This window comes from Deinococcus carri, from assembly GCF_039545055.1.
Lineage (GTDB): Bacteria > Deinococcota > Deinococci > Deinococcales > Deinococcaceae > Deinococcus > Deinococcus carri.
This window is the reverse complement of record NZ_BAABRP010000002.1, coordinates 135001-245690: the sequence shown is the minus strand read 5'-3', so window position 1 is coordinate 245690 and position 110690 is coordinate 135001. Positions and strand designations below refer to the sequence as shown.

At 67.4% G+C, this 110690-nt stretch carries 123 protein-coding genes, 3 pseudogenes and 1 riboswitch (2 of these 127 only partly in view); of the genes and pseudogenes, 78 read left to right on the top strand and 48 right to left on the bottom strand.

Features of this window, described 5'->3' with window-relative positions:
* From ABEA67_RS06260 to ABEA67_RS06130, 27 genes and pseudogenes are all read left to right on the top strand, one after another.
* A protein-coding gene (locus tag ABEA67_RS06260) for a VirB4 family type IV secretion system protein (protein WP_345462558.1) crosses the window boundary here: on the top strand, nt 1–795 show its 3' portion. Its footprint begins 1752 nt before the window's first position; 795 of the gene's 2547 nt are visible here — the last part of the coding sequence; its start codon lies beyond the left edge, outside the window; the stop codon is at nt 793–795.
* A 28-nt stretch (nt 796–823) separates the two neighbouring features.
* On the top strand, nt 824–1762 hold the full coding sequence (locus tag ABEA67_RS06255; RefSeq protein WP_345462555.1) for a hypothetical protein: 939 nt from the start codon (nt 824–826) through the stop codon (nt 1760–1762).
* On the top strand, nt 1762–3363 hold the full coding sequence (locus ABEA67_RS06250) for a hypothetical protein (RefSeq protein WP_345462552.1): 1602 nt from the start codon (nt 1762–1764) through the stop codon (nt 3361–3363). Before ABEA67_RS06255 ends, ABEA67_RS06250 begins: the two co-directional genes overlap by 1 nt.
* Nucleotides 3364–3436: 73 nt before the next feature.
* Complete coding sequence (locus ABEA67_RS06245; protein ID WP_345462549.1) at nt 3437–6385, top strand: type IV secretory system conjugative DNA transfer family protein; 2949 nt, start codon at nt 3437–3439, stop codon at nt 6383–6385.
* Complete coding sequence (locus ABEA67_RS06240; RefSeq protein WP_345462546.1) at nt 6382–6918, top strand: hypothetical protein; 537 nt, start codon at nt 6382–6384, stop codon at nt 6916–6918. Before ABEA67_RS06245 ends, ABEA67_RS06240 begins: the two co-directional genes overlap by 4 nt.
* 126 nt (nt 6919–7044) lie before the next feature.
* The gene (locus ABEA67_RS06235) at nt 7045–7365 is read left to right on the top strand and encodes a hypothetical protein (RefSeq protein ID WP_345462543.1); all 321 of its coding nucleotides are present in this window, start codon (nt 7045–7047) and stop codon (nt 7363–7365) included.
* 70 nt (nt 7366–7435) lie between these two features.
* Nucleotides 7436–7852: a lytic transglycosylase domain-containing protein gene (locus ABEA67_RS06230; RefSeq protein WP_345462540.1), complete on the top strand. Its 417-nt coding sequence runs from the start codon at nt 7436–7438 to the stop codon at nt 7850–7852.
* 38 nt (nt 7853–7890) lie between these two features.
* Nucleotides 7891–8772, top strand: a complete 882-nt coding sequence (locus ABEA67_RS06225; protein WP_345462537.1) for an AAA family ATPase — start codon at nt 7891–7893, stop codon at nt 8770–8772.
* A gap of 604 nt (nt 8773–9376) precedes the next feature.
* Nucleotides 9377–9841 (top strand): hypothetical protein, encoded by a 465-nt coding sequence (locus ABEA67_RS06220; protein ID WP_345462534.1) that lies wholly within the window; start codon nt 9377–9379, stop codon nt 9839–9841.
* Nucleotides 9842–9950: 109 nt separating this feature from the next.
* The gene (locus tag ABEA67_RS06215; protein WP_345462531.1) at nt 9951–10577 is read left to right on the top strand and encodes a hypothetical protein; all 627 of its coding nucleotides are present in this window, start codon (nt 9951–9953) and stop codon (nt 10575–10577) included.
* Nucleotides 10578–10691: 114 nt separating this feature from the next.
* Nucleotides 10692–11390: a single-stranded DNA-binding protein gene (locus ABEA67_RS06210; RefSeq protein ID WP_345462528.1), complete on the top strand. Its 699-nt coding sequence runs from the start codon at nt 10692–10694 to the stop codon at nt 11388–11390.
* A 190-nt stretch (nt 11391–11580) separates the two neighbouring features.
* A complete protein-coding gene (locus ABEA67_RS06205) occupies nt 11581–11835 on the top strand; it encodes a hypothetical protein (protein WP_345462525.1) in 255 nt (84 codons plus the stop codon).
* A gap of 389 nt (nt 11836–12224) precedes the next feature.
* Entirely contained in the window at nt 12225–12680 is a 456-nt protein-coding gene (locus tag ABEA67_RS06200) for a hypothetical protein (protein WP_345462522.1), read from the top strand.
* A gap of 392 nt (nt 12681–13072) precedes the next feature.
* A complete protein-coding gene (locus tag ABEA67_RS06195; protein ID WP_345462519.1) occupies nt 13073–13996 on the top strand; it encodes a ParB/RepB/Spo0J family partition protein in 924 nt (307 codons plus the stop codon).
* 232 nt (nt 13997–14228) lie between these two features.
* Nucleotides 14229–14933, top strand: coding sequence for a hypothetical protein (locus ABEA67_RS06190; RefSeq protein WP_345462516.1), 705 nt, complete (start codon nt 14229–14231; stop codon nt 14931–14933).
* Nucleotides 14930–15268, top strand: a complete 339-nt coding sequence (locus ABEA67_RS06185) for a hypothetical protein (protein ID WP_345462513.1) — start codon at nt 14930–14932, stop codon at nt 15266–15268. Before ABEA67_RS06190 ends, ABEA67_RS06185 begins: the two co-directional genes overlap by 4 nt.
* Before the next feature lie 24 nt (nt 15269–15292).
* Nucleotides 15293–15625 (top strand): hypothetical protein, encoded by a 333-nt coding sequence (locus ABEA67_RS06180; RefSeq protein WP_345462510.1) that lies wholly within the window; start codon nt 15293–15295, stop codon nt 15623–15625.
* Between the two features lie 190 nt (nt 15626–15815).
* Nucleotides 15816–16028: a hypothetical protein gene (locus tag ABEA67_RS06175; protein ID WP_345462507.1), complete on the top strand. Its 213-nt coding sequence runs from the start codon at nt 15816–15818 to the stop codon at nt 16026–16028.
* Nucleotides 16029–16396: 368 nt separating this feature from the next.
* Nucleotides 16397–16663, top strand: a complete 267-nt coding sequence (locus tag ABEA67_RS06170) for a hypothetical protein (protein WP_345462504.1) — start codon at nt 16397–16399, stop codon at nt 16661–16663.
* Nucleotides 16664–16701: 38 nt separating this feature from the next.
* Complete coding sequence (locus tag ABEA67_RS06165) at nt 16702–17310, top strand: hypothetical protein (RefSeq protein WP_345462501.1); 609 nt, start codon at nt 16702–16704, stop codon at nt 17308–17310.
* A gap of 464 nt (nt 17311–17774) precedes the next feature.
* Nucleotides 17775–18215, top strand: coding sequence for a riboflavin biosynthesis intermediates N-glycosidase (gene ybiA, locus ABEA67_RS06160; RefSeq protein ID WP_345462498.1), 441 nt, complete (start codon nt 17775–17777; stop codon nt 18213–18215).
* Between the two features lie 110 nt (nt 18216–18325).
* A complete protein-coding gene (locus tag ABEA67_RS06155) occupies nt 18326–18970 on the top strand; it encodes a Rad52/Rad22 family DNA repair protein (RefSeq protein ID WP_345462496.1) in 645 nt (214 codons plus the stop codon).
* A gap of 118 nt (nt 18971–19088) precedes the next feature.
* Nucleotides 19089–19478, top strand: coding sequence for a hypothetical protein (locus ABEA67_RS06150; RefSeq protein WP_345462493.1), 390 nt, complete (start codon nt 19089–19091; stop codon nt 19476–19478).
* Between the two features lie 66 nt (nt 19479–19544).
* Nucleotides 19545–20843 (top strand): annotated as a pseudogene (locus ABEA67_RS06145) (IS701 family transposase).
* 205 nt (nt 20844–21048) lie between these two features.
* Nucleotides 21049–21279 carry a type II toxin-antitoxin system MazE family antitoxin gene (mazE, locus tag ABEA67_RS06140; protein WP_345462490.1) on the top strand — a complete coding sequence of 77 codons (231 nt, stop codon included), beginning with the start codon at nt 21049–21051 and terminating at the stop codon, nt 21277–21279.
* On the top strand, nt 21276–21698 hold the full coding sequence (locus ABEA67_RS06135; RefSeq protein WP_345462487.1) for a type II toxin-antitoxin system VapC family toxin: 423 nt from the start codon (nt 21276–21278) through the stop codon (nt 21696–21698). Before mazE ends, ABEA67_RS06135 begins: the two co-directional genes overlap by 4 nt.
* Nucleotides 21699–21882: 184 nt before the next feature.
* On the top strand, nt 21883–23457 hold the full coding sequence (locus ABEA67_RS06130; protein ID WP_345462484.1) for an AAA family ATPase: 1575 nt from the start codon (nt 21883–21885) through the stop codon (nt 23455–23457).
* Between the two features lie 54 nt (nt 23458–23511).
* Here the strand turns inward: ABEA67_RS06130 and ABEA67_RS06125 are convergent, their stop codons facing one another.
* Nucleotides 23512–23931: a hypothetical protein gene (locus ABEA67_RS06125; protein ID WP_345462481.1), complete on the bottom strand. Its 420-nt coding sequence runs from the start codon at nt 23929–23931 to the stop codon at nt 23512–23514.
* A gap of 84 nt (nt 23932–24015) precedes the next feature.
* Between ABEA67_RS06125 and ABEA67_RS06120 the strand changes: the two genes are divergently transcribed.
* From ABEA67_RS06120 to ABEA67_RS06020, 21 genes are all read left to right on the top strand, one after another.
* The gene (locus ABEA67_RS06120) at nt 24016–25518 is read left to right on the top strand and encodes a vWA domain-containing protein (RefSeq protein WP_345462477.1); all 1503 of its coding nucleotides are present in this window, start codon (nt 24016–24018) and stop codon (nt 25516–25518) included.
* Nucleotides 25519–25575: 57 nt separating this feature from the next.
* Complete coding sequence (locus tag ABEA67_RS06115; RefSeq protein WP_345462474.1) at nt 25576–26028, top strand: hypothetical protein; 453 nt, start codon at nt 25576–25578, stop codon at nt 26026–26028.
* Nucleotides 26025–27248, top strand: a complete 1224-nt coding sequence (locus tag ABEA67_RS06110) for a PEGA domain-containing protein (RefSeq protein ID WP_345462471.1) — start codon at nt 26025–26027, stop codon at nt 27246–27248. Before ABEA67_RS06115 ends, ABEA67_RS06110 begins: the two co-directional genes overlap by 4 nt.
* A gap of 70 nt (nt 27249–27318) precedes the next feature.
* A complete protein-coding gene (locus ABEA67_RS06105) occupies nt 27319–27534 on the top strand; it encodes a PRTRC system protein C (RefSeq protein WP_345456954.1) in 216 nt (71 codons plus the stop codon).
* Nucleotides 27535–27601: 67 nt separating this feature from the next.
* The gene (locus tag ABEA67_RS06100) at nt 27602–28576 is read left to right on the top strand and encodes a hypothetical protein (protein ID WP_345462468.1); all 975 of its coding nucleotides are present in this window, start codon (nt 27602–27604) and stop codon (nt 28574–28576) included.
* Complete coding sequence (locus tag ABEA67_RS06095) at nt 28576–29544, top strand: hypothetical protein (RefSeq protein ID WP_345462465.1); 969 nt, start codon at nt 28576–28578, stop codon at nt 29542–29544. The genes ABEA67_RS06100 and ABEA67_RS06095 overlap by 1 nt, the downstream gene beginning before the upstream one ends.
* Before the next feature lie 39 nt (nt 29545–29583).
* The gene (locus ABEA67_RS06090; RefSeq protein WP_345462462.1) at nt 29584–30582 is read left to right on the top strand and encodes a hypothetical protein; all 999 of its coding nucleotides are present in this window, start codon (nt 29584–29586) and stop codon (nt 30580–30582) included.
* Nucleotides 30579–30767, top strand: a complete 189-nt coding sequence (locus ABEA67_RS06085; protein ID WP_345462459.1) for a hypothetical protein — start codon at nt 30579–30581, stop codon at nt 30765–30767. Before ABEA67_RS06090 ends, ABEA67_RS06085 begins: the two co-directional genes overlap by 4 nt.
* On the top strand, nt 30764–31657 hold the full coding sequence (locus ABEA67_RS06080) for a hypothetical protein (RefSeq protein WP_345462456.1): 894 nt from the start codon (nt 30764–30766) through the stop codon (nt 31655–31657). The genes ABEA67_RS06085 and ABEA67_RS06080 overlap by 4 nt, the downstream gene beginning before the upstream one ends.
* 201 nt (nt 31658–31858) lie before the next feature.
* The gene (locus tag ABEA67_RS06075; RefSeq protein WP_345462453.1) at nt 31859–33025 is read left to right on the top strand and encodes a PRTRC system protein B; all 1167 of its coding nucleotides are present in this window, start codon (nt 31859–31861) and stop codon (nt 33023–33025) included.
* Complete coding sequence (locus ABEA67_RS06070; RefSeq protein WP_345462450.1) at nt 33022–33804, top strand: PRTRC system ThiF family protein; 783 nt, start codon at nt 33022–33024, stop codon at nt 33802–33804. The genes ABEA67_RS06075 and ABEA67_RS06070 overlap by 4 nt, the downstream gene beginning before the upstream one ends.
* A gap of 141 nt (nt 33805–33945) precedes the next feature.
* On the top strand, nt 33946–34218 hold the full coding sequence (locus tag ABEA67_RS06065; RefSeq protein WP_345462447.1) for a hypothetical protein: 273 nt from the start codon (nt 33946–33948) through the stop codon (nt 34216–34218).
* 149 nt (nt 34219–34367) lie between these two features.
* Nucleotides 34368–35072, top strand: a complete 705-nt coding sequence (locus tag ABEA67_RS06060) for a hypothetical protein (protein ID WP_345462444.1) — start codon at nt 34368–34370, stop codon at nt 35070–35072.
* Between the two features lie 323 nt (nt 35073–35395).
* A complete protein-coding gene (locus ABEA67_RS06055) occupies nt 35396–36370 on the top strand; it encodes a hypothetical protein (protein WP_345462441.1) in 975 nt (324 codons plus the stop codon).
* Between the two features lie 302 nt (nt 36371–36672).
* Entirely contained in the window at nt 36673–37080 is a 408-nt protein-coding gene (locus ABEA67_RS06050; protein ID WP_345462438.1) for a hypothetical protein, read from the top strand.
* Between the two features lie 262 nt (nt 37081–37342).
* Nucleotides 37343–37630: a hypothetical protein gene (locus ABEA67_RS06045; RefSeq protein WP_345462436.1), complete on the top strand. Its 288-nt coding sequence runs from the start codon at nt 37343–37345 to the stop codon at nt 37628–37630.
* 213 nt (nt 37631–37843) lie between these two features.
* The gene (locus tag ABEA67_RS06040; RefSeq protein ID WP_345462433.1) at nt 37844–38032 is read left to right on the top strand and encodes a hypothetical protein; all 189 of its coding nucleotides are present in this window, start codon (nt 37844–37846) and stop codon (nt 38030–38032) included.
* Nucleotides 38029–38727 carry an N-6 DNA methylase gene (locus ABEA67_RS06035; RefSeq protein ID WP_345462430.1) on the top strand — a complete coding sequence of 233 codons (699 nt, stop codon included), beginning with the start codon at nt 38029–38031 and terminating at the stop codon, nt 38725–38727. Before ABEA67_RS06040 ends, ABEA67_RS06035 begins: the two co-directional genes overlap by 4 nt.
* A gap of 1075 nt (nt 38728–39802) precedes the next feature.
* Nucleotides 39803–40804: an AAA family ATPase gene (locus ABEA67_RS06030; RefSeq protein ID WP_345462427.1), complete on the top strand. Its 1002-nt coding sequence runs from the start codon at nt 39803–39805 to the stop codon at nt 40802–40804.
* Nucleotides 40801–41712, top strand: coding sequence for a ParB/RepB/Spo0J family partition protein (locus ABEA67_RS06025; RefSeq protein WP_345462424.1), 912 nt, complete (start codon nt 40801–40803; stop codon nt 41710–41712). Before ABEA67_RS06030 ends, ABEA67_RS06025 begins: the two co-directional genes overlap by 4 nt.
* Nucleotides 41713–42210: 498 nt before the next feature.
* Nucleotides 42211–43551: a replication initiator protein A gene (locus ABEA67_RS06020; protein ID WP_345462421.1), complete on the top strand. Its 1341-nt coding sequence runs from the start codon at nt 42211–42213 to the stop codon at nt 43549–43551.
* 11 nt (nt 43552–43562) lie between these two features.
* Here ABEA67_RS06020 and ABEA67_RS06015 read toward each other — a convergent pair whose 3' ends face one another.
* Nucleotides 43563–43973 (bottom strand): hypothetical protein, encoded by a 411-nt coding sequence (locus tag ABEA67_RS06015; protein ID WP_345462419.1) that lies wholly within the window; start codon nt 43971–43973, stop codon nt 43563–43565.
* 819 nt (nt 43974–44792) lie between these two features.
* On the opposite strand from ABEA67_RS06015, the gene ABEA67_RS06010 reads away from it, so the two are divergent.
* The 10 genes and pseudogenes from ABEA67_RS06010 (at nt 44793) to ABEA67_RS05965 (ending at nt 56181) form a co-directional block, all read left to right on the top strand.
* Entirely contained in the window at nt 44793–45353 is a 561-nt protein-coding gene (locus tag ABEA67_RS06010) for a hypothetical protein (protein ID WP_345462416.1), read from the top strand.
* 116 nt (nt 45354–45469) lie between these two features.
* On the top strand, nt 45470–46843 hold the full coding sequence (locus ABEA67_RS06005) for a replication initiator protein A (protein ID WP_345462414.1): 1374 nt from the start codon (nt 45470–45472) through the stop codon (nt 46841–46843).
* A gap of 728 nt (nt 46844–47571) precedes the next feature.
* Complete coding sequence (locus ABEA67_RS06000; RefSeq protein WP_345462412.1) at nt 47572–48456, top strand: integrase core domain-containing protein; 885 nt, start codon at nt 47572–47574, stop codon at nt 48454–48456.
* 285 nt (nt 48457–48741) lie between these two features.
* The gene (locus ABEA67_RS05995; protein ID WP_345462409.1) at nt 48742–49161 is read left to right on the top strand and encodes a MerR family DNA-binding protein; all 420 of its coding nucleotides are present in this window, start codon (nt 48742–48744) and stop codon (nt 49159–49161) included.
* 34 nt (nt 49162–49195) lie between these two features.
* Nucleotides 49196–49681, top strand: coding sequence for a putative iron-sulfur cluster-binding metallochaperone (locus ABEA67_RS05990; RefSeq protein WP_345462407.1), 486 nt, complete (start codon nt 49196–49198; stop codon nt 49679–49681).
* Nucleotides 49672–49947 carry a hypothetical protein gene (locus tag ABEA67_RS05985; RefSeq protein ID WP_345462404.1) on the top strand — a complete coding sequence of 92 codons (276 nt, stop codon included), beginning with the start codon at nt 49672–49674 and terminating at the stop codon, nt 49945–49947. Before ABEA67_RS05990 ends, ABEA67_RS05985 begins: the two co-directional genes overlap by 10 nt.
* A gap of 113 nt (nt 49948–50060) precedes the next feature.
* Nucleotides 50061–51596: a mercuric reductase gene (locus ABEA67_RS05980; protein WP_345462402.1), complete on the top strand. Its 1536-nt coding sequence runs from the start codon at nt 50061–50063 to the stop codon at nt 51594–51596.
* 266 nt (nt 51597–51862) lie between these two features.
* Nucleotides 51863–52366, top strand: a pseudogene (locus ABEA67_RS19425) (DUF4158 domain-containing protein); the annotation flags it as partial.
* Nucleotides 52367–53637: 1271 nt separating this feature from the next.
* Nucleotides 53638–54954: pseudogene (locus ABEA67_RS05970) on the top strand (Tn3 family transposase); the annotation flags it as partial.
* Between the two features lie 252 nt (nt 54955–55206).
* Complete coding sequence (locus ABEA67_RS05965) at nt 55207–56181, top strand: IS110 family RNA-guided transposase (protein WP_345462397.1); 975 nt, start codon at nt 55207–55209, stop codon at nt 56179–56181.
* Nucleotides 56182–56487: 306 nt separating this feature from the next.
* On the opposite strand, the gene ABEA67_RS05960 is transcribed toward ABEA67_RS05965, so the two are convergent.
* The 16 genes from ABEA67_RS05960 to ABEA67_RS05885 all read right to left on the bottom strand — a co-directional run bounded on the left by ABEA67_RS05960 (nt 56488) and on the right by ABEA67_RS05885 (nt 67350).
* Nucleotides 56488–57663, bottom strand: coding sequence for an MFS transporter (locus ABEA67_RS05960; protein WP_345462395.1), 1176 nt, complete (start codon nt 57661–57663; stop codon nt 56488–56490).
* Entirely contained in the window at nt 57663–58658 is a 996-nt protein-coding gene (gene arsN2 / locus ABEA67_RS05955) for an arsenic resistance N-acetyltransferase ArsN2 (protein ID WP_345462392.1), read from the bottom strand. Before arsN2 ends, ABEA67_RS05960 begins: the two co-directional genes overlap by 1 nt.
* A complete protein-coding gene (locus ABEA67_RS05950) occupies nt 58630–59067 on the bottom strand; it encodes a MarR family winged helix-turn-helix transcriptional regulator (RefSeq protein ID WP_345462390.1) in 438 nt (145 codons plus the stop codon). Before ABEA67_RS05950 ends, arsN2 begins: the two co-directional genes overlap by 29 nt.
* Before the next feature lie 75 nt (nt 59068–59142).
* Complete coding sequence (locus tag ABEA67_RS05945) at nt 59143–59844, bottom strand: MIP/aquaporin family protein (protein WP_345462387.1); 702 nt, start codon at nt 59842–59844, stop codon at nt 59143–59145.
* Nucleotide 59845: 1 nt separating this feature from the next.
* Nucleotides 59846–60307, bottom strand: a complete 462-nt coding sequence (locus ABEA67_RS05940) for an arsenate reductase ArsC (protein ID WP_345462384.1) — start codon at nt 60305–60307, stop codon at nt 59846–59848.
* 4 nt (nt 60308–60311) lie between these two features.
* Nucleotides 60312–60632, bottom strand: coding sequence for an ArsR/SmtB family transcription factor (locus tag ABEA67_RS05935; protein WP_345462381.1), 321 nt, complete (start codon nt 60630–60632; stop codon nt 60312–60314).
* A 30-nt stretch (nt 60633–60662) separates the two neighbouring features.
* Nucleotides 60663–60800 (bottom strand): hypothetical protein, encoded by a 138-nt coding sequence (locus ABEA67_RS05930; RefSeq protein ID WP_345462379.1) that lies wholly within the window; start codon nt 60798–60800, stop codon nt 60663–60665.
* Between the two features lie 34 nt (nt 60801–60834).
* A complete protein-coding gene (locus tag ABEA67_RS05925; RefSeq protein WP_345462376.1) occupies nt 60835–61077 on the bottom strand; it encodes a hypothetical protein in 243 nt (80 codons plus the stop codon).
* A complete protein-coding gene (locus ABEA67_RS05920) occupies nt 61074–61295 on the bottom strand; it encodes a hypothetical protein (RefSeq protein WP_345462373.1) in 222 nt (73 codons plus the stop codon). The genes ABEA67_RS05925 and ABEA67_RS05920 overlap by 4 nt, the downstream gene beginning before the upstream one ends.
* Before the next feature lie 180 nt (nt 61296–61475).
* A complete protein-coding gene (locus ABEA67_RS05915; RefSeq protein ID WP_345462370.1) occupies nt 61476–62984 on the bottom strand; it encodes a SulP family inorganic anion transporter in 1509 nt (502 codons plus the stop codon).
* 223 nt (nt 62985–63207) lie between these two features.
* Nucleotides 63208–63681, bottom strand: a complete 474-nt coding sequence (locus ABEA67_RS05910; protein ID WP_345462367.1) for a methyltransferase family protein — start codon at nt 63679–63681, stop codon at nt 63208–63210.
* 11 nt (nt 63682–63692) lie between these two features.
* Entirely contained in the window at nt 63693–64169 is a 477-nt protein-coding gene (locus ABEA67_RS05905) for a DUF6691 family protein (protein ID WP_345462364.1), read from the bottom strand.
* The gene (locus ABEA67_RS05900) at nt 64166–64741 is read right to left on the bottom strand and encodes a YeeE/YedE family protein (protein ID WP_345462361.1); all 576 of its coding nucleotides are present in this window, start codon (nt 64739–64741) and stop codon (nt 64166–64168) included. Before ABEA67_RS05900 ends, ABEA67_RS05905 begins: the two co-directional genes overlap by 4 nt.
* Before the next feature lie 39 nt (nt 64742–64780).
* Nucleotides 64781–65578, bottom strand: coding sequence for a sulfite exporter TauE/SafE family protein (locus ABEA67_RS05895; protein ID WP_345462358.1), 798 nt, complete (start codon nt 65576–65578; stop codon nt 64781–64783).
* A complete protein-coding gene (locus ABEA67_RS05890) occupies nt 65575–65910 on the bottom strand; it encodes a rhodanese-like domain-containing protein (RefSeq protein ID WP_345462355.1) in 336 nt (111 codons plus the stop codon). The genes ABEA67_RS05895 and ABEA67_RS05890 overlap by 4 nt, the downstream gene beginning before the upstream one ends.
* A 45-nt stretch (nt 65911–65955) precedes the next feature.
* Nucleotides 65956–67350 (bottom strand): MBL fold metallo-hydrolase, encoded by a 1395-nt coding sequence (locus tag ABEA67_RS05885; protein WP_345462352.1) that lies wholly within the window; start codon nt 67348–67350, stop codon nt 65956–65958.
* 61 nt (nt 67351–67411) lie between these two features.
* On the opposite strand from ABEA67_RS05885, the gene ABEA67_RS05880 reads away from it, so the two are divergent.
* Nucleotides 67412–67678 carry a metal-sensitive transcriptional regulator gene (locus ABEA67_RS05880; RefSeq protein WP_345462349.1) on the top strand — a complete coding sequence of 89 codons (267 nt, stop codon included), beginning with the start codon at nt 67412–67414 and terminating at the stop codon, nt 67676–67678.
* A gap of 178 nt (nt 67679–67856) precedes the next feature.
* Here ABEA67_RS05880 and ABEA67_RS05875 read toward each other — a convergent pair whose 3' ends face one another.
* On the bottom strand, nt 67857–68297 hold the full coding sequence (locus tag ABEA67_RS05875) for a GNAT family N-acetyltransferase (RefSeq protein ID WP_345462346.1): 441 nt from the start codon (nt 68295–68297) through the stop codon (nt 67857–67859).
* Between the two features lie 172 nt (nt 68298–68469).
* Here ABEA67_RS05875 and nhaA point away from each other — a divergent pair, with 172 nt between their 5' ends.
* A complete protein-coding gene (nhaA, locus tag ABEA67_RS05870) occupies nt 68470–69747 on the top strand; it encodes a Na+/H+ antiporter NhaA (RefSeq protein ID WP_345462342.1) in 1278 nt (425 codons plus the stop codon).
* A 73-nt stretch (nt 69748–69820) separates the two neighbouring features.
* Here nhaA and ABEA67_RS05865 read toward each other — a convergent pair whose 3' ends face one another.
* Both ABEA67_RS05865 and ABEA67_RS05860 read right to left on the bottom strand, forming a co-directional pair.
* Nucleotides 69821–70411, bottom strand: a complete 591-nt coding sequence (locus tag ABEA67_RS05865) for a tyrosine-type recombinase/integrase (protein WP_345462339.1) — start codon at nt 70409–70411, stop codon at nt 69821–69823.
* Nucleotides 70412–70526: 115 nt separating this feature from the next.
* Nucleotides 70527–71477, bottom strand: a complete 951-nt coding sequence (locus ABEA67_RS05860) for a LysR substrate-binding domain-containing protein (RefSeq protein WP_345462337.1) — start codon at nt 71475–71477, stop codon at nt 70527–70529.
* A 158-nt stretch (nt 71478–71635) separates the two neighbouring features.
* Here ABEA67_RS05860 and ABEA67_RS05855 point away from each other — a divergent pair, with 158 nt between their 5' ends.
* The 5 genes from ABEA67_RS05855 to ABEA67_RS05835 all read left to right on the top strand — a co-directional run bounded on the left by ABEA67_RS05855 (nt 71636) and on the right by ABEA67_RS05835 (nt 75826).
* Nucleotides 71636–72637 carry a YeiH family protein gene (locus ABEA67_RS05855; protein WP_345462334.1) on the top strand — a complete coding sequence of 334 codons (1002 nt, stop codon included), beginning with the start codon at nt 71636–71638 and terminating at the stop codon, nt 72635–72637.
* Nucleotides 72638–72787: 150 nt separating this feature from the next.
* Nucleotides 72788–74071: a molybdopterin-dependent oxidoreductase gene (locus ABEA67_RS05850; RefSeq protein ID WP_345462331.1), complete on the top strand. Its 1284-nt coding sequence runs from the start codon at nt 72788–72790 to the stop codon at nt 74069–74071.
* A 9-nt stretch (nt 74072–74080) separates the two neighbouring features.
* Nucleotides 74081–74731 carry a c-type cytochrome gene (locus ABEA67_RS05845; RefSeq protein ID WP_345462328.1) on the top strand — a complete coding sequence of 217 codons (651 nt, stop codon included), beginning with the start codon at nt 74081–74083 and terminating at the stop codon, nt 74729–74731.
* Between the two features lie 57 nt (nt 74732–74788).
* A complete protein-coding gene (locus tag ABEA67_RS05840) occupies nt 74789–75220 on the top strand; it encodes a hypothetical protein (protein WP_345462325.1) in 432 nt (143 codons plus the stop codon).
* Nucleotides 75221–75232: 12 nt separating this feature from the next.
* The gene (locus ABEA67_RS05835) at nt 75233–75826 is read left to right on the top strand and encodes a response regulator transcription factor (protein WP_345462322.1); all 594 of its coding nucleotides are present in this window, start codon (nt 75233–75235) and stop codon (nt 75824–75826) included.
* 27 nt (nt 75827–75853) lie between these two features.
* On the opposite strand, the gene ABEA67_RS05830 is transcribed toward ABEA67_RS05835, so the two are convergent.
* On the bottom strand, nt 75854–76681 hold the full coding sequence (locus tag ABEA67_RS05830) for a TolB family protein (protein WP_345462319.1): 828 nt from the start codon (nt 76679–76681) through the stop codon (nt 75854–75856).
* A 201-nt stretch (nt 76682–76882) separates the two neighbouring features.
* Between ABEA67_RS05830 and ABEA67_RS05825 the strand changes: the two genes are divergently transcribed.
* The 4 genes from ABEA67_RS05825 to ABEA67_RS05810 all read left to right on the top strand — a co-directional run bounded on the left by ABEA67_RS05825 (nt 76883) and on the right by ABEA67_RS05810 (nt 80189).
* Complete coding sequence (locus ABEA67_RS05825; RefSeq protein ID WP_345462316.1) at nt 76883–78541, top strand: YncE family protein; 1659 nt, start codon at nt 76883–76885, stop codon at nt 78539–78541.
* Between the two features lie 63 nt (nt 78542–78604).
* Nucleotides 78605–79342, top strand: coding sequence for a cupredoxin domain-containing protein (locus tag ABEA67_RS05820; protein WP_345462313.1), 738 nt, complete (start codon nt 78605–78607; stop codon nt 79340–79342).
* A gap of 34 nt (nt 79343–79376) precedes the next feature.
* A complete protein-coding gene (locus ABEA67_RS05815) occupies nt 79377–79823 on the top strand; it encodes a CHRD domain-containing protein (protein WP_345462310.1) in 447 nt (148 codons plus the stop codon).
* Nucleotides 79824–79952: 129 nt separating this feature from the next.
* The gene (locus ABEA67_RS05810; protein WP_345462307.1) at nt 79953–80189 is read left to right on the top strand and encodes a hypothetical protein; all 237 of its coding nucleotides are present in this window, start codon (nt 79953–79955) and stop codon (nt 80187–80189) included.
* Here ABEA67_RS05810 and ABEA67_RS05805 read toward each other — a convergent pair.
* Nucleotides 80169–81032 carry an integrase core domain-containing protein gene (locus tag ABEA67_RS05805; RefSeq protein WP_345462304.1) on the bottom strand — a complete coding sequence of 288 codons (864 nt, stop codon included), beginning with the start codon at nt 81030–81032 and terminating at the stop codon, nt 80169–80171. The genes ABEA67_RS05810 and ABEA67_RS05805 overlap by 21 nt on opposite strands.
* Before the next feature lie 211 nt (nt 81033–81243).
* Here ABEA67_RS05805 and ABEA67_RS05800 point away from each other — a divergent pair, with 211 nt between their 5' ends.
* Nucleotides 81244–82752, top strand: a complete 1509-nt coding sequence (locus ABEA67_RS05800) for an ISL3 family transposase (protein WP_345462301.1) — start codon at nt 81244–81246, stop codon at nt 82750–82752.
* Nucleotides 82753–82833: 81 nt separating this feature from the next.
* Here ABEA67_RS05800 and ABEA67_RS05795 read toward each other — a convergent pair whose 3' ends face one another.
* From ABEA67_RS05795 to ABEA67_RS05770, 6 genes are all read right to left on the bottom strand, one after another.
* Nucleotides 82834–83385, bottom strand: a complete 552-nt coding sequence (locus ABEA67_RS05795; protein ID WP_345462298.1) for a transposase — start codon at nt 83383–83385, stop codon at nt 82834–82836.
* An 11-nt stretch (nt 83386–83396) separates the two neighbouring features.
* A complete protein-coding gene (locus tag ABEA67_RS05790; RefSeq protein ID WP_345462295.1) occupies nt 83397–83897 on the bottom strand; it encodes a helix-turn-helix domain-containing protein in 501 nt (166 codons plus the stop codon).
* Between the two features lie 147 nt (nt 83898–84044).
* Complete coding sequence (locus tag ABEA67_RS05785) at nt 84045–84713, bottom strand: anti-sigma factor (RefSeq protein WP_345462292.1); 669 nt, start codon at nt 84711–84713, stop codon at nt 84045–84047.
* Nucleotides 84710–85267, bottom strand: a complete 558-nt coding sequence (locus ABEA67_RS05780; RefSeq protein ID WP_345462289.1) for an RNA polymerase sigma factor — start codon at nt 85265–85267, stop codon at nt 84710–84712. The genes ABEA67_RS05785 and ABEA67_RS05780 overlap by 4 nt, the downstream gene beginning before the upstream one ends.
* Before the next feature lie 132 nt (nt 85268–85399).
* Nucleotides 85400–85786 (bottom strand): tyrosine-type recombinase/integrase, encoded by a 387-nt coding sequence (locus ABEA67_RS05775; protein WP_345462286.1) that lies wholly within the window; start codon nt 85784–85786, stop codon nt 85400–85402.
* Nucleotides 85787–85836: 50 nt separating this feature from the next.
* Entirely contained in the window at nt 85837–87483 is a 1647-nt protein-coding gene (locus ABEA67_RS05770; RefSeq protein ID WP_345462282.1) for an IS1182 family transposase, read from the bottom strand.
* A 174-nt stretch (nt 87484–87657) separates the two neighbouring features.
* Between ABEA67_RS05770 and ABEA67_RS05765 the strand changes: the two genes are divergently transcribed.
* The 6 genes from ABEA67_RS05765 to ABEA67_RS05740 are packed head-to-tail and all read left to right on the top strand — an operon-like array spanning nt 87658 to nt 92918.
* The gene (locus ABEA67_RS05765) at nt 87658–88323 is read left to right on the top strand and encodes a phosphatase PAP2 family protein (RefSeq protein ID WP_345462279.1); all 666 of its coding nucleotides are present in this window, start codon (nt 87658–87660) and stop codon (nt 88321–88323) included.
* Nucleotides 88320–88991: a response regulator transcription factor gene (locus ABEA67_RS05760; RefSeq protein WP_345462276.1), complete on the top strand. Its 672-nt coding sequence runs from the start codon at nt 88320–88322 to the stop codon at nt 88989–88991. Before ABEA67_RS05765 ends, ABEA67_RS05760 begins: the two co-directional genes overlap by 4 nt.
* A complete protein-coding gene (locus tag ABEA67_RS05755) occupies nt 88988–90286 on the top strand; it encodes a sensor histidine kinase (protein ID WP_345462273.1) in 1299 nt (432 codons plus the stop codon). Before ABEA67_RS05760 ends, ABEA67_RS05755 begins: the two co-directional genes overlap by 4 nt.
* A gap of 51 nt (nt 90287–90337) precedes the next feature.
* Nucleotides 90338–91333, top strand: coding sequence for a PIG-L deacetylase family protein (locus tag ABEA67_RS05750; RefSeq protein WP_345462270.1), 996 nt, complete (start codon nt 90338–90340; stop codon nt 91331–91333).
* A gap of 45 nt (nt 91334–91378) precedes the next feature.
* The gene (locus tag ABEA67_RS05745; RefSeq protein ID WP_345462267.1) at nt 91379–91984 is read left to right on the top strand and encodes a DedA family protein; all 606 of its coding nucleotides are present in this window, start codon (nt 91379–91381) and stop codon (nt 91982–91984) included.
* A complete protein-coding gene (locus tag ABEA67_RS05740; protein WP_345462264.1) occupies nt 91977–92918 on the top strand; it encodes an alkaline phosphatase family protein in 942 nt (313 codons plus the stop codon). The genes ABEA67_RS05745 and ABEA67_RS05740 overlap by 8 nt, the downstream gene beginning before the upstream one ends.
* Nucleotides 92919–93131: 213 nt before the next feature.
* Here the strand turns inward: ABEA67_RS05740 and ABEA67_RS05735 are convergent, their stop codons facing one another.
* From ABEA67_RS05735 to crcB, 8 genes are all read right to left on the bottom strand, one after another.
* Complete coding sequence (locus tag ABEA67_RS05735) at nt 93132–93932, bottom strand: ABC transporter permease (protein WP_345462261.1); 801 nt, start codon at nt 93930–93932, stop codon at nt 93132–93134.
* Nucleotides 93929–94582 (bottom strand): ABC transporter ATP-binding protein, encoded by a 654-nt coding sequence (locus tag ABEA67_RS05730; RefSeq protein ID WP_345462258.1) that lies wholly within the window; start codon nt 94580–94582, stop codon nt 93929–93931. Before ABEA67_RS05730 ends, ABEA67_RS05735 begins: the two co-directional genes overlap by 4 nt.
* The gene (locus ABEA67_RS05725) at nt 94579–95217 is read right to left on the bottom strand and encodes a phosphatase PAP2 family protein (RefSeq protein ID WP_345462255.1); all 639 of its coding nucleotides are present in this window, start codon (nt 95215–95217) and stop codon (nt 94579–94581) included. Before ABEA67_RS05725 ends, ABEA67_RS05730 begins: the two co-directional genes overlap by 4 nt.
* 43 nt (nt 95218–95260) lie before the next feature.
* Nucleotides 95261–96625: an MATE family efflux transporter gene (locus tag ABEA67_RS05720; RefSeq protein ID WP_345462252.1), complete on the bottom strand. Its 1365-nt coding sequence runs from the start codon at nt 96623–96625 to the stop codon at nt 95261–95263.
* Between the two features lie 10 nt (nt 96626–96635).
* Nucleotides 96636–97022: a YkvA family protein gene (locus ABEA67_RS05715; protein ID WP_345462250.1), complete on the bottom strand. Its 387-nt coding sequence runs from the start codon at nt 97020–97022 to the stop codon at nt 96636–96638.
* Nucleotides 97023–97093: 71 nt separating this feature from the next.
* Nucleotides 97094–97441 carry a DUF190 domain-containing protein gene (locus ABEA67_RS05710; protein WP_345462248.1) on the bottom strand — a complete coding sequence of 116 codons (348 nt, stop codon included), beginning with the start codon at nt 97439–97441 and terminating at the stop codon, nt 97094–97096.
* Complete coding sequence (locus tag ABEA67_RS05705) at nt 97431–97787, bottom strand: DUF190 domain-containing protein (RefSeq protein WP_345462246.1); 357 nt, start codon at nt 97785–97787, stop codon at nt 97431–97433. The genes ABEA67_RS05710 and ABEA67_RS05705 overlap by 11 nt, the downstream gene beginning before the upstream one ends.
* Entirely contained in the window at nt 97784–98179 is a 396-nt protein-coding gene (gene crcB, locus ABEA67_RS05700) for a fluoride efflux transporter CrcB (RefSeq protein WP_345462244.1), read from the bottom strand. Before crcB ends, ABEA67_RS05705 begins: the two co-directional genes overlap by 4 nt.
* A gap of 18 nt (nt 98180–98197) precedes the next feature.
* A riboswitch (Fluoride riboswitch) is annotated at nt 98198–98262 on the bottom strand.
* Between the two features lie 384 nt (nt 98263–98646).
* Between crcB and ABEA67_RS05695 the strand changes: the two genes are divergently transcribed.
* Entirely contained in the window at nt 98647–99633 is a 987-nt protein-coding gene (locus tag ABEA67_RS05695) for a S8 family serine peptidase (RefSeq protein WP_345462242.1), read from the top strand.
* A gap of 65 nt (nt 99634–99698) precedes the next feature.
* Here the strand turns inward: ABEA67_RS05695 and ABEA67_RS05690 are convergent, their stop codons facing one another.
* From ABEA67_RS05690 to ABEA67_RS05650, 9 genes are all read right to left on the bottom strand, one after another.
* A complete protein-coding gene (locus ABEA67_RS05690) occupies nt 99699–100742 on the bottom strand; it encodes a YVTN family beta-propeller repeat protein (protein ID WP_345462240.1) in 1044 nt (347 codons plus the stop codon).
* Nucleotides 100739–101236 (bottom strand): hypothetical protein, encoded by a 498-nt coding sequence (locus ABEA67_RS05685; protein ID WP_345462238.1) that lies wholly within the window; start codon nt 101234–101236, stop codon nt 100739–100741. Before ABEA67_RS05685 ends, ABEA67_RS05690 begins: the two co-directional genes overlap by 4 nt.
* A gap of 75 nt (nt 101237–101311) precedes the next feature.
* The gene (locus ABEA67_RS05680; protein ID WP_345462237.1) at nt 101312–103948 is read right to left on the bottom strand and encodes an FtsX-like permease family protein; all 2637 of its coding nucleotides are present in this window, start codon (nt 103946–103948) and stop codon (nt 101312–101314) included.
* On the bottom strand, nt 103945–104676 hold the full coding sequence (locus ABEA67_RS05675) for an ABC transporter ATP-binding protein (RefSeq protein WP_345462235.1): 732 nt from the start codon (nt 104674–104676) through the stop codon (nt 103945–103947). Before ABEA67_RS05675 ends, ABEA67_RS05680 begins: the two co-directional genes overlap by 4 nt.
* A complete protein-coding gene (locus ABEA67_RS05670; protein WP_345462232.1) occupies nt 104669–105334 on the bottom strand; it encodes an ABC transporter ATP-binding protein in 666 nt (221 codons plus the stop codon). Before ABEA67_RS05670 ends, ABEA67_RS05675 begins: the two co-directional genes overlap by 8 nt.
* 3 nt (nt 105335–105337) lie before the next feature.
* Entirely contained in the window at nt 105338–105895 is a 558-nt protein-coding gene (locus tag ABEA67_RS05665) for a hypothetical protein (protein ID WP_345462229.1), read from the bottom strand.
* 113 nt (nt 105896–106008) lie between these two features.
* Entirely contained in the window at nt 106009–106806 is a 798-nt protein-coding gene (locus ABEA67_RS05660; protein WP_345462226.1) for a COG4705 family protein, read from the bottom strand.
* An 81-nt stretch (nt 106807–106887) separates the two neighbouring features.
* On the bottom strand, nt 106888–107082 hold the full coding sequence (locus ABEA67_RS05655; protein ID WP_345462223.1) for a helix-hairpin-helix domain-containing protein: 195 nt from the start codon (nt 107080–107082) through the stop codon (nt 106888–106890).
* Nucleotides 107066–107203 carry a hypothetical protein gene (locus ABEA67_RS05650; RefSeq protein WP_345462220.1) on the bottom strand — a complete coding sequence of 46 codons (138 nt, stop codon included), beginning with the start codon at nt 107201–107203 and terminating at the stop codon, nt 107066–107068. Before ABEA67_RS05650 ends, ABEA67_RS05655 begins: the two co-directional genes overlap by 17 nt.
* Nucleotides 107204–107436: 233 nt before the next feature.
* Here ABEA67_RS05650 and ABEA67_RS05645 point away from each other — a divergent pair, with 233 nt between their 5' ends.
* Nucleotides 107437–107946 carry a PepSY domain-containing protein gene (locus tag ABEA67_RS05645; RefSeq protein WP_345462217.1) on the top strand — a complete coding sequence of 170 codons (510 nt, stop codon included), beginning with the start codon at nt 107437–107439 and terminating at the stop codon, nt 107944–107946.
* A gap of 34 nt (nt 107947–107980) precedes the next feature.
* Here the strand turns inward: ABEA67_RS05645 and ABEA67_RS05640 are convergent, their stop codons facing one another.
* On the bottom strand, nt 107981–108841 hold the full coding sequence (locus tag ABEA67_RS05640; RefSeq protein WP_345462214.1) for a tyrosine-type recombinase/integrase: 861 nt from the start codon (nt 108839–108841) through the stop codon (nt 107981–107983).
* Between the two features lie 296 nt (nt 108842–109137).
* Nucleotides 109138–110690, bottom strand: partial view of an ISL3 family transposase gene (locus ABEA67_RS05635; RefSeq protein WP_345462211.1) — the 3' portion only. The gene runs 64 nt beyond the window's last position; the window shows 1553 of its 1617 coding nt (coding positions 65–1617); its start codon lies off the right edge, out of view; it ends in the stop codon at nt 109138–109140.

Below are 110690 nucleotides of genomic sequence, written 5' to 3'. Positions count from 1 at the left end.
TTCGATCCCTTCGCCTTCTCGGACTTCGTGCGGATTCTGAGGAATCTGCCGACTGTCGCGGGGGTCGCGCCCAACAAGGTCATGCAGGAGGCCATTGACGTGCTGGCCGCCCGGCTCGGAGCGTTTACCGGCAAATCGGAACTCGGCACCTTCCTGGACGGACCCACGACGGTCCGCATCACGAGCGACGTCACCAGCTTCAACATCTCCGCCATGCGTGACGAGTCGGCCCGCGAGCTGCGCCGCATCGGGATGATCCTGCTGGTGGACCTGATCTGGCGCAGCGGGCTGGACAACCCCGGCGTGATCAAGTACCCGGTGTTCGAGGAGTTGGGCGCGTTGGCCGAGATCGAGGAGGCCGCCAAATTCGTGGCCGAAATGTTCAAGCTCGGGCGCACCTTCGGCTTCTACCCCGTGGGGATCAGCCAGGAGATCGGAGACATCGAGAACCTGAGGGGCATCATCAACAACAGTGCCCTGCGCCTGATCGGCAGCGTCACGCCGAACGAGGCGGAGAAGATCGTGACGACCCTGAAGCTGAACGAGGCCACCCACGACGCCATTGGCAGCCTCGGCGGGGGCAGCAACTACCGCGAGTACGTGGCGATCATGGAACTGTCGAATGGAGAGACGGTCGGTGACGTCATCCAGAACCACCTGACCCCGCTGAAGTACTGGCTGACCACCAGCCACCCGAAAGACAAGGCGCGGCGCGACGAGTACACCCGGCGCCTGGGGGGCAACCGCATGGCGGCGGTGATGGCCCTGGCCGGTCATCCTGCCCCTGCCGCCTGACACACCCGGGGTTCGCCAGGAGGAACATATGCAAAGAACGCTGTGCATCATGACGACCGCCGCCGTGCTGTCCACCAGCGCCGCCGAGGCCCAGAGCGGCGTGCCGCTGCCCAGCCAGGTGCAGAACGCCTACGACTTCTACCAGCGCAACCAGGCGTGGCTCCAGTCCCTGACCGATTTGAAGAACATCAGCGACCGCATCTTTACCCAGGAGAACCTGAAGACCCTCGGCGGGATGATGCTCCAGCGCCTGGCCGACCAGGGCTTCAACATCGCCGGGATCGACCCCAACGGGTTCATCAACGACTTGCAGCAGCAGATCGACGTGATCAAGGCGGAGATCAGCAAGGGACAGGCGGACATCGCTTCGGGGGCGTTCCTCAAGCCCGGGACCAACGAGGTGGACACCGCCATCGCCTTCAACCCTACCCTCCAGCAGATGAAGCGCGACAGCGCCGTGCAGAACGTGCAGGCGGACGAGCTGAGCAAGGTCCAGTTGCAGAGCGCGGCGGACAGCGCCAAGACCGTCGAGGAGGCCGTGAAGGCCGCCAGCACGCTTCAAGACCGCGCCAGGGACGTGGCGTCACAGGCGCTGCAACTGGGGAACTCGCTGAACAGTGCGGATTCCACGCGTGACGGGGTGCAGGTGCTGGGGCAGATCGTTCTCGAGGACATGAACAACCGCGCCCTGGGTGACGCGGCGCTGGCCGCGCAGTTCGCGCAGCTCGCCCGGAGCCTGGACATCACCAACCAGACGATGGGTGCGGTGGTGAGCGACATCATCGCCAGGAAAAAGAGTGAGGCGCTCGCGCGCCAGCAGATGGTCGAGGAGCAGGTGGCCCGGTCCCAGGCCCGCGCGGACGAGACGGAGGCGGCCATCCGCTCGACGGGCAACACCATCGTCGACATCACGACGAAGCCAGACCGCGCCGCGGCGGAGACTGGCCAACTGCTGCGAGGCGACTGATGACCCGCCGGTTGCGATCTGCTTTCTCACTGGCGGTCCTGGCGCTGCCCCTGCTGGGCACGGCCGGTGCCCAGGGCGCGTTGGAGGTCAACCTGGCCGACTACGTGCAAAACCCCCGGGTGTGGATGGACACCCTGGCTGCCGACATCGGCAAGCAGCACCTGATTCAGTCCCTCGCGCTGTTCGGGACGTACATCGCGGGCGGCATGGGCCTGTACACCATCGTCTGGAAGGGCATTCTGCGCAACAACTGGGGGGTGGCCACGCTCACCCTGTTCAAGATCCTCGCCGTGATCGCGGTGATGAACGCCACCCGCGCCGGCAACGGGCCGGTGTGGGCCACCATCGACGCGTCCACACAAGGCTGGACCGCGCTGTACAGCACGGCCTCCAACCTGGCCAGCCCCTTGATCAAAAGCGCCGTCGAGCAGGGCACTGCCGACATGGCGAACGCGGCCCACAAGTACCTGATGGCGGCGGGGGCGGCGTCGGGCATCGCGGAGGTCATCACGACCGCGCAGTGGCAGCACCCGAACAACCCGCTCGACGACACGACCGTGCAGTCGCTGGTCACGGCGGAGATGCAGGCCCGGCAGCCCACACCGCTGGACCGCGTGAGCTGGATCGTGCAACTGGGCTACCTGCTGGTCCTGGGCTTTTTCGCGCTGTTCACGGCGATCATCCTGGGGAGCGGCTTCAGCCTGATTCTCACCACCCTGCTGCTGCCGCTGGGTGTGGTGGCCTGGGGCATCGGCGACGGCCGGATGCTCAAATACCTGCTGATGGGAGTGATCGGGGCGTGGCTGACGGTGGCCGTCACACCGTTCGTGATGGTGTTGTCGGCCAAGATCGCCGTGCAGTACCCGCAGCAGGTTCTGACCCAGCAGATCAAGGGCAAGACGGCCGACCTGAACGCGCTGGCCTACCAGTACCGGGACGAGATGGTGAAGTGCATGTCCGGCGTCACCGGCGCGAGCAACGAGCTGGGCGTGCCCAAGTGGCTGGGCGGGGATTACGCCTGTTCGGGGATCAAGGCCTTTTTCATCCAGATCAACGCCGGACTGCAATCGTTCTGGAACATGGTCCGCGGGTTCATCCTGTTCATCATCGCCATGGTGATCGCCCAGGGCATCGCGGCCTACCAGCTCCGGAGGGTCCCCGGCCTCCTGGCCAGCGCGCTTGGGACGGGCATCGACATGACCGTGTATGGCGTGCGCACGGCGGGCGTCGGCACGGTGGCACGGCTGACGGGCGGCGCGGCGCGCAGCATGACCGGACCCGCCGGGAACCTGGCGACGACGGGAGGGCGCGCACTGGTAGGCGGCGCAAACGCCGCGGCGGGCGGCATGCGTGACCTGGGCAGGAACGCGACGGACTCGTACCGGACAGCGCGGCTGGCAGGGGAACTAAACCGGACAGCGCGGAACGCCCCAGGACCGTCGGGCCGCGAAACGTACTCCAATGCCGCCGCGCGCATGCACCCGAATGGCGGCAGGCAGACCGGGCCTGCTCAGCCGTACAGCGGGAACACCGGCAACACCGGCAGCGCGCGCGGCACCACCGCCGACCTGGGCAGCAAGAACGGCGGGAAGAAGAACTGACTCCGGAAGGCAGCCGGAACCCTGACTGGGCGGGCGGCCCTGTGCCCGCCTGTTCGCACCCAAGGAACGGACGATGCTCCAGAAACGCCACAACATCGAGAACGTGCTGGTCAAGTCCAGGTCGCCGTGGGCGGTCCTGGGCCTCACCCTCTGTCTGGTCGCCTTCCTGGGCGGCATGGCCTACAGCGTGGGCGAGTTGATCCGGGTCAGTGTCTCCCTGGGAGAGAGGCTCATCGGCCTGGGTTGGGGGCGCGTGTACCAACTGGAAAGCCCGCTGCTGGTGTTCACGTTCTGCCTGGGGGATGGGCGCTGCGGCCCCGGAGCCAACCAGGCGCTGTCGGCTGCCTTTCCTTTCACGCCGTTTGCCCTGAGCTTCCTCCCGCTGATCGGCGCTGCCCTGATCTTCCGCAGAGGCAGCAGCAACCAGCACCTGAAGATGCCCGGGCAGCAGCGCTGGGCGCTTGACACGGACGACAAGATCAAGCTCTACACCAAAGGCGACCGGGAGCGCCCGGAGAACAGGCAGAGCGGTTACCTGGGCTATTTCATGAACCCGGTCAGTCCCGGCCGCTTCGACTTGAACAAGCTCCAGATGCTGCTGCCGCCCGTCGAGGACCGCTGCACCAACACCATCATCATCTCCGGGGTGGGGGGCGGGAAGACCTCGGGGCTGTTCATCCCGCAGCTTATGATGGACGCGGTCCAGGGTAGCAGCGTGATCCTGTTCGACCTGAAGTACCCCAACCGCCGGGGCTTTTACAACATGATTGCCTTCTGGCACCGCCTGGGGCGGCAGGTGCAGCTCTTCACGCCGTTTTCCGAGGACACGCTGCACATGCCGCTGCTGGACAGCGTGACGGACATGAAGACGGCCCTGGAGATGGCCGAGAGCATCATCACCCCACCCGAGTACCAGAAGGAGGTGGGGGCGCACTACAAGAACGTGGAGCGGCACACGCTGGCCTCGATCCTGCTGGCGGTCGCCAACCACCCCGTGCCGTCCAAGCGCACCTTCCGCGAGGTGCTGCGCGTGGCCCAGTCCACCAAGACCGAACTCGAACAGTGGTACCAGCGGGAGAGCGTCAACAACCCCGAGATCAGGGAGGCCATGAAAGGTCTCTTTGACCGCTCCCCGGCGGCCAATGCGGACATGCTGCGCGGCCTCGTCTCCGAGCTGAAGATCTTCTTCAACCCGGTGCTGGAGCGTGCCACGACCAGCAGCCCGGGGCGCAATCTGAACCTGGCGGACGTATTCCGGCGGCCCACCCTGCTGTACATCGGCATCGAGCAGGAACACCTGGTCGACGGGTCGGGCGAAACCCTGATCAAGCTGATCAAACGGCTGATCGACCGCGTGGCGCTCCAGGAATCCGCGCGGCAGGGCGGGACCCTGGCGACTCACGCCGAGTACTACTTCGACGAGTTCAACAGCTTCGGGCAGATGGGCAACATGATGCGCTCGACGGCCACCAACCGCGAGCGCAACATCGGCATGACCATCGGCGTGCAGAACAGCAGCCAGGGTCGTCTGGTGTACGGCGACCTGTATTACGCCGCCATGACGGAAAACGTTATCGGCCATACCATCCTGCTGCCCTACGGCATCACCGGCCAGGACGCCATCACCTGGTCGAAACTGCTGGGGGACACGACCAAAGTGGTGATGGGCGAGAGTGCGGCGAACGACCAGTTCCTGCCCACCCCCTTCAAGGGGCGGCGCACGGTCTCGGAACGGGTGGAGAAACAGCCCTTCCTGCCCCCGGAGGAGTTCGCCACCTACACCAAGAACGAGGGCCTCCTGATGATGATGGGCTGCCCGCCGGTGCGCATCAAACTGCCGCGGTACGACGCGCCCTTCGTGGTGCCGACCCCGTGGTGGAAGGCCTGGGCGCGCCCGGTCGAGAACCGCATCGCGAAGGTCTATCGCAACGTCATGGGAACTGCCGCGCCCGGCGTGCTCACCGACCAGCTCCTGGCCGATCCTGGTTTCCGCCAGCGCAGCCGCGCGCCCACCGCCGAAGAGATGCCGGAGACCCCCGAAGCCCTGCTGCACGCCTGGGCCGACGCGGCGCTGGAACAGGGGGCCAAGGTGCGCCTGGTGCGCGCGACCACGCCCCCCAAGGTCTACGTCACCACCGAGTCGTTTGACAGTCCGCTGTCGGACGAACAGCTCGACTTCCTGGTGGACCAGAGCAAGTGGCTGGCGCGGGGTGCGGCAGGCACGGAACTGCGCATCACGGACACGGGCCAGGCCCTGCTGGGTGAGGCCAAGCTGCAGCGCCTGACGGACGCCGAGGTGCTGGGGCCGATTGTGCGCTGGATGCACCAGCGCGCGGCCAGCATCGAGCACCACCCGGTCCGCGAAGCCCTGCCGGAAGACCAGCGCCAGGAGGTCACCGCGTTCTACGAGTACGAGACGCTGGCGCTGCCCTCCACGGTGCTGCGCGAGCTGCTCGGTGTGGTCCCGGACCTGCCCACCAAGCGCCTCGGCACCCGGAACCTGGTCGTCGTCCCCCTGAACGATCCAGCCCGGCTCCGGATGGCCGTCGAGGCCACGCGCGCGGCCTCCGAGACCCATCCGAACGGGGAGGCCAAAGGCTGGGGAAAAGTCAGGCAGGAAGCGGCGGCGCAGCGCCGGGTGCCGGATCCGGAACGGCTCAGGAAGCAGGCGAAAGATGGCAGCGCCAAGGCAACAAAGACCCTCAAAGCCCCGCTCTCGCTGCTGGAGGAACACGCCCTCCTGAAGGCGCAGGAAGCCGCACAGATCGCCGAGGTAGCGGCACCGGGGGAAGTCCCCGTACCGACGCCCAACCCGGCCAGAAAGAGCCGCAAGAAGACGCCTGCGGAGACCACGCCCCCCTCGCTGTTCCTGCCCTTGCCGGAGTTGGAGCGCACTCCTGCGGAACTCTCCTCGAAGGGAGCGAGTGAAGCGGAATCCCGGCCCAATTCCAGTCCAGACAGGGAGGCGGTACCGGACGTGACGGCGATCTTCACCGCCAACCGCATGAGGAGTGACGAATGAAGAAGTGGAATTGCGTTCTGGTGCTCATCCTGACCACGACGGCGACCGCGCAGGGCCCGCTCCAGGTACCGCTTCCCGAGGCCGCCCACTTGATCACGAGAGCGCAAAACTCGCTGCTGATCTACGCGCCGACAATGCGAAATCCCGAAGTCACCGCGGCGTACCGCCAGGCGATGACGCGCGACGTGACGACCGTGATCATCACCACCCCGGAGGCCGTCACGCAGGGCACCCGGAACGAGCGGGTGATGCAGGTGGCATTCGCTGGATATGACACCAACGTCACCCGGCTCTATGCCCCGAAGGTCACCAATGCAGCGAGCAGCGTGCCGTTCGTGGTAGTCGACGAGGCCTTCGCACTGGTGGGCCGCAACCTCACGCAGATTCCGCTCCCGGGGGACAGCGTGCAGGTGAATCTGGTCCGCGATCCGAAGGTCGTGGGTGCCCTGGTGAAGTGGGTCAAGGCAAACGCCCGGGCCAATCCGCAGGTGGACCTGCTGAAGTGGTTTTCCAGCCGCCTGAAACGGTCTTGAGGCAGGAAAGCGAGGCGGCCTCCTGGCCGCTTTTCTCTTGCCGGTGCTCCAGGCAGAACCACTTCCCACCTACGGTGAACGGCGAGGTGAGAGGCAGTGAAACGACGGCGGTTCTACCCCACAGATGTGTTCCTTCTGGCCTGTGTAGTTCTGGCGGTCCTGGCGGCCTACGCGGGCGGGGCGCTGGGTTACCTGATCGCCCTGGTGACGGTCGGTGTAGGCCTGATCGTGAGCCTGCTCCAGCGCATTCTGGTGGCGGTGCACCGCCCCGACGTGGCGCTCGACAGGGTGGGCGTGGCACGTGGCCTGTCCAAGCCTGAAGCGACGCTTCAGGATTCACCGGGCAGCGCTCAGGTGACTGCCCACAGAGATTCGACACAGATGGGCGGCGGTGCGGCGGCCGCGATGCGGGGGGCAGCACAACGTGACGGTCAGGTTCGCGGTTGATTCCGGCAGGAAGGGGGCGCTGATCGGAGGCGTGATGGGTGCCTGTTGTGGCTGGGCAGACGCGTGTGGCGTGATTCCCAGAGACCTCTACGGGTGGACGGTGTATTACGCAGGGCACTTCGGTCTGGACCCCGATCTGCTGGTCAGTCTGGTCTGGGTGGAGAGCTGGTTTTGCCCTCGCGCCGTGAGCCCCAAGGGCGCACTGGGACTGGGGCAACTGATGCCTGGGACGGCGCGCGAGCTGGGGGTGGAAAACCCGTTCGATCCCAGGCAGAACCTATACGGTGCCGCGAAGTACCTGCGCCAGCAGTGGAACACCTTCAAGGACTGGCCTCTGGCCCTGGCAGCCTACAACGCCGGGCCGGGAAACGTCATGGCGGCAGGTGGCGTGCCAACTATTCCGGAGACGCAACCCTACGTCGCCAAAGTGCTCGGAACGTACCGGGCGTTGAAGCGGTCGCCGGTGCGCTTCCAGGGGATGAACTGATGGCGGTGGTGGACCTCACGAGACCAGAGGAGTACCAGATGGTACTCGACTCGCTGCCGGAAGACCTCCAGGTGTTTCTGGCCGGCCGGATACACCTGGTCGACGACATCGCGCTCGATGTCGGGCAGCACTTCGGTGCGCTGATGGATGACCTCAGCGTGACCTTTCCGCGGGTGGTGACCGAAGCGGATCTGCTGCGCGTGCTGAACCGCGTGGGCCGGCCTCGTGCGGACGGCAGGCAGGGCATTCCGGGCACCCTGCACCGGTACAGCGCGGCGACGAACGCGGCGGGGCTCTACACGTCCATCTCGATTCGGGTCGGCCGGTATCTGATGGGCCTGTTGGAGCCGCTGCGAAAGGAGGTGGAGGAGGCACAGGGCATTGCGATCGTAGGTGCACCTTTTGCGGGCAAGACGGCCACCCTCCGGGACTGCCTGCGCATCCGCACGGAGGTCCAGGGGAAACGGTTATCCGTGGCCGATACCAGCGATGAGCTGCTGGGACCCGGCGTGGTGCCGCATGCCTGCGTGGGCGTGGCGAAACGGGTTTCGGTGGGCGACCCGTCAAGACAGCGGGAGATGATCGCATACGCCCTGCAGAACAACAGCCCACGCGAGCTGCTGACCGACGAGATCGGGCCGCGCGACGATGTGCCTCTGGTGGTGGAGTATGCCAACAAAGGCGTCCTGTTCGATGCCACCCTGCACGCCCGTCACACGGCCCAGGCCTTCACCAACCTGACCTACCGTCCACTGTGGGGCCTCGACGCTCAGAAGCAGGTGATCGGCACGCCCATCTTCAGCCTGATCATCGAGGTGGTGGACAAGGGCGTGTACCGCGTGATCGAGGACGTGCCCGGTGCGGTAGACGCCTGGTTGCGAGGCGAAGAGATCGAGGGGCGAATGGTGCCAGCCGCCTGAGCCCACCCCTCACCCAGACGCCGCCGGTCGCCCCGACCCGGCGGCGTTTTCCCGTCGCTTTTCCGGCAGGTTCAGCCTGCATCACGGGCAGCCTCGGCGTGCAGAAACAGGGACCTCAGAGGAGCCTGTTCTCTCCCCTGGGTACGAGGTGGAGGAAGAGCGAAGTTGCGAGCCAGATGCACTCCCTGGAAGCGCAAAAAAGGGAAGCCCTCAAGCCGTCCGTGCCGCACAACCACAGGGGATGAAGCAGGCTTTTTCCAGTCGTCGTCTGCCCTCTTCCCCGACCACAGGCACCTGTTTTCGTGGCCGGGACAGGCTTCACTCGGACGCTCACAAATTACTCATCTTAGGACTGGGCTGGGTGGTCCAGGGATAGACCCGGACGCCATGTGGTTTTTACATTTGAGCGCCAATCCTAAAGCTCAGACCTCATCCTGTTTTTGTCGTACCAGCGCACACGCAACCCGCCTTTTTGCCGCTTTCCAAATCAGCCCACCCACTGATTTATATTTTAAATCAAGGAGGCTCATTCTTTTCAGATACTTGCAGCTGTCTCCAGGGGGCAGATGCGTTGGGGGAACCTGCGCCGTTTTACGGTCAGGCTATGGAGACGGACAGCAAGCGGGACCTGGAGTTGGAGGGCAAGGCGGTGCGGCGGTTGAGCGAGGTGATCTTGTCGTTGCCGGACGAAGCGGCGAGGCGGTTCCTGGCAGCGTATGACGAGGCGTACGCGCAGGCGGTGTTCGAGGCGGTGTACCTGCGCGAGACGCTGCCCGCCAAGATCAGCGGCAGCACCGCGCGTCGAGACGAGTTGATCGAGGTGACGCCCGCGTTCGAACGGTGGGAGCGCCGGACCCGGGCGTGCGTGCTCGACACCAGTCCTCACGCCGATGTGTCGACCTCACTGGACGAGTTGCAGAAGGGAGACGCGAGTTTCGCGGAGCTGGCCAAGGCGCGCCGTGACGCCACACTCGCACAAGGAAAGGCGGAGCGAGGACCACGCCGTTCGGGGAAGAAATCGAAGCCCCGAGGAGGCGCTGCCAAAAGGCCGGAAGCCAAAGCCGCATGACTTGACCCGGGACTTGATCAGGAAGGGAAGGGAGAGTGGTGGCCCCTTCCCTCTTTCCGTGCCGCTGCAGGGAAGAGGTGTCGCGCACTGACATGCGCGCTGGCGGGTCATGTCGCAGAAACAGTTTGAGGTGCATTTCCAAGGCGGACGCTCGGTCACGGTCAACGACAAGCTGGCGCTCGCGGGTGTGGTCTTCAGGGAGATGCCGCAGCGCGTGACGGTCTGGGACCGGGAGACGGGAGAGGTGTTGGAGGAATTGGACGGCCGACTGCGCCCGATCTGGAGCGCCGGGGCACCGCCGCTGGTGGAGGTGGCAGAGAGCCTGCTGGGGGGGCTGCTGCTGACGACCGGGACGGCGCACGTGAACCTGACCTGGGCAGAGGCCGTGACGCTCCTGATGGTGGTCGTGGCGCGAGCAGACCAGGGTTGGCAGGGCCTGGCGAATGGGGAGCTGAAGGTGCGCGCCTCCGCAGAGGTCGTGTCGCTGTCCCTGAGCGGGGTGCAGGACAGCGTGTTCCTCGGCGCGCCGTCCGGGCGGGCGCTGGAACGGCAGTTGCGGAACCTGGTGGAAGGCAACGCGGAGGCGGCGCGGCTGCGGCTGGCGGCGCAGACCCCGCAGGGTTCGTGGACGAACAAGCTGGCCAGTCCGTTCTCGCGCCCCCAGCCGCAGAACAGCACGCTGGGTGCCGGACACTACTGCCGCACGGAGCGCAGGCGGCGCGGAAGAGACCGGTAGGCGCCGTGTCGGCGGGACGCGCTAGGCGTCGGACGCTGGCGCGTCCAGGGATGAGGTGTCGGGAGTTGCTCGGCCATTCGAGATCACGCAAAGGCGCAAAGGGAGGAACGCAACATGGCTTTGGGACTGAACCGGGTGACCTTGGTGGGGCGGCTGGCAGAGGAAGCGGCGCTGCGGTACACGCCGTCCGGCGTGGCGGTGCTGGAGGGCACCTTGCATGGGCAGGAGGAACTGTTCGTCGGGGAGAGCGTGCGGATGGTGGAGTGGTACCACCGCTTCGAGCAGATCGGGAAGGCTGCCGAGTACTCGGCCGAACGCCCGTGCGTGAAGGGAACGCCGATGGTCCTGGAAGGCTCGCTGGAGTACAGCGAGTGGGAAGCGCCGGAGGGCGGCAAGCGCAGCGCGCTCAAGGTCAAGGCCTTGCAGCTCGCGGTGCTGGACGCCCCGGCGGACGCAGTGCTCGGCCTGAACCAGGTGCTGGTCTCCGGCCACCTGGCGCGTGACGTGCAGCTCCGGCACACGGCCGCCAAGGAACCCGTGCTGGAGATGCGGGTCGGCGTGACGGACCGCTTCAGGAACCGCCAGGGCCAGCCGCAGGAGAAGACGCACTGGATGGATGTGGTGTTGTGGCGGCACCTGGCCATGACGCACCAGGGCGCGCGCAAGGGTGCGGGCGTGGTGGTGGGCGGGCGGCTGTTCAACGAGCCGTGGACGGATGCGGGCGGCAACAAGCGCCTCTCTACGAAGGTGGAAGCGCGGAGCGTGCAGAGCCTCGCGCGCAGCAGTCAGGACGCCGCGGCGAAGGGTGCCTGAGCTCCCCTCTGTCGGTCAGGAAGGGATGCGGGCCTCCGGTCTCCCCCACGGTGCGGGGAGGCCGGAGATCTTTTGTTTCGTCTCTTGCGCTCGTGAGGTACCCATGCCGATGACGCTGTTGCAGGAGATGGTTCGAGAGCTCGCCGAGTGACCCCGATGGCCCACCGCGACCACCCGGCCCCCCAGCCTCGTGTCGGCCGCTGGCCGACACGAGTGGTTGCGGGTGTGTCTGGACGATACCCGCTTCGCGGTGGGGGCCGTTCTCGATGCGGAGGACCCGCACGCGGCCGCGCTGCAAGCCAGGACCGCCCTTGAGGGGACCTGCCTGGCTCTGGAGGGCGGCCCACCCTTTGGAGGGTTAAGCACTCACCCGTCCATGATCGAGGCGATCATCGCGGCGACCGCGCCCGCTGAAAGCATCCAGGGGGAAGAGGTCGGCAACTGACTGCTCTGCTCCGCAAGTTCGCTGTGTCGGCCCGGCGGGCACCGCTCTCGTCAGGACGCTCAGCCTTCGCGCCTGCGGCGCTGGGGAGAACGCCGAGGTACAGGACGGGGTGGCGAAAGTGTTTCATGCCAAGGGCCCCGGGGCGCGGTGGCCGAACGACTTCGTGCTGGTGGCGGAGGTGGAGCGGTGCACCGATCCGGACATGGCGTTCCGGGTGGTGCAGCACTTCGGCAACTCGCACTGGGCACGCGGCCTGGGCGTCCGCCGCCTGGTGCCGGAGGAGACGGCGCGCAGCACGAGGCCGGGTGACGTCGTCGAGCTGAACGGCGAGGTGCTGGAGTGCCTGCCGGGCTCGGGGTGTCGCGCGCTTTCGCGCGCCGTGGGAGGGCATGACACAGGACGAACGCGCCGACGTGATCGCGGCCTTCCGGGAATCGGACTTCCGCCTGACCCACCCCAACCCGAAATTCCACCGGGAACTCTTCCACGCGGTGGGCCGAACCGGCACGCCGGTCGAGGGCGTGAGCCTGCGCTTCAGCACTCTCGCCGAGGGGCACGAGCTGGTGTGGGAGTGCCTGGGCCACCTGGCGATGCCGGACGTGCTGACGTTCGCCACCCGCCAGCGCGTGTTCAGCGGTGCCGTGCTGGGCGGATATGCCAGCGCGCGGGCGCACTTCCGGGGGACGTGGGTGGGTATCCGCCGCCTCAATCTGCTCGCGCTGTGCCGCGAAGCCGGGGTCAGAGAAGAGCAGCGGGTGGGGTGGCTCGAAGGGGCCCGCGCGTACGTACAGGCGTTCTGGCAGGTGGCCGGGCCGGGACCGACGGTGGACAACGCGGCGGACTGAATTCAGCAGAGGCAGGGGGAGACGTGCGGGCGGATGGCCCGTCTCCCCTTTTTGTGTGGGGAGTCGCGGCGGACAAAGCCGCCGCCAGGACGGATGTGAAAGGAGGTGAGAACATGTGGAACTTCTTCTGGACGTTCCTGACCAGGTGGCGGTTTGACACCTCGGGTCTGGGCAGTGAGCCGCAGGTGATCTGACCTGAGCCCTTCGCGGGGGTTCGCGGCGCCGCGGCCCCCTCTTTTCATGGGGGTGTCTAGGCACCCCACTCGTTCGTGGTGCCGCGCTTGTCCTGTGCGCCGCCACCGTCCTGCTCGGGCTGAGCGTCGGGCAGGAGGCAGAGCCGATAGGGGTCGCGCCGGAATCACACCGGCGCGGTGGCCGCGGTGGAGGTCAGCATGGACGCAACACCGCTGTTTCAGGATTCAGGCGAGCGGCAGTACCAGGTGGTGCCCCTGGCGGAGATTGAGCCGCCCGAGCTGCGGGGCGCACGCAACTCCATCGGCCCGAGCGTGACGGAGTTCGGCATCCTCACGCCGCTGGAACTGTACCCGGCACCGGAAGGCAGTCCCTACCGCTACCGCGTCTCCGCCGGGAGCCGCCGCTTCCACACCGCCCGGGACGTGGGGCTGACGGAAGTGCCCGCGTTCGTGAGCAGCAGCGCGGGGTCGGCTGCGGACATCACCGGCATCGAGAACCTGGGCCGCTCGAACAACCCGGTCGCCGAGGCACTGGCCCTGCGCGAGAAGTTGAACCAGGGGTACAACCTCAAAGCTGTGGCGGACTTGTGGGGTGCGCCGCTCGGTACGTTGAAGAAGCGCGCCAGGCTGCTCGAGCTGCCCGAGTGGGTGCTGGACCTGGTCGGCGAGCGGGTGGCCGCCGGTGTGGTCGAGCAGATCGCCGCTCTGAACGAGCCGTACCGCACGCAGGCGGTCGGGGCCTTGCAGGCCAAGGTGGCGGGCGACCCGGGCGCGAAGTTCACGGCCGACGACCTCAAGGGTGCGCGGGTGGCCCAGCAAGGGGACCTGGGCGACGTGCTGAGCGCCGCCCTGCAAGACGCCCCGGCGCCGCTGATCGAGGTGGACGTGGTGACCGACCTGGCCAGCCGGGTGGCGGCGATGGCCCGCCACGAGGGCGTGGACCTCGGCGCGCTGACCCAGGCGCTGCTGGACCTGGCCCGTGACGGGACCGCGCCGGAGGAACCGGCCGCTTCACCCACCGTGGAGGCCGCGCCGGAACCCGCCCCGCCGGAGGTGCCAGCCCCGCCCGCCCTGAACCGTCCCCCAAACCGGGTTCGCGCGACCCGCTCCGGGGCTGCCTGAGCGTCAGCAGGACCAGGGCCGGTGCGGGCATGGGGAGAGGGCTTCTAACCTGCGCCGCCCCTTCCTGGGGCTGCCAGAGGTCGCCGCGGCCCGCCACGCCCCCAAGGTGCCCATGACCCAGCTCCTCCGTCGCGCAGGCCCTACGCCTGAGGTCCTTGTCGGGCATGACCTTCCGCCCTGAGCAGGGGTCGCGCTGCTCGCGCGCGCAGGCGGAGGGGGACGGAGGTGCAGCATGCACGGACTGGCACAGGGTGGACGGCGGCTTTGCGGCGACGGACGGATTCTCGGCGGGTGGTACCTCGAATGCGCGGTCCTGGCCAGCGGCACCCACCCGCTCGACCACTTCCTGGTGGACTTTCCCACCCTGGTGCCCACCCACCTGAGCGTGAACGCGCTGGGCGTCACGCTCTGGACCGATCCCAAGGGGGTCACGCACGTCGTGGACCTGATCGGCGAGTCGCACTACCCCTTCGTGCCGGACTTCTGGGAGGAGGCGCGGCGCATGGGCTTCTCGCGCAAGATCTCCCCTACCCTACCGGTGGGCAAGCTCAGCGCCCAGAGCCGCTTCCTGTTCATCCACCCCAAGGCCCTGGTCGCCAACCCCGAGGCCTTGGTGCCCCACCTGGAAGGGACGCACGTCTGCCCGACGGGCAAGCGCCACCCAGCAAACACGAGCTGCACCGGCCTGCACTGGTGGGTCACGCCGAGTGCCACGCCGGGCACCCTCACGCGGTACCTCGGCGAGGGGGAGTACGAGCTGCGCGGCCGCCTGGGGGCCGGAGCGCCCGCTGTGCGTTACGCCCGGGCGATTTTCGCGTCGGTGCCGATCACTGGGATCAGCCACATCGTGGGCCAGGGCGGGGTGCAGGGGGCCAACCGGGCGCAGTTCGCGGCCGCGCAGCGAAGTGGTCTCCCCGTCTTCGCGTTCCCGGTGTGAGTGGCGCCGATCTCGCGGCCCTGCGGCGGCAGGCGGAGGCGCTGCTGGGGGGTGAGGCGCCCCAGGGCAACGCGCAGGACCTGTACCGCCTGGTGCGGGACCTCAGCGGCTTTCTGGAAGAGGCCACGCTGGAGGAACTGGCGAGCGCCGCGTTCCCGGTAGAGGCCGAGCCGCTCGCCTGCCTGGCGGTGGTGGCCAACCTACGGCCGTGGCTCCCCAAGCGGACGCGCGCCGACCAGTACACGCCCGACGAACTGGGCTGGTTGCGTGAAGTTGCCCGCAAGCAGGTGGTGAACGTGCTCCTGCCGCTAGAGCGCGCCGCCCGTCGCGGGTGAGGTGCCCACACCGGAGGAGATTGTATGGATTTCGACCAGGCACTCGCGCTCGCCGACCGCCTCTTCGTCACGGCCTGCCGGGGGAACCTGAGCGGTGGGGAGTACCTTAGGGCCCGATACCTGCTGTACCTGGTGAAATGCCACCGCCAGCACTTCTACCTGCATGGCCTGCACGGCCGTGATATCGACGACCCGGCCATCCAGAACCCCTCCCCCGAGCGGACCACCCGCGCCCGCTTGCGCGAACTGGCGCAACTGGCCCGTAACGCGCGCCAGATCGGCCGCCCCTACCGTGCGTTCGAAGTCCTGCACAACACGGGTAAGTATTCCTGCCTCCAGGCGTCGCGCGTGTCCTGAGCACAGGAAAGCGTGGAGGTGCTGGACATAGACGCACCGTTGGCTTTGCGGGTCAGCACTGGGGCCAGGCGGCGAGGCAACCTCTTCCCCCCTACCCTCGGGGAAGGCCGGGCCCGGGTCCCCTGTCGGGGCGAGAAGATCGAGCACCCCTCAGCCTTCCACGGGGAGGAATACAGGAGGAAGAACGCTGATGTCTGACCTTTCCAACGATCAGACCGAACCCGTGAAGGGCGAGGAGCACCTGAGCGAGCACGAACGCCTGGCCCGCCGCCTGAACCTCCCAGATTCCTGGGTGGAGGCCGCCCTGGAGACGCGCCGCGCCGGCCCCAAGCTGGTCGAGGAGTGGGAAGCCGAGGAGCGCGCCCGCGAGGAGCGTGCCCGTGGCGAAAGGCAGCCCAACTGACGAGCGGCCTGGGCCTGCCGATCCTGCTCGGCCTCCTGTTGCTGACCCTCAGCGCAGCCGTATGACGCCGTGCTGGGTCTTCCCCAGCCGCTGGGCAACGGCCTCGTCCTGGCGTTCATCGTGCTGGTAATCGCGTTGACTATTGTGAGCATGATCGGTTGCATCGCTCGGCTGAGGCAGGTCAGAACGTTCGTCCCGTTGTGAAGGAAGTCGGGGTCGTGAACACGATCCGTCGCGGCACTCGGCTGCCACACCGGGGCGGCCAGGACCGGCCCGCTTGACGTCGTCCTGGTGCCTTTCTCCCAGCCGCCCTGCCAGGTTTCCTTTGCAGGAGGCGTCGCGCCCCGGAGGGGACGCGGCGGGCAGCCGTGCAAATCGAACAGGGACGGACCCGGGCCGACATCACGCCCTGCCGAGGCAGCCTGCTGGTCGTGATCGAGCGCGCGCCCCACCCTGGCAGCGGCCGCTTCGTGCAGCAGGTGATGCGGCGGCCCTGGCTGACCGCTCCTGTCCACGAGGAGGTGGTGCGGCGGGTGGTCCAGGCCAGCGAAGTCGAGCGCCTGCTCTCGCAGGAAGGTCTGCGGCTGAGCCGCGCCGAGCGGGAGGTCCTGGCACGCCTGGGTGGCCGGGATTGACCCTTCGTCACCGCCGCCAGCGCGGCCGGGAGGTGGCCATGTTGCCAGCAGATCGCCGTGAGCTTGCCCTGGCCCTCTCCACCCTGCTCGCCGCGCTGGAGTGCGGCCAGATCACCTTCAAGGGTGGGCAGGAACAAGAAGCCTACCGCCAGGCCCGAGACGCCGCACGGGACCTGATCGCCCGGGATGCTGCCGCCTCCCTGCTCGCCGAGCTGGATGCACAGCCCACCCCGGTCACCTTGGTCGAGCCTGAATTCACGCAAGAGGCCCTGGCGGATGTCGTCCGCGATCTCGCGGTCCTCGACCCAGACGGGTTCGCCTTCCAGGACGTGCTGTTCTCCTGGGCGGGCATGGTCTGGACTGAGCCCGAGCAGCTCAAGTGGTCGGGCGTGCAACCCCTGGTGCAGCTCGCCCTGCGGGCGGCAGTTCTGGCACGAAACTGGCGCTACGACCTGGAGGAGCAGCCTGGCCGGTGCGACGCTCAGGTCACTTCGGCTGCCGGACGGACATCCGCCGCCTGTGCCGCCACACCTTTCCTGGCATTCGCGGTCGCTTACCGGGACGCCCTACGCCACGAGCGGCAGCACACGGGCACGCGCGGGAGCGACCCCGGGGACCAGCCCTGCGGCCCAAGGGACCCGAACTGAGGCGAGGTCCATGGTCCGCGGACGGCCACCCTGCCCACCCAACGGGATGGTTCCAGCTTCAGTCGTCCCCGGACGGGGCCAGGGGACCGGTCCGCCATGAAAGACGAGAGATCACCAGGAAGAAAGTTGTTTTCCCTGACCGTGAAGGGACCGTGTCCACCCCGCTCCCTCCCTCCTTCTGGACCCTCCTCGACCAAGCGGCCGCCACCCCGCGGCCCACCCGCCTGGCACGCTTTGACCCACCGGTACCTGCGACAGGTGCGACGGCACCGGCAGCCACGGGTATACCTGGTCCATGATCTGCCAGGGAACTGGAAGACCTTCGTGCCGCTGGAGGAGCCTTGAGCCGCCAGGCAGCAAGCCAGCTTCGGGTGAACGGCGCTGCCTGTGGCCGCCTCCCCCACCTTGCCTGCCCCGCCCAGGTTTCAGGGGTCCCCCCGGCGAGGCCGGGGGAACGGTCCGGCATGACCGAAATACGAGGGTTCCGTGATCAGTACGCCTTCCTGAGCAACTTCGAGCCTGCCGTCATCCGAGTGCGTGGGGTGCGGTATCCCACGGTGGAGCACGCCTTCCAGGCCTGCAAGACCGAGAATCTCGCCGAGCGGGCCGTCATCGCCGCCCTGCCGACCCCGGCGGAGGCGCGGCAGGCCGGGCAACAGGTCACCCTGCGCCCGGGCTGGGACGACCTAAAGGAGGAGGTGATGCTGGCGATGCTGCGCGTGAAGTTCCGCCAACCGGACCTGCGCGAGCGCCTGCTGTCCACTGGAGACGCCGCGCTGGTGGAAGACAACACGTGGCGCGACCGCTACTGGGGCGTCTACCGTGGGCAGGGCCTCAACCGGCTGGGGGTGCTGCTGATGCAGGTGCGAGAGGAGATCATGGCCGCGCAGCTTCAAGCGGCTTAACCCCTCTGTCCGGCGGGAAGGGAGGCCTCCTCTTCCGGCCGGACAAGGGAGTCGCGGGCACCCGGTGCCCGCCCCGGAAGGGTGGCCCCACGGGGTCAGAAAGGACACCCATGCCCGACCAGCCCAGCCCCCTGCCCCTCTCCCCTGCCCCGTCACACCTGTCCCAGGTCCAGCGGAGGCTCCAGGCCCCCTTTTCCAGCCACCTGGTGGGCTGGAAGCCGCAGGCCTTCACCAAGGACCGCGGCCGCGCGCTGCTGGTCGCTTACGTGGACGCGCGCGCTGTGCAGGACCGCCTGGACGCCGTGTGCCCGGACGACTGGTCCTTTGAGATCGTGGTCGTCCCCGGCACACAGACCCCCACCGTCAAGGGCCGCCTGACGGTCCTCGGTGTGACCCGCGAGGACATCGGCGAGGCGGGCGAGGGGGAGGCGGGCACCCTCAAGGCCGCGTCCTCGGATGCCCTGAAGCGCTGCGCGGTGCAGTTCGGCATCGGACGCTACCTGTACGACCTGCCCAAAACCTGGGTGGACTGGAACGACACGCGACGTGAACCCGCCGCCACCCCCGAGTTGCCCGAGTGGGCGCGACCGGACTACGAGCGAACCGCCGGTGGAGCCCACCTCGCCCAAGCGCTGGAGCAGCTCCGGCACGAACTGCCCGAGGACCTCGATCTCCAGCGCGAGGTGTACAAGCACCTCAAGGCAGCGCTCGGCAGCATCGACGCGTTCAAGCGCGGGCAGGACACCCCAGCCTGAGTGGTCGGCCCCGGGAGCATTGGGGAGACCTGCCGCTCCCGGGGCCAGGGCGTGCCTGGACGGGTGGCGAGGCGTCGCGCCCAGAGGGCGCAGCGGGCAGGGGCGAAAGGAGCATGCCATGACCCAACCCCCGCCCGTGCCCGCCTACGTCCTTACCACGCCGCACGGCACCCACCTGGCCCACTGCGCTACCCTCGCCCTCGCCGAGCGGGCCTCCCAGGTTCTGGCCACCCACTCCGGTGCCGACTGCTGCTTCATGCAGCCTGCCACCGGCGAGGAACGCGATGCTCAGGGCTGCACCCTCGAACGGCTCACCCGGGACGAGGACACCGAGCTGGTGCTGGCGGTGCAGGCCACCCTCGATCCATTCGGCGGGGTGATTACCCGGCAGGTGATGACCCTCCGGGGCCTGGTGTGGCAGGGGGCGCGTCAGGTGCGCGGTCAGCAGGTGGCCTGCACCCTGACCTTAGAGGAGGCGCTGGCTCTGCTGGCTCCCCACCTCCTCTAACTGTACTTCGGGGAAATTCAGGGCGGGAGTATGAGGGCCAGCATCCGTGATGCTGGCCTGTGTGCTATGCGTCGTCCTCTTCCCCCTTGGACCCGACACTTTCCCACCTGGTTCGCACCCTTCCTGACGCCCTTACGCCACAAAGCCCAACGTATCTGGGCCCCGCTGTACGTGCGAGGTTTGTGCAGTGCGGCCCACCGGAAAAGCATGCAACCCCTGGCAGCGGTGGTGGCGCCCGGGAAAGCAGACCACATCCAGCAGTTCATCACGGATAGCCCGTGGCACACCGAGCCCCTGGAGACCCTGCTCGCCCAGCGGGCTGAGCAGATGCTGGGCGGGAACGATGCCGTGCTGATCATTGACGACACGTGTTTGACCAAGTTCGGCACCAAATCGGTAGGCGTCGCCCGGCAGTATTCCGGGCAGGTCGGGAAGATCACGACCTGACAATGCCTCGTCTCTCTAACCCTGGCCCAGCACGAGCTGCCTGTTCCCCTCGCGCTCCGGCTCTTTCTTCCTCTGGAATGGACCAGTGATCCAGTTCGGCTCAGGGCGGCTGGTGTTCCGCTGGAACACCAGCCGCCGCAGACCAAGTGGGAGTTGGCCTTGAAGGAACTGGACCGGGTGCGCGAATACGTCACCTTCGGCATGGTCCTGGCGGATGCGGGGTACGGGGTGAACGCTCAGTTCCGACACGCGCTGACCGAGCGAGGACTGCTGTGGTCGGTGGGGATCACTCGCACTCAAACGGTCTACCCCAAGGACGTCCGATTGATCCCCATTCCCAGAATCTTTCGTGGCAGAAGACCAACGCACCCAACCCCCTCCGAGGATCGGCGAACGGTAGGAGAAGTGCTTGCAGGTGCTGCATGGCAGCACCTGGTTTGGCGACACGGAACCAAGGGCGCACTCTCAGGACGCTTTGCGGCCGTGTATGTTCGCCTGGCCGACGGGGAGGAGAACGCCCAAGGCCAACACCTGCCGGGTCAAGCCGCGTGGATCATCGGAGAACAGCGTCGGGGGGAGGAGCGGAAATACTATGCCTGTAATCTGCCCGCCAACACGCCGTTATCGCGCCTGGTCGAAGTCACCAAGCGTCGCTGGGCCTGTGAGCTGACCCACCGGGAACTCAAGGAGGAGGTCGGCCTCAACCACTTCGAGGGCCGTTCCTGGCAAGGTCTGCATCACCACGCCGTGCTGTGTATGGTCGCCCTGACTTTCCTGCAATGGCTGCGCCTGACCCAGCCCGATGACCTAAGCGGTGACACCGTTCCTGCCATTCGGGTGCAGGTGGCCGGGGACTTGCCCCGGCCACCTCCCTGCCGACAATGCCGCTTCTGCACGACGTTATTCAGCGGCCCCTGAATTTCCCCGAAGTACAGCTAAGGGGGTGTCGGCGAGGGCCAGCGGGGCTGCCCCGTCCCCTTGAGTCTATGATCCAGCCTCTGATGCACGTCGTCTACAACGGCCATGATCACCCCTCCCTCTGTCCTGCCGGGCGATCCTGATCCTGTCCTGCGGCACGCATGGGACGGTTTCCCAGCCCTACACTTCGTTCAGGAGGCCACATATGACCACCATCAAAGGCGTCGTCAAGGGCGGCCAGCTCGTGTTCCCCGAGGAGGTCACCGTGCAACTTGGTCTCAAAGAGGGCGATACGGTCGAGGTCCAGGGCGAGCTGCTCCGTCCGGCTGCGCCCGTCAGTCCGTTCCTGGCCTGGGTCGGGAGATCCCCGCCCTTCGAGGCCGGGCAGGACAGCGTGACGTTTTATCGCCAGCAGCGCGACGGTGCGGAGGAGTGACCCGCACGGCCATTGACACGAACGTCCTCAGCGCCATCCTGAAAGCCGAACCGAATTCCCTGCCATTGATCGACCTTCTGGAGCGGGCACGCGGAAGCGGTCCGCTCCTGATCAGTCCGGTGGTGTACAGCGAGCTGCTCGGCACACCTCCCCACACCCCGGTGTTCATCGGGGAGTTCCTGCACGACACGGGGATCGCGCTCGAGGAGGCGTTCCCGCTGGCGGTGTGGGAGGCGGCAGGCGTGGCCTTCCAGGCGTATGCGGTGCGGAGGAAGGCGAGTGGCGGAGGCGTCCCACGGCGCATCCTGGCGGACTTTCTGATCGGCGCGCATGCTGAGATGAAAGCGGATCGGTTGGCCACGCTGGACCCACAGCATTACCGCCTGGCGTTTCCGGCGTTGACCCTCCTCACGCTGTGAGGGTCGGCCTGGCACCGATCTGAGTTCCACCGGCGTCGAGCGTGGCCCGCACCGGGAATCAGCCGGGCGGGGTGCGGGCCGCGCCTTGGAGGCACCCGCACCACCTTCGTGAACTGAACAGAACCGACGTACCGGACAGAAGTCGCCCCCCTCACAGGGGGCAGCGGGGAGGCGGAGGTGCCCCGTGTCCCAGAACTTCTGGTCGGCCGTCAATGCCATCGCGTTCACCCACACCAAGAGCCAGTCGGTGTGGCCCAGCCTGTCCTACCACCAGGCCATCCCGCCGGGCGCACACTCACAGCACAAGGACACCACGGTGCAGAGCGTCGTCGGCTTCGGTGTGCTCACCGCCATCTGCGGGGTCCTGACCGGCGACGTCCAGGCCACGCCGGGCAACGGGCAGGACGTGCTGATCCGCTACCCCACCACCGCGGGCGGCAAGAGTGGGAACCGCTGGCTCGGTGCCACGGTGCATGGCACCCACATCACCTTCGAGGGTGGCATCGGCCGCACCGGCCCGTTCGCCCTGACGGTCGTGCTGGCGGTCCTGAAGTGCCACCCGGCCCTGGTGGAAGTCGAGGCGCGCTGGTGGCGCCTGGTGGGCGAACTCTCCCGCCTGCGCGGCCCGCGCACACCTGGCCAAGCAACCTTCACGAAGGCCGACCTGCGCCAGGCGAGCAACGACCCTGACGCCACGCTCGCCATGATGGCCCTGATCGACAGCCTCTACTACAGCATGAAGGCCCTGTTCCTGGCAGGCGAGATGGACCACCTGGACGCCGAGCCCACGCAGGCCACCGCCTTCCTGCCCCCGGAGGAGTTCACCGTCCTCAAGGGCAGCCAGCCCACTTCCACGCCCCACCCGAGTACCGGGAACACGCCGCTGGACGAACTGCTGCGGGTCGCGCGCCGCGGCGGGCGGGTATTGATCACCGGCCCCACGGGGGTGATGAAAACCGAGACGGCCAAGGCCGCCGCCGTGCGGCTGGGGCGTCCGCTGTTCGTGGTCAAGGGCAGCCCGAACATGGACGACCAGGACTTCCTCGGCGGCTACCAGATGGTGGAGGGCAAGCCCGAGTGGGTGGACGGCCCATTCACCCAGGCCTTCGTGCGCGCCCAGGAAGGGCCAGTGGTGCTGCTGTTCGACGAGCTGCTGCGCTCGGACCCCATCAACCTCTCCAGCGCCGTGGGCATCCTCGACCACGTCAGCGCTGAGGAGGCGGGGCTGATGGGCGTGCCTCACCTCCCCGAGGGCCGCTACTACCTGCTGCGGCTGAAGAACGGCGAGCTGGTCTGGGCCCCGGTGAAGAACGTGCTGTTCATCGCCACGACCAACCTGGGCGACGGGTACATCCAGGCCGGGCAGAGCGTCGATACCGCGTTGCTGGGGCGCTTCAACCTCCACCTCGACCTGGAGTACGGCGACCCGGCCGTCACCGTGGCCCTGTACGAGCGGCTGTCCGGCGATCCGCAACTCGCGGCCCACCTGTACAGCGTCGAGGTGGAGACCCGGGCCAACCACGTCAGCCGGTCCGGACTGCTGGAGCGCGAGGCGAATCCCCGGGTGGTAATCAGTTGGCTGGAGGCCATCCAGGCGCTGGTGGAGGACGGGTGGGAACGGCACGAGGCGTTCCGGCGGGCGGCGGAGACCACGCTGATCCCCTTCTGCGTGCCCCGGAACGACTTCGGGCGACTGGAGCTCGCCGCACTGGAGGACCTGCGGCGCGTGCTGAACGAGCAGGCGCTGAAGCTGGTGTAGCAGACGAGGATCGCCAGAGCACTGAGGGGTGCTCTGGCGTCCAGCGGTCACTCGTCAGGCGCTTTCCGGTTCCGGGACCGCCCAGGCCGTCGCCGGTTCCAGCAACGCGAGCAGCGTCAGTAGACCGACCAACCCCACCAGGCGCCCGGCCAGCGCCAGGGACAGCGGCACGCCGAACCCCAGCACGTCCAGCGCCACCACGCCGCCCCCCAGCAGGGCGGCCAGCATCGCCGGGGGACCGTGCGGCGAGGGCCGGAGATCGCGTCCCCCGCTGCGCCACACGAAGATCAGCGCCAGCACCTCCAGCACCAGGGTCACCACCAGCATGAACACGCCCACGGTGACCGCGGGCCGGGGCCGGGACAGCAAGACCACCAAGTTCCCAACAGACAGGGCGGCGGCGCCCGCCAGCCCCACGATGCCCAACACGCGGTAGCCCACGTCGCCCCACGTCTCACCTGCGAACTTCTGCATGTCCAAACGGTAGGGGCGCGCTGGTTCCGCCCGGTAGGAGTCGCGCCGCGCGGCGGCGCCGGGGTGGGACAGAAAGGAGCAATCATGATCGTCCCCAGAGGACCCTCTCCCCTCCCCTGGCCGCACCAGCTCGGCTGGCGGGAGTTCACCCGGCAACTGTTCCGCTTCTACAGCCGCAAGGGGGACTTCACGGTGCTGCTCACGGCGCGGGTCGGCACGGCGGCCGTCGACCCGGTGGCGAAGGTGGTGTACCTCGACCCCGACCTGCTGCCCGTCACCGACCCCGGCGTGCTGCGGCACGCGCCCCCGGACGAGCACGGCACCCGCGCCCTACTGATCCGGGCCATCCTGGCCCACGAGGCCGGGCACGTCCAGTTCAGCGGCGACAAGCCGCTGGCGCTGCTCGGCCAGCTCTGGAACGCGCTGGAAGACGAACGCATGGAGCGGCGGATGGCCGCCCGGTACCCCGAGCTGGTGCCCGCCTTCGACTTTCTGGGCGACGTCCTTGCCGAGCAGGGCCGTCCGAAGTGGCACTTCGACTCGCTCGAGGGGTGCCTGGCGATGCGCTGGGAGCACGACCGTGCCGCGCCCAAGTGGGTCCCCGCCTGCCCCGACGAGTGGGCCGACATCTGGCCGCTGGTGCAGGCCGCGTGGCGTGCCCCGGACAGCGACCGGGTGACCTGGATCGCCCGCTGCATCCTCGGCCTGCTGGGGCTGGACGAGGAGGACGCGCAGGACCCGTTTGGCGGTCAGGTTCGCGCGGACGGCGCGGGCGACCCGTACGGCCAGGCTCAGGGGGGTGGTGAGGGCGACGCGAGTGGCCCGGGTGGAGGGGAGGACGCCGGGGCCGGTGATCAACCGCCTCCCGATCCAGTCGCCGAGTTGCCCGACATCCTCACCGCCGGGGACGTGGAAGGGCCAGCCCGGCTGGTGGCGTCGGTGCTGCGCGAGCGCGCCGCGCCGGGGCGGACCCGACCGCACGAGTCGCGCGGGAACCTTGATCTGGGCCGCTACATCGAGGGCAAGAAGAAGCTGTTCCGGCACCGCCAGGAGCCCACGCGCCCCCGGGAGCTGCACGTCACCTGGATCGTCGACCGCAGCGGCAGCATGGCCGACGACGGCCGCATGATCTGCGCGATCCGCGCGCTGCACATGGGCATCCGCGCCGCGCAGATCGCGAACGTGCCGGTACGGGTGATCGCCTTCGACTCCCTGGTCGAGGAACCCGTGCCATTCGGGATGCCCGCTGCGGCCGCGACCTCCGCCCTGCGCACGATCTTCCCGCGCGGGCTCACCGAACTCGCCCCAGCGATGAGGCGCGCGCTCGGCGCGCCCCGCCGTCCTGGGGAGAACCACCTGCACATCGTTATCTGCGACGGCGGTCTGGACCCCGAGGATATGGCGACCTGTGGGCACCTGATTCAGGAGCACCGCGACGTGCAGGTTCTCCCAGTGTTGATCGGCGAGGCCGCCGACCTGGAGGTCGCGCAGGCCTGGCAGGCCGCCTTCGGGACCCTCCTGCTGGCCCGCGACCACGCCGGACTCGCCGGGATCATCCTTGCCCGCCTGCGCGCCTTCCGCCGTTGACCCAGTCCCTGCCCACCCCCGCGCCGGGGTGGACCCTCGCTCCGCTGGAGGCTCATCATGTTCCCCTCGGTGCTCAGCCACCCCGTTCTCGACGAGGACGTCCTGTCCCGCCTCGCCCACGTCAACCGCCGCCTTGAGCACTACTACGGGCTGCGCCTGCACAGCGGGGAGTACATGCGGCTGTGCCGCCTGATCCGTGACCGCCAGATCCGGTTCCAGGTGGTGCGGCGAGATCGCCAGAACCGCCAGGTGGTGCAGGTGTGGTGGAAGGGAAAGAAGTTGCTACTGGTCTACTCACCGGTTCGCCAACTCCTGCACACCGCCTTACACCCCGAGCGCGGCCTGATGCCCCGGGGTGGCCTACGCCCGCCCCGGCCCCGGCGGGTCACTCGGCGACACGCCTTCGCGCAACGGGGGCGCGAGGGCCTTTCGAAGCATCCGGAGTGCGAGAACGCCTCCTCGCAGGTGTCGCGCCCGGGGGGCGCTCCGGGAAGGTGGAGGTCGAGATGACGGACGGTATGAACGTCGGCAAGAGCAACTTCGGGGCCTTCTTCAAGAACTGGGGCGGTGCCGAGGCGGCCGAGCCGGCCCCCACGACGCCACCCGCCCCGGCGCCGCAGGTCCCGGCACCCCAGCCCGTGCCTGTGGCGCCCGTTCAGCCTGGCCGGGCGGCTCCGGTCGTGCCTGCAGGCGGCGTGGAGGTGCCACCGGTTCCCCAGCCCCCCGCACCCGCGACCCTGACGCCGCCTGCACCCGCTGCACCCGAGCCCGTGACTCCTGCCCCCGAGGCACCGTCTCCGGCCCAGGAGCAGGGCGATTCGGAAGACGAGGCGGGCGAGACGGAAGACACGGACGAGGAGGTGGAAGAGGTCGAGGAAGAAGAGAGCAGTGAGGCGACCACGCCGGAGACCGTGGAGGGTGAGGCGGCCACCGTGCCGGACGCGGTGGCCGCCCCGGAACTGCCCCCCCCGAGCGGGGAGGTCTTCGGACACCTGGCGAGCCTGATGAGCCCAGGTAGCGCCCTGGCCTTCACGCTCAGCCTGGGGGAGGACGGCCGCATCACTGCCCAGGTCAAGCCGCTGAACCTGCCTGGGCTGCGTGAACTGACCCTCACCGGCACCGTGGAGGAGTTCGATAGCGCCGAGCTGCTGTACGCCCTGCGCGAGTACCGCCCAGCCGTGCAGGGCAGCCTGCGGGACCAGGCACGCAGCCAAGCGAAGGTCACGCAGACGAAGGCGGCTACGCCCGCCAGGCCCGCCACGACGAGCCCCGCCCTGACCCCTGCCAGCGACCGCCACAAGGGCAAGCTGAAGATCAAGGTGGACGTTCCCGGCGCTGGCCTGAAGGCGACCCTGAGCGGCCACGGCACCACGGTGCAGATCGGGGACAACGACCTGGCCCCCGGCCGGTACACCATCGAGGCCAGCGCCGAGGGCTACAAGACCGCCAAGCAGACGGTGAAGGTCGAGCGCGGCAAGACCGCCGAACTGACCTTCACGCTGGGCGGCTCGCTGGAGGTCCAGGCCCCGGGTGGGGCGGCCGTCACGGTGTTCGACTCTGCGGGGAATCCGGTCAACCCGGCCGGGCCACTCCCGGAAGGTATGTACAAGGTCCTGGTCGAGGCCGAGCACAAGAAGTCCTTCACCTGGCACGCCACGGTCAAGGCGGGTCCCCCCACCAAAGTCACGGCCATGCTGGACGACGCACCCCCAACGCTCTTCGGATCGTAAGCAGGCGTCGGAGGGGGCGGCACCCCCTCCACCGGAAGCACGGGAACTTCACGTCCCAGGAGGAACACCTATGGAAGCAAACGTCGTGGTCCGCAAGTTCGTGTACGCCGATCTCAACGGTGGGCAGCCGATGCAAGACCCCATGCCCTCCGGCACGCCCGACGACGTACGCAAGCTGCTGGCGGTGAACACCCCGTCCCTGACGAACGCCAGCATCGAGGGGCCGGAGGTGGAGGGGAACGTCCACAAGTACACCTTCCGCCGCGCGGTCGGCACGAAGGGCTGAGGTCGGCCTTCCACCCGGTGCCGCCTCCTCCCCGGGGGCGGCACCCTTCACGCACCGCGAGGTGTTCATGTTGCTCCATGCCGCGCCCGCGTCCCTGATCGCCCGGCTCTCCCCCACCGTCACCCGCCTGAACCTGCGCCCCCTCGCCCTGGCGATGGCGGAACGCGACTTCACCGGCACGTCCGGCACCGTGCTGGACTACGTACTCAGCGCCCTGCAAGGCACTCTGCGCCCCCTGCGCTCCCACCTGGAAGCCGTGGTGGACACCGCCCACGACACGAACGACGAGGTGCTGCGGGTGCAGTTCCACTACGTCCCCGTGCAGACCTTCACGGCGATGCACCTGGGGGGCGCGCGCCGGGCGCTGGGAAAACTCCACCGCCTGCTGTTGCCCGAACTGCTGGGCCGCGCGGCCCAGGCCAGCCAGCAGGTCCTGCCGCTGTTCACGCCCGTCGAGGCGCTAGGTCTGTACTCCCAGCACCACCTGCACGGCGCGGAGAGCGACGAGGATTTCGCGGACCTGATCACCGACCTGGGCATGTGGGACGCCCCGCCGGACCTGCCCGTGCAGGCAGCGCTGGACTTGGCGCGGCGTGGGGGCGTCCGCCTGCCCAGCGAGGTGGAACGCCGGGTGCCCGGCTACAGGCTGTGGCGCCCGGAATCGGTGCTGCCCGGCCTGACGCTCCCCCCCAGGGTGCAGGCCCTCGTGGACGACCTGGAAGCCCTCGAACGGCAGGCAGAGGCCCTGCCCGAATACTCCGACGTGGAGTGCTCGGTCTCCTGCGAGGCGCTGTGGCCGTACTACCGCGAGAGCCTGCTGGTGGACCCCTTCCCCACCCGGGACCCCCGGCGGCTGAGCTTCACCCGCGAGATGCACGGGGAACTCCAGTACCAGGGCGGCGACGAGTACGCCCTGCGCACCTTCGTGCTTCAGGGCGACGGGGACCTGGAGCGCCTCGACGCTTACCTGACGCAGGTCCCAGCCCTGCAAGAGGGCGTCCGGACCTGGTTGAAGGCCCTTCATGCTCTGGGAGGGAAGTGATGCGGATACACGCCGCCCCGGCCCGGCTGTGCAGCGGGAAGCAGGACCCTTCGCTGGTGGAGTTCGGCCAGCTCTGCCTCGAAGCGGGCTTCACCCCAGGGCGCGACCCAGAGCCGGACGAGACACCGCAGGTCTTCATCGAAGAGGCCCTGCTGCCCCCCCTGCGCCGCCTCAAGCTGCCCGGACACTTCGGGGTCTACGCCGAGCAGGAAGACCTGATCGCGTTCGTCAACCTGGACGACGAGGCGCACGAGCCCGTCTCCCTGGCCGGGGCGGCGCGGGCCTGGGGCCACACCTTCGTGGCGGGGCTGTTGCCCCACCTGCACGCCGTGGCGAGGCCCGTCATGCCAGTGATGTCTCCCTTCGACGCCGGGGACCATCTGCTGGGCATGTACGGCAACTTCACCATGCCCGGCGAGCAGCAGGAGATCGTGGAGGGCCTGGCGGAGTGGTACGGGGTCGAGGGCGAGAACTCGGATGTGGATGCCCTTCAGACGGCGCTGGAGGCCCAGGGCCGCCCGACCCCCCGCACCCTCCTGCACGAGTTCGGCCCGTTCCTGACCGTTCCCGTGACCCTGGAGCAGCTCGCGGTGCAGGCCACGGAGTTGCCGGGGCGGGCGCTGGCCGTGGTGCGGCGGCTACAACAAGCCGGGGACGTCTCGGCGAGGCTTCAGCCCGTGTCCCAAGGCGACTGGCCGGACGCCATGTCCGCCCCGTACAGCGTGGACGGCGAGGACCCAGTGGTTGTGCTCCTCACGACGACGCCAACGGGCAGCCAGGACTTGGGCTGGGTCGAACATGCCTTCCACAGCCTTCAGCAGCAGATGAACGAGGGGGGCGTCCGACCCCTGCACGCCTGGGACCTGCACCGCCCCGAACACCGCCTCGCCGCCGCCGCCTACCTGCGCCACGCCCCGGATCTGGTCCGGCACCTGCGGGCGATCCTGGCCGACCTGCGCGCCGCGTGAGGAGGAGTCGCCCGCTTCCCGGCGGACCGGAGGACCACCATGCAGATTCATGAAGCGCGCTTCCACCTGTACGAACGGCCAGAAGCGGCACCGCCCGCCGGATTCGACCACCTAATCCGGGCGGGTGCACCCCTGGCCGCTCCTCCCCTGCCGGATGACCACCCCACGGTCTGGGTGCTCCGCGAGGTGCTGACGCCGCTCCTCACACCCCTGGACGAGCTGGACTGCGCGTGCCTGGTGTACGAGGTCACCCAGCGCACCCGCACCGTATCCGTTGGATTCGCGCGTCACACCCAAGGCATGAACATCCCTCATATCGATCACCTGCCCGCCCTCTACCAGGGGCTGCCGGAGGGGACGCTCGGCAGCGTGCTGTACCACCTGTGCGAGTGGGCGGCAGGGGTTTACCCGGTCTTCACCCCGCAGTTCGCGCTGGAGTACACCTTTCCCGAGATCAACGTCACCACCGCCTCGGGACGCGAGAAAGGACTGTGGCAACTCGCCGAGGAGTACGGCATCGAGGCCGAGGACGTGCCCGCCCTGGAGGCGGCCCTGGCCGACGAGGGCACCACCACCCCGACCGTCATGGCCGAGGCGCTGGCGCCCTACCTGACCGACGCCCCGCTCGAGTTGGGAAGTCTCGCACGCCTGGCCGCCGGGCACCCCCACCTGCGGCGGGTGGTTCGCGCCCTGACGGCCCTGCACGAGGCCTCGCGGCAGGTGCCGTCCCCGGATTGGGACGACTGGAAGGCCGGGGAGGACGGCCCCTTTTACAGCGCCACGGTGGGCGGGTTTGCCGCCGCGCTGTTCGTCTCCACCCCCGACCGGCCCGGGCAGCCCCACGTGCCCTGCCAGGTCGAACACGCCCTAGATGACCTGGGCGACCGGGGCATGAACACCGAGTTCGCGCCGCACTGGGTGGTCCACCTGCGAGACGTGGCCGCCGCCCGGCGGCTGCTGGACTACGCGGCCGTCGCGCCGCGCGTGCAACGCGCCGCACGGGAGGTCCTCAGAGAACTTGCACGGAGGCCATCATGAACCAGCAGGAGTTGATCAAGTGGCTGCACACCGCGCCTCAGGACCCCAAGGACGCGGGGGCCAAGATTCTGGAGGGGGAACGCTCACCCGAGCACCGCGCGCTCGCCCAAGCGGTCGCCGGGCTGAAGCACGTCGGCCCGGCGCTGCACGTCCCGCACCCGGACGACGCGGAACTGCTGCCGTGAACATCCACCGCGCGAGGTCCCACCTCCGCAGCGGCACCGTGACGCAGCACGTGGGCGTGTTCGAGCACCTCGCGCGCCACGGTCTGCTGCCCGGGCGGCCCCAGCCGGGTGAGACGCTGCCGATGTTCGCCGGGCGTGCCCTGGGAGACGGCCTGCGCGCCCGCTTTCCAGAGGCCGCCACCCCCATGCTGCGCCTGGAGGTCGAGAGCCACCATCCGGCCACGCTGGAGGTGAGGTTCGAGCCGGTGATCGAGTCCCGCAGCCTCTCGGCAGAGTTCCTGAATGCCACCGACCCGCTGTGGCTGCAAACTGTCATGGCCTACCTCAGCACTGCCAGTTCGCAGGGCCTGTCCGTCTGGACCCCCTACGACGCCTGGCACCACTACACCCGAGGATGGGGCGACTTCGAGTCCTTCCGGGGCCAGTGCGCGGTGGACCAGCAGATCCCGGAGGAGGACCTCACCGACCGGGACGTGCAGGTCTGGGCCGAGATGCACGAGATGCTCGATCCCTGGACGGTGGCGCGGCAGCTTCGCCTTGACCCGGGGCGCAAGCTGCTCTCCCTCCCCACCCTGGAGCGCCAAGCCGCCACGCCGCTGCACCGCCGCATCGCCGAGCAGCTCGTGGCCCTGGTGCATCTCGACCGGCGCATCCCGGCCGGACACACGTCGCAGCAGCGGCCCTGCCCCCACGTGATTGTCTTTTACGAAGGCGACGAGGGCTTGAGTGTAGAGTTCGCCACCGAGTTCCTGGAGACCGTCGACCTCGGCCCGGCGTTGCGGGTAAACGTAGACCCGGGCGGGCTCAGGGTCTTCAACGCCTACGCCCGGCACGCGCAGACCTTGTTCCGCCACACCGAGGCGCTGCTCGACCTGCTTCAGGAACTCTGACGCCTGGCTCCACTTCCGCCCAGCGTCGCCGCTGACGCGGCAGGAGGAAGGCATGCTGACCATTCTTCAGGAAGAGGACACGGCCCGGCAGCACCTCACCACCTACCAGGACGGCTTCGAGCGCCGCATCCTTCAGATGGGCCTCCAGCCGGGCGCATCACCGAGGAGGAGGGAGCGGTCCTCGCCTCCGGCTCCATCGAGGTGCCCGCCGATGGCGACTCCCCGCTCGAACGCCAGGGCGACCAGGTGCGCGCTGGGATGCTTCCGGTACAGGTCTGGCAGCCGAGAACCAAGGAATTCCAGCTCCAGGCCCTCACCCACTGGAAGGCCAGGTTTCCAGCCTTCCCCGAGGCGTACCGGCTGGTCGCCACCCTCGACGTGCCGGAGCCCGAGGCGGTCTTCGTGATCTGCCAGCACTTCACCGAGGAAGGCTGGCTCCGCGACCCGCGGGTGCGTGCTCGGGCGTCCAGCGCGCACTCCATGTGTGCCCTGGGACGTCGTGGTCATGCCGGACGGCAAGGCCTGGCGCGTCCTGGGCTGCGGCTGGGAGGAACTGCCCAGGGCATGACGGGGGATGTGGAGCGGCGGGGAGGCGGACAGAAGGGCCCCTGCCGCGGTCGTCGCGCCCCTGCCGGGGCACCGGAATCCATTGTCAAGGAGGTAACTATGCAGGTGGATATCCAGATCGACGCCGGACGCGACTACCAGCCCCACGCCGCCATCCTGGTCTACCGCGACCGGCAGTCCGGTCAGACGATCGCCGAGTTCCACCCCGCCTACCGGCAGGGCCAGGAATTCCACGTCGCGGAGGCGCACCCGCTGACCTCCGGCGACGTGAAGGAGCTGCTCGACAGCCTGGGTGCCACCGCACTCCAGTTCGTGCCCCAGCACGCCGTGGCCGTCAGCGCCCTCGCCGTCGCCTGGTGGACCCCGGCGCAGAACCGGGCCATGTTCTTCCTCAGCCACACCGACCAGGCCGTGAACGAGCTGAGCGGGCGGGTCTTCCCGCAGCCTCCTCTGCTGTTCATCGCGCGGCGGGGCAGCCTGACGGTCTACGCCCTCGCCGAGAACACCCGCCCGGGCGCGGACACTCCGCTGATGTGCGCGCCCTACTTCAACATCTTCCAGGGGCACGGCGTGTGCCGGGGCACCACCCCGTATCCCGGGCATGTGGACGCGGGGCGTACCGACGAGTGGGAGCGCGCCTTTTTTGGCTCCAACTTCACCCACCACGCCGCGGGCACCCGCAAGATCACCTCGTTCGGGGGCAGCCACGCCGAACTGTGGCTCGCCGCCGAACGCGCACGCACCTTCGACCCGGCCTGGCTCGTGCCCGCGGGCCGCACCCTGGGGGAGGCCCTGCAATGACCCGCCGTTACCTGCGTCCTCTCAAGCGCCCCATGACCGTCGCGGTGGTGGGGTGCGGCGGCACCGGCAGCCACATCCTCAGCGGCCTGACCCACCTGCACCACGCCCTGATCGCGCTGGGCGGGCAGGGGCTCACGGTCGTCGCCTACGATCCGGACACCGTGGAGGCCCACAACGTCATGCGCCAGCGCTTCTACCCAGGTGACGTCGGCCGCCACAAGTGCGAGGTGCTGATCAGCCGCATCAACCGTGCGCACGGCCTGCACTGGCGTGCGGTACCCCGGACCTTCGCCGAGGGACTGGGCTTCCCCAACTTCGACCTGGTGATCGGGTGCGTGGACTCGCGCCGGGGCCGGGCGGAGATCCGGCGCATGATCACCACCGGCCCCTGCGCCCGGACCCGCTTCTGGCTGGATATCGGCAACGCCCGCTTTCCGGACGGCCGCTTCGGTGGTCAGGTCGTCCTCGGCGAGCCCAGCAACCTGCGCAACTGGGGTTCCCGGCGTACCGGGCGGCTGCCCATTGCCAGCGAGCTGTACCCGGAACTGGTGAACACGCGCCTCGCGGAGGACGAGCAGCCCTCGTGCAGCGCGCTGGAAAGCCTGAAGCGCCAGGACCTGTTCCTGAACGCCCTGCTCGCGCAGCACGCCCTGAACATCCTCTGGCGGGTGATCCTGGAGCGCCGGCTGGACGTGACCGGGGTGTTCGTGGACGCGAGTTCGCACATCGTCAATCCGGTGTATGCCGAGCAAGCCAGGGGGAGGGAGGCGGCGGATTAGCGCTCTCCCCCATCAGCAGTCCACAGGGGCAGGGCGTCCCCGTCCTCCCTGCCCCTGTGGAAGGGAAGGGCTTCGGGAACAGGTGCAGGCAGAGCCGGGGCCTTTCCACTGGCTTCCTGAAGGATCTGAAAAGGGAGACGGATGACACGAACCAACATCAGCGAGGTGCTGACCCACACCGACTGGGCCTTGCTGGCCCAGCAGAAGCTCCAGCTCCTCCTCGTGATCGACGACTTGGAGAAGCGGTGTGACGCGGCCATGACTTACGGAAGAACCGAAGAGCGGGAAGTGTTGTCCACTTGGCTAGAAGCCCTGAGCGGCATTCTCCACTGGATGGATGCTCTTCAGGACGCCGCTCAAGCCGAGGGGCATCCGGCCGTATTCCTGACTTGTCCTGAGGAGGACATGCCTTGAAGCTCACGGCAAGGTCCCACGACTTCTGGACCCACACGAGGAGGGCCACCTTGCTCCTGGCACCGATCAAACCCAGAACCTTTCCCCTGCCCTGAAGGCCGCAGGCGTCGCGGCCCACCCTGGGCCGCCGGGGTGGCGTGGAGGTTGCCATGTCACAGACGATTCCCGCCCCCCGCGCTCCAGCCCATCGGCCCCAGGTGCTGCCATCCCACCCGCAGCGCTTCACACCCCTGAGCCTGACGCCGGAGCGTATCGAGCGGATGCTGACCTGCCTGAACGAACACGCCCAGGTCAGCTCCACTCAACTGGCCGACGTGCTGGGCCTGACGCGCGCCGCCGCGCAACCCCTCATCGACGACCTGTGCAGCCGTGGGTTGGCCCGACGGGGTGGCACGAAGCGGCGGTACGAACGTGCCTACACCCCGGTCAACCCAGCCCTGATGCGGGACTACCTGCGTCCGGCCATCCGCGCCTGTCTGAGTGGCCGTCCGGCCCTGGCCTCCGGCGTCGCCCGTGCACTCGGCCAGCCCGGGGAGCAAATCGCGGAGACGTGCAAGGTCATGCACTTGGAGGGCGAACTGCACGGGGCACTGGTGGGTGCCGTCTTCGTGTACTCGCTGCCGTCCACCGTGGTGCCGGAGGCCAGCGCGCCCCCGCCCGCCTCCTCGACCGCTCCCGTCCCCGCGTCGCCCCGGCGAGGGCGCGTCACCGAGGATGTGGTGCGGGCCGTGCAGGCGGCGCTTCCCCCTGACAAGCGCCGGGCGGTCGGTGAGGTGGGACGGGTGGCCGAGCGGTTCGACTTGAGTCCCAGCCAGGTCTACCGCGCCCTCAGGCAGGTCCTGCCCCCCAGATAGGGCAGGGGTCGCGGCCCGGCGGGGCCGCCCCGGGGGATGGAGGTTCCCATGACCGATACCCTGCCCGAGACCGCCCCGCTCTCCCCCACCGTTGTTGATCCCAAGGTCCTCGCCCTGCTCCGCAGACGTGCAGGGCGGTCTGGAGCGCCGGGCCCAGCAGAAGGAGGCGCCGTCCTACGTGGGCATGAACATGACCCGCAAGCGCAGCCAGGGCGCCGGCAGCCGGGCCGCAGATGCCTTCCGACTGCGCCGGTTGCAGCGCGCCTACCGCGCGGTGGCAAGGTGGGCTGGAAGCTGGCACGCTCCCAGCCGTACTCGCCCAGGTGGGCGACCCCAAGCTGATCGAGCTGCTGGTGCATCTCGGCCCCGACCACGCCCATTCGCTCACCAGCGTCTGCCTCACCAATAAGGAGTTCGAGGCGCTGCGGACGCACCGTCCCCACTCCACCGTGCTGGACAGCGTCGAGGCTCTACCGGTGCAGTACGGCTGGCTGCGCGAACTCCCGTCCGAGCAGGTGAACGGAGTCCTGACGATCTTCCGGGAGCCAGCCCCCGGGGGCCCTTCGAGCACATCGCGGCGAACTGCCAGCGATTTGCTTGCGAGCGAGGCGAGGAACTGGGAGGCCTTGCAGGCGTGCGGATTGACCACTCCGGCCCTCGCCGTGGAGGCGGCCGCTGCCCTGTGCGCCCTAGCGGAGGCGCGGGTTGATCCGTCCCGCGCTCGGCGGGACCGGGTGGCGGCCCTGGAACGGGACCTGGTCGGGGACCGCGTTCCCGGGTTCTGGCCCACGCCCGCCCCACTCGCCACCCACCTCGCGGCGCTCGCCGATCTCCACCCCGGCCTGCGCGTCCTCGAACCGCAGGCGGGAAAGGGCGACCTGGTGGACGCCCTGCTGACCCTGGAGCCGGAACTGCACGTGGAGGTCTGCGAGCAAAATGGTCGACTGCGGGAGGTGCTCGAGGCCAAGGGGTGCTGCCTGATCGGCGAGGGCGGCATGGCCCTGCGGGGCAAGTGGGACCGCATCGTGATGAACCTGCCCTTCGAGGGGCTGGCCGACATCGGGCACGTCCAGCATGCCTACCGCCTGCTGGCCCCGGGAGGCGTGCTGGTGGCCGTGATGGGGAACGGGCCGTTCTTCCGGCAGGAGCCACGGACGCGGGACTTCCGGGCCTGGCTGGAGGGCGTGGGTGCCGAGGTCACGGCCAACGACCCGGACGCCTTCAGAGTCAGCACCACCGGGCACAGCACCGGGGTGCAGTCCCGCACCATGCAGATCGTGAAGCCATCCCTGGGCTGAGGGCCGTGGGGGCAGGACCTCCCCTGCCCCTCGCCCTTCTCACTGAGGAGGACCTCTGTGATCAGCCCCAATGAACCAACAGTCGCGCCCGTCTCTTCGCCGATCTGCTGTCCGAACTGCGGCAGCCCGTACGTCGACCAGACCCATCGCCAGGACCCTGAGCTGTTTCGCTGCACCTCTTGCGGCCTGGTGGACGAGTTGCTGCAGTTTCACCCCGCGCACCTGCTCGGCAGGCCGACCCCGGCACCTCATATTCGGGGGTCACGCCCGGGGGCGCTGGGGTCACAGCTTCAGGAGGACCCTTGAACCACACCGTCATCACCAGCGTCAACGGTCACCCCCTTGTCCGCTGCGCCACGCCGGAACTCGCCGAAAAGGCCCGGCGGGTGCTGCAAGGCCACTCCGGCCCCAACTCCTGTTACCTCCTCCCTGCCACCCGGATGGAGCACGACTCCAGCGGCGCGCCTCTGCCTCACCTGAGCACCGAGGACGATCTCCGCCTGGTGGACGCCGTGTGGTGCACCTTCGACGCCGAGATGAAGTGCGTCATGGTCCTGCCGGTCGTGACCCTGAAAGGCCTGGTACGGGACAAGGCGCGGCGGGTGCAGGGCCAGCGGCTCGCCCTGGCCCGCGAGGTGGATCGGGGCCAGGAACTGATCGAGCTGCGCTTGGGCAAACCCCTGCCCGAGGGGCAGGCGTCGCTCCCCTGACGGGGAGCGCTGGCCCGCCATGTCATCCAGACCCCAGCGCTTCAACCCGGACCTCTGGCGTCGCCCGAACACCCCCGAGACATCCCCGACGCCCACAGCGGGGACTCCTTCGACCTCTGCCCCTGAGCCTGCTTCACCCCCGGAGGTGCCCCAGGAGGCATCTGAAGCGCCCCTGCCCCGTGCCCCGTGGGCACCCCCGGAAGGAGCGCGGAAAAAGCTCCCGGCCCGGGAGTACCCCGTTCGCCTGCTTCCGCCGCCCCACATGGACAAGGACCAGTGCGAGGCGGCCTACGAGCAACTCAGCGACGAGATCCGGGCACGCTTCCCCGGTGCGTATGCCGTCCAGCTTGTGGTGACGGGCTCTGGGCACCGCATCGGCCTGAGCCTCCTGGTCCGCAACAAGCTGGGCTATCCCCTGGACCTGGAGCGCGGTGACGGCACCCTGCCCTTCGACCTGATTGACCGGCTGCTGGAGCTGGTCGGCCACGGCGACTGGATTCTCGCCAAGTCCCCCCCTGCCTTTTCTGGAAGGGACGACGACCCGTTCTGAAAGAGACCACCATGCGAACCGTTTTTCTGATCACGCCCATTCGGCCACGCGAAGACGGCTCCCCCGAGCGCATCCGGCAGAGCACCATGAACTGCTTGGCGGCGGCAGCGGGCCGCCCGTTACCCCGAAGCGTGCCTGGTACTGGAAGTCAGGCGGCGAATCGTCGGCCAGTTCGAGTTCCGTTTCAGTGCGGTCACGGAACAGGGTGTCCCGTTGTCCTCGCCCGAGGCGTGGGTGACCTTTCTGGGGGAGCGGTGCGCGGCCGGGAGCGCCCTGTATTCCGAGGACGGCGCGACCTTCACCCTTGACGCCTTCCTGGCCTTGCCGGACGTTCGGCACCGCGTAGGCGCGGAAGTCGCGCCGCAGGCGGCACCAGGGGAGGTCGAGGAGGCACCACCTTGACGAACCCACGCTGGCTGAAGATCGCCCTCAAGCTCGAACAGCGGCACTCGGACGTGTTCCGGGACCTTGTGACCCTGGACGCCTGCGTGTGCAGCTCAGGACAGCGCGAGGACGAGTACCGGCTCACTGCGGGCAAGTTCACCTCGGAGGAACTGAACGGCCTGTGCGAAGCCTTCGGGGACCTGCTGCGCCTGAAGCTCGAAGATCCGTTCCTGGACCTGTTCAGCGAGACCTACATGGGTCGCCTGGGCAAGGACGCGCAGCGGCACCTGGGCGAGGTCTACACCCCGAGTTCGGTGGCGCTGCTGATGACGAAGCTGGTCATGCACCCGCCCGTCCCCGGCGACACCCTGAAGGTGGCGGAACCGGCGGCCGGGAGTGGAACCCTGGTCCTGGCTGCCGCCCATGCGCTGGAGGACCTGGGGGTGAGCCGCCTTCACATGCAGGTGGTCGCCACCGACCTCAACCCCTGCGCGGTGGATATGGCGCTGGTGAACCTGGGGCTGGCGAGCATCCCGGCCGTGGTCCGGCACGGCAACAGTCTCACGGGGCAGGTCTTCCGCGAGTACTCCACGCCCGCCTGGCCCTTCGCGTGCCCCTACAGCGGCGAGCCGGACACCAACCGGCTGCAAGGCAGCGACGTGCTGGGCATATTGCGGCTGACCGTGCCGTTGCCTGTCGAGACGACAGGCTGAGGAGCAGATCGGCAGCAATACGAATCTGGCTGATCCGGTCCAAGTGACAGCAGCGGTGTCGTGCCCTTCCCAGGAGAAGGCTGGTGGGCTCTGGACCAAACCAGCCTTTACCCTTGCTGTTTGAGAAGGGCAGGCTCTGCGTGGTGGAACCTTACCGCTCGTTCCTGCTGGTGGAAGGCGAAATCAGGACTGGGGGCGAGCGACCGGAGATACCGTCGGAACAGTCCCGGAGGGGGAGGGGAGAGGGGGGGCTGTCAGAAAGAGCCTTACGAGGATGCCGAGGACACCCGATGTCCTTCACGTTCAATCAGGAAAGAGAAGGATGAGTTATGCCATTTGCGTAACAGCGAATGGCAGCCGCCTTAGAATAAATTCGTGCCAGTGGCGCGGGGGAGGGGAGAGTCCCTCTGAATGAAGAGGGTTCGGACAAGCTGCCAAGTGCTGAGGAAGGCCGACGGACGGTCCTTGAACCGTTTGCTGGCGAAAGGTCCGCGTGAACTTGCTGGACGAGACGGTGGTTGACGATGCTATGCAGCTGTTGATCGATGTCTGCGGCCTCCCTGTTGCTCAGGGTCCTCGGGCGGTACCCGGGGTTGCTATCGGACAGGCGTTCCTCAAGCCGGAGCGCAAGATGCGGTGCCTGCTCGCCCGCGCTGCTGCCTCAAAGCAACGGATCAGCCCGTTGGGGGGCGAATACCAGACGCTCCACGAACCCTTGAGGAAAGGAAGTCTGCTCAGCCTTATCCTGTGACAGCTTTACCCCGGGGCGGCCCCCGAGCGCGTCCGGGTCACGTCGGTCCAGACCAGCGGCACCTTCCGCTCAATCCCTGGGTCCCTCCTGAAAGAGGGGGATGTGGAGGATGCCAATCCACTTCTTCGTGAGGCGCTGGGGTGGGGTAAGACCTTCACTTGGCGGCTGTGCTCAGACACGGGCAGCCATGCATGTTCTCCCGATCCGGAGGTACCCCGTGGCGTCTCCCTCCGCGTGGAGAGACCTCAAAGCGAGGCTGGAAAGCCAGGGGGCGCGAGAGTGTCCAACTTGCCAAGGTTGTACAACTTTTCGTAAGCTCGGCGAGTGGAGAGCGATGCGAGCTGCAAGTCGGCGACCCTCCGCACGAACCTGTACGCCACGCTCGACCAGGTGAAGGCAGGACAGCGCGTGGTGATCGAACGGCACGCCGCGCCGATGGCCGCCCTGATTCCCATGACCGACTACTGGGAACTCATCATGCGCCGCGCCCACCAGCGCCGCTCAAAGGAGGAATTCATGCCGACCCAACGCCTCGTGATCGCCAACGCCTCGGGAGGGGAGGGGAAGTCCACGGTCGCCCGCGAACTGGCCTACAGCCTGGCCCTGCTCGGCTACAAGGTGGCGCTGTTCGACCTCGACCCCCAGGCCAGCCTCACCAAGGCGCTGGGCCTGCACGACGACCCGGACTCCCCGGCACGCACCGAGGAGGCGACCGTCGGCCGGGTGTTCTCGCGTGACGAACCGCCGCCGCTGCCCGAGCCCATGCAGGTGCATGGCGTGGACGTGTGGCCCGCCAACGACGCGCTGAACAGCGTCGACAACGTGTTGAACAACGACTTCGCCCGCGCCGCCAACCTGCGTGAAGCGCTCGACGCTTACCTGAGCAGCATGCCAGAGCCGTACGACTTCGTCATTCTGGACACCAAGCCGCAGCGCACCAACTTCCTGACCGCCAGCGTGGCTGCCGCCGATCACCTGCTCGTGCCGGTCTCGGGCATCAAGGGCCTGGAGAACCTGGACGTGCTCCTGAAACTGGTGAAGGTGGCCAAGGGCATCGCCCCGAACCTGACCCTGCGCGCGTTCATCCCCAACCGTATCCGCGAGAACGTGGACCACCACAAGGAGCTGCTGCACCACCTCCACACTGACCTGTCGAGGCTCGCGCCGATCACGTCCAACGTGCGCGACAGCCTGGCGACGATGGGCGGCGCCACCCAGCAGCGCCTGCCGGCCGTCCTCTACAAGCCGAAGGCGAAGGTCAGCGAGGATATCGGTGCCATGACCCTGAACGTGCTGGGGATTCTCGGCGTGAAGGTGCCCGCATGACGGCGAAGGGCAAAAAGGGTGCCGGGTTCGCTCACCTGGTGCCCTCGGCGGACGCGCTGGCCGCTATCACGGAGCAGGCCGTCCTGGTCAATGCGCCCATCGCCAGCGTGCATGTCCTGCCGGGCTTCAACCATCGCGGGCGGTACAGCGGGGACGAGCTGACCTCGGAAACGCTCCAGGAACTGGTGAAGTCGATCCGGGAGCACGGCGTCCTGCAGCCCCTGTGGGTGCGCCTGTCGAACGGCGAATACAGCGTGATCGCCGGCGAGCGGCGGTACCGGGCCGCCGTGCTGGCCGACCTCACGCACCTGCCGGTCTTGAACTTCGGGGTGGTCGACGACGAGCGTGCCGAGGAACTCGCCCTGATCGAGAACGCCCACCGGACCAATCCATCCATCGTCGATCAGACCCTCAGCGGCTTCAAGCTGCTGACGCGGCGCACCGGGATGAACCAGGACGAACTGGTGCGGTACCTCAACCAGGTGCGCAAGGGGCAGATTCCGGACACGCACGGCGTGGGGGAGTGGCTCCAGGCGACCTACGGCACGGGCATCAGCGTCTGGGCCCAGCAGCGCAGCAAGATCCTGAACTTCACGCCCGAGGAGCTGACGGCCGTCGAGGCGAAGCAACTGGACGTGAAGGCCGTGTACGAGCTGCTGAACGTCAAGGACCAGGCCAAGCGGCGCGAGCTACTCACGGAGGCCGTGCAGCGCGGGTGGAAGGCGGAGGACGTGCGCAAGGCCGTCCAGGCGCTCACCCCGAAAAAGGTTCATCCGCTGCTGTCCTCTGTGGACGGCCTGCGCGCTGACCTGCCCCGCCTCAAGCAGTTGACCGGCAAGGAAGCGGCCCGGGCCCAGAAACTGATCGCGGAACTGCGTGCGCTCCTCGGGTCAGGCCAGCAAGGGTAGAAGGCCAATCTGGAGCGGGCGTTGATGGCAGGGGCGATCAATGTGTGGCGGGTGGTCACCTGGCTGGGGGACCGCTAAGGAGATGGCCTGCACCTCCCGCCGTCAGGCGCTCCGCCTCACCGTTGAGCCTTCGCCACCGGGAGCAACTCATCCTCGGGAGCCGTACCGGAGGTCCCCTCCGGCCAAGAATCACCACACTTTTCCCGCAACAATGCCACACTTTCTCCGAGCATTCGCCACACCTTCCCCGCAACCTTCCCACGTTTTACCCGCGGCACGCCCACACTTTTCCCGCCCGAAGACCAGCTCATACGGCCAAAACTTGGTCTTCGGCACCCCCAGTCTGCGGGGAAACTGTGGTTTTCCTACGGGAGGACTGTGCCGTTCGCGCGGGAAAAGTGTGGTGATTTTGCGGGAAGAGCGTGTGACTTCTGCGGGAAAAGTGTGGAATACGCGGCCGCATCCACCGTCGTACCCGCTGCATACTCCTTTGCTTGATTGATCATCAAGATCAAAGATCTTTTTTTGACCATGACTACAATCAAACGCATGGACAACACGCGGATCAGCGAGCTTGACCTGGCCCGCGCCGGGATTGTCAGCGCTTCGCAGTCTGCGCCGAAGGAACACGACTGGATCGCGGAGTTCGAAGCGAACGGGGTTCGGTACGTCGTTTCAGGACACGCGCATCGCGGCCGCCCTTACGGCTTGGACGGCGACATCCTCCTCGCGCTGCAGACCCTGTTCTTCCGCGCCGGCTGTCCCGACAACAACCGCATTCGCGTGCCGCCCACCACGCTCCTGAACATGGTCGGCCTGTCCCGCTCCAGCAAGGATTACGTGCGGCTGCGTGAAGGGCTGCTGCGGTTGGCGTCCGTCCGCTGGGAGATGACCGCGCGCTGGTTGGGCGCGAGCCTGAAACCGGAGAGCCGGACCGCGTCCACCGGCCTGGTCTCGGATCTCTGGCTGGACGACGACGTCGGCATGGAAGACGCCGTGGGCGTGCAGGTCAGCACGGATTCTCTCATCGACGTGGTGTTCACCACGACGTTCGCCTCGCTGATCCGTGACGGCCTCTACCAGATTCTCGACGGCGACTTGATGGCGCGGCTGGGCAGCAGCCCCAGCCGCGCGCTGTACCGCTGCCTCGCCGCGCACCGCATCCGCGGCGACCACCTCGCCCAGGAGATGCGGGTGAATCTGCGGGACTGGATGGTGGCCTGCGGCCTGAGCGGCCGAACGGACGCGGCGCTGCGTTCCCTGGAAGCCTCCCACGAGCGACTGATCGACGAAGGATACCTGGACAGCGTAGAGGACGAAGGGCGCGGCGCGAAACGCGCCCTCACGTACCGGTTCCGGGCCATCGCCCACCCCGAGCTGGTCCGTGAACTCCAGGCGCGGGGCGTCGTCTCCGGCGTCGCGGCGACCCTCTCCGCCGATTATCCCGAACGGGTCCTCCCCGCCATCCGCGCCGTCGAACACCGGGTGGAGTCCGGGTGGAAACCCCGCTCCCTGTCCGCCGCAGTCGTCGATGCCATCAAGAACCCCACCAAGTGGGAGTACGCCACACAACTCTCCGCAGCACCCGAAACCCCGCCCAAGAAACGTGCCAGGCGGACAGCATCACCGCAGCCGGACCAGGATCAGGTCGCTGATCCCCGGGAAACAGCCCGGATGCTGTTCCGGGTCAAACTCAACCGTGCACCCTCGCCACTGGCCCAGGACGCCCTGGCCCAGATGTCGGTCGAAGGCGTGACGGCGTTGACCACCGCGCTGCGGGAAAAACCGAAGGACGAAGCGCTCCGCTTCGCCGCCCGTCTGCTCGGCGTCCCGCTCTGACACCCCGCCGCTTAGTGGCTGAGCCGCCCCTCGCGCTGCGCCAGGACCCGCAGGGCACACCCCACCGCCGCAAGCAGGGTCGCCGTCGTCAGGCCATGCTCCAGGCCCAGGTAGGCCGCCGAGTGAAGCGCGTGGTAGGCCACCTGCAGCGGTTCATCCCGGGCGGTGGTGAGCTTGCTGTACCAGTCCTGCCCCAGCGCCCCCACATCCGCCCCGCCGTGTCCGGCCAGTGCGGCGATCGCCTGCGCATTGCGTTCCACCTCCTGGGCAAACGCGAGCAGCATGTCCCGGGTGGGCCGCTCCTGGCTGAGGGCCGGGGCGAACTCCACCGCAGCCACCACCTGGAGGGTGAGGGTCAGGCACGTCTCGAAGGTCTGCTGATTGGCCGGGTGGGCAAGTGGGGCGTGGGGCACGGCCGTCATGCTCCAGGCTGGGCGCGCAGCGGCGTGCGCGTCAAGCGGGTTCGCTCACGGGAGCCTGCCCCCAGCCGACCACCGACGACATCACGCTGGATGGGGGATCGACACCGAGGTCGACGCTGGTCTATCGCCGCCAGGTCATCACTGCCCTATACACACCAGGGCAGTCACGGCGGCTTGGCCATTTTCCACGGCCTGCTGCTCCTTCGCCGTGCGTGGCCTACCCGTTCCCGTCCAGCGGCGCTGCCACTCCCCCCGATCATCGCCCTTCCTGAAAGGCTGGCTGGACCGGCACGGTGGTCCCCAGCTCACCACAGAGGTGAGCGCATGAATCCCCTGGTGCCTCTCGGTCCCTACGAGACGCGGCCCAACCATCTGGCCGCTGCGCGGCTGGTCATTCCCCAGTTCCTCGGCGGGCGCGTCTTCCTGTTGGCCACCTTGCGCTCCGAACTGCGCGCGTCCATCCTCTGCCTCGTGATCAGGAACGGCCTGCTTGCCGTTTCATGGTTCAAGGATGGGCTTGACTGGCGTGTCACGACCAGTTCCATTGGAGATACCGTCATCCCTCAGCCCTGGCCGGGAGGTCCCCCGGCGGTCCCCCTTCATCCCCGGAGGCTCGTTATAAGGTGAGGTATGGTGGTGGTTGATTTCCCTCTGCTCCGTGAACCGCCGGACATGCCCTGTCCCTGCTGCTGCTCGTGGCCCGCTTCAGCGACCACACCGGGCTGCCCCGACCTCCTCAGGTGGGGAGCATCAGCTCACAGGGACGCCCTCAAGGGGACGCATGATGAGCGCGCGGCCCTCACGCCCCAGGAGATCCAGATGACCGACGCTCCCAACCCCTTCGCTGCCTACCACACCGCCGTGGCAGCCATGAAGGCCCCGCTGCTGGACAGTCCCCTGAAGCCCGTCATCGCGGGCCTGACAGTCGAGGCTGCCTCGCCACACCGCCAGGTGCGCCTGCATGTGACGCTGCACGGCACCCTTGCGGTGGCCGCACTGCTCGGCGAACCGAGCTTCCGCGACCGCCTGGCCCCCATGCTCAGTGCGGAAGACGTGGAACGGGCCTGGCTGCACTTTGAACACGGCAACCTCGCCGCGCTGGGGTACACCACCCGTGTGACCGGCGTGGACGTCGGCACCGCGGCCCTGCTGGGGGCCGTGGTCCGGGAATACGTGCAGGCCCTGCGCTTCCAGGGTGAGATGCAGGTGGGCCTCCACGCACCAGGACCCCGCACCGAGGTGGAGATCGCCGCCAGTAGCAGCCTCAACCCCCAGTGGCGTCCGCCAGTGTTCACCATCTCCGGGGCGGTGCATCTGACGCCCGCTGGCTTACGGGCAGAGCTTGATCCGCCGGGCGGCAGCGAGCCGCTTCCCTTCTGATGGCGGGAATCAAGGGGCGAGGTCGAGCGGCTCCCTCACCCACGGCCCCCACGCCTGCCCCGGACAAAACCACGTCCTCCGTACACTCCCCACATGCTGAGGGGAGGGAAGGGGACGTGCTGAGGGGCCACGACGAGAAGAACGTCGCGTCCCTGATTTTCGTGCCAAGTCAGGAACGCCTGCCTGAGGACATGCTCCGGCTCGAACGGACCGTGTTCCGCCCCAGCGGGCAACCGGCCCAGATCGTGTGCGTCGGTGTGCCGGGCATCGGTCTTGCCCGCGGCAGCGACAACGATCTGCTGGTGGCCCTGATCAACACCTATATCGAGGCGGGCTGCCCGGCGGACGGGGTGATCACCACCACGGCATACGCGCTGCTGAAGCTGGCCGGCCTGGATACGACCGGGCAGTACTACCAGGCGCTGGCGCAGGGCCTCGAGCGGATGCTCAACACCACCTACAACGTCACGGATGGGTGGTTCGACGTGCGGGAGAAACGCTACACCACCGTGTCCTTCCGCATCATCGACAACCTCAGCCGCACCCACGGCGAGCCCGAACAGGGCCGCATCCGCCTTGACCGCCGCTCGACCCTGCGTATCCGTCTGAACGACGAGATCACCAAGAGCATCAACGCCGGCTACATCAAGCCGCTCAACCTTACAGTTTACCAACACCTGCCTTCGGTGGGTTCACGTGCGCTCTACCGCCTGCTGGACGTGTACCTGGACGAGGCGGCGCGGCGCGGGGACTCGAAACCGTACCAGGTGACCGTCCCGATGATGACCCTTGCGGAGAACTGTGGGCTGCTGGGGCGCCGCACGGACCATGTGCGCAAGTCGCTGGAGAGCATGCACGCGCCCCTGCTGGGCATCGGGTACCTGGGGGCGGTGGACTTCATCGGGCGCGGCAGCAAAACCATGGTGCACTACACGTACGGCGAGGCCAGTTCGCCGATCAACCCGGCGCACGTGGCGCTGCTGACGCGCTACGGGGTGCACCGGGGCGTGGCCGAGAAGTATGTCCGGAATCTGGGGGACGACGTGCTCCTGGTGGTGGAGAAGTTCGAGGAGCGCCGGCGAACAGGGGAGAAGATCAACAACGAGGGGGGGTACCTCTCCCGGCTGCTGAAGGAAGCGGCCTCCATTGTCGAGGAGGCCCGGATCGAGGCCTTGAGAGCACAGGAAACGCAGCGTACCCGCAAGGCGGCCCAGATGGCCCAGGTCAGGGTCGAAGCGGAGCAACACCAGCTCTTCGAGGCCGAACGCCGCAGCGTATTGGAGGCGGCGGCCCCGGAAGCGGCTCTGGAGTTCGTGCTGTCCCCCTTCAAGGCCAGGCAGCTCGAGCGCCGGGGCCTGACGTTGCGAGAACTGGATCAGATGCGGGCGCGAGTGCTGGATGGCCAGGTGACTGCGGCGGAAATGGATGCGGCTGTGAACCGGGCGCTGATGTCGGCAGAGGGGCTGGAGGCTCTCCGGGCGCTGCTGTAGGATCGGCCGTCCTCGGGGGAGAGGCCGCTGGTCCTCCCCTCTCCTGCTGCCGCCCTCCCCCTTTCCCCCTACTCGAATAACTTCGGGGGTTCTGGGCACGGTGCTATCGGACAACTTCGGGGATTTCCAGTAAGTTCGCTGTCTGACACGAGATTCCGGACCCTGGCCGGAGGGTGTCGGATAACTTCGGGAGGCTTGCGCCTCTTCTATCGAATAACTTTGGGGATTCTGGGCGCAGACTATCGGATAACTGCGGGAGTTGCTGCCAGATGGATACCGGATAACCGTGGGAAAAAGTATCGGATAACTTCGGGGATTCTGGGCACAGACTATCGGATAACTTCGGGAAAAAGTATCGGATAACTTCGGGAAAAGTATCGGATAACTTCGGGAAATAATTGGAGAAACACCGTGTTAGCGGGGTTTTCTGGCAGAGCTATGATGATGACATCAATCTTTTAAAAAATCTTTTACTAAAGAAAAAACATCATTCAGCGACATGGGTGGTAGGACCACAAGACAGCGTGGAGTAGCGCAAAAGGGAGCCGGACAGGTATCTGGAAGGTGTGCAGCCAACCAGCCCTGTCCGGCCCTCTGAGTCTACGCCGCCCTGCCCCTATTGCCCGACCCCCACCAAAGTGGGGGTCCACGCGAAGCCGCAGCAGCGTTACCGCTGTCATGGGTGCCGGAAAACGTTCACAGCGTCGCACAGCACGCCGCTTTACGGGTTGAAGACCGACCTTGACGTGGTGATTCTGGTTCTGACGCTGCTGATCTTCGGGTGCCCCGTCCCGGCTATCGTGATGGCCTTCAAGATCGATGAGCGTACCGTCGCAGACTGGATCGACAAGGCGGGTGAACACGCGCAGCGTGTTCAGGAACACCAGGTCTGTCAGGGACAGCTCGACCTGGGACAAGTTCAAGCCGATGAAATCTGGTGCCGGTCGCAACGCGGCGTGTTGTGGCTGGCGACGGCGATGAGTGTGGCCTCCAGACTACTGATCTGGGGGAAAGTCGCTTCGGGACGGACCGACGAGATGATTGCCGAGGTGGTACAGCACGTCCACCGTGCCGCACGTCTTCAGTCACCCATCCTGTGGGCCACCGATGGGTTCGCCACCTGGAAAGGGCAGATTCTGCGCTTCTTCCGTGCTGCTGTCCACACCGGGCGTCGTGGACGCCCGCGGCTGGTGGAGTGGGCGGAGCTGCACATCGTCCAAGTCGTCAAACGCACCTACGGGGAGCGGATTGAGCGCCGTCTGGCGTTTGGTGACCTGTTCGAGGCCCTGCACCTGATTGAGGTGACCCAGGGCAAGCGAGGCACCGTCAACACGGCCTTCGTTGAGCGCTTGAACGCGACCTTGAGAACCTGGCTCCCTGCTCTGACACGTCGCTCCCGGCATGCCGGGAGCCTGGAGCAGCGGTTGGAACGGCATTTTTTCCTGACCGTCGCGGCCTACAACTTCATCCGTCCCCACCGCTCCCTGCGGGTACAGGTGGACGGACGCTGGGTCGAGCGCACACCAGGGATGGCGGCGGGCCTGACCGATCATCCTTGGACCGTCGAGGAACTGCTCGGGTTTCGAGTCCCCCCGCCCCACAACGCCGCCTAGGATGCACTCCACGTCGTCCTGTGGTCCTACCTGGAAGGGTTCATAGGGAGATTTTCCGCTACAAAGTTCGCAGTACGCGCATTTGGCGAACTTCCCGGGTGTGGTTCGGGTGCCTGACCAAGGGGTTCAAGTGCTTGCGGGGAGAACGCGCAAGGCGTCGTACGCGACGAAGGGTGCTCGCTCGAAGATGAGAACGCCCCCATACATTCAGCGGTATCGCCGCAACCTGGCCGACTTGGCGTACCGGGTCACCATGTCCGCCCAAGGATCATTCAGGATCAAGGCATGGCGGACCTCCCTGACATGCCCATCGGTCAACTCGCCACCATCACCGGCGAGGGCGTCAAGGCGCTGCGCTACTGGACGGACTTCGGCCTGCTAACGGCGGAGCGCCGCCCCAGCGGCTACCGGCACTACCCACCTGAGGCTGCCGAGCAGGTCCGCTTCATCCGCTCCGCGCAGGCCGCCGGGTTCACCCTCGACGAGATCCGCCGCATTCTCGCGGCCCGTCAGGACGGCCGGAAACCCTGTGAGCACGTCAAGGCCGACCTCGACGCGCACCTGAAGACCGTTCGGGCGCAGATCGCGCACCTCCAGACCCTCGAAGCGCAGTTGCAGGCCAAGGTAACGTGGGCAGAGGAACACCCCGACCCGGCCTGCGATTCCGCAGGATGTGTCTACCTGGAAGACACGCCCAGGGCTTGACTCTCCCCCCAGCGGGAGACTCTAGCTTCCGGGCATGACCATCCCTGATTGCTGCGCTCCGACCACGCCGGTTGCGGTGACTACCTGTCCCACCTGTGGCAGCACGGGCAGGACGGTTCAACTCGTCACCCTCAAGGCCCTGCTGACCCCAGCCGCGCTCGCCACCCTTGATCCGGGGGAGGCGCACCGCTTCTGCCCTGATTCCGCCTGCGACGTAGTGTACTTCAGCGCCTCCCGGACCTACCGGCAGGCGGAGGTGAAGGTGCCGGTCTTCCAGAAGGACGGGCGAGGCAGCGCACCCGCCTGTTACTGCTTCGGCCACACTCGCGCTGACCTGGAGCAAGCCACCCGGGAGGGAGGGGCCGCGGCCATCCCCCAGGTCATCCAGGCCCACATCCAGGCCGGGCGCTGCGGGTGCGAGGTGAACAACCCCCAGGGAAGCTGTTGCCTGGGGAACGTGAACCGCACCCTGGCCGCCCTCCAGACTCCCGCTGAGACAGGGCGTGCCGGATGCTGCTGAGGAAGCCGGTGGGCAACTTACGCGCGTACCTGCTGCTCGGCAGCGCCTTGCTGCTGTGTCCCTGTCATCTGCCTGTCCTCCTTGCCCTGGTGGCCGGTGGCCTGGGCGGCAATGTCCTTGCGGGGTTCCTGGGCCGGAGCATGCCGCTCGTTCTGGCCCTCGCCACCGGGTACTTCGTGTTCGCCCTGTGGCTCGGCCAGCGCCTCCTGAGGCGCCAGGCCAGCGCCGCTACTCCCGGGGCTGGGAGGCACGAGAACTGCTGCTAGGCGCCCGCTCCCCATCGTGACCGCGCCTGTGGCATGGGTTCTTCCCCCCTGAGCACCAAAGCTCGCCGGACACGGGCCACAGCCGCTCTCTTCCCCCTCCCCAGGAGGTCAGCATGCCGGACCAGACGAACGACCGCACTCAACCGGACGTGAACAAGATTGAGGACACCCGTGACCAGGCGACGTTCGAGTCCATCGCCCGCCCCAGCGATCCTGCCAGTGACGCCTTGCAGGAGACCCAAGGGACGGCCCCGAGCACGGGAATAGGCACGCACTACGACGCCATCGTGCTGGGTGGTGGGATGGCTGGCGTGCCCCTCGCGCACCGCCTCGTGTACAAGGGCTTCAAGACGGCCTTGATCGAACGGGCGGAACTCGGCGGGACCTGCCTGAACCGGGGCTGCATTCCCACCAAGACGATGATCGCCAGCGCCCGGGTCGCGCACCAGGCTTACCTGAGCGAACAGTGGGGCGTGGAGACCGGCGAGGTGCGCGTGCATCTCGGGCGGGTGGTGGACCGCAAGGACGAACTGGTTCGCAGCATCCGCGCCGGGTCCGAGCGGAACGTCGCGCAGAACAAGAACCTCACCCTGATTCGTGGGAACGCGCGGTTCGTCGGGGAGCGCCGGCTCGTCGTAAACGGGGAGGAGATCAGCGCGGAGCGGGTCTTCATCGCGGTCGGAACGCGCAACCGGGTGCCCGGGATCGAGGGGCTGGAGGGCGTGCCCTTCCTCGACTCCACCACGGCGATGGAACTCCGCGTCGTTCCCCCGCACCTGGTCATCGTGGGCGGCGGGCACATCGGGGTGGAGTTCGCACAGATGTACCGCCGCTTCGGCAGTGACGTGACGGTGCTGCAAAGCGCGCCATATCTGCTGCCGAGTGAGGACGAAGACATCACGACGGCGCTGAGGGAGGCGCTGGAGGCTGAGGGCATCGAGGTCGTCGCGAGGGCCCGTGCGCGGCGCGTGGAGGGCGGCGAGGGGCAGGTGCGGGTCACGGCCAGCGTGGACGGCGAGGACCGTATCTACCCCGGAACCCACCTGATGATCGCGGCGGGGCGCGTGCCGAACACGGATGGGCTCGGTCTGGAGGCCACCGGCGTGGGTCTCGACGGGCACGGCTTCATCAGGATCAACGACTGCCTGGAGACGACTGCGCCCGGCATCTGGGCGCTGGGGGACGTGCGCGGCGGGCCGATGTTCACGCACACGGCGCGGGATGACGCGCGGATCATCTACCAGAACGTCGTCAAGGGGCAGGACCTCAGTATCAAGGACCGGGTGGTGCCGTGGGGGGTGTTCACGGACCCGCAACTGGGCCGGGTGGGGCTCTCCGAACGCGAGGCGCGGGCGGCGGGGTTCAAGCTGAAGATCGGGACGTACGAGGCGCGCAAGGTCGCCAAGGCGCGTGCGAATGGGGAGACGCGGGGGCTGATCAAGGTGGTGGCGGACGCGAGCACCGACCGCATCCTGGGGGCAGCGGTGCTGATGGCCGAGGGAGCGGAACTGGTGCACGAGTTCGTGACGGCGATGCAGCTCGGGGCGCGGTACACCGACTTGCAGGACATGATCCACATTCACCCGACCCTGGCGGAAGGCCTGAACAACGCCCTGGGCGGCGTGCATTACGAGGAAGGGCTGGAGTGAAGTCGGCAACGGACCGGCGCGGAGGCCGGTGGGTTGAAGGTGACCTGTGGCACGGCGAAGGGGCGCACGGCCCGTGAATCCGGGGCTGGCCGTCACGCCGCGGGGCGTGGGCTGGCTGTACACCCTCTGTGCCGAAGACGGGTGATCGCTGACCGACCTTGCTGAGCGTCTGGGCAGTTCAGGGGACGGCCGCACGAGGAGCGCCGGGGCCCTTGACCGCGGAGGAGGCGGCCGTGCGGAACGGCGCCACAAAGGAGTGAAACATTTTGGTCCGTTCCTCAGCATCCCTGCTGACCCAGGCCCAGCGCGAGCAGTTCACACGCTTTCCCCCACTCGACGAACACCTTCTCTCCCGGTACTACCTGCTCGGTGAGGACGACCTGCGCTTGGTGCGGGAACGGCGGCGAGACTTCAACAGGCTCGGTTTCGCCGTGCAGCTCACGGTGCTGCACCATCTCGGCCGCCCCCTGCGTTCTGACGAGACCCCGCCGGAAGAGGCCCTGGCTTACCTCGCCGAACAACTGCGGGTGGACGCTGGGTGTTACGGCCAGTACGCCACCCGCGACCCGACCCGACACGAACACTTCGCGTCGCTATGCCAGAGCCTCGGGTACGTGGAGCTGTCACGCCGTCTGAATGACGAATTGCGGGAGTGGCTGATGCCGCTGGCCGTCGTCACCGACCAGCCCTTTCCTCTGATGAGCGCTCTGATGGACGAGTTGCGACGGCGGAAGGTGCTGGTGCCGCGCTTCAGCGTCCTCGAACGCCTCGTCCACGCGGCGCGTGTCCGGGCCGACCAGCACACCTATGGGCTGCTCAATCTGCCGCTGAAGGGCGAGTTGCCCGAGAAGGTGGACGCCCTGCTGTCCCCGCAGGACGACGAGCCCATCTCTCGGTTTGCCTGGCTGGGTCGGCCGGTCGGCGCCCCTAAGGCCAAGCATGTCCTCGCCCTGCTCGACCGGCTGGCCTTTGTGCGGACCTTTCCCGTCCAGGGCAACCTGCGTGCCTTCCTGCCGCAGAGCCGTCTGGACCACCTCGCCGGGGAAGCGAGGCGCCTGAGCGCCTCGCACCTGGGCGATTTCGAGCCGGGGCGGCGGCGGGCGATCCTGATGGCCTACCTTTTTGACCTGTCCGAGACCCTGACCGACGCCGTGCTCGACATGCACGACCGGGTGATGGTGGGGCTACTTCGAGACGGCGAGCGGGAGGCCGCCGAGGCGTTCGCAGAGCAAGGGCAACCTCTCGTCAAGCAGTTCGGGACGTTCAAATCGGTGTGCGCGGCGGTGATCGCCGCGCGGGAACAGGGTGCCGACCCCTACCAGGCCATCGAGGCGGTCGTGAACTGGCAGCAGCTCGTCGAGACGGTGCGGGAGCGGGAGGTGGTGCGCGCCGAACAGCTCGACCCCCTGCACCACGCCCTCAGGGGGTACGCCAAGGTGCGGTCCTACGCGCCACGAATGCTCGCGGCCCTCTCCTTCCAGGCCGAGGGGACGGCCGCGCCTCTGGTCGAGGCGCTGGGGCTCCTGCGCGAGATGTACGCCGCGAACAAGCGGACGCTGCCCGAACACGTCCCCATCGGGTTCGTGCGACAAAAGTGGGCGGGGCAGGTGTTCCGGGATGGTGAGATCGACCGCCGGGCCTACGAGTTGTGTGTGCTGGACGAGTTGCGGCTCGCGTTGCGAGCCGGAGACGTGTGGGTCACCGGGAGCCGCAAGTATAAGGACCTCGACGCTTACCTCTTGCCGCAGGGCGTGTGGCAGCGCCAACTCCCCAAGCTATCGCCATCCCTGCCCGAGACCTTCGAGGCATTCTGGAGGGAGATCGAGCCCAAGCTGCAAGGACAGCTCCTTGAAGTCGAGGGCCTGCTAGTGGGTCAGTTAACTCACCTGAAGGGTTTCCCGAAATGGCCGATATTGAGGGAAAGCACGAGCGCAACAGGTTTCTTTGCTCTCATCATTCAGGGGCATGAAACCGCACAGCTGTGGCAAGTGACCCACTAGTCCAGGGGGCGTTGTCGTCCGTCACGGTGCGGGGCCGCAAGCTGAAGGTCGGGAAGACGCTGAAGGCTGTCCCCGATGAGGTGGAACCCCTGGAACGCCGGTTGAGCGCGCGGGTCCCGCGCGTGAAGATCACCGACCTGCTCCTGGAGGTCAATGCCTGGACCCACTTCACGGGTGCCTTCCTGAACCTGCACAGTGGCAAGGGCGCGGAGCGGCACGACCACCTGCTGACCGCGATCCTGGCCGATGGACTCAACCTGGGCTTGACCAAGATGGCCGAGGCCTCGCCCGATCCGGGCGTGACGGCCCGGCGCCTGATGTACCTCGCGGACTGGTTCATCCGCCCCGACTCCTACGCTGCCGGGCTCGCCGAACTCGTCAACTTCCAGTCCAAGCTGCCCCTGGCCGCCCTGTAGGGCGACGGCACGACCAGCAGTTCCGACGGGCAACGCTTTCCCACAGGTGGGCGGGGCAAGACTTTTGGACACCTGAACGCGAAGTACGGCCGGGAACCGGGCGTGCTGTTCTACACCCATGTCAGTGACCAGTACGCCCCGTTCCACACCAAGGTCATCACTGCAAATGTCCGGGACGCGCTGCATGTGCTCGACGGACTGCTGTACCACCTGTCCGACCTGAAGATCAAAGAGCACTACACCGATACGGCGGGCTACACCGAGCAGGTCTTCGCGCTGTGCCACCTGCTGGGGTTCCGCTTCGCCCCCAGGATTCGGGGCCTGGGCGAGACGCGGCTGTACACGCCGGAGGTCGCCTCAGCCTACGGTCTGTTGGAGCCGCTGGTGGCCCAGCGGCTCAACCTGCGGCTGATCCGCAAGCACTGGGATGAGTTGCGGCGGCTCACGGTGTCTGTTCAGGCCGGGACAGTCACCGCCTCGCTGATCCTGTCCAAGCTGGCTTCGTACCCCCGCCAGAACGGGCTCGCCCTGGCTCTCCGTGAACTCGGCAGGGTCCAACGCACCCTGTTCACCCTGGAGTGGCTGCGCGACCCTGACCTCCGGCGGCGGGTGTTGGTGGGACTCAACAAGGGGGAGGCCCTGCACGCCCTGAAACGGGCGGTGGCCTTTCACCGGAGTGGGGAGATTCGGGATCGGTCCTTCGAGGCCCAGAGCAATCGCGCCAGCGGCCTGAACTTGGTCACGACTGCCATCGCCGTGCGGAACACGGTGTACCTGGGGCGCGCCGTCGAGGCCCTGCGCGCTGAGGGCCTCCAGGTTCCCGAAGCCCTGCTGTCGCATGTGTCGCCCCTGAGCTGGGAGCACATTGGGCTGACGGGCGACTACGTATGGCGGCCGGAGACCGTGCCCGGCGAGGGCGCCTACCGGGCACTACGCCAGTAAAGAGCGTCCTGCACGCTCTTTTTTCCTTAGCGTTGTGTCTTGGACTGCGGGCCTGAGAATGGTCCTCAGTCAAGCCAGCCCAGACCACCAAGCCCGCCCTTAGCATTGGTCCCCCAAGACCGCTTACTAGAGAGGGCCGGTCTGGGCGCTTTCTTCGAGACAGAACAATATCCGAGGCTTCGAGCCTGTACACAAGGGCCTGCCCAGAGAAAGCGTGCTTGACCAGTCCAACTCTTCCCCCTGGAGGTGGTCATGTACGTTCTGGGTCTCGACGTCGGCAAATCCGAGGTCTACGCACGTCTCCTGGTTTTGCGGACCGATGCCAGTCCACAACCCGTCGGCACTGTTCAAGCTTTCATCTACGACCGCAGCGGCCTTCAGGCCCTGCGGACCTGGCTGATCAAGACCAGTGTGCCGCTCCCCGAACTGCACGCCGTCATGGAAGCCACCGGCGTGTACTGGGAACGGTTGGCCTACTTCCTGCACGAGCTGAGCTGCACGGTCAGCGTCGTCAACCCCGCCCAGATCAAGTTCTTCGCCCAAAGCTCGCTGCGGCGGGGCAAGACCGACAAGATGGACGCCGACATCATCGCCCGCTACGGGGCGATCATGCGGCCCAAAGCCTGGACCCCGCCTGCCGCCGAACTTGAAGCCTTGAAACTGCTGGTCCACGAGCGGGACGCCATCGTCAAGGAACTGTCCCAGGCTAGGAACCGACGACACGCCCTGAACCAGCGCCAGGAGGCCGACCCGCTGGTGGTCAAGCTCACCGAGGAGCTCATCGCGTTCCTCATAGGGCAAGTTGAGTCCCTGGATCGCGAGCTGCGTGCACGGGTTGAGACACAACCCGAACTGCGCCAACAGGTCGAACTGCTGCAAAGCCTGCCAGGCTTCGGTTTTTTAGTGTCATTGACGGTCCTGGTCGAGACGGCAGCGTTCAGCACGATCCAGACCCATCGCCAGTTGGCCGCGTATGCGGGCGTATCGCCCGCCCCCAACCAATCGGGGGCGATGAACAAGCGGGGTCGGATTTCCAAGATCGGGAACCCTCGTCTGCGACGCATTGTTTACCTGGCGGCGGTGGCCGCTACCCGCACCAAGAGCAAGGAAAAAGCGTTCTACCAGCGGCTGCGCGACCAGGGCAAGCCAGGCAAGGTGGCGATCACGGCGCTCGCCAGGAAGCTGTTGTGTGGGCTTTGCCGTGGTGCAGTCGGGACGTCCCTATGACCCGGAGTATGAGCGTCCCAAAAAACAGGCCGCTTGACCGCGGCCTGCCAAGACAATATCTACTAAACGACCTCGGAGGTCTACGCTAAGCGCGGGCTTGTTGGTCTGGGCTGGCTTGACTGAGGACCATTCTCAGGCCCACAGCCCAAGACACAACGCTAAGCCCGACGGCTCCCTCCCAGCGGGCGGTCCAATTTGTACGGCCAAGGGGCGGAGGCCGGGGCAGCCGCTGCTGTCGCCCCAGGTCTTCGCGCTCTGATCCTGTCGGCCCACCCAACGCGGCCCGTGTTGGAGGAGCGGCCACCACTACACCTCAGCCACACCTCGAACAGGGCGTCTGGCGACACCACACATGAGCCAGACGGCCAGCCCCGCGAGCACGACAAGGAGGGTCAACGCCCCCCCGTATCCCCCCGAGACGGTGTAGAGCCACCCCACCCCGAGCGGCGTGAACGCCTGGGCGAAGTTCACGGGCCGCGCCATCCGCCCGTTCGCCGCCCCGAAGGTGCCCGGGTACTGTCCTGCCAGCAGTTCGGCGCGGGCCAGGGTCAAGGCTCCGCTCGCCAGCCCGAATACCACGATGCCCATTCCCGTCAGCGGAAGTGAGGTGGGAACGTGCAGCAGCAGTGCCCCAAGGCCCAGCCCGGCGAACAGCAACAGGGTCAGCGGGAACGCCCCGAGCCTCGCCAGCAGCGGGACGAACAGCACCCGTCCTGGCAGGGCGGCCAGCCCCAGCAGGCCGGTGAGCGCCGCCGCCACTCCAGGGGCGTACCCGGCGGCGAGCAGCAGTGGAGCGAGTTGCAGGCCCACCCCGACCGTCACGACTGGCGCGAGGGTGAAGGCCAGGGTCAGCCGCGCGAAGGCAGGGTCCGGGGTGAAGGCTGGACGAGAAGCACCCAGCGTGGACCCGCCCGACTCAGGCAGCACCCGCCAGGCCAGGAGACCGACGCTCAGGAGCATCGCCGCGAGGGCCAGCAGCGTCCCCGAGAGGCCGCCCGCTCCCAACAGCGCGGTCGTGAGGGGCACGAAGATCGTGCTTGCCAGCCCCGCGACGAGGGTGATCGCCAGGGTGGCCCGGGTGCGCGCCCCTCCACTCACCCGCTGCCCCAGGACGGTGAAGGCCGCCTCGTAAAAGGTCAGGGCCATCGCCACCCCGGCGAGGAGCCAGCCGCTCAAGAACAGCGGATAACTGGAGGTGAGGGCCAACAGCACGAAGGCGAGGCCGCCCAAGGCTGCGCCTCCTCCCATGAGCACCCGCCCACCGCGAGCGTCGAGAGCACGGCCCACCACCGGGGCGATCAGCGCCGTCACCAGCAGCGCGAGGGTGAAGGCCAGTCCCGTCTGGGTGCGCGACCATCCTCGTTCGTGTTCGGTGGCGACCGCGAGGAGAGGTTGGGCGTAGTACAGGGCGCCGTAGCTGACGGTTGTGAGGACGGCCAGCGTCCAGGCGAGGGAACGCTGGCCGGGGGCAGGGTGAGGCATCAACCCAGGGAGATCAGCTCGGTCGTCGCCGGGCCACAGCACCCACTCGCGGGCGCGCAGCCCGATGCCGCCTCCACCGGCTGAGCTGTGGTGGGCTGCCCGCAGGCGTCCGCCGCCTTGCACTGCACCCCGGGCGTCCGCAGGTGAACGATTACCCGCTCCTCCTGGGGCTCGACGTGCGTGACGTGGTACTGCATGGCGGGCATGGCGTTGTTGCCGTACTCGAAGCGGACCTCGGCCTCACCACGCACGGGAACGCTCCGGGCCACCTTGTCATAGATGCCCAGGAACTTGCGGGTGGTCATGAAGCCTTCCCCCGCCTCACGGGCGCTGCCGTCCTTGAGTTGGATGACCGTCTCGCGCCAGGCGTCTGCCCTACCGCCGCAGTCCATCGACTCAATGGTCACGGCCTTGACCTCGGTGACGTGGTAGCCGGGACCGACCAACACCTCACCGTGCAGGTGGAACTCCAGGGGGAGGTGGGGACCTGCGCGCAGCGTACCCAGCAGCGTGAGCGTCGAGGTGTGATCGGAGAGTCCGGGGATGGTCTGGGTCATGGCGTTCTCCTGGAGGGGCAGGTGCATGAGGGCGGCGGACTGAGGGCAGGCATCCTGAAATTCGCGCGAGGCGAGCAGGGCGGGTGGCGCCACCGAACGCGGCACCGCCGCGAAGCCGAAGCGCGGGAAGTAGCCTTCGGCAGTGGTGGTCAGCAGGTAGACCTCCTCCAGGTCCAGGTGGCGGGCCTGATCGAGCACTTCACCGACGAGCCGGGCGGCCACGCCCTGCCGACGGGCGGACGGAAGGGCAGCTACCGAGCGCAGCAGGCCCACCCGGCCGTGCGTCTCCAGCCCGGCGACCCCGAGGAGAGAAGCGTCCTGCTCCGCCACCCGCATCCCCTCCAGGTACTCGGCGACTCCGGCCACCGGCAGGTTCAGGGCCATGAGCAGGGCCTCGATGCGGGGGAGGTCAGCGGAAACCGCCTTCCGGGTCAGCATCCGCACCCCCTTCTCCATCAAGTTCGGCCCCAAGGGCGGCGCTCAGGCCGTTGAGGAGCCTCAACGTCGCCGCCCGGTCCTCTTCGGGCAGGCGGGCCAGCACCCGGGCGGATTGAGCGTTGAGTTGGGCGTCGAGGTCCTGCGCGGCCTGATGCCCGGCGTCGGTCAGCCGCAACAGCAGGGCGCGGCGGTCCCCCGGGTGCGGTGTCTTGACCAGCAAGCCCTGTTCCACCAGGTCGTCGGTGCTGCGGCTGAGCCACGCCTTGTCGAGGTTGAGGGTACCGGTCAAGGCCCGGAGGGTCTGGTCGCCCTCACGCTCCAGGGTGGTGAGAATCACGCACTGGGTGGCGGATTGCACGTCACAGCAGGCGAAGTTGCGCTGCTGCAATTCGGTGAATTGCCGCGTCACCGTTCGCAGGAGCGCGCCCGTCTGGGTTGCTTCCCGCCCTTTGTTGTCAAGGGCAACAGTTGAGGGGGACAACGATTAGGAGGGAGGTGGCTTGAGATTGCCGTCCTGCGGCACGAACTCCTGTGCGCGGTGAGGTTGGGGTTCCAGAGGTTCAGGTGGGTTCAGCACGTGATTGGCGGCCACAGCGAGGGCGGCGCCGAGTACGGGAGCCGACCAGTAGATCCAGTGGGCGGTCCACAGGCCGCTCGCCAGCGCCGGGCCGAAGGAGCGGGCCGGGTTCATGCTCGCCCCGGTGATGGGGCCGCCCATCGCCGCTTCCAGCGCAACCACCCCGCCGACCACCCAGGGCAGACCCGAGCGCAACGCGACCAGCAACAGGAAGTAGGTCAGCACCGTTTCGAGGACGAACGCTTGGGCCACACTTCCAGCAGGCAGGGTGACGCCGAGGTTCCCCTTCAGCCCGAAGAGGGCCAGCAGCACGAACGCGGCCACCGTAGCGCCGAGCAGTTGAGCGGCGATGTAGGGCAGAACTCGCCCGGGTGGGAAGCGGCCCGCCAGCAGCAGGGCGAAGGTGGCCGCCGGGTTGATGTGTGCCCCGCTGATGGGAGCGAGGGCGGCGATGACGGCAGCGACCGTGAGCCCAAAGACAGCGGCCACACCCAGGTGCCCGAGGGCGCCCGTCTGTGCCTGCACCACCGCCGCGCCGGGGCCGAAGAACACCAGCGCGAAGGTGCCCAGCGCCTCCGCGAGAAGGGCACGTGTGAGGGGCACCGTCACGTCAGACGACGGGGACGGCGGGACTGTTCTCGTAGGTGGGAGGCACCGGCCGCCCGTCCTTCAGGGCCTGCACGAAGTCATCGAACTGGACTTTGAGTTGATCGCGCACGCTGCGCCAGCGGTCCAGGCTGCCGCCGCTGGGATCAACGAAGGGGTAGTGCAGGCGGTGGGTCCGGCCCGGGTAGGCGGGGCACGCTTCCGCCGCCGAGTCGCAGACGGTGATCACGTAGTCGAAGTTCTGCGGGTCCGGTACGTCCCACAGCGTCTTGCTGGTGTGCCCGTCCAGGCTCAGGCCGATCTCCGCCATGACCGTCTTCGCGTCGTCCTTCACGCAGGTCGCCTCGGTCCCGGCAGAGTGGACTTCCAGATCGAGGTCCGCTCGCCGCGCCGCCTCGCGGGTGAGAGCTTCCGCCATCTGGGAGCGAGCCGAGTTGTGGGTGCACAGGATCAGGACGCGCGTCATGCCCTCAGCATATGGATTTCGTTTGATGCGTCAAGGCGAGAGGCCTAGTGAAAATCTCGCCAAGCAGGTTTCCACCCAACTGAAAGAGTTGATCCTGCCGCAGGGTGTAGTAGGTGTTCTTGCCGCGCTGCTCGGCAGTGACCAGTTCGGCCTCGCGGAGGATGCCCAGGTGGTAGGACACCTTGGACTGGGGGAGCCCCAGCAACGCTTCCAGGTCGCAGACGCAACGCTCTCCCCCGGCGAGGTGCCGGACCAGCTCGAAGCGAATCTCGTGGGAGAGAGCCTTGAGCTGGTCGAGCACACTGGGCACGGCCACGGTCGTCACGCCCCCAGTGTAGGGGGTGGGACGAGAGCTTCAGCAAGGGGGGCGGGGCCGCTGAATCAGCACACGTGGATCACGCGCCTCACGCACCCGGATCAGGGCTTTTTCCACCTCGAACTCGGGGGCGGACAGCACCAGCGCGTCCTCAACCAGGGCCAGGCACGACTGCACGGCGTCCTCGGGGTCAGGGCCGTCACCACCGCCGTCAGGCGCTCGCCGGGCCGGTCAGGCTGCACGGCCAGCCGTGCGGCGTCGCCCAGCGTCCCAGTTCCGTCCGCACCAGATGGTGCCGCAGCGTCTCCGGGTAGGCTGAGAGTGCCGCCTGCCACTGCTCCAACCGCCCCCCGGAGACGAGGGGCACGGCGTGCTGCACCGTCCAGGCCATCACCAGCCGGGGCAGGAAGGCCGGGTTAGCAGCGAGGATCCCGCACAGGTCGGCCTCGATCACGCCCAGGGGTGCCAGCCCGCCTCGATGGGTATCCCGTCCCGCCAGCCCCGCAGCCATACCGAGCCGTCCTCCAGGGGGTCCACCAGCGGTTCCACATCCACACCACGTGAGCACAGCCAGGCTTGAAGCTCCCCCAGGAGCGGGACCTCCTCCACCCAGAAGTTCAGTTCCAGGTCGGAAAAGGCGTCGGCGACTCCACGGGACACGGAGCCGGTCACCGCCACCTCCCGGCCCAGGTGTGGGGGACACTCCGCCAGCAGGTCGCGCGCCAGGGCAAGACGGAGGGCAGACTCGGGCGTTATGGGCCACAGGGTCGCGGTGTTGCTTTTCCTGGGAGACGCTGCCAAGACAGAGCCCCGGGGGAGGTCCGACCTCCCCCGGGGCTCCGCTGGCCTGGATCAGTGGCTGGTGGCCCGGTCCAACGCCCCGGGCTTGTCGTGCACGGCGAGGCGGTCGATCAGGGTGGCCGATGCCTCATTGAGGCCCACCAACTTCACCGGCGTGCCCTGGCGCATGAACTTCAGCATCACCTTGTCCAAGGCGCCAACCGCCGACCCGTCCCAGAAGTGGGCGTCTTGCAGGTCGATCACCACCCGGCGGGCCGGGTGCGCGAAGTCGAACTGGTGCAGGAAGTCGTGGGTGCTCACGAAGAACAGTTGCCCCCGCACCCGGTAGGTCCGGGTGCCGTCCGGGGCGTCCGTGTGGGTCACCTGCGAGAGCTGCGACACCTTGCGCGCAAAGAAGAGCGCACTCAGGATCACGCCGACCAGCACGCCCAGCGACAGGTCGTGGGTCAGCACCGTCACGGCCACGGTCGCCAGCATCACGATGCTCTCGCCCTTTGGAAACACGGTCAACGTCCGCAGGCTGCCCCAGTCGAAGGTGCTGACGGACACCACGATCATCACCGCGACCAGCGCCGCCATCGGAATCTGCACCAGCAGCGGTTGCAGGGCCAGGATCAGCACCAGCAGCCCCAGCCCGGCCACGAAGGTGGAGAGCCGCCCCCGTCCCCCGTTGTTCACGTTGATCATGCTCTGGCCGATCATCGCGCAGCCCGCCATGCCGCCGAAGAAGCCGGTGACGACGTTCGCCACGCCCTGCCCGCGTGACTCGACGTTCTTGTCGCTGGTGGTGTCGGTGCGCTCGTCGATGAGTTGCGCGGTGAGCAGGCTTTCGAGCAGGCCCACGACGGAGAGGGTCAGGGCCACCGGGAAGATGATCCGCAGCGTCTCGAAGGTGAAGGACACCTGCGGAAGCTGGAAGGGCGGCAGGGCCTTGGGCAACTCGCCCATGTCCCCGACCGTCTTCACATCGGCCCCGGTGAACACGGAGACAAGCGTGAGGGCCACGATAGCGACGAGCGCACTGGGGATGGCCTTGAAGACCCGGGGCAGGAGGTAGATGATCGCCAGCCCGGCGGCGACCATCGCATACATCTGCCAGTTCGCGCCCGCGAACTGGGGGAGCTGGGCCAGGAAGATCAGGATCGCCAGGGCATTCACGAAGCCCACCATGACGCTGCGCGGCACGAACTTCAGGTAGCGGGCCAGCCTCGCCCACCCGAAGACGATTTGGAGCAGGCCCGTGAGAACGGTGGCAGCAAAGAGGTAGGGCAAGCCGTGGTCCTTGACCAGCCCGATCATCAGCAGGGCCATCGCGCCGGTGGCGGCGCTGATCATGCCGGGCCGCCCGCCGATGAAGGCGGTGACGAGGGCGATGATGAACGAGGCATAGAGGCCGACCGCTGGATCGACGCCCGCGATGATGGAAAAGGCGATGGCCTCGGGGATCAGGGCGAGGGCGACGACGATGCCCGCGAGGATGTCCCCCCGGGGGTTGGCGAGCCATTCCTGGCGGTACTGGCGGAAGTCGAAACGGGAGGGTGGGGAGGGAACTGCGGTCATGTGCACCTCATGGGGTGCCGTGACAACCGGCAACGGGCGGGAGGCCCGCTGGGGAGGAGAAGTGCCCAAGGCACTTCGGTTCGGTTATCGTCGGGGGCGTCACTCCAAGGGACGCCGCACCCGCGGCCCGCGCAGTATGCCGCATCGGGGGCGTCTGGGCAAGCTGAAGTGGGCGCCCACGGACGGCCTGGTCCGTCGCTGGGTCCCACCGGGACGGTCCGGCTCAGTACATGCCGGGAATGAATCGGCGGACGCGCTGCCGGTAGGCCGGGTACTCCGGGAAGTGCCGCACCAGGCGGCGCTCCTCGTCCCGGGCCTTGAAGTCGAACAGGAGCGCGAGCCCGCCGCTCAGCCCCAGCGCCCCCCGGTGCCCGTGGGCCAGCGCCCAGCCCAGCGAGGCCAGGAGCAGGCCGCCGTAGATCGGGTGGCGGGCCAGGGCGTAGGGTCCGGTCTGCACGAGCTGTCCATCCGGTCGGGGTTCGGGCAGGGGCGTGAGGTTGGGGCCCAGGCGTAGACCACTCCAGCCCGCGAGCGCCCCTCCCAGGGTGAGCAGGAGGAGACCCGTCCGGCGGACAGCGGCGGGGGGACGCGCCGCCGGGCTCAGCCGCGGAAGCGCCGCGATTCCGGCCAGCAGGAGGACCTGGGCCGCGACGTACCCTTCTCCCCGGGCGTTCCAGCGGTGTTCGGTTGGGGTCATGGGTTCCCTCCTCAGTGTGGGAGCCGGTCTTTCAGCACGCCGTACAGGTAGGTCCCCAGCAGCGCGCAGGCCAGCACGATCAGGATGGGCCACACCCCGGCCCCCAGCAGCACGAAGATCGGTCCCGGGCACACGCCCGCCAGCCCCCAGCCCACCCCGAAGGTCAGGCCGCCGAGGACGTACCGCCGCCAGCCCCTGTCCTTGGATGTGACCGTGATGGCCTGCCCGTCGCGGCTCCTGACACCACTGAGGCGCAGCAGGGCCGTCGTGACCATGCCGGTCAGCACCGCCGAGCCGATCAGCCCGAACATGTGAAAGGACTCGAAGCGGAACATCTCCTGAATGCGGTACCAGCTCGCCGCCTCACTCTTCACCAGCACGACGCCGAAGTACAGCCCGGCGAGCAGGTAAGCGAGCAGGCCAGTAGCCGCGCGGGTGGAGGAGGTGGACTCGGTGTGAACGCCGGGAATGTGGGGAGATGTGGTCACCCCATCACCGCCATGAAGAGGGGCAGCAGGAAGTTGGCGCTGAGGATGCCACCGACGAAAAAGGACACGGTGGCGATCAGGCTGGGGCCTTGCAGGGTGCTCAGTCCGGTGATGGCGTGCCCGGAGGTGCAGCCGCCCCCGTAGCGCGTCCCGAAGCCGACGAGCAGGCCGGAGAGGGCGAGGAGCAGCCACACGCCGGGGTTGCCCAGGTCGGTGAGTTCGGCGGGCACCAGGCCGGGCCGCACCCCCACCCCGAGGTCCTGCACAGACTGGACCCCCGCCGCACTCAGACGGGTGGGTTCCGGGTTGGCGAGCAGCACGCCCGCCACGAAGCCGCCCAGGACCAAGCCGCCCGCAAATACGAGGTTCCACCGCTCCTTACGCCAGTCGTACCGGAAGAAGTCGGGCTTGGCCCGTTCGGGCAGCAGGATCGCGCAGGCGTGGCGCATGTTGGAGGAGATGCCAAAGGACTTGTTGCCGAGCCACAGCAGCAGGGGCACCGTCAGGCCGATCAGGGGCCCGCCCACGTACCAGGGCCAGGGCGAACGGAGAAAATCGAGCAGTTCAGTCATGGGAACACCTTGCAAGGTCGAGGGGAGGAGGGTAAGACCTCACCGCGCCAGACGCGCCTGGGCGGCCACAGGAGGACTGAGGACCCTGGGCACGTTCGTCGCCAAGACGTACAGGCCCATCACGACGAGAAAGCCCGCGAAGCCGCGTTTCAGGCCGTCGTTGGACACGCTCTTGCCCAGCCGGGCTCCCAGGAAGCTCCCCAGGATGCCGATGGCGGTGAAGACCAGGATCAGCGACCCGTGCAGGCCGGGGCCGCCCTGCATGTTCAGGTGCTTGAGAAAGCCAGTGACGCTGTTCAGCGTGATGATGGTCAAACTGGTGCCCACCGCGAGGCTCATGGGCAGCCCGCCCAGCAGCACCAGCGCGGGGATGATGAGGAAGCCCCCGCCCACGCCCACCAGCCCGGTCAGGACCCCCACGCCCAGGCCCTCCAGGCTGGTCCGAAGGGAGGAACGGTGGGGGGGAGCCGTCCCGCTGTCGTCCTTCCGGGCAGGCCGGAACATCATTCCGGCAGCGAGCAGCATCACCACGGCGAACAGCAGCAGTTGCGCGGACCCCGACAGATGCCCACTCAGGGCAGAACCCAGCGTGGTTCCCACCATGCCGGGGAGCCCGAACCATAGCACCGAGCGCCAGTCGATCTGCCGCTTCAGCGCGTAGGGGACGGCGCCGACGAGGCTGATCCCGCCCACGATGGCGAGCGACTCGGCAATCGCCAACTTCTCCGGCTCGCCCACGAGATAGACCAGCACCGGGACGGTGAGGATCGAGCCCCCCGAACCGAGCAGGCCGAGGCTCAGCCCAATCAGGGCGGCCCCGACGAGAGCGAGGATCATGGCTGCTCGCCCCAGGTCACGTCGCGCCCCTCGCGCACCCAGGCCGCCGTGCCGCCCGAGAGGTTCAGCAGGCTGGTCTTACCCAGGCTCGCCAGATACGCCGCCGCTTGAGAGGAACGGTTGCCACTGGCGCAAATCAGGACCGTGTTCGGCCCGATCTCGTCCTCGCGCCCAGCAAGCTCGCTCAGGGGCAGGTTGATTGCCCCAGGGATGTGCCCGGCCTCGTACTCACCGCGCTCGCGCACGTCCACGAGGCGGGCACCCTCGCGCCGCCTGGCCGCAAGTTCAGTGGTGAAGATGTCCTGATAGGTCATGGGATCACTCGCTTTCATGGAAACGGAGACGGCATGACTCGCGCCGCCTCCGGGAAGGGGGTCTTAAGCGGGTTGTTCCTGCTTCTGAATTTTCGCCCAGGCGTCGTAGCCACCGGCGAGTTCCAGCACGTCGAAGCCCTCGGCGCGTAGCAGGCTCGCGGCGGCGGCGCTGCGGGCTCCCCCCTGGCAGTGCACGACGACCTCGCGGTCACGCGGCAGGGTGTCCAGTTGCCACGGGAGGCGTCCGGCGTGCAGTTGTCGTGCACCGGGGATGTGCCCCTCCTCGTATTCGGTGCTAGCCCGCACGTCGAGGATCAAGGCGCCTTGGTGCGCGTCCAGCTCCGCAACGGGGATGGGCTGCGCGGGGGCCGTCTCCAGACCCTCGGCGCTGGGGATGAAGCCGATCACGTGGTCGAGGCCCACCATCCACAGGCGGCGGCGGAGCGATTCAGCGCGTTCAGTGGAGGCCAGCAGGATCAGCTCGCGGTCGGGGGTCAGCAGCCACCCGGCCCAGGTCTCGAAGGTCTTGCCGTCGGGAAGGTTCACACTGCCCACTGGAACGGCAGCCTGGTGCTCCTCTTTCTTTCGGGTGTCGATCAGGCGGGCCCCGGCGGCAAGACTGGCCTTCACCTCCTGGGCGCTCAGTTTGAGCAGCGGCTGCACCTCGCCCAGCAGGGTGGGGCCGTCTCGGTTCTCGGTCTTCATCCGTCCGTAGTAGAGGGGCGCGTCGGGCTGGCCGGAGAGCAACTCCTTCGTGAACGCTTCCTCGTCGCCCCGCTCCACCAATTTGCCCCACCAGCTCAGGGACCGCTCGTACCCGACGGTCGTGGTCGGGACGGCCCCCAGCGCCTTGCCGCAGGCACTCCCCGAGCCGTGGCCGGGCCACACCTGCACGTAGTCGGGCAGGGTCAGGAACTTGTCGCGCAGGCTGGCGAACATCTGTTTTGCGCCCTCAAACCGGGTGTCCTGCCCCCCCGCCGCCTCGTCAAGGAGGTCGGGACGGCCCAGATCGCCCACGAACACGAAGTCGCCCGTCAGGATCATGCTCGGGGTCTCCCCACGGGGCGTGTCCGTAACCAGGAAGCTCAGGTGCTCGGGGGTATGGCCGGGCGTATGGACGGCCTGAATACGGACGTTGCCGACCATGAAGGTGTCGCCGTCATGCAGCTTCTGCTGGTTGCCGTCGTCGTAGGTGTACAGCCAGCCCTCGCCGCCCTCGTCGGAGAGCAGGAGCTGTGCGCCTGTGGCCTGCGCCAATTCACGGCTGCCGGAGAGGAAGTCGGCATGGATGTGCGTCTCGGTGACGTGGGTGATGCGCAGCTTCTGGGCCCGCGCTTCGTCCAGATACTGGGAGATGTCGCGCACCGGGTCCACGACCAGGCACTCGCCGGTCTGCTGACAGCCCACCATGTAGGACGCCTGCGCCAGGTCGTCGTCGTAGAAGCGTTGGAAGTACATGCCCGGATCATATACCCCCTCCCCCTATCCTGTCAAATACCCCAGGGGGTATACTGATCCCGTGACCGCGACCGTGCCCGTGAGCGACCATCAAGCAGAGAAGACGAAGATTCTCAACCGCCTGCGCCGCCTGGAGGGGCAGATTCGGGGACTCCAAAAGATGGTGGAGGAGGAAAAGGACTGCGTGGAGGTGATGAGCCTCTACGCCAGCGCGAGGAGTGCCCTGGAGTCCACGGGGGACGTGATTCTGGAGACCTACGTGGAGAGGTGCCAGGCCCGCGGGGACAAGCCTGCCGACCTCGTGAGGCTGCTCAAGCTCGCTCGGTGAGGTGGGCTGGACCCCCTCATCCTGGTCGCACGTTCCTGGACGGAAGTTCGCCCGTGTGGCGGAGCTTCGGCCCACCTCAAGCTCGACTCCACGCCCATCTTCAACGAACCGTGTCGTCCTGCTCTCCTAGGGCCGCAGGGCTGGCAGGACGCGAGGCACAGGCACGCCACGACCTGAATCATTCCCGGCGCATCATCTCGTGCGGATACGGCGCGAAGCCCAGTGAGATGTACATCGGGCGGGCAGCCTCGGTGGTGCCGAGGCTAAGGGTTCGGAGGCCCAGGTCGTGCGCCTCGCGCAGCACGCGCTCCACCGCGAGGCGGGCCAGCCCTCGCCCGCGCAGGTGAGGCACGGTGTACACGTTCACGATCCGGCCCCGCAGCGGGTGGGGGTCGTGCTTCGTGGGACCCCAGTCGAGCAACGTCAACCCCGCCCCGGCGACCACCCGGCCATCCGCCTCGACGAGCACGCCAAGGTATGCGCCGCGCTCCAGGGCGCCCACCACCCAATCCGCATACACGCCGCGTGCCTCGTGTGTCTCGTCGAGGTCCGGGTAGCGGTGCGCGGCGATAAGGGGGGCATCTTGACCCGTGGCTTGACGAACGGACGGTGGGAGCACGGCTCCCACTGTACGTTTCTGGTCCCGAGTGTGATGGCTCTCCGTTGACCAGCGGTTTCCCGTGATAGGGTGTTCGACAAGTACGCCGCGTGAGCGGCGGGTTCCAGCGACCATACGCTGACCTGGTGGAGTCCGCACAGCGGGCTCCACCTTGCTTTGTTCAGGAGGACCGATGGCCCCACTTCCCCAATCCCCCTTCGCGCGCTTCGTCCACAGCGAGTCCTTCGCGGGCCTGCTCCTCGTCTGCACGGCCCTGGTCGCCTTCATCTGGGCCAACTCCCCGTGGCGCGAAGTCTATTTCGCGGCGCAGCACACCCACTTCGCCCTGTCGCTCGGCAGTGCCCGCCTCGACCTCTCGCTCGCCCACTGGGTGAACGACGGCCTGATGGCCGTGTTCTTCCTGCTCGTCGGCTTGGAGATCAAGCGCGAACTGCTGATCGGTGAGCTGGCTTCCCGCCGCCGCGCTTCCCTCGCCGTGGCCGCCGCCCTCGGGGGCATGGCGGTGCCCGCCGTGTTCTATCTGGCCGTCAATGCGGGCGGACCCGGCGCCTCCGGGTGGGGCGTGCCGATGGCGACCGACATCGCCTTCGCCCTGGGCGTCCTGGCGCTGCTCGGCTCGCGGGTGCCCCTGGGGCTCAAGGTGTTCCTCACCGCCCTCGCTATCGTGGACGACCTGGGCGCCGTGCTGGTGATCGCCGTGTTCTACACCTCCGGCCTGAAGCTGACCTTCCTGGCGCTGGCCGCGCTCACCTGGGGGATCGCGCTGTATGCCGGGTGGCGGGGGGCGTTCAGCCTCAAGCTCTACGCGGTGCTGGGCGTGCTGCTGTGGTTCTTCGTCTTGCAGTCGGGCCTGCACGCCACGGTCGCGGGCGTCCTGCTGGCCCTTGCCGTGCCCATACGCAGGCCCAATCCGGCGGGCTACCTCGCCTCTCTGGCGGACGCGGCCAGGCCCGGACGTGGGGAGATGGTCGGGGCACGCCTGCGGGACCTCGAAGACCTGCTGGAACGGTCACAAAGCCCGCTTCACCGCCTGGAGCACGCCCTGCAACCGGTCGTGACCTTCCTGGTCCTGCCGGTGTTCGCGCTGGTGAACGCCGGGGTGCCGGTCGCGGCAGGTGGGTTCGGAACGGTCTCGCTGGGCGTCCTGCTGGGCCTGGTGTTGGGCAAGCCGCTGGGTGTGGTCGGGGGGGCGTGGCTGGCGGTGCGGGCGGGGGTGGCGTCCCTGCCGCGCCAGGTGGGCTGGCGTCACATGGTGGGGGCAGGCCTGCTGGCGGGGGTCGGCTTCACCATGAGCCTGTTCGTCTCCAACCTCGCCTTCGGGGACGCGGCGCTGCTGCCCCAGGCCAAGCTGGGAGTCCTGACGGCTTCCGTTCTGGCGGCCGTGTTGGGGGCGACGTGGCTCCTCCTGGTCGCCAGGAGAGGACGTGCGGCCGTGGGGGCTGTGGGCTGAGCATCGCACTGGCCCAGGCAACACGGCACCTCCCGGGGCGATCACGTCTGCGCGCAGCGGCAGTGTAGGAGCATCAGGTGTGGCGCCGCCACCTCCGTACCTCCGCGTCGGCAGTCGCGTCACTCACTTCCGCATACCGCAGGGTGGTCTGGATGTGTTGGTGTCCCAGCCGCTTGCGGATCGTCGCCAGGCTGACGCCCCCGTTGACCAGTTCCGTCGCGTGGCTGTGGCGGAGCTGGTGCAGTGTGCAGGTCACCCCCGCACGCCCCGCATAGGTCTGCCAACGCTCCTGCACGCTCTGATACCGCAGCGGTCCCCCGCGCCCGTTCTTGGTCGCCTGAAACAGCGGCCCATGCGTATAGCCCAGCGTCCGCAGGGAGCGCCGCAGCGCGTTGACCAGCCTCGGATCGTCGAGCAGCACCGTCCGTTTTCGGCCCCCCTTGCCCAGCACGGTGAGATGCTCGTCACCCCGGGTCAGGTCCAGGTCCTCCACATGCACGCCAAGAGCCTCACCGATTCGCAGCCCGGTCTCGAAGACCAGCCGGAACAGCAGGGCGTCCCGGGACTGCTGAGGCGGGATCACCGCGAAGATGCGCTCAATCTCTTCCCGGCGCAGGCCCCTGGGATGTGGCCTCGTGGTAGTAACGGAACGGCGAACCGACATATTGCTGCTTTTGTTTGTCTGGTACGAAGTTTTAGAGGTTACGCTCGTCGTCGTGCAGAAATATAACGCTCGGCTTCCCCTTTGAAGGGGCACAGGTGGGCGTCCCTCTCCTGTCTCACTCCCCGGACGAACCTGGCCTGGTAGCGTGAGTGCCCCCGGTTTCCCCCTGCGGGTGTTCCCGACCGGCTGGCGCTCTATCTTCCAGCTCGTGCAGGAACGTTCTGGCCGCGCGGGAAAGCTGTTCCGGGGCGGGTGTTACCTGCATCAGAGGCCGGCGCAGCCCAGGCAGTGTCAGTGGGACCCGCGTGAGCAGCCCCGCCTGCACTTCACGCCGCACCCGCAGTTCGGGCAGGAAGGCCGCGCCCAGGCCGCCCATCACCGCTTCCTTGACGGCCTCTGTTCCGGGCAGTTCCAGTAGCGTCCTCGTCTGCACGCCCGCTGCGGCCAGCGCCTGCTCAGCCACCTCCCGCGTCCCCGACCCGTGCTCCCGCCACACCAGCGGCAGCATCGCCAAATCATGGCTGACCAACGGTGGATGCTCTGGCGCGGTGACCAGCACCAGCTCGTCCTGGCCGAACGCCTTCGCCCGCCACTCCGGCCCGAGGGGTCCCGGTGGTCCCTCGATCAGCGCGAGTTCCACCTGACCTCCCTGGAGCGCGTCCAGCACCTCCCGGGTGTTGCCCTGCCGCACCCGGATGGTCACCGCCGGGTACTGAACGTGGAAGGCCGCGAGGACGCCGGGCAGCAGGGACGCGGCGATGGTGCTGCTCGCGGCGACGCTGAGCGTGCCGGAAGACAGACCCCGCAGGTCACGCACGTACCCCTGTGCACCTTCGAGCGCACGAACGAGGGCCAGCGCGTGGGGCAGCAACCCCTCTCCCGCCGGGGTCAGGGTCACGCCGAGACGATGCCTCACCAGCAGCGGCTCCCCGACCGCAGTGGTGAGGTGCTTGAGTTGCGCGGAAAGCGCAGGCTGACTGCGGTTCCGTTCCTGGGCAGCAGCTGTCAGGCTGCCCAAGCGGGCCACCGCCGCGAAAGAAAGCAGGGCATCGGGTTGAACATTCATCCCCTCCAGTGAAGCATGATATAAGCAAACTTTGCAATACATCGTAAAAACACGGATTTGAATAATAAGGTGGATGAGCCTACCTTGCCGGTATGTCTGCTAAGACAACCCCTTCTTTTCGCCAACCCCCGTGGGTTCGCCTGCTCCCTGGTCTGGGGTTGACCCTCGCCGTGGCGGCGCTTTCCATGCTGGCGGGCAACGCCGGTTGGGGACGTTCGCTGGGCTTCAGCACGTTGACCCTTGCCATCGTTCTGGGGATGTTGCTCGGCAACACGGTCTATCCGCCACTCAGTCCAGTCTGTCAGGCAGGCGTGACCTTCAGTAAAGGAACGCTCCTTCAGGCTGGCATTATCCTGTACGGCTTCCGACTGACCTTCCAGCAACTTCTGGGCGTCGGCGCACAGGGACTGCTGTCCGCGGTCTTCATGCTGGTCAGTACCTTTCTGCTGGCTTTCCTGCTGGGACGCTGGCTCAAGTTGGACAGGCAGAGTGCGGTCCTGATTGGAGCAGGCAGCAGTATCTGTGGGGCGGCGGCCGTCCTGGCGACGGAACCGGTGGTAAAAGCGAAGGCCGAGCAGGTCACTGTCGCGGTGGCGACAGTGGTGATCTTCGGCACCATCAGCATCTTCCTTTACCCCGCCATGAATGCGCTGCACCTGTGGCCTTTCAGCGGTCAGGCGTTCGGTATCTACATCGGCTCCAGTGTCCACGAGGTGGCTCAGGTCGTGGCGGCGGGCAAGGCCATCAGTGCGCCTGTGGCCGACGCGGCCGTGACCACCAAGCTGCTCCGGGTCATGCTGCTCGCGCCCTTTCTGCTGCTGCTCTCGGCTTGGTGGAACAGAAGGTCGTCCACGTCAACAACAGGCAGCCAGCGTCAACCCATCACGGTTCCCTGGTTCGCTTTCGGCTTCATCGGCGCGGCGCTGTTCAACTCGCTGCACCTCCTTCCCGCTTCTGCCGTGTCGCTGTTGCTGAACCTGGATACGCTGTTGCTGACGATGGCGATGGCGGCCCTGGGCCTGACCACTCACCTGAGGACGCTGCGGCAGGCAGGCGTCAAGCCGCTCATTCTCGGCAGCCTCCTGATGGTCTGGCTGGTGGTGGGCGGGGGCCTCTTCCAGTGGTTGCTGGCTCTGTCTTCCCTCTCTCATCGAATGTGACCCTACGGAAATCTCCTATGGGGTTGGAAACAGCGGTCGCTCCCCAGCGCGGGTTGCTGTTCTGATTCTCAGGCCCCCTTCTTCCAGACGCCTCCCCTCTCCAAACGGAGCTGCCCAAGTCCTCCCTTCCTCTCCCCCCGGAGGTTCCTCATGACCGATGACGGCCCCACCCTCACCCGCCGCGCCGCGCTGGCCCTGCTGGGAACAGCAGGAACTGCCCTGGCCCTCGGGCGCACTGCCCTGGCACAGGCCACCGTTCCCACCGCGCCTGCCCCCACCTTCAGCGGCCCTGGTCCCCTGACCGCCTGGAACGGCCTGGGGCCGCTGATCGCCCTGCCACAGAAGGTGCCGCTGATCCGCCTGGTGGACCGCCCCCCGCTGTACGAGACGCCCCGTGCGTACTTCCAGAGTCCCTTCACCCCCGCCTCCGCCTTTTTCGTCCGCTCCAACCTGTCCATCTTCCCCGCCAGCATTGACCTGACGACCTGGCGGCTCAGGGTGGCAGGCAACGTCCGCACGCCGGTGTCGTTCAGCCTGGCGGAACTGCTCCAGAACTTTGAGCCGGTCAGCGTGAATGCGGTCCTACAGTGCTCCGGCAACAGTCGCACCCGGTTCCAGCCCCGCCGCCCCGGCGGACAGTGGGGCAACGGGGCGATGGGCTGCGCGACCTGGACGGGCGTGCGGCTGCGCGACCTGCTGAAGAAAGCAGGCGTCAAGAGCGGCAGCGTGCAGGTGCAATTCCAGGGGTTGGACAAGGGCGCGGGTGCCCCTGGCAGTGGCGGCGCCGAGTACAAGAAGAGCCTTGACCTGAATGACCCGGTGCTGGACGAATGCATCGTGGCCTACGCTATGAATGGCCAGCCGCTGCCGCTCGTGAATGGCTTCCCGGTGCGGCTGGTGGTGCCCGGGTATTTCGCCACGTACTGGATGAAGACCCTGAGTTTCATCCGCGTGCTGACCGAACCGGACACCAACTTCTGGATGGCCACCGCCTACCTGCAACCCGACAACCCCCGGGGCACCACCACACCCCAGGCAGTCAAGGACAAGAAGGTCAAGTTCCGGCCCGTGAGCAGCATGCCGGTGCGCTCCTTTATCGTGACACCCGACGAAACCGTCAAAGTCCCGGCGGGCCTGCCGGTCACCGTGCAGGGGCTCGCTATGAGCGGGCGAGGCGCGGTCACGAAGGTCGAGGTGTCCACCGACGGCGGCAGAACCTGGCGCGCGGCCAGCCTGGGCGAAGACCATGGCCGGTACGCCTTCCGGCCCTGGAGTTTCGCGTGGACGCCGAAGACCGCAGGTCAGTACACCCTGGCCGTGCGGGCCACCGACGCCAGTGGGGTCACGCAGACGGATCAGCCCATCTGGAATCCGTCCGGCTATCTCTGGAACACCATCGAGCGCCAGACGGTCACCGTCGGGCAGGCCGGGTAAGGGAGCCTCATGAAATATCCCCTGCTGCTGGGTGTGCTGTTCCCCGTGGCGGCGCTGGCCGTGGCCATTCCGCTGTCCACGGTCATCATCCCCGCCCCGACATCTGCCGGGCAAACGGCCGCCGGGCAGGCCGCCGCACCGCCAAGCACATCGTCCACGGCCACAACGTCTCCGTCTGGCACCTCGCCCACCACGACGCCTGCGCCGCTCACCCGAACCGCTCCGGCGGCACCGGCCACTCAGCCCGCGCCCACTGCGACCACCACCAGCCGTTCCCCCGCCGAGTTCACCCCCGTTCAGTACGCCGAACAGGTGCGCGGTGTCATCGACCAGGCGGCCAGCGGCATGTACACCACGGACGCCAGCTACGCCATCGGCAGCGTCCCGCAGGACACCCCTGCGCTGGCGGACGGCGAGAACGTGGACCTGGTGCGCGCGAGTTGCAGCGTCTGCCACGCCACCACCTTCATCACGTCGCAACCCCCCCTGCCCGCCGCCACCTGGCACGACGAGGTGTACAAGATGAAGGAGAAATACGGCGCCACCTTCATCAGTGATGAGAACGCCGACAAGATCATCGCGTACCTCAGCGCCCACTACACGCCCGAGACCCGCAAGGTGGGGACGCCTGGAGCGGCGGGCGCGGCGGGGAGCCCGTGACCGGGCCACGGCTCAGACCCCGAGGCTGTCCGTCCCCCCTGGGAGGAAGTTTCCCGCATGACCCATGACGCCACCCACCACCGCCCCCGGATGCTGGCCTCGTTCGCGAATCACATGATCGCCGTGATGGACGACCTCGATCACGCGCAGCAGGCCCTGCACGCCCTGATGGAGCAGGAACACCTGCACGAACACGACCTGGAACTGTTGATGGGCGAGGCGGGCGAGGAGCGCCTCGACTTCACCGGGGAGCGGCATGGCCTGCTGGCCCGCCTGCGCCGGAACGTGCAGAAGCTCACGGACGAGTACGAGCACGCCCGGCGCTACGAGCTGGAACTGCTGCGTGGGCACGTCCTGATCGTGGCTGCCGTGCGGCATGAGGCTCAGGCGCAGCGGATGTGCCACCTGCTGCGCGCCTGTGGCGGACACTTCATTCACTACTACGGGCCGCTGATGGTCGAATCGTTTTGCCCGGACCCGGAAGCGTGAAGGGGGTGCCGCATGTCTCCTTCCTCCACGGCGCGCGTGATGATCCTGGCCCGCCAGACCCTGCTGCGCCAGGGGTTGCGGCGCGCCCTGACGTCGGCGGGTTTCCAGGTGGTCGCCGACGTGGCGGATGGCCCGGCAGGCGTGCGTCACGCGGCGCACCTGCGCCCTGACGTGATCCTGCCGGACCCCGGCGGCGTGGCCGGGCCGGAACCGTCCCTGCTGGTTGCCCTCCTGTGTGCCGCGCCACACAGCCGGGTCATCGCGCTCACGGACGGTCCGGGGGCCGCGCCGGGTCGGGACCCGGTGTGCCTGCCCAAGACGGCCGACCTGCGGACGCTCGCCGCCCTGATCCGGGGCGACTCCCTTCCGGAAGACCCCCCGGCTCCGCCGCCGCCCACCGGCACCGCCCCCGCGCTGGGCGAGGGAGACCGCGCCCTGCTGACGCTACTTGCCTACGGCCTGAGTAACCGCCAGATTGCCGCACACCTGCACGTCTCGGAGAAGACCGTGCGCAACCGGCTCACCCAAACCTTCGCTCGCCTGCGCGTTCACAACCGCACGCAGGCGGCGGTCTACGCCCTGCGCGCTGGCATCGCCCACCTGTAGAGGCAGCGCGCCAGGGCCGCTGGCAGATCAGGAGACACCCACCGTCACCAGGTGGCCGCTGGGAGCCTCGGCGGTCGGTCGGCCCTGCGTGTACACCAGCCGCTGGCCATCCGGACTCCACGCGGGAAAGCTGTGCGGCTCCCCATGCGTGATCTGTTGCCGTGCCGAGCCGTCCGGGCGCATGATCCACACCTGCTCCCGGCCTCTGTGCGCCGAGGTGAAGGCGATCCACTGACCGTCTGGGGAGGGAAACGGGGTGACGTAGGACGTACCCTCGTCCACGTCGCTCAGGCAGACCGGTTCGGCCCCAGGGACCAGGGCCTGGACATACACCAGGTTCCCGTCATCCCCCTGCGCGTGGAACACGAAGGTCTTTCCGTCCGGCAGCGGCCAGGGCTGATCCTGGACGCCGGGTTGGGTGGTCAACTGCTCCACGTGTCCGTCCTCTTCCAGCGCCTGGATGTGGGACGCGCGCGTCCCGTCCTGCTGGAAGTACAGCAGGGGCCAGGCACCCGTGACCCCCAGGGCGGGGCCATAACACGCCTGAGACCCGACGTGCAGCACCCCCACCTGCCCCCGCTGGCAGCGGAACAGGGCGGGCCTGCCCAGTCGGTCGCTGACGAACACGAAGTCGTCTGGGGTGAGGAAGGCGGGCCGCCCCGTGCTGTTCGAACCGGCGGGGTCCTCCAGGGCCAGGCGCTCCAGCTCCGAGCCGTCCGGTCGCACGCGGTGCAGACGGCGGACGCTATCCTGAAGGCGCTCGAACACGAGCCACTGGCCGTCCGGTGTCCAGTTGGCACGCAGATCGGTGACGCCGCCCTGCATGATGGGGCGCGGATCGCTGAAGGTAAGCATGACCAAGCGTACCCGGGCACCCGCCCCTGCAAGGCAGGAGGGGAACGGAAGAGATAAAGCCACGATGATGATCTGCTGGAGGTCGGGATGCATCCAGGCGGAAGGGTCGGCGCATACGGGCAGTCAGGGAGCACAGATGCGCCGACCGTCTCCCGTCACGCCCTGGCCCTCACCCTGGCCACCCAGCACCCCGGAGGACTCATGTCTCAGTTCCGTCTGTTCCAGTCTCGCCCCGCTCTCGCCACGTTGGTCACGGCCAGCCTCACCGTCGCCCTGACCCTCGCTCAGCACGCCAGCGGGGGAGGCGCGCAGGGCACGGCCCAACCCCCCACCCTGCGCGGTCCAGCCATCTCCTCGCGTGACCGTGTCTACACTGCCGACCAGACCTCGAATACCGTGACCGTGATCGACCCCAGTACCAACACGACGCTCGGGCAGATCCAGCTCGGCAACCCCCGGCCCAAGGTCCTCGGTGCCCTGGACGACATGCAGGTGAACGTGCACGGCCTGGGCTTTTCCCCGGACGGACGCTTCCTCGACGTGATCAGCAACGCCTCGAACGGCGTGACTATCGTACGCACGCGGGACAACAAGGTGATGGGCACCGTCTACGTGGGGCGTGGCCCCCACGAGGGCTTCTTCACCCCGGACGGCAAGCAGGTGTGGGTCACGGTGCGCGGCGAGGATTACCTGTCGGTGATCGACGTGGCCCAGATGCGGGAGGTGGACCGTATCAGGGTCGCCAAAGGGCCGGGCATGGTCGTCTTCCGCCCCGACGGCCGCTACGCCTTCGTGGACTCCAGCCGCACCGCCGAGTTCGATGTCGTGGATATCCGCACGCGTAAAGTCGTGGCCCGGGTGCCGGTCGTGAGCCCCTTCTCGCCCAACCTGGTCGCCACACCGGACGGCAAGGAGGTCTGGCTGACCCACAAGGACGTGGGCAAGGTGACGGCCATCGACGCGCGGACCTTCAAGGTGCTGCATGTGATCGACACCGGCAAGGTGACCAACCACGTGAACGCCGTCAGCACGAAGGACGGGGACTTCATCTACGTGACGGTGGGCGGGGAGAACGTCGTGAAGGTCATCCGGCGTGGTCCCAACCCGCAGATCGTGGCGACGATCAAGACCGGCTTCACCCCGCACGGCATCTGGCCCAGCGCGGACAACACCCGGGTGTACGTGGGCCTGGAGGATCAGGACGCCGTGGACGTGATCAGCACCGCCACCAACCGGGTGATCGCCACCCTGCCCATCGGCCAGATGCCGCAGGCCCTAGTGTACGTGGCGAACGCCGTACCGAGTGGCAGGGGCACCGAGAACCTGAAGACCGTCCGCCTCGGCAAGAAGGCCGTGAAGATCAAGCTGGTCGTGCCGGACAAGCCCTTCGCCTTCCTGCCGGAAGCCCTGAAGGGCGTCTCCGCGAACGTGGTCGTGCGGGAGTTGGAGGGCACCGACGACGTGATGCTCAAGGCCGAGGGCCTCACGCCCGGGGCGGGGTACAACGTCTTCCTGGCTGAGTCGCCGGTCGCCCCCTTCGGGGAGGTGCAGCACCTGATGGACTTCAAGGCCGACGCCCAGGGCAAGGTCGAGGCGAGCGCGATGGCCAGTGTGTTCGACGCCTTCACCCTGAGGGGCAGCGCGAAGGACGGCAAGCCGGACGCGGAGGCCATCAAGGGAAGCAAGGTGAACCTTGACCACATCGTGATCTGGCCCAGGGACCCGCAGGCCACCGCCGGGCTGTTCACGAGCCGGGGCCAGCAGCCCGCCGTCTCCCCCTTCGACACGGACCTTCAAGCAGGCCCGGCCATCCTGACTGACAGCAACGATGCGTCCATCAAAAGCCCACTGAACCGTTAAGGGCTATAGAGAACCATGCTCTCCGGAAACCCGCAGCGCTGCCCCATCTCCTGGAGGAACGTCATGCCCATTCCGTCCCCGTTCAATGCACTGGCTCTGGCCGCTGCCCTCCTGACCTCAGTCAATGCGGCGACCACTTCCGTTCAGACCTACCCCTTTCATACTGTGGGGACGTCGGCCAGTGGCGCGAGCGGACGGCTGAGTGTGCGCACGCTGTCCCCACAGCAGTCGGTGTCCGTGCTGGCCCTGCGCGGCCTGACGCCGAACCGCGCGTACGTCGCCCATTACCATGCCCTGGGCCCGGGGGGCGGTGAAGCCTGCGCCTCCCAGGGGCCCATCACCCTCGGCTTCCCGGCCTTCAAGGCCGATGCCCGGGGCCAGGCCACGGTGATCCTGCGGGCCGACCCGGCGCGCCTCCGCGGAAATCTGGGTGCCTACGTCAATGTCCACATGGCCTCCGACCTGACCGACATTCCGCTGTGCGCGGCGGTGCTGAAGGTGGCCGCCGCGCCGAGCAAGCCGGCGCAGCCCCCCGTCACGGCCCCGCGATTGACGGTCAAGATTGGTGACAACGTCTTCCAGCCGGTCAGCCTGAGTGTCGTTGCGGGCACCACCGTGACCTGGGTCCACGCGGGTCAGGTCACGCACAACGTCCTGTCGCTCCAGGTGACGGACCTCCACTCTCCTGACCTGCGGCCCGGGGACCAGTACAGCTTCACCTTCAAGACCCCCGGCACCTACACCTACTACTGCTCGTACCACGACGGGATGAGTGCCACGATCACGGTGACCAACCGCTGAGGCGGAGTCAATGCACCACTTCAAGGAGGAACGTATGATCGTACACAAGCTTGTTCTGGGCCTGTTCACCGCCACACTGCTGGGTTCCTGCAGCATGATGATGGGCCGGTCCACGACCTACACCTTCAAGCACAACCCCACGGCGGCTGATCCGGCGGCCATGGGCCGGGCCGTGGCCTCCCGGGACGGCAGCATGGTCAGCACGACCCTGACCCTGTCGGGTCTGACCCCGAGTAAGGCGTATATCGCGCACTACCACGCCTTCGGACCGGCGTCGAGCACCGATCCCTGCGCGTCCAACGGACCGGTGACGCTTGGGTTCCCGAACTTCACGGCGGACGCGAGTGGCAAGGTCAGCGTGACGGTCACGGGCGACATGGCCAAGATCGCGGGCGACATGGGTGCCTACATCAATGTCCACTACGCCAGCGATCCCAGTGTGGTGCCGATCTGTGCGCCAGTGAAGATGACCAAGAGCTGAGCGAAGGAGGAGGCGGGCGTAGCGTGCTGAAGCAGCAAGCCCCTGAACGGGGCGAACTGGAGTGAACCCAATCGAGCGGTTCTCCACCGCTTTTGATGACGAAGGCCAGGGAGTGCGCTGGAATGGTCTATGGTCGACGAACTCCTGTCTCGACTGTTCCTGACCGCTCTGCCAGGCTTCCGGCTCGACCGCGTCCTCGTCGAGGACGCTATCGTCGTCACCGCCAGCAGCGTCCAACAGGAATCTCCCTGTCCGTTGTGCGGCACGTTTAGCTCGCGCGTTCACAGCCATTACAGCCGCCGCCTGGCAGACTTGGTAGGGCCACAAAACAGCGTGGAGTTCGTTCTATGCGGCTTTCTGGGCTGAAGGAACTCGGAAGCGGAGGAGTTCTTCGATGGTCCAGGGGTGCTCGGTCAAGCCTGCGGCCATCCCCGGTGTACGTTCCACCCATCGTCCGTCCACCTGAATGCGGAGTGAGCGGTGGGGACGGACGAAGTTGTAGGCGGCCACGGTTAAAAAGAACTGATGTTCCAACCGCCGCTGGTCGCTCCCGGCATGCCGGGAGCGACGCGTCAGGGCGGGCATCCAAGTTCTCAAAGTCGCGTTTAGGCGCTCAATGAATGCCGTGTTGACGGTTCCGCGCTTGCCCTGTGTCACCGCAATCAGGTGCAAGGCCTCGAACAGGTCTCCAAAAGCCAGACGACGCTCAATCCGCTCTCCATAGGTTCGCTTCACGACCTGGACAATGTGTAATTCAGCCCATTCCACCAGCCTCGGGCGTCCACGACGCCCGTTCTGCACAGTACTGCGGAAAAAGCGCAAAATCTGGGTTTTCCAGGCAGAAAATCCATCGGTAGCCCAGAGGATGGGCGACTGAAGCCGTGCAGCACGGTGAACGTGTTGCACCACCTCGCCAACCATTTCGTCGGTTCGTCCTGAGGCAACTTTTCCCCAGATCAACAGCCGTGAGGCGACACTCATCGCCGTGGCCAGCCACATCACGCCGCGTTGCGTTCGGCACCACAGTTCATCGGCTTGAACTTGACCCAGGTCGAGCTGTCCCTGACAAACCAGATGTTCCTGAACACGCTGTGCGTGTTCACCCGCCTTGTCGAGCCAGTCGGCCAGCGTGCGCTCATCGATCTTGAAGGCCATCACGATGGCCGGGACAGGACAACCGAAGAGCAATAGCGTCAGCACCAGAATCACCACGTCAAGGTCCCTCTTCAACCCGTACAGCGGCGTACTATGCGTCGCGGTGAAGGTTTTCCGGCACCCATGACAGCGGTAACGCTGCTTCAGCTTCGAGTGGACCCCCACTTTGGTGGGGGTCGGGCAATAGGGGCAGGGCGGCGTAGACTGAGAGGGCCGGACGGGGCTGGATGGCTGCACACCTTCCAGATACCTGCCCGGCTCCCTATTGCGCTACTCCACGCTGTCTTGTGGCCCTACCGCAGACTTGCCCTCGGGTCACCGTGGCGTCGTCCTCGACCTCACGGTTCGACGCTTTGTCTGCGCCGAGCCTCAGTGCTCCAGACGCATCTTCTGCGAGCGCTTCGTCGACGGGCCTTCCCCCTATGCACGCCGAACTGGGCGCGCTTGTCGCGTGGTGCAGCATCTCTCGGTCATCTTAGGTGGCAACGCTGGGGCTCAGCTCGCCCTCAAGTTGCCCCTCCCCGTCAGTGCCTCCACCGTGCTGCGGTCAGCGCAAGCGCTGACCGTGACACCTGCCCGAGTCCCGGAGATCATCGGCGTGGATGACTTCGCCTTGCGGCGGGGTCAGGTGTACGGCACCGTCATTGTCGATCTCGCCCAGGGCAAGCCCATCGAGTTGCTCCCGGACCGCAGCGCCGAAACGCTGGCCGCCTGGCTCCAGCAACATCCACACATCAAGGTCATCAGCCGGGATCGCTCGACCGAGTACGAGAAGGGCGTGCGGATGGGCGCTCCGCACGCTCAGCAGGTGCTCGACCGCTGGCATGTGATCAAGAACTTCCGCGAGGCACTGGAACGTCAACTCGGGCGGGACCGCCAGACGATCTTGGCCGTGTGCCAAGCCAAAGTTCCGGTGCCCCCGACGCCCCGCACCCAAAGCGAGGAACTGCGCTATGAGGCGGGCCAGCAGGCCCGCCAGGGGTTCTTCGATGAGGTTCGCGTGTTGTCGAAGGCCGGATACAGCCAACGGGCGATCACTCGGAGACTGAAGGTTTCGCGGGGTCGAGTGCGCCATTACCTCAGCGCACAGGCACCCCCCCAGCGGCGGCACCACCACCGACGGTCCAGCATTTTGGACCCATTCGTGCCCTACCTGGAAGAACGCTGGGCCGCTGGCGAAGACAACGCCGCAGCCCTGCTGCGGGAACTGCGTGAACAGGGCTATCCCGGGTCCCGCAAGCGGGTTGCGCAGTGGGTCCAAGTTCGTCGCACCCACCCTGCCAAGAACACCCCAGGTCCGTACCGGACGACGGCGGTGAGGAAGCGTAGTGTGTCGCCCCAGGAGCAACCACCTCTCCTGCCGGGAGAGGCAGATCGCAACTTGACCCTGCGGCGCTTAGTCTGGCTGATGTTGCCGGACGAGACGACCCTGAGAAGTCCAGACCGCGAGTTACTGACGGCAATGAAAGCCGGTTGCGAGGCCGTGAGCCATGCTCACGGCCTCGCACAAGCGTTCATGCACCTGATGCGTAAGAGGCAGCCGGAGGCCTTGACCGGCTGGGTGGAGCAGGCGTCGAGCTGTGGTTTACCGGACCTAGTCACGTTCGCCCGAGGCTTGGAACGCGACAAAGACGCCCTGGAGGCGGCACTGCGACTGCCCTGGTCCAATGGCCCGGCAGAGGGCGTCGTGAACAAGATCAAGCTGATCAAACGGCAAGCGTATGGCCGTGCGTCCTTCGGCCTCCTTCGTCAGCGGGTTCTGCTGGCTGCCTGACCTCGTCATCAAAAGCGATGGAGAACCGCTCCTGGGGGGTCACTCCAAACTGTTTTTCTCACTGAGCCGTATCATACGGGACTAAAATGAGTTCAGAACATTCCTGATCCAGGGAAAGAGCGTGAGAGACTTTACTTCCTGAGGATGGTTTTTCAGTCGAATACACTCTGCTGTAATTAAACTCTCCACATCTTGAATTTTCTCCAACCCCTTGTTGGCAAGGGGTAATTTCAGCTTCAAGACCATTGGCTCTGCCGGTGAGAGTTCCGGCGTATACGCTGGAAACGGCATTAGGAAGATATTGGCAGGCACCTTGAGCTTTCGGCTTACATGCCAGCCTGCCTGGTCAAGCAACAACACCAGGAGCTGCTTCCCATCCGGGTCAACCGTACGGCTGAACTCCTCCAGGGCAAGCTGCATCAGTTGCAGATTGACACTGGGAAGCAGCAGGAATTCACTCTGGCCCGTTTGGGGTTCGACAAAGATGTACGCGTAGAGCCATTGATACTTGCGGCGCTGAGCAATTACCGGACGCTTTCCCCGAAGCGCCCAGAGGCGCTTCAAAATGGGCTTGAGACCGAAACGTCCCTCATCCTGCACCCACAGGCGAACCTGCTTCTCGGGGTAAGCCACCTGGGCGACCCTCAGCGCCGCTTCGACTTTTTTACGAAGTGTTCCTGTTCCTCAGGTGAGGCCGCCTGGACGTGGGTGGGACGAGGAACCTGAAGCGTAAAGCCCAAACGACTGAAGTATCCCCAGGCACACGGCTCCGTGACCTCAATATCGAAATGCTCTTGAATGTAGTGTTGGACTTTCTTACTAGTCCAGAGTCCACCGCTTTCCGGTGGACTCTGGAGAGCTTGAACCAGGGCTTCTTGCTGCTCTGCATTCAGGGCAGGTTTGGACTTGTTGAACTGGCGTTTGTCCGATACCGCCGTGACGCCTTCAGCATTGTAGGTGCGAATCAATGTGCTGATGGTGGTTATCGAAAAGCCTGTGGCCTCAATCATTTCTGGAATCGATTTCCCTTTACTCTTCAGCCAGAGAATCTGCCAGCGTGAACGCTCGACAGGACGCTCGGCCTGCCGGTAAGCCTGCTCAAGCTCTTTGGTCGTGAGGTGGGGGATCAGGGAAGCAGCTCTCATAGACGAGACTCATTTTAGTCCCGTATCAGAAGGTCAGGGGAGTGGCGCCGGGGCAACGAGCAAAGGCAGGCCAGGCAGCACCCGCGCTGATCCTGTTGCGGTCCAGGGGAGCCTTGCCCTGGACTGCCCCGCCACTCGGCCTGGCTGTCAGACACCTGGCAGATTCACACGACCCAGCGGGCGGGTCGGGGCTGGGCTGCCCCCCATCGGCTCGACGCTGATGCCCAGCGAGTCGAAGCCCGTCCACGCCACCTGCATGACCGTGCCGTCGGTGAGGCCCAGGCTCACGGGGACACCGGCCCGGGGACCGCTCGCCTGGCGGCCCCACGCCTGGTACACCTGCCCCGTTGGAGCGGGACGGTCCAGCACCACGAGCGCCTGGCCGTCCGGGCGGACGAGCAGGGTGCCGAACGCCCTCCCGTCGCGTGAGGTGAGGGCGAGCCGGGTTGAGCCCTGCGCCTCCCAGCGCTGCACGCTGGCCTGCTGGGGGAGAGCCAGCCGGGTCCAGGCGGTATATCCTCCAAGCGCCAGCAGGGCCACGACCACTGCGGTGGAGAGCCAGGGCCACAGAACCGGACGGGAGACGGGCGGGGGGGGGCGGACGGCGCGCCGGGCCTGAATGCGGTCCCAGGTGTCACTTGGCGGTACGGCGAGGGGCAGGTCGTCTGCCAGGGAAAACAGCGCGTCCCGCAGCCGGGCCACCTCGGCGCGGCACACCGGGCAGCCGAGGAGGTGGACCTCGACGGTCTCCGCCTCGGGGGCGTCCAGGTGCCCGAGCACGTACCCGGGCAGCAGGTCGAGGGGGTGGGCGGTCATGGGTGCATCCTTTCGCGGAGTTTGAGCAGGGCGCGGCGCAGGCGGCTCTTGACCGTGCCCAGGGGCAGGCCGGTGCGGGCGGCCAGTTCGGCGTGGCTGTAGCCGCCGAAGAACATGCCTTCCAGCAGCAGCCGGTCGGTCTCGGGCAGGGAGCGCAGCGCGGCCTCGACGAGCGCCTGGTCCAGCGGGTCGCGCCCCGGGGGTGGAGCGGGCAGGTCGAAGGCTGGGTCGTCGAAGGTGCCCGGCTGGGCCTGCGGCCTGGAACGGCGGGCGCGCAACCGTTCCAGGCACAGGTGATGGGCGATGGTCAGCACGAAGGTTTGGACCGTGCCGCGTGCCGGGTCGTAGCGTCCAGCCTGCGTCTCAAGGCGGAGGAACGTGTCCTGTAAGGCTTCCTCGGCATCCTCGGGCGAGCCCAGCATCCGCAGGCACACGCGGTAGGTCACACCGGAAAACTCGTCATACAGGGTCCCCAGGGCGTCCTCGCGGCCCTGTTGAAGCTGGACGATCAGACGGTGGTGTGCCCCGGTGGTGGGCACCCTCAGGTCAGGCATACCGGCAGTCTGCCGTATGGCTGGGATCCCTATGACTGGGGACCTGGGGGGTGAGGAGCGGGGGCGCGGGGCGGCCATACCTCCCGTATGCCCGCGCCCGCGCGTCTGGATGCACGTTTGGGAGGACTGGACTCAGGATATGGAGCGGTGCCGTCGCCATGTCCGCAGTTCTGTATCCGCCGTGGTGTCGCTGATTTCGGCGTAGCGCAGGGTCGTCTGGATGTGCTGATGGCCCAGGCGTTTGCGGATCGTCGCTAAGCTCACGCCGCCATTCACCAGCTCCGTCGCGTGGCTGTGGCGGAGCTGGTGCAGGGTGCAAATGACGCCTGCCCGCTCCGCGTACCCCTGCCAGCGTTCCTGCACGCTCTGGTAGCGCAGCACTCCCCCACGCCCGTTCCTGGTCGCTTGGAACAGAGGGCCGTGGGTGTATCCGAGCGTTCGCAAGAAGCGCCGGAGGGCCTGAATGAGCTGAGGATCATCCAGCAGTACGGTCCTCTTCCGGCCCCCCTTGCCCAGCACGGTCAGGTTTTCATCGGCCCTCGAGTATTTGCGGATCCTGGTGGCGAAGTCTAAGCGACGGGACGGAGGGCCTGAAAGCGAGAGGTGCGGGTCGTCTCCCTGGGGCAGCCCTCAAGCCAGGCGACCACCCGTCGCACGTTGATCGCGGCCGCGATCAACACATGCTCCAGATCGGTCTTGGCAAGTCCCCGGTAGCGGGCATGCCGTAGGCCCAAGGTCCGAACCGCCTGCGAAAGGGTCCCCTCAATTCCAGCACGGCGGTTGTACAGCGGCTGCCAAGACTCGGTTTGCTGCCGACTACGTGCTGCCCGCAAGGCTTCGTGCTGCGCTTGGGGCTGCAAGGTCAAGTGGCGTGGACTCTGCACCGCCTTGGTACATAAGCTCCGTGCCACGCACGCCTGACAGTCCCGAGTACGGAACTTGACATGAAGGACGGCGGTGCCGAAGGCATTGACCCCGGGGGTCCAGGGTAACGACTGCTTGCCTTGAGGACACGTGGCCCGGTGCTGCGCCCAATCCACCTGAAAGCGGTCCACATCAAAAGCACCTTCAGTGTGAGCTTGCCAGCTCACACTGCCCTTGGCTGGCCCAATGACGGTGACCGCATGGTCCTGTTCACTTGAGGCTAGAAAGTCGGCGTCGACGTATCCGCCATCGACCAGGTGTTCCTGGGGCAGCAAGGCCTTCTGCGCGAGGGCCGTGTGAATGGTGGCACCGCTGGAAATATCGGGGATCACCGCACGGGTGGTTTCGACGTGGGTGATGAGGTGGGGCAGGTCGTCGTCACAACTTTCGGTGAGATGCACCTTGTAGCCCGTCCAGGTCAGCGAGCGTTTATTGCCGAACTGGGCGTCCTGGTCGTAGGGCGACTCGAACCGCTCCCCTGCTGGAGGAAGTTCAGGACCAGCACCCAACCGCACACCACCTTCCTGCCGTTCGAAGTGCTGTGTCCATGCCTGGCGCAGCAGGCGAACAGCGCTCAACTCACGCAACTCGTGGTGTTGCTCGTCCGCGTCGAGGGCGTCGAGCAGGATAAAGCCGTCCGTCCCAATCACCGCAGCGTAAGCAGCTCGGGCTTCTTGGCCCTTGGGCAGGCGGTACTCCTCGACCCGGTGCCCATAGCGCTCGAACCACGCTGGCGGAGCCAGCGTGCGCATCCAGTCTGGAGCTGCGACCGCGAGATCGTTCAGCGCTGCACGCAGGGTCTCGCCGACGAACTCCAGACGGTTGAGCGTGCGGATGGCAGCCAGAATGTGGGTGGAGTCGGTCCGTTGCTTGCCGCGCGCTTTGAGAAGGCCCTGGGCTTTGAGCTGCTCGAGCAGCCGGTCGAGCAGCAGTTGTTCCGCGTTCCCGCTGACCAAACGTGCGCGGAACTCGCTGAGTACAGAGCGGTCGAAGCCTGCGTGGTCGAGGTCCAGGCCGAGGGCGTGTTTCCAATCGATGCGCGCCCGAACCTGATCGGCTGCTTGCCGATCCGTCAAGTTTTCTACGAACTGCAAGACGGTGACCAGGGCCAGACGCCAGGGTGGGAGGGCAGGCTGACCTGTGACAGGAAAGAGGTGCTGGAAATCCTCATCGCGGTAGAGCGTGCCAAGTTCATCACGCAGCCGCATCGCCACATTCCCCTTCGGGAACGCGGCGTGAGCAATTCGGGCGGTCTGTTCAGGAATCTCGCCGATGGCTTGGGGGCGCAACATGCTCCAGTTTGCACCCTCCCGACTTCGCCACCAGGATCATTTGCGGTGCAGGAAGCCGGGCTAAGGCTCCGGCCAGAATTCCCCTGACTCGCCGCTCCTCACTGGCGTACCGTAACCACCTGCTGCACCATTCGGTATACCGTCCTTTTACCTCAAGGGCGCAGGCTGAGCCGCATGAGCACCCTGCTGTCTCACACCCGCCGCGTCCGTCCAGTGGCCCTGCTGCGCCTGTTCCTGGGGATCCTGCTCCCGCTGGTGATGGTCGGTTTCATCGCGGAAGAGGTGCTGGAGCAGGAGCGCATCGCCTTCGAGGTTCCCTTCCTGCTGGCGCTACACAGCTCCGCCACGCCGCTGCTCGACCGGCTGGCGCTGCTGTTCACCACCGCAGGCGGCGTCGGCGTCATCGCCCCCGTCAGTGCCCTGATCCTGCTGGGGCTGTGGCTGAAAAAACGTTCCCTGGCCCTCTTCTGGGGCGTGAGCGTGGCGGGGGCGGCCGCTCTCGACCTGGTGATGAAGCTCATCTTTCACCGGCCCCGGCCCGAGTTGTGGCCCCGGCTGGTGCAGGAACACGACTTCGGCTTTCCCAGCGGCCACAGCATGTACAGCGCTGCCTTTGTCACGGCGCTGATCCTCTTGACCTGGCGCACGCCGCTGCGCCCGCTGGTGCTGGTGCTGGGCGTGCTGTTCAGCGGGGCAGTAGGCTTTTCACGCCTCTACCTGGGGGTGCATTACCCTACCGATGTCCTGGCGGGCTGGCTGAGCGGCCTGGCCTGGGTACTGGGCGTCTACAGCGTCGTGCGGCCCTTCCGGGGCCTGCCGCCCGAAGGAGGTTCCGCGTGAGACTGCTGATCGTCGAGGATGACCCCCATATCGCCGAGCTGCTGCGCGATGGGCTACGCGAGGACGGCTACGCGGTGGACCACGCGGCGAGCGCCGAAGAGGGCTTCTCGCTGGCGGAACTGTTCCCGCACGACCTGCTGATCCTGGACGTGATGTTGCCCGAGGGTATAGACGCAGGTTACCGGCTGGGCCAGCACCTCAGGGAGGCGGGCAACATGGCCCCGATCCTGTATCTCACCGCACGGGGCACCGTGGAAGACCGGGTGGAGGGCCTGGAAGCGGGCGGGGACGACTACCTCGTCAAGCCCTTCGCCTTCAAGGAATTGCGTGCCCGCGTGCGCGCCCTGCTGCGCCGCGCGGGCGGCTACGCGCACAACACGCTGCCGCTGTCCGCTGGCTTTCTGCTTGACCTGACAGCCAGGGAGGTCTACCGCGGCGGGGCACGTTGTGACCTGACCCGCAAGGAATACGCGCTGCTGGAACTGCTCGCCCATCATCCGGGTCGCACATTCACCCGCGATGAGATCATCGAACGGGTCTGGGGCGGAGAGGAGGGGGTGGAACCCAAGGTGATCGACGTGTACGTCAGTACGATCCGTCGCAAGACGGAAGACGGACTGATCGGGACGGTGCGCGGCGTGGGCTACCGGCTGGGAGACATTCCTTGAAGCTCCCGGCCTTTAGCCTGCGTCTGAAACTCACGCTGGGGTATGCCCTGATCTTCATCCTGGCGAGTGTGCTGGGGGCCGTGCTGATCTATCTGGTGGCGTCCACCCAACTGACCCGCTCGCTGGACGCGACGCTGGAGGAGACGGCGGCGGTGGCCCTCAGCAACATTGAGCGCGAGGACGGGCAGGCGCGCTTCGCTGCTGACCTCAACGTGCGCAATGAACTCGCGCTGGAGTTGCTGAATGGGCAGGGGCAGGTGACAGCACGGGCCGGGGAGCAGGAGGACTTGAAACCGGGGTTACCCCAGCCGGGCTTCCAGACCGTGCAGGACTGGCGGCTTTACACGGTGCCCCTGGCTGGTGGCGGCTGGCTGCGGGTGATGCGGCCCACGGAACTGCTCAGCGGTCTGCTCGAAACGCTGGCGCGCATCCTGGTCGGGGCAGCCCTGCTGATGATCGTGCTGTCCTGCCTGGGCGGTTACCTGCTGGCCGACCGGGCTTTGAAACCCATCGACCAGGTGGCGCTGGCGGCGGCCAGCATCGCCCGGCGCGGTTCGTACCGGGAGCGCGTTCCGGTCGCCCCTGGCGGCGACGAACTCACGCGCCTGTCCACCACCGTGAACGCGATGCTCGACCGCCTGGAGGGCACCATCGAGCATGAAAAGAGTTTTGCGCGGATGGCGGCGCACGAACTGCGAACCCCCCTCACCACCCTGGCTGGGCGGGTGGAACTGCTGCTGGACCGACCGCGTGACGCGGCGACCTACCGGGCCGGACTGGTGCAACTTCAGGAACGCATCGCGGCGCTGCGCTCACTCAGCGAGGGCCTGCTCAGCCTGGCCCGGACGGACGCCCCGCCCACACTGGAGCCAGTAGAACTGGCCGGGACCGTGCTGGCGGTGGCCGAGGACCTGCGGCCCGAGTTTCGCATGGCGGGGAAGACGCTGCATCTGGACGTGGAGGAAAGCTGGGTGCGGGCCGAGCCAGAGGGGGTCCGTCGGGCGACCGTGAACCTGCTCCAGAACGCGCTGAAGTACGGCGGCCCGCAGGTGACGCTGCGGGTGCGGACCGGTGAGCTGAGCGTTGCGGACGACGGTTCCGGCCCGACTCAGGTGGACTGGCCGCGACTGCTGCATCCACTGGAGCGTGGGACAGGGGTGCAAGGCATCTCCGGCAGCGGCCTGGGCCTTGCGGTGGTCGCCGCCCTCGCCCGGCGCTGGGAAGCGGAACTGAGGCCCGCGTGGTCGGTGCAGCGGTTCACGGTCACGCTCCGTTTCCCAGTCGCGACGGGATGATGCTCGCAGCCTTACTGGCCCTGTCCCCCAGGGCAACATGAACCCCTCCAAATGAACCGACTCCAACGACCCTCAAGACGGGATGTCCTCCTGGGGACGCTGCTGCTCGCCGTGTTGGCGCTGGTCGCGTGGATCAATCTGCCGGTGGTGGGCCGGGTGTTCGACCGGCAGGCGGACCGCGTGGCCGCCCTGCCTGCCGCGTCTCCCTTCCGGGTGGGCCAGCGCGTGCTGGTCCTCTCACCCCACCCCGACGACGAGACGCTGTGCTGCGCCGGGACGATCCAGCAGGCACAGGCGGCGGGAGCACAGGTCTTCATCGCCTGGATAACGGCTGGCGACGGCTTCGAGTTCGACGCAGTCCTCACCCAGCGCGTTCTGGACCCCAGCCCACAGGACATGCGCTCCCTGGGCAACCTGCGCGTGCAGGAAGCCCGGCGGGCCGTCGCCGTGCTGGGCGTATCACCGGGACGGACCTTCATGCTCGGTTATCCAGACGGGGGGCTGTTTCGCCTGTTTACCACCAACTACGAGGAGGCGTACACCGCGCCGCACACCGGGGCCTCCGCCGTGTACGTGCAGCATGCGCTGACGCCCGGCGCGCCCTACACCGGGCTGGCGCTGGAAACTGACCTCCGCAGGGTGCTGGACCGGGTGCGTCCCGACGTGGTGCTGGCCCCCGCCCCGCAGGACTTCCACGCGGATCATCACACCCTTTCCTTCATCGCCATGCGGCTGATGAGTGCCCGGCAGCAGGAAGACCGGCTGCGCTTCTGGGTGGTCCACGGCGGGCTGGAGTGGCCCGTCCCCAAGGGTCTACACCCGAATCTGCCGCTGACGCTGCCCCCGCTGGCCGCGCGCCTCCCCTGGGACCGGGTGGACCTGACCGCCACGCAGGAGCAGCGCAAGTTGGAGGCCGTCAACACCTACCAGACCCAGACCCGCGTCCTGGGCCGCTTCATGCGGGCGTTCGTCCGGCAGAACGAGTTGCTCAGCCCGGGACCATTGCCCGAACAGGGACAGGCACCCGGACGAGGCACCACGCCCTGACCATCGCTATACCCGCGTTTTACCTTCCACCGCTAGGGTTCGGGTATGTTCAGCCTCCCCGCCCTGATCGGGTCCTTTTCCTACCTGGGCATCGCCGGGATCGTGTTCGCCGAGTCGGGCCTGCTGGTGGGCTTTTTTCTGCCGGGCGACAGCCTGCTGATCACGGCGGGTCTCCTCGCCAAACAGGGCAGCCTGCACCTGGCGGGCGTGATGCTGGCGGTGGCGCTGGGAGCGGTCATCGGGGACAGCACCGGGTATGCCATCGGACGCCGCTTTGGCCCCGGGGTATTCAGACAGCAGAACAGCCGCTTCTTCAGGCCGGAGTACGTCGAACGCACCCAGGCGTTCTTCGAGAAGCACGGCGGCAAGGCGCTGATCCTGGCGCGCTTCGTGCCGGTGGTGCGGACGGTGGCGCCCACGCTGGCGGGTGTGGGGAAGATGCCCTACTCGCGTTTCCTGCTGTTCAACGTCATCGGTGGTTTGCTCTGGTCCCTCAGTGTGCCGCTGCTGGGGTACCTGCTCGGCGGCCTGATCCCGAACCTTGACCGGTACATCCTGCTCATGGTCGGTCTGGTCGTGCTGCTGAGCTTCATTCCCATTGCACTGGAACTCCGCAAGGCGCGGCAGACTGGAGGTGCCCAACATGGGTAAAGGCCACCCGCTCTGGATTCACCCGTCCACCCGGCGGGTCTCGTGGCGAGCAGTCCTCCCGCTCGCCGCCCTCACTCTGGGACTGGCCCCAGTGCTGGCCCTGTCTGCTCCGGCCCCCTTCTCGCACGTCTTCGTCATTGTGCTGGAAAACCACAGTGTGGAGAAGGTGATCGGCAACCCGCGCCTGCCGACCCTCAACCGCCTGGCGAAAGAAGGGGCGCTCGCCACCAACAACCACGGCGTCACCCATCCCAGCCTGCCCAATTACGTCGCGCTGATCGCGGGAAACACCTTCGGCAGCCACAGTGACGACCCCCGTCAGACCTTTTCCGGCCCGACCCTCGCCGACGAGCTGGAGCAGGCGGGACTGACCTGGAAGGGCTACTTTCAAGCTCTGCCCCACGCCGGGTACACCGGTTCGTATGGCGGGCCGTTCGGGGTCTATGCGAAGCGGCACAACCCCTTCATGCTGTTCCCCGCCATCGCCGACAACCCGCAGCGGGCCGCGAGGAGTGTGCCCCTCTCGCAGCTCGAACAGGACCTGAAGACGGGACAGGTGCCCACCTTCGCCCTGATCGTGCCCGACAACTGCCACAACCTGCACCGCAACCTCAACTGCCTGAATCCAGCAACGCTGGCCGCCAACGCGGACGCCTTCGTGGCTCAGTGGGTGGGAGCGATCCGGGCGAGCACCGCCTGGGATGACCATGCCGCCATCGTGATCACCTTCGACGAGGCCGAGGGGAAGGACGAGCGCGGAGGTGGTGGGCGGATTCCCACCATCGTGCTGACCAAAAATGGGCCTCACGGCCTTCAGAGTGACCGGAACTACAACCACTACAGCCTGCTGCGGACGCTCACTGACGCCTGGCACCTCAAGCCCCTCGGCGAGAGCAAGAACGCTTCACCCATGAACGCACTGTTCTTCAAATGACGGGGAGCGCAGGGGGGAAGAGACCTCTGCACGGTCTGGGGAATCACCCGCGTTTCCTGAGGGTCAGGGTGACAGACAGCACGGGCGACCCGTGGGCGCTGCTGGTGGTTCCCCACGCGGCACCATCCTGAATCGGGGCAGGGGGCAAGCCGACCGTGGGTGATGACGACCGCTCGCCCCGAAACACCTTGCTGACAAAAAGCCAAGGGAACGTCATCTTCCCCCCTGCGGCTCCTTGAGCCGTTCGGCCCGCAGGCGGTCACGTGAGTCGAACAGTGTCCGGAAGGCCAGCCAGACCACCGTCAAGGCCCCCAGTGCGGAACTGGCCGCGAGGACAAACATGATCACGATCTGGTATCGCACAGCGGTTCCCGGTGACGCCCCGGCCAGAATCTGCCCCGTCATCATGCCCGGCAGGCTCACGATGCCCATCACCGCCATGCTGTTCAGCGTCGGCAGCATCCCTGTCTGCACGGCTGAGGCGACCTCAGTGTGGGCCGCTTCCCAGCGGGTCGCTCCCAGTGCGAGGCGCCCCTCGATCTGGCCCCGCCGCCCGAGCACGTCCGACGTGAAGCGGTCGAGGGCGAGCGACACGCCCGTGAGGGTGTTTCCGAGCACCATCCCGAGAATGGGAATAGCGTACTGCGGCTCGAACCAGGGATGAATCCGCAGGACGCCCGCCAGCGTCAGGCCCGTCAGGACAAACGAACTGCCGAACACCGCGATGAAGCTGTCGAGGTAGATCCGGGCGTAACGCCGCCGGACCCGCCCCACCCCCGCCTGCCCGGCCAGCAGGGTCATGACCAGACCGATCCCCACCACCGGCAGCGGGTGTTGGAGGGCGAACACCCATCCCAGAATCAGTCCGACCAGCAGCAACTGCGCGACCATCCGCACGCCTGCTACCACGATGTCTCGTCCGAGACCGAGCCGCAGCCGCCACGACAGAGCGACATTTACCAGCAGGAGGGTCGCCGCGAGCGCCACCTGCCACAAGCTCAGCGGCACGCTCACGCCACCACCGCCGGGACCAGGGGCAGCTCACGCTGGGCCACCCGTCGCCGCTGCGCCGGGTCGTGGCTGACCCAGATCAGGGCGCGTCCCGGTGCGTCGACGCACCAGCGGCCCAGCAACGCCTCAGTCAGACCGACCGTTTCGGGGTCCAGTGCGGATGTGGCCTCGTCGAGGAGCAGCACCGACGGTCCCAGCAGCAGGGCGCGCACCAGCGCTGTGATCTGGCCCTCCCCACCGGACAGAGTGGCGGCGTCCCGTGAGAGCAACGACTCGTCCCGCCCAAGGGAAGTGAGCAGGCGTCCTGCCGCTGCTTCCTCAAAGCGCCGCTGCCGGTGAACCCGGAACCCGAAGGGCGCACGCAACACGTCGAGGACGTTGCCCTCGTCAAAGACGGAACGTTGCGGCAGGTACAGGACGTGCGCGCGGTAGTCGGGCATCGGCCACGCGCTCTGCGGCCTCCCCTGATAGCGCACTTCGCCTGCCTCCACCACCTCCAGCCCCGCCAGCGTTCGCAGCAGCACGCTCTTGCCCGCTCCCGAAGGCCCGACCACCGCGACGCTCTCGCCCGCCGCCACCGCACATGACCAGCCCCGCCACAGTTCCCGGTCCCCTACGCGGCGGGTCAGACCGAACGCTTCCAGCAGCATCATGCGGCGCCCCTCTTCTGGAACAGCACCCAATACAGCCCTGCCGTCCAAGCGATGCCCGCCCCCCAAGCTCCCAGCACATCCGACGGGTAATGCACGCCCAGGTACAGGCGGGAAAAGCCGACCAGCAGGGCATACACTACCGCGATAACCAGGACCGGCCAGCGCCAGCGGGTGGGCCAGGCCAGGAGGATCAGGGCCAGGCTGACGGACGCGGTGGAGTGCCCGCTCGGGAAGCCGAAATCCGTCTCAGGGGCCGGGGAGACCCACAGGTGCGGACGAACACGGTGAACGAGAGTCTTGATCACGAACATGAGGCCAGAAGCGCCCCCCACGGTCAGAATCAGGTACACGGCCCAGCGGTGATGGTGACGCCACCAGAACAGCGCGGCCAGCAGCAGGGTCACCACCGGCAACACTATGGGGCCGGCCAGGGTCGTGATGAACACCATCAGGTGATCGAGAGCAGGCGTCGCGAAGCGGTGGATGAACTCCAGGGTCGGCATGTCGAACGAGAATCCGCCTTCCTCCCAGACTTCCTGCGCGGTCTTGGCAAACATCGCCACGGGGATGCCTACGCCCAACAGCAGCGCAAGCAGCCAGGGGAAGCGGGCGATGAGCGAGCGAAGAAACGTCATAAGCGGTGATTGTCTCTCCCAAAGGTAGTGTTGGCGTATAGCATCAGAGGCCCTGAATCCACTTCCCTGAGCGGTAACGCCACCACAACGCCAGCGCCCGCAGGGCGTTGTCCAGCAGGATGGCGAGCCACACCCCGGCCAGACCAAGCCCCCACCGCACCCCCAGCAGGTACACGCCGACCGTCCGCACGCCCCAGATGCCCACCAGTGTCGTCCACATCGGAAAGCGGGTGTCGCCCCCAGCTTGCAGCGTCGCCGTCAAGGCCGTCACCACGCCCGTTGCAGGCTGGGTCAGCACGTCAATGCCGAGCGCCAGCACGATCAGGGCGACGACGTGCGCGTGGCTCGTGAAGAGGCTCGCGCCCCAGAAGGAGGCCACCCACGCCAGCAGCGCGAGGCCCGTCATAAAGGCCGACGACAGCCACACGCCGGACAGCGCATAGCGCCGCGCCTCCTCCTCCTCCTCTCCCGCACCGAGCCGCTGCCCCACCCGCGCACTGGTGGCCGCCGCGAGGCCAGTCCCAGTGACGGACGCAAACAGCGTGAAGTTGCCGGTCAGGGTATGGGCAGCGTAGACCTCCGTGCCCAGCCGCAGGATCAGCCCGAAGTACACGATCTGCCCGAACCGCATCGCCAACCGTTCCAGGGCACTTGGAACGCCCAGCCGGGCCATGCGTCGGAGGACGCTCCCATCCGGCCCGGCTCCCCGCCAGGAGGAAGGCAACGCCCCCACTCGCCGCAGCCGCCCAAGCAGCAGCGCCGCGCCGAGCAGCCGGGCGAGGACGGTGGCCACGCCCGCACCCACCAGACCCAGGCCGCTGAACCCCAGGCCGAAGATCAGCAGCGGGTCCAGCACGAGATGCGCGGCGTTCATCCACAGGCCCGCCTTCAAGGCGGCCCGCGTATCTCCAGCGCCTCGCAACACCGCGCCCGCCGCATACATCACCGCCATCACCGCTGAAGGCACGGCCACGATGCGAAAGTACGTTTCCCCAGCGGCCCGAACTTCAGGAGCTGCCCCCATGACCGTCAGCAGTGGTCCTGCCAGCATCAGGGCGAGCAGGCCACAGACCAGCCCGACGGCCACGGCCAGCCACAACGCCTGCACGGTGGCCCGCTGGAAGGCCGCCGCATCCTTCGCGCCGGTCGCGCGGGCGCTGAACGTCCCCGAGGCCGTGGCGACGGCGAGGAACACCGCGAAGAACACCTGAAGCAGGGCGTCCGACACGCCGACGGCGGCCACTGCCCCCAGTCCCAGGCGGGAGACAAAGAAGGAGTCCGCGAAGCCCACCGCGCTCTGGAGCAGGTTCTCGGTGATGGCGGGCCAGGCGAGCAGCAGCAGGTCCCGCGTCACCGAGACGGGGGGCGCCGCCTGCCCGCTGTTCACCTGGCGCTCCAGTTCGCTCATGCTCAGACCCTCAAGACCGGAGCCGCCACCAGACGTATCGGCCGACCAGCCCGACCACGTTGAGCCACAGCAGGACGATCACCACAGCCCCAACGATGCTGGTGGGGCGGTCCTTTCGGTCCAGCGCCTCCGCGCGCTCCTGGGCCTCGGCCATGATGGGCGGGGGAATTAGGCGCAGGGCCAACGTGATGCCCAGGGGGAGCAGAATGGCATCATCCAGCAGGCCCAAGACGAGAATGAAGTCGGGAATCAGGTCAATAGGGCTGAAGGCATAGGCGAGCACGAGGGCGGCCCAGGCGCGGGCATACCAGGGCGTGCGGGGATCGCGGTAAGCGAGATAGAGCGCGAGAAGCTGACGCTTGATACCGCGCGCCCAGGTTTTCAGAGCTTGAATCACGAAGTCACCTGTGAGAGAGGAAATCGTCGAATGGATATCAGGGATACTGAGCGAAACCAGACCGACCACCTCTACGAGGGGGAGGCCAGAACTTCGGCGTCCCCCAGCGTCACCAGCCGGTTGGGCAGGCCCTCCTCCAGCAGTTCCGCCAGGAAGGCCAGCAGACGCGGTTCACTATCCACCAGTTCCACCAGCACCGGCTGATGGTCGGTGTGGACTTCCAGCACGGAGAGGAAGGTGTCCACGCCATGTCGCCCGAAGCCCACCATGCCCCGCAACACCGTCGCTCCGGCCAGCCCGGCCCGGTGCGCGGCCTCGACCACGCTGTCCGCCAGAGACTGCCCGCCCCATCGGTCGCCTGCCAGGGTGTAGAAGCGCAACACACGGACCTGACCGTGCAGATGGACTTCAGAGGCCATGTGTTCCTCCTGGTCGCGCCAGCATCTGTACCCGTTCCCGGGTCACCAGGCTCCCGCTGATCTGGTCCAACAATGCCCACACCTGCGGCACAAACGCCGCGATGCGCTCGGGCACGTCCACGAACTCCACCACCACCGGCTGGTCACTGGACAGCCGGAAGAGATGAGGCCGGTGGATGACCGACCTCGCCCCGAAGCCCACACTGCCCTGAATGACGGTTCCCCCCGCCAGACCCGCACGGTGGGCGGCTTGCAGCAGGGCCTCACTGGCAACGTTGCCGCCGACATGATCAGACGTGCCCAGAAAGACACGCAGCCGTTCCGCTTCCCGCCACTCGATCTTCATGCGCCACCCCCCAGACGTTCGGCCAAGGCCCTGCCCAACAGAACGGCCCCATAGCCCAGCACCAGGTTGCCCAGGACATACAGGCTGGCGCGTACCGCTTCCCCCTCGCGCACCATCAGGTCGCTTTCCCAGGTGAAGGTGGAGAAGGTGGTCAGAGCACCGATGAAGCCCGTGCCAATCGCTAACCGCCAGGCCGGAGACACAAGGCCGCGCAGGGCCAATGTGGTGATGAGCGCGAGCAGGAACGACCCCACCACATTCACGAGCAATGTGGCGAGGGGAAAGTTTCCCCAGGCCGTGTTGGCGAGCCGCCCCGCCACCAGCAGGCTGACGCCATAACGAGAAAGGGCACCTAAAGCGCCACCGACCGCGATTCCGAACCAAAACGGCATACGACCCCCCAGCGTCCTGGGAAGGTAGGCATAATCAGCCGGACGCGGGGCGGTTCAAGGCGCATGCCATCGCCTGTAACCGCAGGGTAACACAGCCTGTCGGAGAACCCAGAGGCAGCGCCTCAGTCCAGGACCCAGACGTAAGCTTCAAGCACCTCGCGTTGGCGCCGCACCTGCTGAGGGTGAGGTCGGCGTGTGTTCACAGCGGGTTCTGGGTGAGCTGGGGGATCGTCAGCAGGAAGTTGGGGGTCCCACAGACCTGGCCTGCCACCCGTTCTATGAAGCTCTTGTGCTGCCATCCCCCGGCTCAGTCCACTGCGTGCAGTAGCCCAGGTGCCGGAGCGGTGCCAGACGGTGGAGGAACGCCTGCTATACCGGACCTCAACCTTCCAGAACGAGGCTGAAGGCATGAACAGAATCATCCTGTTTGCCAGCCTAACGGTCACTGTGTCTGTCGCCCTGGGGAGTTGGGCTGCGAACCGGGCGGCCTTGCCCTGGGCACTCCGGGCGGTCCACCGGCCTTCCGGCGAGATGTTCGCCTCGGCCCACCCCATTACGGTGGCTATCCTCGATACCGGCATGTCGGAGCAGCCTGCTCTGGACAGCGTCCAACGGGCGGGCGACAGCTTCGTGTCAGGCCCAGCCGGGGGACGCGCCGCCTCTGCACGCGCTTCCTGGGCTATCACGGCACAGCGGTCGCCGGGATCGTTCACAGCGTGAACCTGCGGGCCATCCTCCTGCATGTCCGCGTGGTCAGCCGCCTGAACAGGCTCTCTCTGCGGGATGCCGTGGACGCTCTACGCTGGGCCGCCGGGCTGACGGTGCCCGGCACGCCGCCCAACCGTTTCCCGGCCCGCGTCATCAACGCCTCGTTCACCCTGAACAGTGTTCCGAAGACCGGCTGTGCCCCCGCGATGCAACGTGCCGTCGATGAGGTTCTGGCGCGCGGCAGCGTCATCGTGGTTTCGGCGGGCAACAGGAACGCCCCGGCAGTCCTCAATACCCCGGCGGGCTGCCGGGGCGTGATCACGGTGGCGCCCACCGATGAACAGAACCGCCGTGCCCCCTACTCCAACTGGGGCGCAGCGGTGGCCCTGGCGGCACCGGGCGGCACAGCAGGCGAACAGGTAGAGGTGCTGCGCCCCGGCGGTGGAGAAGCCGAACGCATGGGCACCAGCTTTGCCGCGCCTCTGGTCAGCGGCGCCGCGAGTCTGCTGCTCGCCGAACGGCCAGCCCTCAGCCCCGCCGCTGTGGCGACGATTCTGGAGCGCACCGCCCAGCCCTTCCCAGGAGGACAGTGTGATCGCCTGCGGGCACGTTCATGCGGAGCAGGGGTCCTCGACGTGGCCGCCGCCGTCCAGGCCGCCCGAACCTGGGCGGGCCGTTGGCCTTGGCCAGCCAACGCTGACGGTGAGCCGCGAAGCTTCTGGCCGCCGTGCTGCTCGCAGCGCTGACCAGGTAGAGGCTCCGCCCAAAGACGTAAAGCTCCGGCACTTCGGGTCAACTCCACGTCTGCCCCTCAGCGGTAGTTGCCGGTATGCCCCAGCGAGTAGCGCCCCGGTTGCGGGAAGAAGGTCAGGCCGTGCGGCCCCCGCCCCACCCGCACCTTGCGGACCAGCTTGCCACTGCGGGTGTCGAACACGTAGACGACGTTGCTGTAGCGCCCGGAGAGCCAGAGCTGCTTCCCGTCCGCCGAGACGCTGCCCATATCGGGGCTGCCGCCCCCCGGAATCCGCCACTTGCCCGTCACCTTGCGGGTGGCGAAGTTCAGCACGCTCACGCTGCCCTCGCCCCGGTTGGAGACGAAGAGCCGCGCCCCGTCCCGGCTGGGATACAGGCCGTGCGCGCCCTTTCCAGTGGGGACGAAGCCGAGCTTGCGCGGCGTGGGGCCACTGCCGCCAATCAGGTACAGTCCGTTTTTCATCATGTCGGCCACGTAGTACACCTGGCCGTCGGGCGAAATTCGTACGTCCTGCGGCATCCCGCCCACGTGCAGCTTGCCCGTCACCTTGCGGGCTGTCAGGTCCAGCTTGAGCAGGTCCCCGCTGAATTCGCACGCCGCCAGCACATGCTGTCCGTCCGGGCTGAAGTCCAGGTGGTTGACGCCCTCGCAGGGTACGGAGATGCTGAAGACGGGCCGCATGGTCTTCGCGTCGCGGAAGTCCAGTCGGCGCTCGTTCTCGGCCACGACCAGGGCATAGCGCCCGTCGGGCGTGAAGTAGAGGTTGTAGGGGTCCGGCGTGGGCACTGGCTGGCCGGGCTTGCCCGTGCGCGGATCGATGGGCGTCAGGGACGTCCGCCCCTGGTCGCTCGCCACCCACAGCGTCTTCAGGTCGTGCGAGGCCACCACGTGCTGCGGCTCGCGGTCCACCGGGAAGGTGCGAATCACCTTGAAGGTGACGGGGTCGATCACGCTCACCGTGTTGTCCTTGCCGTTGGGGACGTACACGCGCGCCGGGATGCCCCTCACCGCCGGGCTGAACATTCCCGCGTGGGTGTGCGCGTAGATGGACACGGCGGACGCCGGGCTGCTCAGCAGCAGCAGACCTAGCAGCGGTTTCATGGGATCACCCTCACCAAATGCAGCTTGGCTTCCTGAAGCTTGTGCTGGTGAATCAGGGCGTGCACCTTCCGCAAGGGGGTTCCTGCGGGGACACCGAGTGAGGGCACGTCCAGGGCATAGACATCGACGTAGATGTCGTGCCGCCCCCTGGCGCAGATGGCAGTGTAGCCCGGCTGTCCCGCGTCGTTGGTCGCGGCTTTTCCGCCCCCTGCCCGGAGGCGTGAAGCGTTCTGCGCGTCCAGCCGGGTGGTCTTGACCGGCAGGTCGAACACCAGCCAGCGGCCACTCAGCTTGCCGGGCCTCTGATCCCACAGCAGCACGGCCAGGCTCCGGGTGCCGGGTGGCGGCGGACCAAAGGTCAGGACTGGGGTGGAGGTCGCGTGACAGGCCAGCGCCGGGTCATTCGGGGACAGGGTGACACTGAACGGGACAGCCTGGGCGGGAGACGGGCCGAGGAGGGCGGCTAGGAGCAGCAGTGGTTTGAGGATCAGCATAGGGGTGCCTCTTCGTCCGTTCGGGAACCGGGAGCGCCGGGCAGGTGGAACGTTGAACCCTCCCCGGCGCATTCATCAGGCGGCACGCAGCACCTCGGTGACGTTGTGCCCGGAAGCTCGGCGGGCGAAGGCCAAGGCCAGCACCGTGGAGAGCAGCCCGGCCACCAGCAGGCCCAGCAGGTAGAGCCAGGGCAGCAGCATGTGTTCGGGCGGCGGGTCGAACACGCCTTGCAGCAGCTTGATCAGGGTCTGGGCGACCGCGAGGCCGATGACCAGCCCGAACAGTCCCCCGAAACCCACCACCGCCAGCGCCTCGCCGTTCAGGAACGCGCCGAGCTGACGAGGACGCGCCCCAAGAGCATTCAGGACCGTGAAAGTGCGTCGGCGCTCGGCGAGGCCCAGGGCCAGCACCAGCCCGGTGGAGGCGGCCAGCAGCAGCACCGCGAAGGCCAGTTCGATGCGGGCCAGACCCGCGAGGTTCACGGCGGTCAGGCCGGACGCGATCTGGCTGCGGACGGTGGCGAGGTCCGTCACCTGCACGCCGGGCAGAGCGGCGGTCGCCCGCTGAGCCGCCCGCACCACGGCCTCCGGCTTGCCGCTGACCTTCAGCAGCGCGACCTCCGCCGCACCGTTCCCGGTCATCCGCGTGAGGTAGCCCGCGTTGGCGACCAGGAAGGAGTCCTTGGGGGCCGTGGGGAACTCGCGCACCACGCCCACGAAGGTGAAGGGCACGACCTGATACTGGTGCGTCCGGGCATTCAGCAGACGGAGGCGCAGCGGGTCGCCCAGCGAAAGCTGGTAGTCGTTCACCGTTTCCTGCGACACGAAGATCGCGTCCGGCCGGGCCTGAAGTTTCGCGAGGGCCTGCGCTGCGGTCAGGTCCTTGAAGTACGTGTTCGAGAGGTGACTCACGTCAGTGAAGTGCCGGGCGTCGATGCCGAAGAGGTCCTGAAGGTCGGCACCGACATACGCGAAGCGGTGGATCAGGGGCTGGACGTCGGCCACCCCCGGCAAGCTCTTCAGCATAGCCAGGTGGTTTCCTGCGGGTGCATTCGCATTCCCGGTGACCGTGACATCTGCCCCGTTGGTCAGCACCGCGTCCACCCGCGCCTGATCGTTGTAGGTGGTGTTGAAGATCGAGGTGGATACGGCGAAGGCCGTGGCGAGGGCGACCAGCGCCGCGCCGCGCTGGAGCAGCGGGCGCTGCCGACTCAGCGAGGCCGCGACCACGCCGGAAAGGGAGCCGGTCAGGGGACGCAGCAACCCGGTCAACAGGTTCTTCGAGAGCAGCAGGCCCATCAGGCGCAGGGCGAGCAGCGTGCCGCCCAGCCACAGGGCCAGCGGGGCCACGAAGGCTTCGAGTTGCAGGCTGGCCCTGGCGACGCCTTCGGGGGCGAGGACCAGTTGGTACCCGCTGGCCGCGCTGCGCCAGAACACCAGCCCCGCGAGCGCCAGCAGCCACACGTCCAGATACAGGCGTTGCCAGAGCGGTGTCCCCGCCCGGCCCACGGCTTGCCGCTGCGCCACGACGCTCGCGCTTCTCACGGCCCGCAGGGTGGGCAGCAGCACCGCAAAGAAGGCCAGCCCCAGGCCTGCCAGCGCCGGAAGCAGCGCGTCGAGCGGGCGGAAGGCCAGGCCCCCGCTGAGATGCGGCGCGATCACGGCGGCCAGCGCCAGGCCGAGGAGTGTACCGATACCTCCGACCGTCAGGGCTTCCGCCGCCCCCAGGCGCACCACCGCCCGTTCGGACGCGCCACGCACACGCAGCAGCGCCGCTTCCTGCTGCCGCTGCGCGGCGCTCGCCCCGGCGACCGTCAGGGTCAGCGCGGCGGCCAGGACCCCTCCCGGCAGCCCCAGGAAGAGGAACAGCGCCTCGGCGTACAGGGCGTCCTCGCGGGCGCCGTCCAGCTTGACGGCGAGGTTGTTGCCGACCACGGCCGAGCCGGAGAGCCGCGCCTCGACGTTGTTGGCCAGGGCCGTGACCTGGGCGAAGGCCTGACCGGGGTCGGTGGGCAGCGCCCGATTCAGCCGCACGTGGAGTTGCTCGCGCACGGTGTCCGGGCGTGCGGCCTTCTGCGGAGCAAACAGCGTGTCCCACTGGGCGCGGGGCAGCAGCAGCACGTTGTCCGGCGGGGCCTGCGGGGCCAGACCTTTGGGCGCACCGACGGCCTGAAACAGCGAGTCGGCTTCTGGCAGGTCCACGATGCCCGCCACCTTGACCGCGGCGGGCGGCGCTCCATAACGCAGGATGTTCACCGTATCCCCCACCGCCGCGTGCAGGTTCGCCGCCGTCTGCTGGGACAGCAGCGCACCGTCTGCCGCGCCGATCAACGGGCGAAGCTCGGCAGGAAACTGCTTGCGGTAGCCGTCCGGCAGGCCCAGCACCTTGCCCGCCCCGGTGGTCTGCACGGTGCCCCCCGTGCTGGCCGTGAAGCCCGCCACGTCCGCGTAACCGACCGGGAGGAGGGTCTTGACCGGGGTGGCCGACCGGATCGCCCGCGCAGCTTCCTGACGGGTGGTCCCCGGCCCCAACAGCACCTGCCAGTCCACCGGGACGGACTGGACCGCCCGGCGGGTCATGTGGGCGCGGCCCGCCGAGACAAAGGCCAGCAGCAGCGCGAGAAAGGCGACGGTGAGCGCGACCCCCGCCGCACTGCCCCAGATTCGCAGGGGACGGCGCGCGAGCAGGCCCTGAAGCCAGACCCGGTTCATGAGGCTTCCTCCTGCCTGCGGGTGACCGAGACGAGCTGCCCGTCCTGCATCCGCCAGATCGTGTCCAGGCGGCGGGCCACGTCGGGGTCGTGGGTGGCCATCACCAGCGCCGCGTTCGGGTCAAGAGCGGTGAGCAGCACGTCCAGCAGGTGCTGGGCGGTCGCGGAGTCGAGTTGCCCGGTGGGTTCGTCGGCCAGGATCAGGCGGGGATGGGTGACCAGCGCGCGGGCCACCGCCACCCGCTGCGCCTGCCCGCCGGAAAGTTCCTCGGGGAGGTGGTCGGCCAGGGGCAACAGTTCCAGCCGCTCCAGCCAGGCGGCCGCTTCCTGCTGGGCCGCACCGGGCGTGTCCCCCTTCAGCAGCAGGGGCAGTGCAACGTTTTCCAGCGCGGTGAGGGGCGGGATCAGGCTCTGCGCCTGGAAGACGAAGGCGACCTTGCCGGGGCGCAGGTCCTGTCCGTCGCCCAGCGAGGGCCATGCGACGCTGCCGCTGGTGGGCGTGTCCAGACTGCCCAGCAGGTGCAGCAGGGTACTTTTCCCGCTGCCGGACGTGCCGAGAAGGGCGACGCGGTCCCCTGCCCGAATCTGAAGGGATACGTCGCGCACGGCGGTCACGGTCTGCCCGGCCACCTGGAACGCCCGCGTGACCTGCCGCGCTTCCACCAGGGGGAGTGCCGCAGGTGCGGCGAGGCGGAGTTGAATCCTGGGGAGTGCCCCTATTTCAGGCATCCTGCCACCTCCCGTCCTTCAGGCGCAGCATGCGAGTGGCGTGGGCGGCCAGGCGTGGGCTGTGCGTGGCGATCAGGGCGCAGTGCCCCGGCTGATGAACGAACGCCTCGATGACCTGCGCCACCTGCGCCTCGGTCAGGGCGTCCACCTCGGCGGTGGGTTCGTCGGCCAGCAGGAGCGCCGGGCCGTGCGCCAACGCCGCCGCGAGGGACACGCGGGCGGTCTCGCCGCCGGAGAGCTGACTGGGATAGGCCGCCAACTGTCCAGACAGGCCCAGTTGCCCCAGGAGTTCCCGCGCCCGGACCTCGTCGGGCTTGCCCAGGATGTGTCCGGTCAGCAGCACGTTCTCCAGCACGTTCAGGTGCGGGAGCAGGTTGCCGCTTTGCAGCATCACGCCCAGGTGTTCGGCCCGCAGCCGGGCACGCTGCACTTCCGGACGGCGCGAGAGGCGACGGGAGGCGACCTCCACCTGCCCCCCGTCCGGGTCATCCAGTCCGGCGAGGCAAGCCAGCAGGGTACTTTTCCCGCTGCCGCTGCTGCCCAGCAGCACGACCAGCTCGCCCGCCCGGACCTCCAGGCTGACCCCCCGCAGGGCGCGGGTCTCGTCGTCTCCCACGTGGTAGAAGCGGTAGACGTCTGTGGCTTGCAGCAGGGTCATGGCTTACCTCCACTGGATGGACTGGGCCATCTGCTTCCAGGCGTCCACGTTGTCCGCCCCCAGCGGCGCGGTGAAGCGCACCAGAAGCTGCTGCCCCTGCCGGGCGAGGACGTACAGGTCGTTCTCCATCGGGAGGCTCTTGCCCGTCACCGGGTTGGGCAGACCAGCAGACGTGAAGCGCGCCAGGACCGCCGGACCAGCGGGCAGACGGACCGCCTGGACCGAGGTGACCTTCAGGTTCGGGATGGCCTTTGCCAGTCCGGGTAGGGTCGAAGCTTTCACACCTGCGACCGTCGGCGTAGCTGCGGCCTTGCCGCTGGTCATCTCCACCGCACCGAGTTTGGACGTGAAGCTCACCTGCTGGCCCTGCTTACGGCGCGCCCAGCCCTCCGGAACGGTGAGGCTGTAGTGCCCCGCCGCGTCGGTGTATTGCACGAACGCCTGCGAGTCGGGAATATCCCCGACCGGATGGGTTTCCGGGGCCACCTGGGTTTGGGCGTAGGCCGGGCCGCCCCAGAAGACGGCGTTCAGGGCGAGCGCCAGCAGAACAGACTTGTTCATGGGACACCTCCGTCATGACCGTAGTCTTGTGGCGTATAACGCCGGTATAGCGAAAACAGCACCCGGCTCCCGAGGGTCAGGAACCGGGTGAAGCGAGGAGCTGCTGTTCTTCGTTACGCCGCCTCTGCGAGCGCGATCTGGTCTCGCCTGGTGGCCGTGAGATAGGCGACGATGGCAACTGACCCCACCAAGAAAATCAGGCTGGTGGTCGTGGTGCCCAGTCCAAGGCCACCAACATCCCGCCCCTGGGAGAGGTAATCCCCGATGGAGGCTCCCAGTGGCCGGGTCAGGATGTAGGCCAGCCAGAAGGTGAGGATGCCGTTCACTCCGAACAGCCGATGTGCCAGCGCGACCAGCGTGATCATGCTGCCGAAGATCAGCGCCGAGGGCAGGTAGCCCAGTTGGAGCTGCTCGGCTATCAGGTCCCCCGCCGCCGTTCCCAACGCGAAGGTGAACAGCACCGTCAGCCAGTAGAACGCCTCGCGCTTCGGCGTGAAGATGCTGTGAATCGAGAGTGTCCCCTCGCTGCGGTACCACACCAGGAAAGTGGCGATCAGGGCCGCGCTGAAGACGCCGGTGCTGACCCACAGGCCGACGCCGAAATTGTCGGTGAGGTTGTCGGTGATGAGCGTCCCCACCACGCTGATCAGCATCACGGCCAGCCAGTACACGGGGGGCACGTAGCGGCGCGTGCGGAATTGCCAGACGAGGGCCGCGATCAGCAGCGCGCTCATGATCAGCGTGGTGCCGGTCAGCCCGATGTGCAGTTTCATATTTAGATAGTCGGCGGCGGTTTCGCCAATCGTGGTACAGAAAATTTTGACGATCCAGAACAGGGCCGTGACCTCGGGCACTTTGCTCCAGAAGGTCCGGGCCGGGAGGGCCGCATCGGTGGTCAGGGTGGAGGTCATGCGGACGCCCTTTCAGTGGGGAGGCCGGGCGGAACGAAAAGGGAGCGTGGCCGCCCCCCTGGTTCTGCCTTCGCGGGAGGTTCAGAACGTGAGGCTGGCCTTGTTGCCCTGCCAGAGCCGGTGGCCGATCACCTTGATCTTGCGGGCAAAGTCGTTGCCGTCCTTGAAGGGCCGGTTGGCGATGATGTCCCTGGCGATGGTCGGAGAAACGCCCTTGAGGCAGGTGAGGTCGGCCGCGCTCGCCTTGTGCGCCCCTGGCTTACAGGGCCTGGGCACAACGGCTCATCCCACCCGTGGCCCTGGCAGGGGCCTTCCCGGTATGGCTGCTCTGGGCACCGGCCAGATCGGCAGAGGTGAGGGTGGCGGTGAGTAGGACAAAGTTCTTGCAACGGTTCATGGCGACCTCCAGCAGCGGTTCTTGCTCCCCTGTCCGGGGAAGCTGCGGCGCACTTTGAGGTGAAGAGGTTAAGGCGCGGTATAGCGCTCCAGGAGGGACCAACTGGCGGCCCCATTCCCCGGTTAAATCCGACATTACCTGTGCTGGACGGGGTTTATACCGTCCCTATACTGGATGCAGGCATCCTGGCCGCAGGTGAAGCACAGGGCCTCACCCCTTCAAGGAGAAGACCCATGAACAAGAACACTCGGAACATCCTGCTCGCCCTCGCCACCACCGCCGCCGTCGGCGTTCCGCTGGCCGGATATGCCTTCGCCCAGACCACCCCGGCCCAGAGCCACGCGGCCCAGACCCGCATGGCGCAGGGCCAGAACACACAGGACAACGATACGGAAACGCAGGACGATCAGACCCCGGCCTACCAGGGCAGCATCCAACTGCCTGCCGAGCAGCAGGGGACGGAACTGCCAGACGCTCAGGAAGAAGCTCAGCTCCGCGGCCTCGCCCGCATCACGCCCCAGCAGGCCGCTCAAGCGGCCCAGGCCGCCGTCCCCGGCACCGTCAGCAGTGTCAAGCTTGAAAACGAGAATGGCAGTCTGGTCTATGCGGTCGTGATTGCCCAGACCGAGGTGAAGGTGGACGCCGGGAATGGCCGGGTGCTGCATCAGGAACAGGCCGGACACGATGAGCAGGGAGGTGATCAGGAAGGCAGCCAGGACAGCGAAACCAATGACGGCCAGTAAGTGACCGTGAGCGCCGGGGGAGGTCCCCCGGCGCTCACCTTTGCTTCCGCCGCCACGCGCGCACTTCCGCGTCCGCCGCCCCGTCGCTCACCTCCGCGTAGCGCAGGGTGGTCTGGATGTGCCGATGACCAAGCCGTTTGCGGATCGTTCCGAGGCTCACCCCACCGTTCACGAGTTCCGTGGCATGGCTGTGGCGCAGTTGGTGCAGCGTGCAGGCCACCCCGGCCTGTCTGGCATACCCCTGCCAGCGCTCCTGGACCGACGCATAGCACATTGCCCCGCCCTTGCCGTTCTTGCGTGCCTGAAAGAGGTGTCCGTGGGTGTAAGGAAGCCCCCGGAGGTACTGGCGGAGGGCCGCCACGAGTTTGGGATCATCGAGCAGAATCGTCCGCTTGCGCCCTCCCTTCCCCAGAACTGTCAGGTGTTCATCACCTTTCGTGAGGTCAAGGTCCTCGATGTGCAGACCCAGCACCTCCCCGATCCGCAGCCCCATCTCGAACAGCAGGCGGAACAGCAAGCGGTCACGCGGTTGCTGGGTGGGAATCGTCACCAGAATCTGTTCCACCTCGGCCCGGCGCAGCCCCCTGGGATGTGGCTCGGGAACATGTACCCGCTCCAGGTTCCGCGCCACGTTGCGCGTTAGATGCCCATGAAGCTCCGCCCAGGCACAGAAGCGGCGGAGCGTGACCTGCTTGCGGCTGGCGGTCGCAGGCTTCCAGTGCGGGTGGGCCGCAAAGTACCGGGCGAGGGTGGCCTCATCAAGGGTGTCAGCTTGCAGCCAGGTGCTGAAGTGCCGCAGATCGGCGGCGTACGCGCGCCGGGTGTGGGGTGAGCGGTGTGCCGAGAGATCCTGCACAAAGGCAGCGATGAGGTCGGTCAGAACGGGGCGGGTCATCGCACATGCTCCATCCGGTGATAAGTGTGCTGCGCGGGTCATGGGTAGCTGGACTTCCGCCTTCAATTCTGCGCCCCTAACCAGGGGGAATCCAGCGATAACGATGCTTCTATCAGGATTTCTGCCCGTCACCCCCAAGGGCTGCTGTGCCGGTTGAGTTCTCCGGGGACGAGATACTCCAGCGGTACGGCCGGTATGCGGGCGAACCCAGCGAAGAACAGCTTCACCGCTACTTCTGCGTACGCTGGCGTAATCCGGCGGGGGGGCGGGTCTCCCGCAGCTTGCGTGCAGCGGGGTCAGGCGAGGAGGACGCGCTGCCGAAGCAGGTCGAATTTGGCTCGGCCGAACATCTGGCGCTTAATCAGCTTGAGCCGGTTCACCTGCCCCTCCGTCTGACCGTTGGTCCAGGGAGACTCGATGGTGCCACAAATGGCAGAGAAGTCGTTCTGGAAGCTGCGCGCCAGGCGTTGCAGGTCAGGCAGCCCCGTGGCCTGTGCCTTTTCGATCCATGAGGTCAGGAGCGCAGCTCCTGACCTCGGCGCTTCTCTCAGCCACCCCAGGACGTCCTGGACCAACTGGTAGATTTCCTGCCCGCGTGGAACCCGATCCAACACCGTTTGCAGCCGGTGGGTCTCGGTTTCCGAGCGTTGGTCCGGCCGCCTGGTGAACCACCACGCCACCTGAGCAGGACCCAGCCGCTTCTCCCGGGGCAGGCCCAGCCCCTGCTGATCAGCAATGGACGGTGGTTCATGCCCTTCCCGAAGCCACGCCACGTAGGAGGAGATCCCGCTGAACGCACCCCGATACCCTTGCTCCACCACTTCATGGAAAAGCTGGGTCACAGTCCACTCCGGTTCGGCCATCCGGCCACGGATGTATGCCGCATACGGTGTGATGCTGCTAGGTGGAGTCTTCCGCGTCAGCTTCCCCTCGTACTGGAGCCATTCGGTCACCGTGCTGCGGGCCACCCCCACCTGGCGGGCAATGGCCTTGTAGCTTTGGCCCCTGTCACGCAACGTGACGGCCTGTTCATACCGGGCCTGTCGGTGTTGCCGTTTGGTCACCGTCAGTTCGACGCGTTCCCGGTTGGTCGAGGGGCGTTTCGTGGGGAGACGCTGGAGCGGCCCGCTCGCCCCTTCACCCTGTGCCGGGTCTAACGGCGAGGTGAGGTGGACACGCTGTGGCCGTAACCAAGCCTCGACCGCGTCCCGAACATTGCCAATCAGGTGGAACCGGTCCGCGATCTGTTGGGCTTCCGGCGCGCCGGAAGCCGCTCCACGGGCATATTCTCCCGCCCGGTCGCGGCAGATGATCTTCACCCCCGGGTGTGCTCTCAGCCAGGTGGCGAGGGTGTCGCCCTGGCGGTCCGGCAGCAGGTCCACGACCTGGTGGCGCTCCAGGTCGATCAACAGGGTGCCATACGTTTTTCGACGACGGAGGGCGAAGTCGTCCACCCCCAGCACCGTCGGGGTCTCGGCGGGGAGGAGCGGGGCGCGGCGAACCAGCCGCAGCAGGGTATCGGCACTGGTGGGTTCGTCGAGGTGGGCCAGGAGCCGGTGTCCAGCTTCACCACCAAGACTGAGGGCCACACGGCCCTGCTGCTGTGCGAGGCGACAGGTGCGCTGTGCACGGGGTTCGAGCCAGCCCGGCCAGGTTTCTGCGAAGGTCGTGTGGGGGCAGCTCGGATTCCGGCAACGGAACCGCCGGGTTTGCACCAAGAGGGTCACGCCACGCTGGCCCAGGGCGGTGTCGTGGGGATGCCGGACGTAGCGGCTGTGAACGTGGGAGCTGTACTGCTGACAGGAGGGACAGGCCGCCGCAGGACGCTGATCCTGCACCAGCAGGATCA

What these genes read in the sequence shown, in the direction of transcription:
- ABEA67_RS06255 (WP_345462555.1), top strand. Translation starts at nt 824, where the DNA reads ATGCAAAGAACGCTGTGCATCATGACGACCGCCGCCGTGCTGTCCACC.
- ABEA67_RS06250 (WP_345462552.1), top strand. Translation starts at nt 1,762, where the DNA reads ATGACCCGCCGGTTGCGATCTGCTTTCTCACTGGCGGTCCTGGCGCTG.
- ABEA67_RS06245 (WP_345462549.1), top strand. Translation starts at nt 3,437, where the DNA reads ATGCTCCAGAAACGCCACAACATCGAGAACGTGCTGGTCAAGTCCAGG.
- ABEA67_RS06240 (WP_345462546.1), top strand. Translation starts at nt 6,382, where the DNA reads ATGAAGAAGTGGAATTGCGTTCTGGTGCTCATCCTGACCACGACGGCG.
- ABEA67_RS06225 (WP_345462537.1), top strand. Translation starts at nt 7,891, where the DNA reads ATGGTACTCGACTCGCTGCCGGAAGACCTCCAGGTGTTTCTGGCCGGC.
- ABEA67_RS06220 (WP_345462534.1), top strand. Translation starts at nt 9,377, where the DNA reads ATGGAGACGGACAGCAAGCGGGACCTGGAGTTGGAGGGCAAGGCGGTG.
- ABEA67_RS06215 (WP_345462531.1), top strand. Translation starts at nt 9,951, where the DNA reads ATGTCGCAGAAACAGTTTGAGGTGCATTTCCAAGGCGGACGCTCGGTC.
- ABEA67_RS06210 (WP_345462528.1), top strand. Translation starts at nt 10,692, where the DNA reads ATGGCTTTGGGACTGAACCGGGTGACCTTGGTGGGGCGGCTGGCAGAG.
- ABEA67_RS06200 (WP_345462522.1), top strand. Translation starts at nt 12,225, where the DNA reads ATGACACAGGACGAACGCGCCGACGTGATCGCGGCCTTCCGGGAATCG.
- ABEA67_RS06195 (WP_345462519.1), top strand. Translation starts at nt 13,073, where the DNA reads ATGGACGCAACACCGCTGTTTCAGGATTCAGGCGAGCGGCAGTACCAG.
- ABEA67_RS06190 (WP_345462516.1), top strand. Translation starts at nt 14,229, where the DNA reads ATGCACGGACTGGCACAGGGTGGACGGCGGCTTTGCGGCGACGGACGG.
- ABEA67_RS06180 (WP_345462510.1), top strand. Translation starts at nt 15,293, where the DNA reads ATGGATTTCGACCAGGCACTCGCGCTCGCCGACCGCCTCTTCGTCACG.
- ABEA67_RS06175 (WP_345462507.1), top strand. Translation starts at nt 15,816, where the DNA reads ATGTCTGACCTTTCCAACGATCAGACCGAACCCGTGAAGGGCGAGGAG.
- ABEA67_RS06165 (WP_345462501.1), top strand. Translation starts at nt 16,702, where the DNA reads ATGTTGCCAGCAGATCGCCGTGAGCTTGCCCTGGCCCTCTCCACCCTG.
- ybiA (WP_345462498.1), top strand. Translation starts at nt 17,775, where the DNA reads ATGACCGAAATACGAGGGTTCCGTGATCAGTACGCCTTCCTGAGCAAC.
- ABEA67_RS06155 (WP_345462496.1), top strand. Translation starts at nt 18,326, where the DNA reads ATGCCCGACCAGCCCAGCCCCCTGCCCCTCTCCCCTGCCCCGTCACAC.
- ABEA67_RS06150 (WP_345462493.1), top strand. Translation starts at nt 19,089, where the DNA reads ATGACCCAACCCCCGCCCGTGCCCGCCTACGTCCTTACCACGCCGCAC.
- mazE (WP_345462490.1), top strand. Translation starts at nt 21,049, where the DNA reads ATGACCACCATCAAAGGCGTCGTCAAGGGCGGCCAGCTCGTGTTCCCC.
- ABEA67_RS06125 (WP_345462481.1), bottom strand. Translation starts at nt 23,931, where the DNA reads ATGCAGAAGTTCGCAGGTGAGACGTGGGGCGACGTGGGCTACCGCGTG.
- ABEA67_RS06120 (WP_345462477.1), top strand. Translation starts at nt 24,016, where the DNA reads ATGATCGTCCCCAGAGGACCCTCTCCCCTCCCCTGGCCGCACCAGCTC.
- ABEA67_RS06115 (WP_345462474.1), top strand. Translation starts at nt 25,576, where the DNA reads ATGTTCCCCTCGGTGCTCAGCCACCCCGTTCTCGACGAGGACGTCCTG.
- ABEA67_RS06110 (WP_345462471.1), top strand. Translation starts at nt 26,025, where the DNA reads ATGACGGACGGTATGAACGTCGGCAAGAGCAACTTCGGGGCCTTCTTC.
- ABEA67_RS06105 (WP_345456954.1), top strand. Translation starts at nt 27,319, where the DNA reads ATGGAAGCAAACGTCGTGGTCCGCAAGTTCGTGTACGCCGATCTCAAC.
- ABEA67_RS06100 (WP_345462468.1), top strand. Translation starts at nt 27,602, where the DNA reads ATGTTGCTCCATGCCGCGCCCGCGTCCCTGATCGCCCGGCTCTCCCCC.
- ABEA67_RS06095 (WP_345462465.1), top strand. Translation starts at nt 28,576, where the DNA reads ATGCGGATACACGCCGCCCCGGCCCGGCTGTGCAGCGGGAAGCAGGAC.
- ABEA67_RS06090 (WP_345462462.1), top strand. Translation starts at nt 29,584, where the DNA reads ATGCAGATTCATGAAGCGCGCTTCCACCTGTACGAACGGCCAGAAGCG.
- ABEA67_RS06085 (WP_345462459.1), top strand. Translation starts at nt 30,579, where the DNA reads ATGAACCAGCAGGAGTTGATCAAGTGGCTGCACACCGCGCCTCAGGAC.
- ABEA67_RS06070 (WP_345462450.1), top strand. Translation starts at nt 33,022, where the DNA reads ATGACCCGCCGTTACCTGCGTCCTCTCAAGCGCCCCATGACCGTCGCG.
- ABEA67_RS06065 (WP_345462447.1), top strand. Translation starts at nt 33,946, where the DNA reads ATGACACGAACCAACATCAGCGAGGTGCTGACCCACACCGACTGGGCC.
- ABEA67_RS06060 (WP_345462444.1), top strand. Translation starts at nt 34,368, where the DNA reads ATGTCACAGACGATTCCCGCCCCCCGCGCTCCAGCCCATCGGCCCCAG.
- ABEA67_RS06045 (WP_345462436.1), top strand. Translation starts at nt 37,343, where the DNA reads ATGGACAAGGACCAGTGCGAGGCGGCCTACGAGCAACTCAGCGACGAG.
- ABEA67_RS06025 (WP_345462424.1), top strand. Translation starts at nt 40,801, where the DNA reads ATGACGGCGAAGGGCAAAAAGGGTGCCGGGTTCGCTCACCTGGTGCCC.
- ABEA67_RS06015 (WP_345462419.1), bottom strand. Translation starts at nt 43,973, where the DNA reads ATGACGGCCGTGCCCCACGCCCCACTTGCCCACCCGGCCAATCAGCAG.
- ABEA67_RS06010 (WP_345462416.1), top strand. Translation starts at nt 44,793, where the DNA reads ATGACCGACGCTCCCAACCCCTTCGCTGCCTACCACACCGCCGTGGCA.
- ABEA67_RS05995 (WP_345462409.1), top strand. Translation starts at nt 48,742, where the DNA reads ATGGCGGACCTCCCTGACATGCCCATCGGTCAACTCGCCACCATCACC.
- ABEA67_RS05990 (WP_345462407.1), top strand. Translation starts at nt 49,196, where the DNA reads ATGACCATCCCTGATTGCTGCGCTCCGACCACGCCGGTTGCGGTGACT.
- ABEA67_RS05985 (WP_345462404.1), top strand. Translation starts at nt 49,672, where the DNA reads ATGCTGCTGAGGAAGCCGGTGGGCAACTTACGCGCGTACCTGCTGCTC.
- ABEA67_RS05980 (WP_345462402.1), top strand. Translation starts at nt 50,061, where the DNA reads ATGCCGGACCAGACGAACGACCGCACTCAACCGGACGTGAACAAGATT.
- ABEA67_RS05965 (WP_345462397.1), top strand. Translation starts at nt 55,207, where the DNA reads ATGTACGTTCTGGGTCTCGACGTCGGCAAATCCGAGGTCTACGCACGT.
- ABEA67_RS05960 (WP_345462395.1), bottom strand. Translation starts at nt 57,663, where the DNA reads ATGCCTCACCCTGCCCCCGGCCAGCGTTCCCTCGCCTGGACGCTGGCC.
- arsN2 (WP_345462392.1), bottom strand. Translation starts at nt 58,658, where the DNA reads ATGCTGACCCGGAAGGCGGTTTCCGCTGACCTCCCCCGCATCGAGGCC.
- ABEA67_RS05940 (WP_345462384.1), bottom strand. Translation starts at nt 60,307, where the DNA reads ATGACGCGCGTCCTGATCCTGTGCACCCACAACTCGGCTCGCTCCCAG.
- ABEA67_RS05915 (WP_345462370.1), bottom strand. Translation starts at nt 62,984, where the DNA reads ATGACCGCAGTTCCCTCCCCACCCTCCCGTTTCGACTTCCGCCAGTAC.
- ABEA67_RS05910 (WP_345462367.1), bottom strand. Translation starts at nt 63,681, where the DNA reads ATGACCCCAACCGAACACCGCTGGAACGCCCGGGGAGAAGGGTACGTC.
- ABEA67_RS05900 (WP_345462361.1), bottom strand. Translation starts at nt 64,741, where the DNA reads ATGACTGAACTGCTCGATTTTCTCCGTTCGCCCTGGCCCTGGTACGTG.
- ABEA67_RS05895 (WP_345462358.1), bottom strand. Translation starts at nt 65,578, where the DNA reads ATGATCCTCGCTCTCGTCGGGGCCGCCCTGATTGGGCTGAGCCTCGGC.
- ABEA67_RS05890 (WP_345462355.1), bottom strand. Translation starts at nt 65,910, where the DNA reads ATGAAAGCGAGTGATCCCATGACCTATCAGGACATCTTCACCACTGAA.
- ABEA67_RS05885 (WP_345462352.1), bottom strand. Translation starts at nt 67,350, where the DNA reads ATGTACTTCCAACGCTTCTACGACGACGACCTGGCGCAGGCGTCCTAC.
- nhaA (WP_345462342.1), top strand. Translation starts at nt 68,470, where the DNA reads ATGGCCCCACTTCCCCAATCCCCCTTCGCGCGCTTCGTCCACAGCGAG.
- ABEA67_RS05865 (WP_345462339.1), bottom strand. Translation starts at nt 70,411, where the DNA reads ATGTCGGTTCGCCGTTCCGTTACTACCACGAGGCCACATCCCAGGGGC.
- ABEA67_RS05860 (WP_345462337.1), bottom strand. Translation starts at nt 71,477, where the DNA reads ATGAATGTTCAACCCGATGCCCTGCTTTCTTTCGCGGCGGTGGCCCGC.
- ABEA67_RS05850 (WP_345462331.1), top strand. Translation starts at nt 72,788, where the DNA reads ATGACCGATGACGGCCCCACCCTCACCCGCCGCGCCGCGCTGGCCCTG.
- ABEA67_RS05845 (WP_345462328.1), top strand. Translation starts at nt 74,081, where the DNA reads ATGAAATATCCCCTGCTGCTGGGTGTGCTGTTCCCCGTGGCGGCGCTG.
- ABEA67_RS05840 (WP_345462325.1), top strand. Translation starts at nt 74,789, where the DNA reads ATGACCCATGACGCCACCCACCACCGCCCCCGGATGCTGGCCTCGTTC.
- ABEA67_RS05835 (WP_345462322.1), top strand. Translation starts at nt 75,233, where the DNA reads ATGTCTCCTTCCTCCACGGCGCGCGTGATGATCCTGGCCCGCCAGACC.
- ABEA67_RS05830 (WP_345462319.1), bottom strand. Translation starts at nt 76,681, where the DNA reads ATGCTTACCTTCAGCGATCCGCGCCCCATCATGCAGGGCGGCGTCACC.
- ABEA67_RS05825 (WP_345462316.1), top strand. Translation starts at nt 76,883, where the DNA reads ATGTCTCAGTTCCGTCTGTTCCAGTCTCGCCCCGCTCTCGCCACGTTG.
- ABEA67_RS05820 (WP_345462313.1), top strand. Translation starts at nt 78,605, where the DNA reads ATGCCCATTCCGTCCCCGTTCAATGCACTGGCTCTGGCCGCTGCCCTC.
- ABEA67_RS05815 (WP_345462310.1), top strand. Translation starts at nt 79,377, where the DNA reads ATGATCGTACACAAGCTTGTTCTGGGCCTGTTCACCGCCACACTGCTG.
- ABEA67_RS05810 (WP_345462307.1), top strand. Translation starts at nt 79,953, where the DNA reads ATGGTCGACGAACTCCTGTCTCGACTGTTCCTGACCGCTCTGCCAGGC.
- ABEA67_RS05790 (WP_345462295.1), bottom strand. Translation starts at nt 83,897, where the DNA reads ATGAGAGCTGCTTCCCTGATCCCCCACCTCACGACCAAAGAGCTTGAG.
- ABEA67_RS05785 (WP_345462292.1), bottom strand. Translation starts at nt 84,713, where the DNA reads ATGACCGCCCACCCCCTCGACCTGCTGCCCGGGTACGTGCTCGGGCAC.
- ABEA67_RS05780 (WP_345462289.1), bottom strand. Translation starts at nt 85,267, where the DNA reads ATGCCTGACCTGAGGGTGCCCACCACCGGGGCACACCACCGTCTGATC.
- ABEA67_RS05770 (WP_345462282.1), bottom strand. Translation starts at nt 87,483, where the DNA reads ATGTTGCGCCCCCAAGCCATCGGCGAGATTCCTGAACAGACCGCCCGA.
- ABEA67_RS05765 (WP_345462279.1), top strand. Translation starts at nt 87,658, where the DNA reads ATGAGCACCCTGCTGTCTCACACCCGCCGCGTCCGTCCAGTGGCCCTG.
- ABEA67_RS05750 (WP_345462270.1), top strand. Translation starts at nt 90,338, where the DNA reads ATGAACCGACTCCAACGACCCTCAAGACGGGATGTCCTCCTGGGGACG.
- ABEA67_RS05745 (WP_345462267.1), top strand. Translation starts at nt 91,379, where the DNA reads ATGTTCAGCCTCCCCGCCCTGATCGGGTCCTTTTCCTACCTGGGCATC.
- ABEA67_RS05740 (WP_345462264.1), top strand. Translation starts at nt 91,977, where the DNA reads ATGGGTAAAGGCCACCCGCTCTGGATTCACCCGTCCACCCGGCGGGTC.
- ABEA67_RS05730 (WP_345462258.1), bottom strand. Translation starts at nt 94,582, where the DNA reads ATGATGCTGCTGGAAGCGTTCGGTCTGACCCGCCGCGTAGGGGACCGG.
- ABEA67_RS05725 (WP_345462255.1), bottom strand. Translation starts at nt 95,217, where the DNA reads ATGACGTTTCTTCGCTCGCTCATCGCCCGCTTCCCCTGGCTGCTTGCG.
- ABEA67_RS05720 (WP_345462252.1), bottom strand. Translation starts at nt 96,625, where the DNA reads ATGAGCGAACTGGAGCGCCAGGTGAACAGCGGGCAGGCGGCGCCCCCC.
- ABEA67_RS05710 (WP_345462248.1), bottom strand. Translation starts at nt 97,441, where the DNA reads ATGGCCTCTGAAGTCCATCTGCACGGTCAGGTCCGTGTGTTGCGCTTC.
- ABEA67_RS05705 (WP_345462246.1), bottom strand. Translation starts at nt 97,787, where the DNA reads ATGAAGATCGAGTGGCGGGAAGCGGAACGGCTGCGTGTCTTTCTGGGC.
- crcB (WP_345462244.1), bottom strand. Translation starts at nt 98,179, where the DNA reads ATGCCGTTTTGGTTCGGAATCGCGGTCGGTGGCGCTTTAGGTGCCCTT.
- ABEA67_RS05690 (WP_345462240.1), bottom strand. Translation starts at nt 100,742, where the DNA reads ATGAAACCGCTGCTAGGTCTGCTGCTGCTGAGCAGCCCGGCGTCCGCC.
- ABEA67_RS05685 (WP_345462238.1), bottom strand. Translation starts at nt 101,236, where the DNA reads ATGCTGATCCTCAAACCACTGCTGCTCCTAGCCGCCCTCCTCGGCCCG.
- ABEA67_RS05680 (WP_345462237.1), bottom strand. Translation starts at nt 103,948, where the DNA reads ATGAACCGGGTCTGGCTTCAGGGCCTGCTCGCGCGCCGTCCCCTGCGA.
- ABEA67_RS05675 (WP_345462235.1), bottom strand. Translation starts at nt 104,676, where the DNA reads ATGCCTGAAATAGGGGCACTCCCCAGGATTCAACTCCGCCTCGCCGCA.
- ABEA67_RS05670 (WP_345462232.1), bottom strand. Translation starts at nt 105,334, where the DNA reads ATGACCCTGCTGCAAGCCACAGACGTCTACCGCTTCTACCACGTGGGA.
- ABEA67_RS05665 (WP_345462229.1), bottom strand. Translation starts at nt 105,895, where the DNA reads ATGAACAAGTCTGTTCTGCTGGCGCTCGCCCTGAACGCCGTCTTCTGG.
- ABEA67_RS05660 (WP_345462226.1), bottom strand. Translation starts at nt 106,806, where the DNA reads ATGACCTCCACCCTGACCACCGATGCGGCCCTCCCGGCCCGGACCTTC.
- ABEA67_RS05650 (WP_345462220.1), bottom strand. Translation starts at nt 107,203, where the DNA reads ATGAACCGTTGCAAGAACTTTGTCCTACTCACCGCCACCCTCACCTCT.
- ABEA67_RS05645 (WP_345462217.1), top strand. Translation starts at nt 107,437, where the DNA reads ATGAACAAGAACACTCGGAACATCCTGCTCGCCCTCGCCACCACCGCC.
- ABEA67_RS05640 (WP_345462214.1), bottom strand. Translation starts at nt 108,841, where the DNA reads ATGACCCGCCCCGTTCTGACCGACCTCATCGCTGCCTTTGTGCAGGAT.